We start from the raw sequence: 105,810 nt of genomic DNA, 5'->3' as shown, positions 1-105,810 counted from the left end.
CACCACCCCCCCCCCCCCCCCCCCACCCCCCCCCCCCCCCACCCCCCAACACCCCCCCCCCCCCCCCCCCCCCCCACCCCACCACCCCCCCCCCCCCCCCCCCCCCCCCCCCCCCCCCCCCCCCCCACCTCTCCCCCCCCCCCCCCCCCCCCCCCCCCCCCCCCCCCACTTGTCCAATAGGAAAAAAACTTTCATGTGAGTTGAATTCACTTCGTGAAGCTGCTAGCACCGAAATCACACCTCACTCGGGAGCCTGACATGTGCGGAATCGTCGGACTGTTTTTGAAGGACAAGTCGCTCGAGCCCCAGCTCGGCTCGATGCTTTCGCAGATGCTGATCTCGCTCAGCGATCGCGGTCCCGACAGCGCCGGCATCGCCATCTACGGCGCGCCAACAGGCAACGAGGCCAAGATCACCATCCAGTCGGCAAAGCCGGAGCGCGACTTCCGCGGTCTCGACGCCGAACTGGCCAAGGCGATTGGAGCCCCGGTCAGCATTGCGGTGAAGTCGACGCATGCGGTCGTCAGGACCACGCCCGGCAAGATCGATGAAGCGCGCGAGGCGATCCAGGCGCTGCGACCGGAAGTCCGCATCATGGGCGCTGGCGACGTCGTTGAAATCTACAAGGAAGTCGGATTGCCCGAAGCGGTCGTTGATCGCTTCGACGTGCGCAGCATGACCGGCACGCATGGCATCGGGCATACCCGTATGGCGACGGAATCGGCTGTCACAACGATGGGCGCGCATCCGTTCTCGACCGGCGCCGACCAGTGCCTGGTGCACAATGGCTCGCTGTCCAATCACAACAATGTCCGCCGCGAGCTGATCCGCGAAGGCATGAAATTCGAGACCGAGAACGACACCGAAGTCGCCGCCGCCTATCTCTCCTCGCAGATGGCGCATGGCAAGAATCTCGGCGAGGCGCTGGAAGGCACGCTGAGCGACCTCGACGGCTTCTTCACCTTCGTCGTCGGCACCAAGAACGGCTTCGGCGTGGTGCGCGACCCGATCGCCTGCAAGCCCGCCGTCATGGCCGAGACCGACCAGTATGTCGCCTTCGGCTCGGAATATCGCGCGCTCACAAAACTGCCCGGCATTGATAATGCGAGGGTCTGGGAACCCGAGCCCGCAACCGTCTATTTCTGGGAGCATTGAGTTCATGCCGGCAATCAACGTCTCCAAGGCACTCGACCAGAGCCATGCGTCACGGGTCTTCGACCTGGCCGAGATGCCGCTGCGCGAGCTCAACCAAGCGCTTCATAATTTGACCCCCGGTTCGAACGAGACCGCCTGGGAAGTGCTCAACCCGAAAGGCAGCCATTCCGTCGCCGTCGGCGTTGACCAGCCGGTCACGATCGATGTCCGCGGCAGCGTCGGCTATTATTGCGGCGGCATGAACGACGGCAGCACCATCACCGTGCATGGCTCGGCTGGACCCGGCGTCGGCGAAAACATGATGTCGGGCTCGATAACGGTCAAAGGCGATGCCAGCCAGTATGCCGGCGCCACCGGCAGGGGCGGGCTGCTGGTCATCGAAGGCAATGCGTCGTCGCGCTGCGGCATCTCGATGAAGGGCATCGACATCGTCGTCCATGGCAATATCGGCCACATGTCGGCGTTCATGGCGCAGTCCGGCAATCTGGTGGTGCTGGGCGATGCCGGCGACGCGCTCGGCGATTCCATCTATGAGGCGCGGCTGTTCGTACGTGGCAAGGTTGAAAGCCTCGGCGCCGACTGCATCGCCAAAGAGATGCGGCCGGAGCACCTGGAATTCGTGCAGGGCCTGCTCGACCGTGCCGGGGTGACCGGCGTCAAAGCGACGGAATTCACCCGTTACGGTTCGGCGCGCACGCTCTACAATTTCAACATCGACAACGCCGACGCGTATTGAGGCTCAATGACCTATCGCAACCCGCCGACGACGCCCCGCAAATCCGCGACGTTCGACGACTACACGCTTTCCGAGATCCGCCGCGCTGCGGCGACCGGCATCTATGATATTCGCGGCGCCGGCGCCAAACGCAAGCTGCCGCATTTCGACGACCTGCTGGTCCTCGGCGCCTCGATCTCGCGCTATCCGCTGGAAGGCTACCGCGAGCGCTGCGACACCGGCGTGGTGCTGGGTTCGCGCCATGCGAAAAAGCCGATCGAGCTGAAAATCCCGATCACCATTGCCGGCATGAGTTTCGGGTCGCTGTCCGGCCCGGCCAAGGAAGCGCTTGGCCGCGGCGCGACGCTGTCCGGCACCTCGACGACCACCGGCGACGGCGGCATGACCGAAGAAGAGCGCGGTCATTCCAAGACGCTGGTCTACCAGTACCTGCCGTCGCGCTACGGTATGAACCCGCGCGACTTGCGCCGGGCGGATGCGATCGAGATCGTCGTCGGCCAGGGCGCCAAGCCTGGCGGCGGCGGCATGCTGCTCGGCCAGAAGATCTCCGACCGCGTCGCCGAAATGCGCACGCTGCCGAAGGGCATCGACCAGCGCTCAGCCTCACGCCATCCCGACTGGACCGGGCCCGATGATCTCGAAATCAAGATCCTGGAACTGCGTGAAATCACCGACTGGGAAAAGCCGATCTACGTCAAGGTCGGCGGCGCGCGGCCCTATTACGACACAGCGCTTGCGGTGAAGGCAGGCGCAGATGTCGTCGTGGTCGACGGCATGCAGGGCGGCACCGCCGCAACCCAGGAAGTGTTCATCGAGAACGTCGGCCAGCCGACGCTTGCCTGCATCAGGCCGGCGGTGCAGGCGCTGCAGGACCTCGGTATGCACCGCAAAGTACAGCTGATCGTCTCCGGCGGCATCCGCAACGGCGCCGATGTCGCCAAGGCGTTGGCGCTTGGCGTTGACGCGGTGTCGATCGGCACCGCCGCACTTGTCGCGCTCGGCGACAACGATCCGCGCTGGGAGGCGGAATACAACGAGCTTGGCACCACCGCCGGCGCCTATGACGACTGGCATGAGGGCCGCGACCCGGCCGGCATCACCACGCAGGATCCCGAACTGATGATGCGGCTCGACCCGATCGCCGCCGGGCGACGGCTGGCCAACTACCTGAAGGTGATGACGCTGGAGGCGCAGACGATCGCGCGCGCCTGTGGCAAGAACAGCCTGCACAATCTCGAGCCCGAAGATCTCGTCGCGCTGACGATCGAAGCCGCCGCCATGGCCGGCGTACCGCTGGCCGGCACCAACTGGATACCGGGGAAGAACGGCTTCTAAAGATATCAACTCACCAAAAATACCATAAGCGAGGAACTATAATGGGGAACGATCTCGCCGCATTCGCCAAAGAGAACGGCGTCAAATATTTCATGATTTCCTACACCGACCTGTTCGGTGGTCAGCGTGCCAAGCTGGTTCCGGCGCAAGCCATCGCCGACATGCAGAAGGACGGTGCCGGCTTTGCCGGCTTTGCCACCTGGCTCGACCTGACGCCGGCGCATCCCGACATGCTGGCGGTGCCGGATCCGGATTCAGTCATCCAGTTGCCGTGGAAGCCGGAAGTCGCCTGGATTGCCGCCAATTGCATCATGGACGACAAGTCGGTCGCCCAGGCGCCGCGCAACACGCTGAGGCGGCTGATTGACGAGGCGGCGGGCGACGGTATGCATGTCAAGACCGGCGTCGAGGCCGAGTTCTTCCTGATCTCGCCGGACGGCAAGACGATTTCCGACGAATACGACACGGCGTCAAAGCCCTGCTACGACCAGCAGGCGGTGATGCGCCGCTACGATGTCATCGCCGAGATCTGCGACCACATGCTGGCACTCGGCTGGGGGCCCTACCAGAACGACCATGAAGATGCCAACGGCCAGTTCGAGATGAACTGGGCATTCGACGATGCGCTGGCGACGGCCGACAAGCATTCCTTCTTCAAGTTCATGGTCAAGTCCGTTGCCGAAAAGCACGGCCTGCGCGCCACCTTCATGCCGAAGCCGTTCCCCGGCCTGACCGGCAATGGCTGCCATGCCCACATCTCAGTGTGGGACAAGGACGGCAAGACCAATGTCTTTGCCGACAACGCCATGGAGCTCGGCCTGTCGGCGAAGGGCAAGAATTTTCTCGGCGGCATCATGAAGCATGCCTCGGCACTTGCCGCGATCACCAACCCAACCGTCAATTCCTACAAGCGCATCAATGCACCGCGTACCATTTCGGGCGCAACCTGGGCGCCGAACTCGGTGACCTGGACCGGCAACAACCGCACCCACATGGTGCGCGTGCCCGGCCCCGGACGCTTCGAGCTGCGCCTGCCCGACGGCGCGGCGAACCCCTATCTGCTGCAGGCCGTCATCATCGCCGCCGGCCTCGACGGCATCCGCTCGAAGGCCGATCCCGGCAAGCGCTACGACATCGACATGTACCAGTTCGGTCATACGGTGGAGGGTGCGCCAAAGCTGCCGCTCAACCTGCTCGATGCATTGCGCGAGTTCGAAAATGACAAATCGCTCAAGGCGGCGCTGGGTGAGGAATTCTCGTCGGCTTATCTAAAGCTCAAGCACCAGGAATGGAATTCCTATGCTTCCCACTTCACCCAGTGGGAGCGCGACCACACGCTCGACATCTGATCCGGAATTGTTGCACGCCCGGCCCGAAACAGGTTCATGAAATACTCGATCTTCTCCCTCGCCCGGGCGGCATTTTCCGGCCACAAAAACTGGCAGCGCACTTGGCGCGACGCCAGCCCGAAGGATCACTACGACGTGGTGATCATCGGCGGCGGCGGCCACGGCCTGGCGACGGCATGGTTCCTGGCCAGCGAATACGGCATCAGGAATGTCGCCGTGCTCGAAAAAGGCTGGATCGGCTCCGGCAATGCCGGCCGCAACACCACCATCATCCGCTCCAATTACGGGCTGCCCGGCAATACCGGCTTCTACGAGCTGTCGATGAAGCTGTGGGAGCGCATGGAGCAGGACCTCAACTACAACACCATGGTCAGCCAGCGCGGTGTCATCAACCTCTACCATTCGGACGCGCAGCGCGACGCCTATGCGCGGCGCGGCAACACGATGCGCATCAACGGCATCGACGCCGAATTGCTCGACCTGGCGGCGATCAAGAAGATGATGCCGTTCCTGAACTTCGACAATGCACGCTTTCCCGTGCAAGGCGGCCTCTTGCAGCGGCGCGGCGGCACGGCGCGCCATGACGCGGTAGTCTGGGGCTATGCCCATGCGGCGAGCGCGCTCGGCGTCGACATCATCCAGAATTGCGAGGTGACAGGTTTTTCGCGCGACGCCAACGGCAAGGTGACCGGCGTCGAGACTTCGCGCGGCAAGATCGGCGCCGGCAAGGTCGGCATGGCCGTCGCCGGCAGTTCGTCGCGCGTTGCGGCGATGGCCGGGCTGCGGCTGCCGATCGAGAGCCATGTGCTGCAGGCCTTCGTCTCCGAGGCGATCAAGCCGCTGATTCCAGGCGTCATGACCTTCGGCGCGGGCCATTTCTATGTCAGCCAGTCCGACAAGGGCGGGCTGGTCTTCGGCGGGGACATAGACGGCTACAATTCCTATGCCCAGCGCGGCAACATGCCGGTCATGGAAGACGTCTGCGAGGGCGGCATGGCGCTGATGCCGATGATTGGCCGCGTGCGCCTGTTGCGCCAGTGGGGCGGCATCATGGACATGTCGATGGACGGTTCGCCGATCATCGACAAGACGCCGGTGGACGGGCTCTATCTCAATGCCGGCTGGTGCTATGGCGGCTTCAAGGCGACGCCCGGCTCCGGCCTTGTCTTTGCCCATCTGCTGGCCCGCGACGAACCGCATGGGGAGGCCGCCAGATTCCGCCTCGACCGATTCCGGCGGGGCGCGATGATCGATGAAAAGGGCGTCGGCGCCCAACCGAACCTGCACTGAGGACGGTCCAAAAAGCATGCGTATTGTCTGTCCCTTCTGCGGCGAACGCGAACTCGGTGAATTCATCTATATGGGAGACGCCAAGCCGCTGCGGCCGGCAGCCGGTGGCTCGGAAGACGAGGTGTTCGACTACGTCTATCTGCGCGACAATGTCGCCGGTGCGATGAACGAACATTGGTACCATGGCGGCGGCTGCCGGGCCTGGCTGAAGGTCGCCCGCAACACGCTGACGCATGAGATTTCGTCGGTCGAACCGGCGGCGGGTGTCGGGGCGAGGCAGGTAGCAAAATGAGTATTCTTAGCCATCTCAGCGCCGCCCCTCATCCGCCTGCCGGCACCTTCTGCCCGTATAGTGACGGGGAGAAGGGAGATGGCCGCAACGTCGGCGCCCTTCCTGCTACGCTGGAGATTGGCGAAACCCTCAGTGAAGGCCTCCTTCTCCCCGTCACTATACGGGGAGAAGTGCCCGGCAGGGAGATGAGGGGCAGCGCGGCGTTCTTGCATGAAGGCCGCCAACCGTGATCTCCAGCCAGCCCCATCGTCTCGCGTCCGGCGGTCTCATCGACCGCTCGGCGCCGCTGAATTTTCGCTTCGACGGCAAAACCTTTGCCGGCTTCGAGGGCGACACGCTTGCCTCGGCGCTGATTGCCAATGGCGTCAAGCTGGTCGGCCGCTCGTTCAAATACCATCGGCCACGCGGCATACTGACCGCAGGCTCGGAAGAACCCAACGCGCTGGTCGAGCTGCGCACCGGCGCGCGGCGCGAGCCCAACACCAAGGCGACCACGGCCGAACTTTATGACGGTCTGGAAGCGGCCAGCCAAAACCGCTGGCCGTCGCTGCGCCACGATGTGATGGCGGTCAACCAGCTGTTCGCGCCGATCTTCGTCGCCGGCTTCTACTACAAGACCTTCATGTGGCCGGCAAAATTCTGGGAAGCGGTCTATGAGCCAGCAATCCGCCGCGCCGCCGGTCTCGGCCGCGCAGCTGGCGTTGCCGATCCCGACCGTTACGACAAGGCGTGGGCGTATTGCGACGTATTGATCGCCGGTTCCGGCCCGGCAGGGCTGGCGGCAGCGCTCGCCTCGGGGCGTAGCGGCGCCCGCGTCATCCTGTGCGAGGAAGATTTTGCGCTTGGCGGCCGCCTGCTTGCCGACGGCGGCACGATCGACGGCATGCCGGCGGCCGAATGGACCTCCCGCACGCTGGCCGAGCTCGCGACGCTGCCCGACGTCCGCATCATGAACCGCACGACGCTGTTCGGTGTCTATGATGGCGGCACCTATGGCGCGATCGAGCGGGTCAACGACCACCTGCCGTCCCCGCCCGAACACCAAGTGCGCCAGCGGCTGTGGCGGATTGTGGCCAAACGCTGTGTCGTCGCCGCCGGCGCCATCGAACGGCCGATCGTCTTTGCCGGCAACGACACGCCCGGCGTGATGATGGCTTCGGCGATGCGGGCCTATATCGAACGCTACGCGGCAACCCCTGCAAAGAGGATCGCGCTGTTCACTAACAATGAGGATGGCTGGCGCACGGTCGGGACGGCGCTTGGCGCGGGATTGCAGATCGCCGCCGTCGTCGATGCACGCCCCGACGCGTCCGCCGCGCATCGCGCGCTCGCCGCCAAAGCCGGCTTTCCCGTGTTGAACGGTTCCGTCAGCGGGGTCGACGGCGGCAAGGACGGCGTCAGGAAAATCTCCGTGGCGCTCGCCGGCGGTGCACGTGCCGAGGTCGAAGCGGACGGGCTTGCCGTGTCCGGCGGCTGGAACCCGGCTGTCGGGCTGACCTCATATCATCACGGCCGGCCGAAATGGCAGGACGATATATCGGCCTTCGTGCCGGACGGTGCCCCTTCGGGCATGGTGGCCGCCGGTGCCGCCAACGGCGCCTTCGGCCTCGGCGCCTGCCTGCGACAGGGATTCGCCGCCGGTGTGGCAGCGGCACAAAGTGCCGGACACAGCGGCAACGCCGGGGCTCCGCCAGTCGCCGACGATGAGGCCTTTTCGCTGACCCCGCTCTGGCATGTCGCCGGCAAAGGCAAAGCCTTTGTCGACTACCAGCATGACGTCACCGCGTCGGACATCGAGTTGGCGCAGCGCGAAGGCTTTGAATCGGTCGAGCATCTCAAGCGCTATACGACGCTCGGCATGGCCACCGACCAGGGCAAGACCTCGAACGTCGCCGGCCTCGCCATCATGGCGGCGGTATCTGGCAAATCCATTCCCGAAACCGGCACGACGATCTACCGTCCGCCCTATGTGCCGGTCGCCATCGGTGCCTTCGCCGGTCACCATCGCGATGAGAACTTCCATGCGACAAGGCTGACGCCGTCGCATCACTGGGCAGCCGAACAGGGCGCGGTGTTCGTCGACACCGGCCTTTGGAAGCGCGCGCAATGGTATCCGCGCGCCGGCGAGAAGGACTGGCTGGAATCGGTCACCCGCGAGGTCAAGGCCGTGCGCTCTGGCGTCGGCTTCTGCGATGTCTCGACGCTCGGCAAGATCGACGTGCACGGACCGGATGCCGGCGCCTTCCTCGACCGCGTCTACATCAACACCTTTTCCAGTCTTGCTGTGGGGAAAGCTCGCTATGGGCTGATGCTGCGCGAGGACGGCATGGTCTATGACGATGGGACCACGTCGCGGCTGGCCGAGGACCACTATTTCCTGACCACCACCACCGCCAAAGCCGGACCGGTGATGCAGCACCTCGAATTCTGCCGGCAGGTGCTGTTTCCTGAACTCGACGTGCAGCTGACCTCCGTCTCCGACCAGTGGGCGCAATTCTCGGTCGCCGGGCCGAAGACGCGGGAGTTGCTGAAACAGATAGTTGATGAATCCGAAGACCTGTCGAACGAGGGTTTTCCGTTCATGGGCGCACGCGAAGTCACGCTGCGCGGCGGCCTCAAGGCGAGATTGTTCCGCATTTCGTTCTCCGGCGAGATGGCGTTCGAGATTTCCGTTCCGGCCCGCTACGGCGACGCGCTGGCGCGCAATCTGATGCTAGCCGGCAAACAATTCGGCGTGACGGCCTATGGCACCGAGGCGCTCGGCGTCATGCGCATCGAAAAGGGCCATGTCGCCGGACCGGAGCTGAACGGCACGACGACGGCCGCCGATCTCGGCTTGGGCAAGATGATGTCGGCCAAGAAGGATTTTATTGGCCGCGTCATGGCCGGGCGCGAGGCGCTCGTTGCGCCGGACCGGCAGGTGGTGGTCGGCGTCAAGCCGACGGACAGAGCGCGCCGCCTGCGCTCCGGCGCGCATATCATTCCGAAGGGCGAAATACCGGGTTCCGCCAACGACCAGGGCTATGTCACCTCGGTTTGCTTCTCGCCGACGCTCGACCAGTGGATCGGGCTGGCGCTTGTCGAGCGCGGCCGCGAGCGCATCGGCGAGATCGTCCATGCGCACGATCCGCTGCGCGGCGAAGACTATGACGTCGAGTTGTGCAATCCCGTCTTCTACGATCCGGATGGAGGGCGCCAGCGTGGCTGAGTTTTCGTGGATTTCTCGCAGTCCCCTGAAGCATGTTCTCGTTGTGGGCGCCTATGGCGCGCGCGAGGTCGCGCCGGGCATTTCGCTCACTGAAGTTCGCAATTTCGACCTGATCCAGGTCATGGCGCGGCGCGGCAAAGGGGCGGAACTGGCAAACGCCGCCAAGGCCCGTTTCGGCATGGCGGCTCCGGAAGTGCCGAAGGCGGTCAGCGTTTCGGATGTGACGCTCATCTGGTCGGGACCGGATCAGTTCTTCGTTCTGTCGAAGGGCGGCAAGCATACGATGGACCCGTTGCGCCAGGCGTTTTCGCAGTCCGCCTCGCTTTCGGACCAGTCGCATGCGCGCGCCTTGATCAGCGTCGCGGGAACCAAGGCGCGCACCATGCTGGCGAAATTGTCGTCGATCGATCTGCATCCGGCGGCGTTTTCGACCGGCACTGCCGCCGCGACGTCGATCGACCATACCAGCGTCAATCTCTGGCGTGGCGATGACCGGCCGGATGGGCAGGCGGTGTTCAACATTCTGGTATTTGCAACCTTCGCGGAAAGCCTGTGGCACACGATGCTCGACGCGGCCGCCGAGTACGGCGTTGATATCGGGCATTCCGCGGAATTGGGGTAGCGTTTGCCTCTTCCCTTCTCCCAAGGGAGCCTGTTGCACAGTTGCGAGCGGAAGCGCCGCGCCACCTTCACCTTGCCAAATCCGGCCTTGCCGCCTATTCTTGCTGCTAAAATAATTTCACGCACAGGCAAAGTTGTTTCTCAAGGACATAGGGTCGAGATGAGCCAGTCGCCCTACCCCGCCGTCGCAGCCGGACCGCCCCGGCCGAGCCTTATCCTCAGGCCCGGCCAGATCGCGTTGCCGGCCGGCATGGAGCGCTATTCCGTTCAAGGCAATGGCGCGGTGCTCATCGACGTCGAGGCCGGCGACACGATCAGTGTGCGCAATGTCGAGGGCGGGCAGGCTTGCGAATTGCTGGCATGGGACAAGGGCGGCGCGACCGATGCCGGCATTTTCGGCGAGAAATCGAACAGCAATGCCGCCGGCATCAAGGCGCTGCTGGCCGATGGCGACGACAACCTGGCCGCGCTGCGCCTAGGGCTGGAGCGCCGCCAAGTGCAGCTCGACCAGCCAGCGGCGGTTCGCGTTTTCGGCGGCGCCACCCCGGCCGGCACCGAACAGGGTTTTACCGTCGCCCGCAATGGGTCGATGCTGATCGCCGCTCCGGGTGGGCCGATGCTGGTCGACGGCCACGACACGGCGACACCGCTCAGCGTCATCATCCGCCGCGCCACCATCCGTCCGGTGGCGAAGTCGCAATTGGGCGATCCCCTAGCCGATCCGGTGCTCGACCTGCGCGTCCATTCGGCGACCGCGGAATCCTACTTCGTCAAAGCCGGCGACTATCTGCAGATCATCGATGTCGACGGGCGCCAATGCACCGACTTCCAGTGCTTTTCGGCGCGCAAGCTCGACAAGGGACGTGATCATCCGCTCGACGTGACGACGACCCGCACGCTGATGGGCTCGAGCTATCCGATGCCCGGCCTGCACTCGAAATATTACGATCAGGACATGGAGCCGCTGGTCGAGGTGGTGCAGGACACGTGCGGCCGGCATGATGCGTTCGCGCTCGCTTGTGCGGCCAAATATTACGACGACATCGGCTATCCCGGTCATCCCAACTGCTCGGAGAATTTCAACCGCGCGCTCGCCGATAGGGGTGTAACGCCCCGCGCCGGCTGGATGGCGATCAACTTCTTCTTCAACACGGCGATCGACGCGCATGGCGTCATGGTTTCCGACGAGCCATGGTCGCGGCCGGGCGACTATGTGCTGCTGCACGCCTTGACCGACATCGTCTGCGTTTCGTCCGCCTGTCCCGACGATACGACGCCGGCCAATGGCTGGAACCTGACCGACATCCATGTGCGGACCTATTCCGGCCAGCACAAATTCTCGCGAGCGATCGCCAGACGCATGACGCCCGATTCGGAACCGAAAATGACCCGCGAGACCGCTTTTCATTCGAGCTTTGCCAAGCACACCCGCAACTTCGTCGAGTACAGGGGCTATTGGCTGGCCAATTCCTTCGCCAAGGAGAGCCCGATCGACGAATACTGGGCCTGCCGGCAGGCCGCCGTGATCATGGACCTGTCGCCGCTGCGCAAGTTCGAGGTCACCGGCCCGGATTCGGAAGCGCTGCTGCAATACACGTTAACCCGCGACGTGAAAAAACTCGGCGTCGGGCAGGTTGTCTATTCCGCCATGTGCTACCAGCATGGCGGCATGATCGACGACGGCACGCTGCTCAGGCTCGGCAAGGACAATTTCCGCTGGGTCGGCGGCGACGATCTTTCCGGCGAATGGCTGCGCGAGACGGCAATGAGTCTCGGCCTCAACGTGCTGGTGCGCTCGTCGACCGACCAGATGCACAATGTCGCCGTGCAGGGACCGAAGAGCCGCGACATCCTAAAGGAGATCATCTGGACCTCGCCACTGCAGCCGTCGATCGAGGAACTCGAATGGTTCCGTTTCGCCGTCGCCCGCATCGGCGGCGGCAACGGCATTCCGGTCGTCGTTTCGCGTACCGGCTATACCGGCGAACTCGGCTACGAGATCTGGTGCCATCCGCGCGACGCCGAAAAGGTGTTCGACGCCATCTGGGAGGCCGGCCAGCCGCATGGCTTGAAGCCGATGGGGCTGCAGGCGCTCGACATGGTGCGCATCGAGGCCGGGCTGATCTTTGCCGGCTATGAATTTTCCGATCAGACCGATCCGTTCGAAGCCGGCATCGGCTTCACCGTGCCGCTGAAGAGCAAGACCGACGATTTCATCGGCCGCGAGGCGCTGATCCGGCGCAAGGAAAACCCGCAGATGAAGCTTGTCGGCCTCGACATCGACGCCAATGTCGCGGTCGGCCATGGCGATTGCGTCCATGTCGGCCGCGCCCAAATCGGCGAGGTCACTTCGGGCATGCGCTCGCCGGTGCTGAACAAGAACATCGCGCTGGCGAGGCTTGATATCACCCATGCCGCGATCGGCACCGAGGTCGAGATCGGCAAGCTCGACGGCCACAGCAAGCGGCTGCCGGCGCGCGTCGTCGCCTTCGCCCACTACGACCCGCAAAAAACCAGACCGCGTTCCTGACGCCGGTTTCAAGGATCGCGAATGGCGCAGCAAGCCATCGCGTGCGAAGTCGATTTCTCGCCTGAAATCAGCTGGCTGCGCGCCCCGCCGGCGCGTGTTCCACATCTGCGATGTGCACAGCTTCACAAAACACTTGACGTGAAAGCGTGACGGAGCAATCTTCACTGCCAAGAAAAAAATACTACTGAGCGGAAACTCCCGAGGTCGTTCGACGCGTGCGTTGGTGACGCATCGCATGGTTTCGGCCGTCGCCGATGGGGAACATCAAAATGGGGAATTCATATACATGAGCACGATAGTCTCTGCCCTGGTGCCGCCTGCCGAAGGGCAGCTGCACCGCAATATCGATTGGCGCGGCGCCTTCTGGGTAGCAAGCGGCGTTCCCGCCCTTGTCCTGTTTTCGATCGGCGGCATTGCCGGCACGACCGGGAAGCTGGCCTTCCTGATCTGGACCGTGTCCATGATCATGGGCTTCCTGCAGTCCTTCACCTATGCAGAGATCGCCGGCCTGTTTCCGAACAAGTCCGGCGGCGCTTCGATCTATGGCGCCACCGCCTGGCTGCGTTATTCCAAGTTCATCGCGCCGCTCTCAGTGTGGTGCAACTGGTTCGCCTGGTCGCCGGTGCTGTCGCTCGGCTGCTCGATCGCCGCCGCCTACATCCTCAACGCGCTGGCGCCGGTGCCGCTGTTTACGGACACCTCGCCGGAAGTCCTTGCCTATATCGCCGCTAATGCTGGTGCGAGTGCCGCCGACGCCATCACGGCGGTGACCGCGGCTGCCACACCAGCGATCCGCACCTGGACGCTCTACGGTCACACGCTGGGTCCGGTCTCCTTCACTTTCAACGCGACCTTCTTCATCGGCGCACTGCTGATGCTGATCATCTTCTCCATCCAGCATCGCGGCATCCTGGGCACGGCCAACGTGCAGAAATATATCGGCCTGTTCGTCATCATTCCGATGCTGATCGTCGGCGTCGTGCCGATCGTCACCGGCCAGATCGACTGGGCGAATTTCTCGCCGCTGGTGCCGCTGGCGGCCGCCTACGCGCCCGAGCCAGGTGCCTGGAATATCGCCGGCTGGACGCTCGTCCTTGGCGGCATGTTCATAGCCGCCTGGTCGACCTATGGCTTCGAGACCGCCGTCTGCTATACGTCCGAGTTCAAGAACCCCGGCACCGACACCTTCAAGGCGATCTTCTATTCCGGCCTCCTGTGCATGCTGCTGTTCATCCTGGTGCCGTTCACCTTCCAGGGCGTACTCGGCTTGAACGGCATGCTGGCCACCCCGATCGTCGACGGCTCCGGCGTTGCCGATGCCCTGGCCGGGATGGTCGGCGGTGGACAGCTGATCCATAGCCTTCTGGTGATGCTGATGATCCTGGCCCTGGTGCTGTGCATCATGACGGCGATGGCGGGTTCTTCGCGCACGCTCTACCAGGGCTCGGTCGACGGCTGGCTGCCGCGCTATCTCAGCCATGTCAACGAACACGGCGCCCCGACCCGCGCCATGTGGACCGACCTGATCTTCAACCTGGCCGTGCTGGCCATCGCTTCGGCCGACGCGACCAGCTTCTTCTTCATCCTCGCCGTGTCGAATTGCGGCTACATCATCTTCAACTTCCTCAACCTCAATGCCGGCTGGATCCATCGCATCGACAACGGCCATATTGCGCGGCCGTGGAAGGCACCGAGCTGGCTGCTCGGCCTCGGCGCCATCCTTGCCTATGTCAACATGATCTTCATGGGCGCCGGTGCAAAGATCTGGAACCCGATGGCGCTGTGGGCAGGACTGATCACGGCTGCCCTCATCATCCCGGTGTTCTGCTTCCGGCATTACATCCAGGACAAGGGCAAATTCCCCGACCACATGCTGACCGATCTCGGCATGACCTCATCCGATCTCGCCGTCAGAAAGGCGGGCATCCTGCCCTACCTGACGCTGATCGCCGGCGTCGTGGTGATGCTGCTCGCCAACTGGCTGTTCGTCATCTGACCTCCGCCTCAAGGATCGAGCGCGCGATAATTCACTCCGCTTGGGTTCCTCGCCCCCACGGAGAGGGGGGAGCCGCGCTCTACGAAAGCCCCCTCTCCGGCCGCTTCGCGGCCACCTCTCCCCCGCTTCGCCAGGGCGAGGAACCCAAGTCTTGATATGGTTCCGATTGGTACCGATGACCCGCCGCCGAGGCGGGATTTTTCGTTTGATGCCATATCCCGCGTGAGACTCAATCGATCTTGATGAACACACCCTTGGTGTTGAGATACTCGTCGAGGTGCTCGGCACCGCCCTCGCGGCCGTAGCCGCTCATCTTGTAGCCGCCGAAAGGCACGGCCGGTTCTATGGCGTGATAGGTGTTCACCCAGACCGAGCCGGCGCGGATTTTCCTGGAAAGCTGGTGGGCGGTAGCGAGATTTTCGGTGAAGATCCCGGCAGCAAGACCGTAGGGCGTGTTGTTGGCCCGCTTGACCGCCTCGTCGAGCGTATCGAACGGCAATGCCGAGATGACCGGCCCGAAGATTTCCTCGCGCGCGATCCTCATGTCGTCCGAGACACCGGCAAAAACCGTCGGCGCGACGAAATTGCCGGCGGCCAGCGCGCCCTCCATAAAGCGTTCACCGCCGGTGACGAGGGTCGCGCCCTCCGCCGTGCCGGCCTCGAGATACGAGGCGACCCGTTGCAGCTGCTTTTCGGAGACGAGCGGGCCGATTTCGGTTGCCGGGTCGATGCCGTCGCCGATCCTGAGATCCTTGGCATAGACCGCCAGCCGCGCGACGAACTCATCATGGATGGAGCGTTCGACGAACAGGCGCGAGCCGGCGATGCAGATCTGGCCGGAATTGGCGAACACCGACATCGCCGCCACCGGCACCGCTCTGTCGAGATCGGCGTCGGCGCAGACGATGACCGGCGACTTGCCGCCGAGCTCCAGCGAGACGCGCTTGAGGTTGCCGGCCGACGCCCGGACGATCGACTGACCGGTTGCCGTCGAGCCGGTGAAGACGATCTTGTCGACGCCCATATGCTCGGCAAGTGCTGCGCCTGCCTCGGCACCGGTGCCGGTCACGATGTTGACGACGCCTGGCGGAACGCCAGCCTCGTTCATGATGTCGGCGATCAGAAGCGGCGTCAGCGGCGCCTCTTCGGAAGGTTTCAGCACCACCGTGCAGCCGGTGGCAAGCGCCGGCCCGATCTTCCAGACCGAAGCGGCCGTCGGTGCGTTCCAGGGGATAATGGCGCCTACGACGCCGACCGGCTCCTTGCGCGTGAAGGAGACGATTTCGCCCGGCAGCGAGTTCTCGACCGTCTCGCCATGCAGGGACGTCGCCATACCGGCGTAGTAGCGCAGCATACCGATGACGCGGTTGCGGTTGGCCAGGGAGCGCACGATCGGCATGCCCATGTCGGTCGTATCCGAGCGGCTGATCTCCTCCCAGTGCTTTTCGAAGAGGTCGGCGATCCTGAGGAGCAGCACCTGCCGCTCATAGGGCTTATATCGGCTCCACGGCCCGTCGAAGGCCCTGCGCGCCGCGGCCACCGCCAGCTCGATATCCTGGCGGTCGCCGCGCGGCACGGCGGCAATGACCGCGCCGGTGGCCGGATTGCGGGTCTCCATGGTGCGGCCCGAACGGGAGCCGACCCAGGTGCCATCGACGAACATCTGGCGGTGACGTCCGTCGATCGGCTGTAGCGGCGCCACCGGTGTCTGAGCTACGTTCATGACGGTCCTCCTCCGGCGCTCCTGCGGGTGGGCGGATTTAACCCCTGGACGTCACGTCTGCCAACAGCTCTATTCGGCCGCCAGAGCCAGCCGCGGCCTGTCGTCGTTTTCTGCCAGCTCCGGCTCGGCCGCCTGCTCCGCATCCTCGGCCTTCTTGCGCTCCCTGCCGAAGAACAAGGCATAGCCTGCCGGAAGGACGAGGATGGTGAGCACGGTGGCGACGAGGATGCCGCCCATCATGGCATAGGCGAGAGGACCCCAGAAGACGCCGCGCGAAATCGGGATCAGCGCCAGGACCGCTGTCAGCGCGGTCAGCATGATCGGCCGGAAACGGCGGACCGCCGAGCCGATGATGGCCTCCGAGCGTTCCATGCCGGCCGCGATATCCTGGTCGATCTGGTCGACCAGGATGATCGAGTTGCGCATGATGATGCCGAGCAGCGCGATGACGCCGAGGATGGCGACGAAGCCGAACGGCGCGCCACTGATCAAAAGTGCCGCCGCCGCGCCGATGATGCCGAGCGGACCGGTCGCCAGCACCAGCATCGCCTTGCCGAAATGCTGCAGCTGGATCATCAGCAGCACGACGATGACGGCCAGCATGATTGGAGCTTTCGCAGCAATGGAGGCCTGACTTTCGGCCGAATCCTCGGCGCCGCCCTGGATCTCGATGTTGTAGCCGGGTGCCAGGCCGTCGCGCAGGCCTTGCATCTCGCTGTACATTTTCATGACGACATCGTTCGGCTGCACGCCGTCCGGCAGCGTGGCGCGCACGCTGATGGTCGGCAGGCGGTCGCGCCGCCACTCGACGCCTTGCTCCAGTACGGGTACGACCTTGGCGACCTGCGACAGCGGCACAAAGCCACCGAAATCCGTCGGGACAGAGACGGAGTCGACCGCCGACAGCAGGTGACGGCTTGCCTCCGGCTCACGGGCGACGATCGAAACGGTCTCCTCGCCGTCGCGGAAATCATCGAGCGGCGCGCCCGACATGCTTGCCTGCAGCATCTGGCGGATGCGCTGCGAGGTGACGCCGAGCGCACGGGCCCGATCCTGGTCGATCACCAGCTTCATCTCGGGCACCGGCTCCAGCCAGTCGTCGTGGACGGCTCCGAGCAGCGGATTTGCCTGGAATTTCGCCTTCACCTCGTCAGCGATGCGGCGCACCTCCTGGCGGTCCGGGCCCATGACGCGCATCTGCACCGGCCAGCCCGTGGGCGGCCCGAGGAACAGGCGGTCGACCTTGGCGCGGACCGACGGGAAATCCTCGGCCAGAATGGTGCGCAGCTTGACGATCAGCCGCTCGCGGGCCGGTTCGTCATTGGCCATCACCAGAAGCTGGGCGAAATTCGGATTGCGAAGCTGCTGGTCGAGCGGCAGGAAGAAGCGCGGCGCGCCCTCGCCGATATAGGTGGCGATGAAGCGCTTGTCCTTGTCGTCCATCATCCTGGTTTCGAGCGCCTTGGCCTGCGTCTCGACTTCCTTGATGCTGGTGCCCTCCGGCAGCCAGAGGTCGACAAGAATTTCCGGACGCGACGACTGCGGGAAGAAATTCTGCGGGATGAACTGGAACGCCCACAGGCTGGTGGCGAAGGTCACCAGCGTCATCACCAGCACGATGATGCGGTGGCGCACGGACCAGCCGACGGTGGCGCGAAGCCGGCGGTAGAAGCGCGTGTCGAAGACATCGTGATGTTTGCCGGCGTGTTTTCGCTGCTTGAGGATCATGTGACCGAGCCACGGCGTGAAATAGACCGCCACGAACCAGGACACGACCAGCGCGATACCGACGACGTAGAACAGCGTGCGCACATACTCGCCGGCCGTCGAGGCCGCGAAGCCGACCGGAATGAAGCCGGCGGTGGTGATCAGCGTGCCGCTCAGCATCGGGAAGGCCGTCGAGGTATAGGCGAAGCTCGCCGCCTCGATCTTGACCAGCCCTTCCTCGAGCTTGCGCTCCATCATCTCGACGACGATCATCGCGTCGTCGACGAGCAGGCCGAGCGCGATGATCAGCGCGCCGAGCGAAATGCGCTGCAGATCGATGCCGATCTCGTACATGATGGCGAAGGTGGCGGCCAGAACGAGCGGAATGGTGATCGCGATCACCAGGCCCGAACGCCAGCCGATCGTCAGGAACGAGACGACAAGCACGATCAGCAGCGCCTCGCCAAGCGCCTTCATGAACTCGCTCACCGCTTCCCGCACGACTTCCGGCTGGTCGGCGATCTGATCCACCGAAACGCCGTAAGGCAACGCTTCTTCGAAGCGGTGAAAGGTCGCCTCGACCTCCTTGCCGACATCGGTGACGTTGAAGCCCTTGGCCATGACGACGCCGACCTGGACACTGTCGTGGCCGTTGAAGCGGTATTTGCGCTGATAGGGGTCTTCGAGGCCTGTGGTCACGGTTGCGATGTCACCGAGGCGCGTCACCTGGTTGCCGGCGCGCAGGCGAAGTTCGCGGATGTCCGCCGCCTCCGTCACGTTGCCATCGACCGAGATGCGCACCGAACGCTGGCCGGTATCGACCGAGCCTGCCGGATCGACATTGTTCTGGCCCTTGATCGCGTTCTGCAGATCGGTGAGCGTCAGGCCGCGCTCGGCAAGCACCTTGGACGAAACGTCGATGTAGAGTTTTTCCGGTTGGTCGCCGATGATCACGGCCTTCTCGACGCCGGGCGTCGTCAGCAGCATGTCACGCGCCTGGATGGCCAGTTTCTTCAGCTCGGGATAGCTGTAGCCGTCGCCGCTGATCGAATGCAGGGTGATGAAAGTGTCGCCGAACTCATCGTTGAAGTAGGGCCCAAGCAGCCCTTGAGGCAGCTCATTGGCGATATCGCCGACCTTCTTGCGCACCTGATAGAAGGCGTCCGCGACCTGCTCGGGATTGGTGTCGCCTTCCACCTGCAAGGTGATGATGGCGCTGCCGGCGCGCGTGTAGGAACGGACGAAATCGAGATGCGGCGTTTCCTGCAGCTTGCGCTCGATCTTGTTGACGACCTGGTCCTCCATCTCCTGGATCGAGGCCCCCGGCCATACCGCCTGGACGACCATGACGCGGAAGGTGAAGTCCGGGTCTTCCTTCTGGCCCATGCGCATCAGGCCGAGCGCACCGGCGACGATGATCAGGCCGAACAGGAACCGCGCGATGCTCGGGTGCCCGATCGCCCAGCGCGAAAGATTGAAGGGCCGCTTTTCATTGGTGTCGGTGGTGTCGGTGGTCATAGCGCCAGTCCATCTGTCTGATCGTCAGCGCACGCACATGGCATGCCACGGAACTTCTAATGCTGGCTTCCGGGCGGCGAGGCTTTCCGAGCGGAGAGACACTCATCGCGGTGGGGCGTGAGGATCGATGTGTGGGGGGTTACATCGACCTCACGTCTCGACAATCGGGCTCCTGCCGCCCGGAAACCATGAACCGCTTGACCTCGCGGCTTGCGCCGATGCGAGGAAAAGCCGTCTTATTCTTGGCCGTCAGCGCACGCGCTTGGCGGCGTCGCCATCGTCGTCCGCCGATGCGGACTGCTGAACTGCATCGCCGGTGAGCTTGACCTTGAGATTCTCGGTCATGAATTGCGTGCCCGCCGCAACGACGACGTCGCCGGGGCTCAATCCTTCGGCAACATGCACGCCGTCGGCGGTGAATTCGGCGACCTTGATCGGACGCGCATGGACGGTCTCGCCATTGCGGTCCACGGTCCAGACGATCTGCTGACCTTCCTTTTGCGCCAGCGCGCTCAACGGGATCGATACGCTCTGCGGGCTGTTGTTGGCCGCCGAAGCCTCGATGTTCGCGGTCATGCCGAGAAGCACGCGCGGATCGTTGGGCAGGCTGACGCGGACGGCAAAAGTACGCGACTGCTGATCGGCGCTGCCGGCGACTTCACGGACCTTGCCGTCGAGCGTCAGCGCGTCGTCGGACCAGAAGCTTGCCTTGACGTTCTTGCCCGGCTTGAACTGGGCGATATCCATTTCCGGAACGGCGATCAGCACTTCCTTTTCGCCATCGACGGCAACGGTCACAACCGGCGTGCCGGAGCCGACGACCTGACCGACATCGGCGGTGACCGACGTGACGATGCCGTTCCTGTCCGCCTTGAGGTCGGTGTAGAGGACCTGGTTCTTCGCCTGGTCAAGCGATGAGCGGGCGGAATTGCGGGTGGCGACCGCCTGATCATAGCTGAGCGTCGCCTGTTCGAGCTGTGATTTCGACGCAAAGTTCTTGGCAAACAACTGTTCTGCGCGACGGCGGGCAAGGCCTGTCGTCTCGACCTGCCGCTCGGCCGCCTCGAGGCTGGCCTCGGCACTGTTGACCGAAAGGTCATAGTCGGCCGGATCGATGCGGGCCAAAACGTCGCCCGGCTTCACGCGCTGGCCGATGTCGACCAGGCGCTCGGTGATCTTGCCATTGATGCGGAAGCCAAGATTCATCTCGGTGCGGGCGCGCACCGATCCGGAATAGGAAAGCTCACGGGTATCGTTCGCCTTGGCGATCTCGACGACCTTGACCGGCCGGACGGTGTCCTTGACTTCCACTTTTTCTTGCGAGCAGCCGGCGAGCCCAAGCGCCGCGACGACGACCAGAGCTGGACCAATGGCCGGCAGCCTGTTCATGATGGATTTGGACAAAGGCACTTGCGTACTCCCGAACTGGATATGGATTGCGACATCGCCGCCCGACAGGCGGAAACGGTCATTTCTTCAAAGCCCTGATGGCAAACTCGATAAGCTCGTCCGGCATCGCCCGATTCTTCTTGGCAAGGCACTGGGCGACCATTTGGGGGTGACAGAGGGTGATGATAGCGGCGCCGAAACACCGCGAAGCGACTTCCGGGTCCTGGTCGGCAAACTCGCCTGCTGCGATTCCCTCGCGGATCACCTCCTCCACCAAGCCGCGGATCCTGTCGATATGCCTCTCGATGACATGCCAATCGCGTTCGATGGCCACGACCACCATTTCGTGCACCTTCTCCTGGTCGAGCATGGTGTCGCGGGTCCACTGATAATGCGTTTGCACGTAGCGGCGAAGCCTTTCGCTTGCCGTTCCGGGACTGTGACAGGCGTCGTAGGTCAGTTGATAGCAGGTAGCGAGCATACGGCCGCAAACGGCCTGGTGGATCTCAACCTTGGAGGCGAAGAAACGGTAGATGTTGGCCGTCGACATGCCGAGTTCACGCGCTATGTCGGCGACGTTGGTTTTGCCGTAGCCGTAGTGGCGGAACAGTCGCTCTGCGCAATCGAGGATGCGCGCGACATTCTCCTGCCGGACCATGTCGGCCGTATCGAGGGTGTCATGCATCATTTATCATTAGCTCATTACGAGTGACGAATTTTGAATTTCGTCACTCGTAATTCGAAATCGCCTGCCTGTCAACATGTGATGTTACCTTTCTGGACGACCGGTGACATCTGTAGACACAACCTGGGCGTGAACAGCGTTAACGAAGCCTGCTGCGGGCCGTGCACAGGCACCCCGCCGGTCCTTCAAGATCCATCTTCGGCGCTCTGCGGCTCAGGTGATCGGCGTCTTATTTTGTTCGAGACGTGCTCCGCAGCGCGCAGCTATGCGCTACCATTCAAGCTGTGGAGATATGGCAAGCTGTGTAGGAGATATGGAATGACCGTACTACGCATCGTCACGAATATCGCAACAGACAGCATTCCGGATGTTCGGAAGTTCTATACCGACTTGTTCGGGCTCGATGCCGTCATGGACCACGGCTGGCTGGTCACGCTGGCGTCCAGGGAAACAACCATCCCCCAGCTCAGCATCGCCAGCGAGGGCGGCTCAGGCACCCCGGTGCCCGATCTGTCGATCGAGGTCGACAATGTCGACGAAGTGTACCTTCGCGCAAACGAGATCGGTTGCAGAGTGGTCTATGATTTGACCGACGAACCGTGGGGCGTAAGGCGTTTCTTCATTGCCGACCCGACCGGCAAGCGGCTCAACGTGCTCTCGCATCTTCGCTAGAGATTGTTCTGCAATGCGCGACATTGGCGGCCTTCCAAACATTCAGCCGAACGACTGAAATGGGCCCGCGGCCAGCGGAGGAAAACATGAGCAGAACAATTCCATTTCATTTCGTCGATGTCTTCGCGGTAGAGCCGCTGACGGGCAATTCACTTGCGGTGGTCGACGGCGGTGGCGAGTTGGCGCTCGAGCTCATGCAGAACATTGCCCGTGAGTTCAATCAGTCCGAGACCACCTTTGTCCTGCCGGCGACCCGGGCGGAAGCCGATTGGAGGTTGCGCTCTTTCACGCCGAAAGGCGTAGAGGTTTTCGGTGCAGGCGGCCACAATACGTTAGGGGCTTGGTGGTGGCTCGCTGCAGCGGGGCGGCTCGATCTGGGCGATGGCCCAACATGGTTTCACCAACAGATCGGCGACTTGGTATATCCATTGGCTATCTGGCAAAGCCGAGGGAAACTCGAAAAGATCATTATGCAGCAAGAAGCCCCGGTGGCCGGCCGGCAGCTCTCAAACCTTGGCTTTCTTGCCACGGCACTCGGCCTTAATACTGAAGAAATAGCCGCGGACGTCGTGCCTTGCCAGGTGGTCTCGACCGGTGCTGCCCATCTCCTGGTGCCGATCCGCGATCGCGAAGCCGTCGACCGGATTTCGCCGGATGCCAAACAGCTTTTCGACCTGCTCAACGAGGTCGGTGGGGAAGGCTGCTACGTCTTCTCACTCGACCCGCGACAGCCCGAAACCACAGCGTATGCACGCTTTTTCAACCCGACTGTCGGCATTTCCGAGGATCCGGCAACCGGTACGGCGGCTGGTCCGCTCGCCGCACATCTCGTTGCACACGGTCTTGCACAGCCCGGCGTAATCAAGATCGAGCAAGGCACAGCGCTCGGACGTACCAGCATCATCGAGGTAGACGTAGATGCCGGCTCGGTTAGCGTTTCCGGACGCGGCATCGTGGTGGCGAGCGGGGCATTTTCGATCTAGTCGAAGGTTGCAAATCCGGTTGCCGCGGCGAACCTGTGCCCGTCCCAAGCTCGCAGCAGGTGGAGGCTCGCCATTTTGCGCGGCTGTGCGGGTGACGTGGTCTGCCGCTCGCCTTCGACTTGGATCCGCTTAGGTAGCCGATCTGTTTAGCCTGTTCAGGCTTTCGCCCAGTATGACAAGCGCGATGCCGAGCAGCGCAATGTCCTTGATCAGGAACTGACCGGCGGGACCGAGCGCGGGAAAGCCGAGCGCAGGCTCCCAGATCGGCAGGGCAACCATGATAGAACAGGTGACCAGGAAAATCAGCGCGGCCAGTGCCCCGCCGGCGATACCGGCGCGCGCCGACCAGGGGCAGGCAACCAGCAGAAGCGCGGTCGCGATCTCGACGACGCCAAGCACATAAGAGGCACCGGCTTCACCAAATACCGGATACATCCAGGCGAGCCAAGGCGTGCCGCCGATCAGCGGCCTCAACGCCTCGATCTCAACAGCCGTGAACTTCATCCCGCCGATCATGAGAAGCGGCAGTATGACCCCGATCAGGGCGAGGATCCGCCCGGCTTTGCTGACCGCGGTGTTCTCCATCGGAATGCTCCTCCTGCTAGATCTTCTTCCGTCAGCTTGGTTCTGTATCGAGGACGATCGGGAGGCACTCGATCCGACACTGAGGGATCTTTTTGCTCCGTTCATGCTGGGCTTAGCTGGGCCAACAATGATCTGACACCGATCAACGAGTCCTGACCTACCTACCCCTTCGCCATCTCCCTCAGCCGGAACTTCTGGATCTTGCCGGTCGAGGTCTTCGGGATTTCGGCGAAGATCACCGCTTTCGGCACCTTGAAGCGGGCGAGCAGCGCGCGGCAGTGATCGGTGATCTCGGCTTCGGTCGCCCTCCTGCCCGGCTTCAGCTCGACATAGGCAACCGGTACCTCGCCCCATTTGTCGTCGGGCCTGGCGACGACGCCGCAGGAGGCGACGGCAGGATGCTTGTAGAGCGCCTCTTCGACCTCGATCGATGAGATGTTCTCGCCACCGGAAATGATGATGTCCTTGGAGCGGTCCTTAAGTTGGATATAGCCGTCGGGATGCATGACACCGAGGTCGCCTGAATGGAACCAGCCGCCGGCGAAGGCCTCGTCGCTCGCCTTGCGGTTCTTTAGATAGCCCTTCATGACGATGTTGCCGCGGAACATGACCTCGCCGATCGTCTCGCCGTCGGCCTGCGTCTCCACCATCGTCTCGGGGTCCATCACCGTCAGATCCTCGAGCGCGGCATAGCGCACGCCTTGCCTGGCCTTCCTCGCCACCCTGAGACCCTTGTCCAGCCCGTCCCACTCGCCATGCCATTCGTTGACGACGGCCGGGCCATAGGTCTCGGTAAGGCCGTAGAGGTGAATGACCGCAAAGCCTGCATCGGCCATGCCCGACAGCACTGCTTCCGGCGGCGGTGCCGCGGCCGTGCTGAAGGTGACCGTCTGCGGAAATTGCCGCTTGTCCTCGTCGCTGGCATTGATCAGCACCGACATCACGATCGGCGCGCCGCACAGATGGGTGACGCCATGATCGGCAATGGCGTCATAGATCGGCTTCGGCCGCACCCAGCGCAGGCAGACATGGGTGCCTGCCTGCACGGCCAGCGTCCATGGAAAGCACCAGCCATTGCAGTGGAACATCGGCAGCGTCCACAGATACACCGCATGCTTGCCCATGCCGGCATGGATGGTGTTGGCGTAGGCCATCAGTGCCGCACCGCGATGGTGATAGACGACGCCCTTCGGATTGCCTGTGGTGCCGGACGTGTAGTTGAGCGAGATCGCGTCCCATTCGTCGTCGGGCATCGACCAGGCGAAATCCTCGTCGCCGCCTGCGACGAAGTTCTCGTAGTCGAGCGTGCCGATCCGCTGGCCCTTGTGATATGGGGCGTCGGCAGCGTATTCGGGATCGTCATAGTCGATGACCAGCGGTTTTACCTTAGCCAGCGCCAGCGCCTCGCTGACGACATTTGCGAATTCGAGATCGACGACAAGCACCTTGGTTTCGGCATGGTCGAGCTGGAAGGCGATGACCGCGGCGTCAAGGCGGGTGTTGAGCGAATGCAGCACCGCCTTGGTCATCGGCACGCCGAAATGCGCTTCCAGCATCGGTGGCGTGTTGGACAGCATGACGGTGACGGTGTCGCCCTTGCCGATGCCGCGCTTGGAGAGCGCCGAGGCAAGCTTCAGCGACCGCCGCCAGAAATCGCGATAGGTTGTGCGCTGGCGACCATGAATGATGGCGACATGGTCGGGAAAGGTCTTTGCCGCCCGCTCGAGATAGCTGAGCGGCGTCAGCGGCTGGTGATTGGCTGGATTCCTGTCGAGATCCTGTTCGTAGGGATTGCCCATCCCGTCCTCCCCATGTTTGTCGAACGCTTCGGGACGCTGACGAGCTAGGCCGCCTCAGCTACTCCTGGCGCCCCTGCCCGCCTTCACCTTCTGACCATAAAGCATTGAAGTCGCGATGCCCTTCGATGATGTTCGCCACCTCGAAGCAATCGCCGTGATAGCGGGAGAAAATGATGCATCCCCGGAAAGCGAAACTCCGGATGTCCCGCCGGAGATCGGGACGAGCACGACCGATCGTTGCCTGCAAGCTCGCCAGATCACGGCATTTCTGGCGCAGAGCATCCACAAATCGCCGGCCAAGCACCAAGCTGCCGCTTTCGCGAGTGACGTATTCAAAGATATTGACCAAATCTGTCTGCACCGACGGCAGCATGCGCAGCCTTGGCACTCCTAGAAGCCTTCCTTTGCGAGTTGCTCAGCCTTGGTTTCCATGGCCGCGTCAATATCCTGCTCGGTCGCTTCGCCGCCGTCGGCAAACGATTTGTCCAGCATGGCACGCAGCGCCTTCAGCTTTTCCTCGCGTTCCTCGACTAGGCGCAGGCCCTCGCGCACGACTTCGCTGGCAGAGCCGTAGCGGCCACGCTTCACAATGTTGGATACAAAGGTCTCCCAGCGGTCTCCCAGTGATACGTTCATTCTCAAACCTCCTGTTTGGTAAAAATGGTACTGTAATAACAATGAATGCGCAATTACTGACATTGGTATATGAACGGAATTCCCGACCTGCTTCGTCAACGTGAAAAAGCGACCAACGTCCTTACTCAATTTGACTTTTGTCGAGAGCCATGAATAATGTCAGCGAGGAGATGGCATGGCGATCCGACCGGCAGAACAGCTTATTCACAAGGCCGCCTGGCTCTACTATGCCCACGGCCTGCGTCAGGACCAGGTGGCCAGCCAGCTCAAGATTTCCCGGGCCTCGGTCGCCATGTATCTGCGCAAGGCGCGCGAGACCGGCATCGTCAACATCTCGACCTCGACCCAGCTTTTCACCGACGATGTCATGGCGCGCAAGCTTGAAGACGCATTCAAGCTCGATGCCGTCTGGATCGCGCCGGAAAACGGCCATGTCGCCGATGCGTCTACCGACATCGCGGTGCTGGCGGCCAGCGTCTTTCTCGAACTGATCAAGAAGGGCGACCGCATCGGCGTCGCTTGGGGCCGGACCATCTATACGATCGCCGACATCATGTCCTATGCCGATCTGCAGGATGTCACGGTGGTGCAGCTCTGCGGCAATCTCGGAGCCCCCTATTCCTACCGGCCCGACCAATGCACCATGGAAATCGCGCGCCGGCTCAACGCCAAGGGGCTCAACTTCTATGCGCCGCTGGTGCTGACGACGGAGGAACTGGCGCGCGGCCTGCGCGCCGAGCCGGTGATCCGCGAGCAGTTGTCGGGCATCAGTGCGTGCAATCTGGCGCTTTACTCGGTCGGCACCGTCGACGCCGACAGCCATGTCGTCAAATGCGGCGCGCTGACTGCGAGCGAAATGGATGTGCTGCGCCGCGCCGGAGCTGCCGGCGTGATCGCCGGGCAGATCATCGACGCGCAAGGCAAGGCGCTCGACTGCAGCTACAACCGGCGGATCATTTCGGCGGAGCTGTCATCGCTGCGCAAGATTGAAAAGCGCCTGGTGGTGGTGCAGGAGGACAGCAAGTTCGCACCGCTGGTGGCGGCGATCGCAGGTGGGCTGTGCACGCATCTGGTGGTCGGCGCACGGATGGCGCGACGGCTGCTCGACCATGCCGGACCGGTAGCGGAAAAGGTCGCCTAGATACGCAAACGCCGCCGCGGGCGCATTGTCATCAAGGCGTCGCGGCATTCCTGTTCACAAACAAGAGAAATCGGACGAAGCGAACATGAAGAACCTGTGGAATGATGGCGACGCGGAGAAAATCGTTGCCGACTATGCAAACAAGGGCGTTGCCCGCGACCTGGCGCTGCGCGTCTATACGACCAGGCTTCTGGGCGGCGAACCGCGGCTTGTCCTGCATGGCGGCGGGAACACATCGTGCAAGACGAAGGCCACCGATCTTGTCGGCGACGAATGGGACGTGCTCTGCGTCAAGGGCAGCGGCTGGGACATGGGCGTCATCGAGCCGCAGGGCCTGCCGGCGGTCAAGCTCGGCGCGCTGCTCAAGGCGCGCTCGCTCAAAAAACTCTCCGACGAGGATATGGTCGCCCTGCAGCGGGTGAACCTCATTGACCCGTCTTCGCCGAATCCTTCGGTCGAGACGCTGCTGCACGCTTTCCTGCCGCATAAATTCGTCGACCATACGCATTCGACCGCCGTTCTGGCCATTGTCGACCAGGACGACAGCGAGGCGCTGAGCAAGAAGGTCTTCGGCAATAAGATGGGGTTCGTGCCTTATATCATGCCGGGCTTCGACCTGGCGAAGGCGGCGGCCGATGTCTTCGATGCCGACCCGACGGTCGAAGGCCTGATCCTCGACAAGCATGGCATTTTCACTTTCGGCGACGATGCCAAGCAGGCCTACGACCGAATGATCCATTATGTGAACGTCGCCGAGGATTTCATCGCCAGCCACGGCAAGCCGCGCGCCGAAAAAGCGGCCTTGCCGGCCAGGCTGGCGAAACCTGCGGATATCGCGCCGATGCTGCGCGGTGCGGTGGCGGTGGCGCGCGGCGAAGGCCGCTTCGATCGCATGATCAGCGATTTCCGCACGTCAGAGGCGATCGTCGATTTCATCAATTCGGCCAGGATTGCCGACTATGCCGGGCGCGGCGTGTCGACGCCCGACCTGTCGATCCGCATCAAGACCGGACCGATGGCGCTGCCGGCGCCCGACGCCGACAAGATCGGCGACTACAAATCCGTCATCCGTCAACATGTCGAGAAATTCGCCAAGGACTATCGCGCCTACTTCGAAACCAACGACGCGCTCGACGATGTGAAGCGCACGATGCTCGACCAGATGCCGCGCCTGACGCTGGTGCCCGGCCTCGGCATGTTCGGCCATGGCCGTACGCTCAAGGATGCGAAGATCGCCTCCGACGTCGGCGAAATGTGGATCGAGGCGGTGCGCGGCGCCGAGGCGGTCGGCAATTTCCGCCCGCTGTCCAAAGCCGACCTGTTCCCGCTCGAATACTGGTCGCTGGAACAGGCCAAGCTCGCCTCGAATAAGCCGAAGCCGCTGACCGGCCAGGTTGTGCTGGTCACCGGCGGCGCCGGCGCGATTGGTGCCGCCACCGCAAAGCTGTTTGCCGATAATGGCGCCCATGCTGTCGTCGTCGATCTCGACGCGTCAAGGGCGACGGAAGCGGCGAAGAAAGCCGGCAACAGTTCGATCGGCATCGGCGCCGACATCACCGATCCAGAGCAGATGCGCGCTGCGTTCGACAAGGCGGTCGCCGTCTTCGGCGGCCTCGACATTCTCGTCTCGAATGCCGGTGCGGCCTGGGAGGGCAGGATCGGCGAGCTCGACGACGCCACCTTGCGCAAGAGCTTCGAGCTCAATTTCTTCGCCCACCAGTCGGCGGCACAGAATGCGGTGCGCATCATGCTCGAACAGGGCACCGGCGGCGTGCTCCTGTTCAACACCTCCAAGCAGGCAATCAATCCGGGTCCGAAGTTTGGCGCCTACGGCATACCGAAGGCGGCAACGCTGTTCCTGTCCAGGCAGTATGCCCTCGACTACGGCGCCTATGGCATCCGCTCGAATGCCGTCAACGCCGACCGCATCCGCTCAGGGCTTTTGACCGACGCCATGATCGCCAGCCGCTCGGGCGCGCGCGGGGTGTCGGAAAAGGAATATATGGCGGGCAACCTGCTCGGCCAGGAGGTGACGGCCGAAGACGTGGCCCAGGCCTTCCTGCATCAGGCGTTGGCCGAGCGGACCACCGCCGATGTGACGACGGTGGACGGCGGCAACATCGCGGCGGCTTTGAGGTAGGCTCAAGAACAGCCCAGACGCGAAAAGAGCGGCTCGAAAGCCGCTCTTTTCTGCCATCAAAAAAAGCTATTTGGCGTTCGGGTTCGGCATCCAGGCCGGCATCGCGACATCGGCATGGGCGAACTGCGGCAGCTTGGCCGAGAGGTCTTCCATGTTCTTGATGTCCTTGTCGAGGAGGTCCTTCTGGGTGATCAGCGTCGGCGGCACGATGACATTGTGGCCGGGGTCTTCGCCGGCCAAAAGCTGCGCCAGCGCGCGCACCGAAACCTGACCGACGACGGCGGGATTGGTGGCGGCGGTTGCCGCCCAAGCGCTGTCGGGCTCGCGCATCGCAGCGATGTCGGAGGTCGAGATGTCGGCCGAATAGATCTTGATGTCCTGGGACAGACCGGCCTCGTCGACGGCGATCTTAACGCCCTTGGCGAATTCATCATAGGGCGCGAACATCACCTTGATATCGGGGTTGGCCGACAGCACCGAGCGGGCCTGGTTGGCGACGGAATTGGCGATCGGATTGTCGAGCGTGCCGAACATCGCAGCCTCGTTGATGCCCGCATATTTCTTCTTGAACTCGACCCAGGTCTCGTTGCGGCGGTCGAGCGGCGCGATGCCGGCTACGTAGACATAGCCGGCCTTCCAGCTCTCGCCATTGTCCTTGATCGCCTGTTCGAGCGCGAGGCGTGCAAGGTCGCGGTCGGACTGTTCGATCTGCGGGATTTTGGGGTTTTCGACATTGACGTCGAAGGCTACGACCTTGATGCCGGCGTCGACCGCGCGCTGGGCGGCTTCCTTCATCGATTCCGTTAAGCCGTGCTGGATGATGATGCCCTGGACGCCGAGCGCAATGGCCTGGTCGACCATGTCTGCCTGAAGGGCGGCATCCTGACGGCTGTCGAGGACGCGCAGATCGACGCCAAGCGCCTTGGCCTGCGCTTCGACACCGGACAGATAGGCCTGGAAGAAGTCACCGGTCGAGAGATAGCGGACCAGCGCGATCTTGACGGCACCGGGTTTGTCGAACGGCGCCGGCTTGTCCTGCGCCATCGCCGGGAGCTGCATCAGCAGCGTGGCGCCGGCGAGCCCGAGTGCTGCCTTCCCCAAACGTCTTCTCGTGATCTTCATGTTGTCTCCTCCACTTGTTGAACTCAAATTTCAGCCGACCGAAAATCCTATCTGTCGAAATCCTACCTCTTGCCCCTGCCGGAAAGGGCGAAGGTGAAGACAAGGGCAACTACAAGAACCACGCCCTTGATGAAATCCTGCGTGTAGTAGGGCGCGTTCATCATCGTCAGGCCCTGCAGCAGCACGCCGACAAACACCGCACCGACGGCCGTGCCGAAGGCGTTCGGCTTGGCGGCCCCGAGGACCGCGTAGCCGATGAGCGCCGCGGCGACAGCGTCGAGCAGGAGATTATTACCCGAGGCGATGTCGCCGCGTCCAAGCCGGGCAGCGAGCAAAATGCCGCCGATCGAGGCAAAAACCCCTGAAATAACGTAGGCAGGCGCGCCGGCGAGTTCGGCAGCCCGTTCGTTGCTGCCGACCGCATACATCATGCGGCCAAAACGGGTGTATTCGAGAAAAAACCAGATCAGCACCGCAAGCACGAGCAGGACGACCACCGAAACCGGGATGAGGTTGGGGATGAAGAAATCGAAGCGGTGGCGGCCAAGCGCCAGGAAGGCGGCGCCGAACGTGCCGTTGGCGACCGAGCCATCGGGCATCGTCATGCCGGTGGCGATCGAGCGGCCCTCTGTCGGAATGCGCTGCAGGCCGACGAGCAGGAACATCATGCCGAGGGTCGCCAGAAGGTCCGGCACGCGCATATAGACGATCAGCCAGCCATTGATGAGGCCGACAATGGCGCCGATCAAGAGACAGGCGATAACCGCGACGACGGCGTTCTGCTCCAGCACCACCATGACATAGGCGGCTGCCATCATGGCACTGGTGGCGACCGAGCCGATCGACAGGTCGAAGCCGCCGACGACCAGGGTAGCAGTGACGCCAAGCGCCAGCACGCCGGTGATGGCGACCGACTGAAAGATGAAGACGGCGCTTTGCGGCGAGACGAAGCCATCGGCGGCGATGGCGAAATAGGCGATCAACCCGAACAGCAGAACGATGAAGCCATAGCGGATGGCATGGTCGCGCGCGGCTGCCATCCTTACCCAACCCGAACTCATGCCCTCTCCATTCCACGTCCCATTACCTGTCCGCCCTCACGCTGCGCTGTGCAACGGCCCGCCCGCCACTTCGGCCAGCAGACGCTCAAGGTCGATGTCGGCGTTGCGATGTTCGCCGACGATCGTCTGCTCCGATATCACCAGGATGCGATCGGCGGTCTCCAGCGCCTCGTCGAGTTCAGTGACGAACAGCAGCGTCGCACGGCCGTTCGCGCTCGCCCGCAGCTTGGCCGCGATATCGCGCCTGGCCGAAATGTCGACGCCCTGAAAAGGCTCGTCCAGGACGAACAGTTTTGCGGCCTGCGACATCCAGCGGGCGACCATCACCTTCTGCTGGTTGCCGCCGGAAAGGGCTGACATGTCGTCCTTCTCCGAGCGGCAGACGATGCCCAGTTCCCGAATCTGCTGGCGGGCGGTGGTGCGCTCGATGCCGCGCTTGAGGACGCCGAGACGCGACATCCGCTTGTGGAACGGCAGACTGATATTTTCCTGAATGTTGAAGTCGCCGACGATCCCGTTTTCGCTCCGATCCTTGGCGACGAGAAACACGCCGGCGGTGATCGCCTCGCCCGTCGATCCCGGTGCATAGGGTTTCCCGTTCAGCACCATGGTGCCGGAGAGCGGCTTGCGTACGCCGAACAGCGTCTCGGCGAGCGCGGTCTTGCCGACGCCGACGAGGCCGGTGATGGCGACGACCTCGCCGTCGCCGAGCGTCAGCGAGATCGGCCTGGAACCTTCTGCAATCCGTAACCCGTCGATTATCAGGACAGGCTTGGCCGAATTCCTGGCGACGATCCGGTCGAGGTGGATCTTGCGGCCGAGCATGGCGTTGACCGCACCTTCATAATCGAGTGGCTTACGGTCGAAGACACCTGAGATGACCCCATCGCGCATCGAGACGATACGGTCGGCAAGCCGCCTGATGTCGGACATGCGGTGCGAGATGTAGAGGATTGCGACGCCGTGCTCGCGAAGCCTGTCGAGCAGTGCGAACAGCCGGTCGGCCTCGGCGCTCGACAGAGAGGAGGTCGGCTCATCGAGGATCAGCACTTTCGGCTGGTGCGCCATGGCGCGGGCAATCGCCACCATCTGGCGGTCGGCCAGCGACAGATCGCTGATCCGGGCCTTCAAGTCGATCATCAGCCCCATGCGGTCGGCAACTGCTTTTGCCTCGCGACGCACCCGGCCCGGATTGAACAGGGTCGGCGCGCCACTGCCGCTCAGCCTGTCGAGCGTCAAATTGGTGGCGACATCGAGATCGGCGACGACACCGTCGTTGATGTTCTGATGAACGGTGACGACGCCGGCGCGGATCGCCTCCGCCGGCGTTTTTGGCGCGAAGTCCTGGCCGGCCAGGCTCATCGTGCCGCCGCCGCGCTCGTAGACGCCGCTGATGATTTTGACCAGGGTGGATTTGCCGGCGCCGTTGGCGCCCATCAGCACGGTTACTTCGCCGGCATGCAAATCGAGCGAGACGCCGCCAAGCACCTCGATCCGGCCGAAGGACTTCCTCAGCCCGTCCACGCGGAACACGGCATCATTGCCCATTCGTTCCTCCCTGACCATGACGCTAGGGACTGTTCCGGCAATTGTCAACACGATTGACAATTGCCAGAGGGCTTCCTAGCTTGGACCAACCGTGATGGCTCCACTATGATGAGAGCGCGTAAGCGGGAGGTGAGGATGACTGGGAAATTGCCGTTCGAAGCACTGTCGGTCGAAACATTGGCTTCACGCCTCGGCGCCAACGAGGCGCTGTGCTCGCACATCGGCAAGGACACGAGCCGCTGGAAGGTTCGCGAGGTCGGCGACGGCAATCTGAACCTGGTCTTCATCGTCGAGGGCGCCACGGGTGCTGCCGTCGTCAAGCAGGCCCTGCCCTATGTTCGCCTGGTCGGCGACAGCTGGCCGCTGCCGTTGAAGCGATCCTTCTTCGAGTATCACGCGCTGACGCGGCAAGAAGCGAGAGCGCCCGGTTCGGTGCCTGCGATCTATCACTTCGACGAAGGCCAGGCACTGATCATCATGGAATATCTGTCGCCGCATATCATCCTGCGGCGGGCGCTGATCCAGGGCCGGCAAATGCCCAACATCGCGAGAGACATCGGCCTGTTCATGGCCCGCACCCTGTTTCGCGGCTCCGACCTGCATATGGCGACCAAGGATCGTAAGGCCGATCTGGCGCTGTTCGCCGACAACGTCGATCTCTGCGACATCACGGAGAATCTGGTGTTCTCCGATCCCTATTTCGACGCCAAGATGAACCGGCATACGAGCCCGCAGCTCGACAGCATCGTTGCAGAATTGCGCGCGGACCGCGATCTCAAGGTCGAGGCGCAGCGGCTGAAGCACATTTTTGCGGCCAATGCGGAGACGCTGCTGCACGGCGACCTGCATTCCGGCTCGATCATGGTCACCGACACAGAAACGCGGATGATCGATCCCGAATTCGCCTTCTACGGCCCGATCGCCTTCGACGTCGGCATGCTGCTGGCCAATTTCTGGATGGCGTTCTTTTCGCAGCGCGGCCATGAGCAGAACGGAAAACGCGACGCCATGCGCGCCTATCTGCTCGACGTCACGGTCGAGACATGGTCGGTGTTCCGCACCGAGTTCTCGCATCTGTGGCGGACCGAGCGCACGGGCATGCTCTACCAGAAGAGCCTGTTCGAAGATCAGGGCGACAGGCTTGGTGCCGAACAGGCGCTCGGCCACATGCTGCATCAGCTCTGGACAGACATGCTGGGCTTTGCCGGCGTCGAGGTGCACCGGCGTATTCTGGGCCTCGCGCACAACGCTGATTTCGAGACCATTGCCGACGAGGATCTGCGCGCCACATGTGAGGCGAAGGCGCTGAAATTCGGCCGTCAGATCGCCGTCAACCGGCGCAAGATTCACAGCATCGACGAGGTCAACACGCTGGCCGCGCTGATCGAGCAGGAGAACAGGATTTGAACGTCGGCGACCGCCACTATCGCACCATCTGGCTGAGCGACGACGGGCGTTCGGTGGAGATCATCGACCAGCGCTGGCTGCCGCATAATTTCCGCGTGGAAAAAGTCGGCACCGTTGCCGGTATCGCAACGGCGATCCGTGATATGTGGGTGCGCGGCGCGCCACTGATCGGCGTCACATCAGCCTATGGCGTCGCCATGCAAATGGCCGACGACCCTTCGGATGCAGCACTCGACGGTGTCTGGGAGACCTTGCACGAAACGCGCCCGACCGCGATCAATCTGCGCTGGGCGCTCGACGAGATGCGAGGTTTCCTGCGGCCGCTTCCATCTGGACAGCGCGCCGAGGCTGCTTACCGGCGCGCCGGAGAAATCGCCGACGAGGATGTCGGCCTCAACCGCGCCATCGGCGTCAATGGGCTTGAAATCATCAAGGAAATCGCCGCACGCAAGCGGCCGGGCGAGCCAGTCAACATCCTGACCCACTGCAACGCCGGCTGGCTGGCCACCGTCGACTACGGCACCGCCACGGCGCCGATCTATCTGGCAACGGAAGCGGGCATTCCCGTTCACGTCTATGTCGACGAAACCCGACCGCGCAACCAGGGCGCTCAGCTGACCGCATGGGAGATGGCCGGCCACGGCGTGCCGCATACGCTGATCGTCGACAATGCCGGCGGCCATCTGATGCAGCGCGGCCAGATCGACATGGTCATCGTCGGGACGGACCGCACCACCGCCGACGGCGATGTCTGCAACAAGATCGGCACCTATTTGAAGGCGCTGGCCGCGGCCGACAACGACGTGCCGTTCTATGTCGCGCTGCCCTCGCCGACCATTGACTGGACGGTGGGTGACGGGCTGGCCGAAATCCCGATTGAACAGCGTTCCAGCGATGAGGTCTCGCTGGTCTGGGGCAAGACCGCGAATGGCGAGATCGCGCAGGTCCGCATCTCGCCGGAAACGACGCCCGCGGCGAACCCGGCCTTCGACGTGACGCCCGCACGGCTGGTCACCGGATTGATAACGGAACGAGGCGTCGCCAAGGCGTCGCGCGAAGGCTTGAAGGCAATGTTTCCCGGACGCTGATGATCCGGCTTCATTGACTTTCGAAAGCGGCATCAGCGAAAAGAGTCCAGCTGTCCTTATCCGTAGCAAGGCGCGGCTGCGTCTCATCCAGAGTAGCTCATCTCTGACAGCCGGCATTTTGATGGCGGCCGATTCTGCGTGGCATCTTGGTGCTCGCCTCGCCGGCACGCGGACAAGTTAAAGCGACGCGATCGTCTAACAACCTACGGCACTGACGAAGCGGGCCGCATCCGATTCCTATCCAGTTGCCAAAACTTGGTAGGGTGATTATACCACCTACTAGGATGACGATCGGCAGAGCCTCGTTGGAGATCAGGGAGTAACGGCTAGATGACAACGATTGCGCTGTTTGGTGCCGGCGGGAAAATGGGTTACCGCCTGTCGACCAATTTTCGCGGCTCTCCCTACACGGTACGCCATGTCGAGGTCAGCGACGTCGGCCGCGAGCGGCTAAAGACGGGGTTGGGCATTGGCGCGGTCAGCGCCGAGGAAGCCTTGAATGGTGCCGAAGTGGTAATCCTGGCGGTTCCCGACACCCATATCGGCAAGGTGGCGGCCAGCATCGAGGGCAAGCTTGCATCCGGCGCGATGGTCATCGTGCTGGATGCCGCAGCACCTTTCGCCGGCCATTTGCCCAAGCGGCCGGACCTGACCTATTTCGTCACCCATCCCTGCCATCCGCCGATCTTCAACGATGAGACCGATATGGCGGCCAAGAAGGACTATTTCGGCGGCGTCAAGGCCAAGCAGCATATGGTCAGCGCCCTGATGCAGGGGCCGGAGGAAGATTTCGCCAAAGGCGAAGCAATCGCCAAGATCATCTGGGCTCCGGTCATGCGGTCGCATCGCGTCACGGTCGACCAGATGGCGTTGCTCGAACCAGGCCTTTCGGAGACCGTCTGCGCCTCGCTGCTCGTCGTCATGAAGGAAGCTGTCGACGAGGTCGTCGCGCGCGGGGTCGACCAGCAGGCGGCACTAGACTTCCTGCTTGGCCACATGAACGTGCTCGGCGCCGTCATCTTCGGTGAAACCAAGGGTGTGTTCTCCGACGCCTGCAACAAGGCCATCGAGTTCGGCAAGCCGGTCTTGATGCGTGACGACTGGAAGCGGGTCTTCGAGCCGGAAGAGATCGCAGCGAGCATCCAACGCATCACCTGAGGCGAATCGCCGAAAGCCGTTTGGGTGTGGTCCACGCAGTCCCTCGAAGCTCTAACCGGCACATATCATCTGAATTAGTGATTGACTCATCATACCAGTTGGCTTAGCTGTTCGTAAGCTCGGGGCCAACCAGGCCTCGCAAGGAATTTTCGAGGCTTGGGCGAGCGGAGGACGGCTGGGGACTGGGGCGCGACGATCCGTTCAGAGGAAGCCGGCAAAACGGTTTTGAAACTGAAGCGGTCCGCGATCTCTTGTGCCGCACGACGAATTGAAATGCAGACAGTGACCTGAGTCGACCAGGGCTTTTTCAAACGGGAGGAAATCATGAAACTTACTCGCAGAATGACACTTGCGGCTTTTGCCGGCATGCTGGCGCTTGGCACCGCCGCACCCGCCTATGCGGCGGATCTCATTGCCATCATCACGCCCTCGCACGACAATCCGTTCTTCAAGGCCGAAGCCGTCGGCGCGGAAGCAAAGGCCAAGGAACTCGGATACGAGACTCTGGTCCTGGTTCATGACGACGACGCCAACAAGCAGTCGGAGCTGATCGACACCGCGATCGGCCGCGGCGCCAAGGCGATCATCCTCGACAATGCCGGCGCCGACGCCACGGTCGCCGCCGTGCAGAAGGCCAAGGACGCGGGCGTTCCGTCCTTCCTGATAGACCGCGAGATCAACGCCACCGGTGTCGCCGTCGCGCAGATCGTTTCCAACAACTATCAGGGCGCCCAGCTCGGCGCGCAGGAGTTCGTCAAGCTGATGGGCGAGAAGGGCAATTTCGTCGAGCTGGTCGGCAAGGAATCCGACACTAATGCCGGCATTCGCTCGAAGGGCTATCACGACGTAATCGACGACTATCCGGACCTGAAGATGGTGGCACAGCAATCGGCCAACTGGAGCCAGACCGAAGCCTATTCCAAGATGGAATCGATCCTCCAGGCCAATCCTGATATCAAAGGCGTGATCTCCGGCAACGACACGATGGCGATGGGCGCCTATGCCGCGCTCGCCGCAGCCGGACGCAAGGACGTCATCGTCGTCGGCTTCGACGGGTCGAATGACGTGCGCGACTCGATCGCCTCAGGCGGCATCAAGGCCACAGTCCTGCAGCCGGCCTATGCGCAGGCGCAGATGGCAGTCGAGCAGGCCAACGATTTTATCAAGAACAAGAAGTCTCCAGCCGAGGAAAAGCAGCTGATGGACTGCGTCCTGATCAATGGCGACAATGCCGCCAAGCTGGAAACCTTCGCGCTGACCAACTGAGCCGGGCGTGACATCAATCGCAAGGGACGAGCTTCCGGCTCGTCCCTTGCTTCCATTTACTGGGTGCCCTGACCGCCATGCCGAACAAGCCGACATGTTGAACAAGCTCACTTGGCCGAGCCTTGCCGCGCCGATCCTTGCCGTGACCGTCGGCATCAGCCTGACCGCCTGCAAGATCCTGCCGACACCGTCCGGGGAAAACGGCGGCAATGCCCCGGCCTTCAACGCGGACAAAATGGTCGGCGATATCTGGGCTGCCAAGGCGGTGCCCTATCTCCAGCAGAAAGCCGGGCCATTTCCCGAGGTTCACGCCCTGGCGAAAGCCGATCCTGCCGCCGCCGGCGCCAAGTATGGCAATCCGAAGAAGCAGGCGAATTCGCCGTGGACCTTTGCGGTTCGCCTCGAAGGCAAGATTGTTGCGGCGAATACACAGTCACGCGCGGCGACCATGGATGTAGATGCCAACGGTGACGGCAAGGCGGATGCGCGGGTGCAGATCGGACCCGCGATGCGTGGCACCGCGCTGCGCGACAGCCTCGACTTCATCCAGTTCAACGATTTTACCAACCAGATCGACTTCGCCCAGTTCGGCAAGGCGTTCAACATCTATGCCGACAAGACGGTGCTTTCCAAGCTGCCGCGCGAAGCGCTGGAGGGCCGGAGCGTTAGGGTTGTCGGCGCCTATGTCATGGGCAGCGGCCAGGACCTGCCGCTGGTGACGCCGGCGGAGGCAGAGATCGGGCCCAAGCCATGACTGCCACCATCGATCACGATGTCATCCTGAAGCTGGAAGACGTCTCCAAGGTCTATTCGGGCACCGTCGCGGTCAAGCGCGCGAATTTCGAGGTGCGAAAGGGCGCGGTCAACGTGCTGGTCGGCGAAAACGGCGCCGGCAAATCGACGCTGATGAAGATCATCGCCGGCGTCGAACAGCCGACGCTCGGCCGCATTCTCCTGGAGGGTGAAGAGGTTTCCTTCTCCTCGTCCGGGGACGCGGTGAACCGCGGCATCGGCATGGTGTTTCAGGAGCTGAACTTGTTCGGCAACCTGACGGTCGCTGAGAATATTTTTGCGACGCGCGAGATCACCAACCGGTTCGGCAAGATCGACAGCAGAGAACAGGAGCGCCGCGCGGCGGAATTCCTCCAGCGGCTGGAAGCCGACATCCAGCCCGAGATGCTGGTCGAGGACCTGCGCATCGGCCAGCAGCAGCTGGTCGAGATCGCCAAGGCGGTTTCGCTCGATGCGCGCATCCTGATCATGGACGAACCGACCTCGGCGCTGAGTGCAGCGGAAGTCGAAATCCTGTTCAAGGTGATTGCTGACCTCAAGGAGCGCGGCGTGGCGATCGTCTACATCTCGCATCGTCTCGAGGAACTGATCCGCATCGGCGACTACATCACCGTGCTGCGCGACGGCCGCATCACCGGCCAGGAGAAGATGAAAAACGTCGACACGCAATGGATCGTGCGGCAGATGATCGGCTCTGACGCCAAGGACTTCGCCAAGGCCGACGGCCATGTTCCGGGCGAAGAGATATTCCGCGCCGAGGGCATCTGCCTGCCGAGTGTGACCGGCGGGCTTGCGGTCGATCATGTCTCGCTGTCGCTGCGCACCGGCGAGATCCTCGGCATCTACGGCCTGATGGGCGCCGGGCGCAGCGAGCTGTTCGACTGCATCATGGGACGCCACGGCCACTCAACCGGAACGATTTTCATTGCCGGCAAGAAGGTGAAGGAGCGCGACACGACGCGACGCATCCGGCGCGGGCTGGCGCTGATCCCCGAGGACCGCCAGCGCGAAGGGCTGGTATCGATCCTGTCGGTTGCCAGCAATCTGACGCTGGCCAGCCTGTCGCGGTTTGTCCGTCTGTTCCATATCCGCGGCGTCAAGGAAAACCAGGCCGTGGCGCAGATGGTGCGGGAACTGGCGATCAAGGTCGCCGACCCGGCACAGGAGGTCTCGTCGCTGTCAGGCGGCAACCAGCAGAAGGTGGTCATCGGCAAGGCGCTGCTCACCGGACCGAAGGTGCTGCTGATGGATGAGCCCAGCCGCGGCATCGACGTCGGCGCCAAGGCTGACGTCTTCCGCACCATGCGCAAACTCTCCCGCGACGGACTGGGCATTCTGTTCGCCACCTCGGATCTCGACGAGGTGATGGCGCTGTCGGACCGGATCGCGGTGATGAGCAATGGAAAACTGACCGGCATGTTCGATCGCGCCGAGGCGACGGAAGCGGCACTTGTCGCCGCATCGGCGCTTGGCCACGGACCGGTCCCGTACACGGAGACCCACGCCCATGACTGATATCCCGGCCAAGGCTTCAGTTGCCTCGGCGTCGAGCGGCTCCGTGCTGCTGACGCTGATGAAGGCGAGGACGTTCATCGCGCTGATCGCCGTCCTGATCTTCTTCTCGATCGCGGCGCCGAATTTCCTGTCGGCCGCCAACCTGATCCTGATGTCGAAGCACGTGGCGCTGAACGCCTTCCTGGCCATGGGCATGACCTTCGTCATCATCACCGGAGGCATCGATCTGTCGGTCGGCTCGATCGTCGGCCTGTGCGGCATGGTCGCCGGCTATCTCGTGCTCAACGGCATCGACCTGCAGGTCGGCTACACGATCTATTTCAACGTCTTCGAGATCGCCCTGATCACACTTGCGGTCGGCATACTGATCGGCGCCGTCAATGGATTGCTGATCACCAGGCTGAATGTCGCGCCGTTCATCGCCACGCTCGGCGTGCTCTATGTCGCACGCGGCCTGGCGCTGCTGTCGTCCGATGGCCGCACCTTCCCGAACCTTGTCGGCAAGCCCGATCTGGGTACGACTGGGTTCGGCTTCCTCGGCGCCGGCCGGCTGCTCGGCCTGCCGGTTTCGATATGGATACTTGTCGTCGTAGCACTTGGGGCGGCCTATCTGGCCAAATACACCCCGCTCGGCCGCCACATCTTCGCCGTCGGCGGCAACGAGCGGGCGGCGCGGATTTCGGGCGTCAGGGTCAACATGGTGAAGATGTTCGTCTACATGTTCTCCGGCTTCTGCGCGGCGATCGTCGGCCTGATCATCTCGTCCGAACTGATGGCTTCGCATCCGGCGACCGGCGAGAGCTTCGAGCTCAACGCCATCGCAGCGGCGGTGCTCGGCGGCACCTCGATGTCGGGTGGCCGCGGCACGATCGGCGGCACCATCGTCGGCGCCTTCGTCATCGGCATTCTCTCCGACGGGCTGGTCATGATGGGCGTAAGCTCGTTCTGGCAGATGGTGATCAAGGGCCTCGTCATCATCGTCGCCGTCGTCGTCGACCAGGCGCAGCGCCGGCTGCAGAGCCGCGTGACGCTGATGCAGATGGCAAAGGCGGGCTGAGCGTGGCGGAACTGCGAGGAGCGCTGATCGGCTGCGGCTTTTTTGCCGTCAACCAGATGCACGCATGGCGTGACATCGCCGATGCGTCGATCGTCGCTATCTGCGACCGCGACACGGAACGGCTCAAAGTGGTCGGCGACCAGTTTGGCATCACGCGGCGCTATACCGACGCGGCAGCACTTTTTGCCGGCGAAAGACTGGATTTCGTCGATATCGCCACCACCGCACCGAGCCACCGTCCGCTTGTCGAGATGGCGGCGCGGCATCGCGTTCCGGCAATCTGCCAAAAGCCGTTCGCGCCGACGCTTGCTGACGCCAAGGCCATGGTGAAGGCCTGCTGTGACGCCGGCGTGCCGCTGATGGTGCATGAGAATTTTCGCTGGCAGTCGCCGATCCAGACGGTGCGTGCGGTGCTCGACAGCGGCGAAATCGGCACACCCTTCTTCGGACGCATCTCGTTCCGCTCGGCATATGACGTGTTTTCCGGCCAGCCCTATCTGGCGACGGGAAAGCGCTTCATCATCGAGGACCTCGGCATCCATAGTCTTGACATTGCCCGCTTTCTGCTGGGCGACGTTTCGACGATCACGACACGAACCGCTCGCATTAATCCCAACATTGCCGGCGAGGACGTCGCTACCATGCTGATGGACCACAAGAGCGGCGCAACGTCTGTGGTCGATTGCAGCTATGCGACCAAGCTCGCGACTGAGCCGTTTCCGCAGATGCTGGTCGAGATCGACGGCAGCGACGGCACGATCCGGCTCGAGCAGAATTACCGCCTCACCGTCACCGGCAGGAACGGAACGGTGGTCAGCGACGTCTCGCCGCCTCTGCTGCCCTGGGCATCGCGGCCGTGGCACAACATCCAGGAAAGCGTCGTCGCCATCCAAAAGCACTGGGTCGACTGCCTGGCGAGCAAAACCGAGCCGGCAACCTCGGGCGCCGACAATCTCAAGACTTTGGCGCTGGTCGAGGCCGCCTATGCGGGGGCCGCGAGCCGTGAGCCGGTGCAGCTCGACACCTTGCTGAGATGACCGCCGACGCCTTTCTCCTCTATGGCACACGCGCCGTCGAGGCCGAGCCGATCAGGCTGCGCGCCGGCGCTCTCAGCGCCGACTTCGTCAACGGCAATCTGCGCACGATCCGCCATGGCGGCATCGAAGTGCTGCGCGCCATTGCCTATATCGTCAGGGATCGCGACTGGGGCACTTACGAGCCGACGCTGATGGATCTAGTCATCGACCAGGGCGCCGACACTTTCTCCGTCAGCTATTCGGCAAATTGTGCCGGCCCGGGAGGAAGCCGGCTCGATTTTCGTGCAACGATCGAGGGTTGCGCCAACGGCCAGCTGGCTTTCGACGTGAGCGCCCTCCCCGATAGCGATTTCGAGACCAATCGCTGCGGCTTCTGCATCCTGCATCCGATCGCCGGCCTGGCTGGCAGCCCGGTTACGGTCGAACACACCGATGGCAGCGTGGTGGAAACAAAGCTTCCGGAGCTGATCGATCCCTGGCAGCCTTTCAAGGATCTGCGGGCGATCACCCATGAAGTCCGGCCCGGCGTCACGGCCGAATGCCGGATGGAAGGCGACGTGTTCGAGATGGAGGACCAGCGCAACTGGTCGGACGCGTCCTACAAGACCTATGTCCGGCCGCTCGCGCTGCCATGGCCCTATGTGCTGCCTGCCGGCAAGACTGTGCGCCAGACGATCAGTCTGCGTGTGACCGGCGCCGGAAAGGCGCCGGCTGCCGCAGCAGCCGCCGAACCTGTCCGCGTCGAGTTCGGCGAAGCCGGACCGCTGCTGCCGGATATCGGCGTCATCATCTACCCGGATGAGGTCGGGACGGCGCTTGCGAACCTGCCAGCACTGTCCGCGCTTGGCCCGCAACAGCTGATGTTCCACTACGATCCGACGCGCGGCCACGGCCTCGACGCCTTGCAGTCCTACGCCAGGCTCGCCGCAGCCTATCCGGCCAAGACGACGCTTGAATGCGTTGTTTCCTGCGTTGGCGATCTCGACGCGGAGCTTTCAGGCGCCGCCGATATGGTGCGACAGGCCGGGCTGAAGCTCTCGGCCATCGCCGTTTCGCCTTCGGTCGACCGGCAATCAACGCCGCCGGGCAGCGCATGGCCTGAATGCCCGCCGCTCGAAGACGTCTATGCTGCGGCGCGGCGCGCCTTCCCCGACATCCGCCTCGGCGGCGGCATGTTCAGCTATTTCACCGAACTCAACCGCAAGCGCGTTCCCGCCGGCCTGCTCGATTTTGTCACCCACTGCACCTGCCCGATCGTGCACGCCGCCGACGATCTCAGCGTCATGCAATCGTTGGAGGCGTTGCCTTTCATCACCGCGTCGGTACAGGCGATCTTCGGGCCAAAGCCCTACCGGATCGGCCCGTCGACCATCGCCATGCGGCAGAACCCCTATGGCGGTACGACCAAGGCCAATCCGCACGGTCAGCGCATCGCCATGGCCGACCGGGATCCTCGCCATGCCGGCATGTTCGCGGCAGCATGGACGATCGGCCATGCCGCGCGCGTCGCGCCGGCCGGGCTGGAGATGCTCACGCTGTCCAGCTTCACCGGACCGTTTGGCGTGCTGGCGGCATGCGGGGAACCCGTCGGCGAAGGTGAACCCCGGCCGATTTTCGAGGCTATCAAGGGGCTTTGCGAACTGGCCGGCTTCAGGCACATAGCGGCGAGGACTAGCGATGAGACGCGGGTGCTCACGCTGGCCGGCCGTTCTCCCGCGGGCCAGACCGTCATGTGGCTGGCGAATCTGACGGCGAGCGAAGTGACGGTTGATGTTTCCGGGTTCGACCGACCACACCTTGTGATGCCGCCCTACGCGATCACCCGGATCGGGTGAAATCAGCTGCCGGAATTCATCACATAGAGCGCGCGCGAGCGCTCGAGGTGCTTGATCATCGCCTTCTCAGCGCCGTCCGCATCCTTCTGCTCGATGCGCCCGATGATCTCTTCGTGTTCGGTCAGCGTGAAATTTTCCTTGCCGGTCCAGATCAGCATCTCGGTGTGATATTCCTTCAGCCAGCCAAGCATCGCTTCGCTGACCGCGACATAAATCGGGTTGCCGGATATTGCCGCGATCTGGGTATGAAACTTCATGTCCGCGGATATGAAGGCCTCGGAATCGCCGCGAAAGCTCCGCTGTTCGGCAACGGTTGCCCGCAACCGCTGCACGTCTTCGGCGGTGGCCTTTTCGGCGGCTTCCCTGACCATACCGCGCTCGAAGAAGATGCGCGCGTTCTTGAGGTGCTCCAGCGTGTCCTTCGACGACGACAGGATGATCTTGGCCGCGCCGTCGACCTGTTTGATGATCGACTTGGCGGTCAGCTGAAGCACTTTCGCCCGCTCGCCGTGCGAGATCGCAACAAGACCCATATTGCTCAACGCCTGCATCGCTTCGCGGATCGCAGGCCTGCCGACCTCGAAGCGCTCCATCAGTTCGCGCTCCGACGGCATGTCGTCGCCTGGCTGCAATTCGCCGCTGGTGATCAGGCGCTTCAGCCTCAAAAATACTTCGTCGGAAAGCTTGCGCCGGACGATCGGCTCGGAACGGTTCATCGTCGCGAATCACTCCTTTGACCGGTTTCTGTTTAACATTGCCATCACGAATCCCAGAATGCCTGCCGAGCAGGATATCGCTTGCAAAACTTATGTACTCATTATACCAGACTTCAAAGATCGGGGAACTTTTTTCGAACCATGATCACCCTCACCTATCGCCTCGAAACCTCAGGCAGCATCGAGGCGCTGGCGGCCAAGATCGCCAGCGACCAGTCGACAGGAACCTTCGTCGCGCTGGCCGGCGAGACCGAAGAGCTCAAGGCGCGGGTGGCGGCGCGCGTCCTGGCGATACGTCATCTGCCGGACATCGATCGCCCGTCCCTTCCCGAAGCCGGCGACGGGCCCATCAAGCGCGCGGATGTCGACATTGCGTTTCCACTGGATGCCATCGGCACAGACCTTTCGGCGCTGATGACCATCGCCATCGGTGGCGCCTTTTCGATCAAGGGCCTGTCCGGCATTCGCGTCGTCGACATGAAGCTGCCGGACGAATACCGAGGCGCGCACCCGGGCCCGCAATTCGGCGTTGCCGGCAGTCGCCGGCTGACCGGTGTGGAGGACCGCCCGATCATCGGGACGATCGTCAAGCCGGCGCTAGGGCTTCGGCCGCACGAAACGGCGGAGATGGTGGGCGAGTTGATTTCCGCCGGCGTCGATTTCATCAAGGACGACGAGAAGCTGATGAGCCCGGCCTATTCGCCGCTGTCGGAACGGGTGAAGGCGATCATGCCGCTCGTCCTCGACCATGAGCAGAAGACCGGTAAAAAGGTCATGTATGCCTTCGGCATCTCGCATGCCGATCCTGACGAGATGATGCGCAACCACGATCTGGTGGCGAAGGCCGGCGGCAATTGCGCGGTGGTCAACATCAACTCCGTCGGCTTCGGCGGCATGGCTTACCTGAGAAAGCGCTCCAGCCTGGTGCTGCACGCCCACCGCAACGGCTGGGACATTCTCACCCGCCATCCCGGCCTCGGTATGGATTTCAAGGTCTGGCAGCAGTTCTGGCGGCTGCTCGGCGTCGATCAATTCCAGATCAATGGCATCGCCTCGAAATATTGGGAGCCGGACTGGTCATTCGTCGAATCCTTCAAGGCGGTGACCACGCCGATCTTTTCGCCGGATGATTGCGCATTGCCGGTCGCCGGCTCCGGCCAGTGGGGCGGACAGGCCCCCGAAACCTTTGAGCGCACCGGCCGAACGGTCGATCTTCTCTATCTCTGCGGCGGCGGCATCGTCAGCCACCCGGACGGGCCGGGTGCCGGCGTGCGCGCCGTGCAGCAAGCCTGGCAGGCAGCGGTCGATGGTATCCCGCTGGCGGAATTCGCGCTCGACCATGTCGAACTGGCGCGATCGATCGAGAAATTCGGCGACGGCAAAGCGGCCTGACGCCATGCAAAACCTGCTTCTCAGCTACTATGGCGACGACCTCACCGGCTCGACCGACGTCATGGAGGCGCTCGAGCTTGGCGGCGTGCCGACCGTGCTGTTCATGCGTCAGCCGGACGAGGCCCTGCTTTCGCAGTTCAGGCATTGCCGTGCCGTCGGCTTGGCCGGCACCAGCCGAAGCGAGACGCCGCAATGGATGCACACGCATCTTAAGCGCGCCTTCACCTGGCTGAAGACCCTGAACGCCGAGATCTGCCACTACAAGGTCTGCTCGACCTTCGATTCCAGCCCGACGATCGGCAGCATCGGCCGGGCGATCGAGATCGGCCGCTCGGTTTTCAGCCAAGACAGCGTGCCGCTAGTGGTCGGCGCGCCGCAGCTCAAGCGCTACACCGCCTTCGGCCATTTGTTCGCCGCTTACCGCGACAAATATTTCCGCATCGACCGCCATCCCGTGATGAGCCGACACCCGACCACACCGATGGATGAATCCGATTTGCTGATCCATCTGTCGCGGCAGACAGACCTCACCTCAGGGCTGGTCGATCTCGCGACGCTGCAGTCGGCGTTCCACTCGGAAGCGCTCGACTGCCTGCTCGCCGACGGCATCAACATCGTGCTTTTGGATGTCGACAACCTGGCAACTCAGGCGCTTGCCGGCAAGGAGATATGGCGCGTTCGCAGGCCGGGCGGCACTTTCGTCGTCGGCTCTTCGGGCATCGAATATGCGCTGCTGGCCGAATGGGCGTCTAACGGGACCGTCAGTGCCGAGCCCAGCTTTTCGCCGCCGGGTGCGGCCGACCGGATCGCGGTGGTCTCGGGCAGTTGTTCGCCGACAACCGAAAGACAGATCCGGCATGCGCTGACCGACGGTTTTGACGGGATCGAGGTGGATCCTGTCGAACTGGTCTCGGAAGCATCCGGCGACGCGATCGCGCGCGCGATCGCGGCCGGCGGTGCCAGCCTGGAAGCCGGACGCAGCGTCGTCCTTTATACCGCCCTGGGTCCCGCAGCCGACCGCGGCGCCGAAATCGACCGGCAGGAAGGCGCCCGCCACAAGCTTGGCCGCGGCCTCGGCGAACTTCTTCGCGAACTGACGATCGAGCAGAAATTACAGCGCGTGATCATCGCCGGCGGCGACACGTCGAGCCATGCACTCGGCCAGATGGGCGTCGATGCGCTGACGGTGCGGATGCCGCTGCCCGCCTCGCCGGGCTCGCCGCTTTGCGTCGCCCACTCGCGCGTCAAAGGAATCGAAGGACTGGAGGTCGCCCTGAAGGGTGGCCAGGTCGGAACCGATCGCTATTTCTGCGCCATCCGCGATGGGCTGGGCGGTTGACAGGATCGCCCTGCCCTTCCATACAACGCCGTTAATGTTCTCAGGGCGGGGTGAAAGTCCCCACCGGCGGTAAGGGCACTTTAAGTTGCGCATGATTCCTTTCCGAAAACCGATTCCGGTTTTCGGGGTCATGCGCTAGGCCCAAGCCCGCGAGCGCTTTCCGGTTAGCCGGAAAGGTCAGCAGATCCGGTGTGATTCCGGAGCCGACGGTCACAGTCCGGATGGAAGAGAACGAACGGAAGACGGTCCGCTTTCGCGGTTCGGATTCCGTATCGTGCGTCCTGATTCTGGTTCGAAACGGAAGGATGGACCCATGAATCAGCATTCCCAGAAAGACTATGAAACGATCCGCGTTGCCGTCATCCGCGCGCGTTGGCACGCCGACATCGTCGACCAGTGCGTCGAAGCATTCGGGGCGGAGCTGGCGGTTCTCGGGGAGAAACGCTTTGCCGTCGATGTCTTCGATGTGCCGGGCGCCTATGAGATTCCCCTGCATGCAAAGACCTTGGCCCAGACCGGTCGCTATGCAGCGATCCTCGGCGCGGCGTTTGTCGTCAATGGCGGCATCTACCGGCATGAATTCGTGGCGGGCGCGGTCATCGACGGCATGATGAACGTGCAACTGTCCACCGGCGTGCCGGTGCTTTCGGCGGTGCTCACCCCGCACAACTACCATGACGGCGCGGACCATCACCGCTTCTTCTTCGAGCACTTCCAGGTCAAGGGCAAAGAGGCAGCCAATGCCTGCGTGCAGATCCTGGCCGCGCGGGAACGCATCGCCGCGTGAAATGTCCGTCCCCGGGTGGAAATCCCGGTAACACGCTGTACTATCTGCGAAAATACCGAAATCGGGAGGATGCAGGTGCAGACCAAGAAGATCATCAATGACGGCAACCGCACCGTCGACGAAATGCTGGAAGGCATCCTGGCCGCGCATCCCCGCCATCTCACAAGCGCTGAGGGAAGTCCGCGCTCCATCATCGCCCGCGATGGACCTCGCCAAGGCAAGGTTGGCCTCGTCATCGGCGGCGGCTCGGGCCACGAGCCGACCTTCCTCGGTTTCGTCGGCAAGGGGCTGGCCGACGCGGCGGCGATCGGCAATGTCTTCGCGTCGCCGCCGCCGGACCCGATCCTCGAATGCGCCAAGGCGGCCAGCGGCGGCGCCGGCGTGCTGTTCATGTATGGCAACTATGCCGGCGATGTGATGAATTTCGACATGGCCGCAGAGATGGCGGCGATGGATCACATCGAGGTGCGCACCGTGCTGACCACCGACGACGTGGCATCGGCGCCGCGTGACCAGCGGCAAAAGCGGCGCGGTGTTGCCGGCAATTTCTTCATCTTCAAGGCTGCCGGTGCCGCCTGCGACCGGATGCTCTCATTCGATGAATGCGAGCGCATCGCCCGGAAAGCCAACGACCACACTTTCACCATGGGGGTGGCGCTGTCGCCCTGTTCGCTGCCGCAGACTCGCCGGCCGAATTTCGAGATCGGACCGGACGAGATGGAGATCGGCATGGGCATTCATGGCGAGCCGGGCATCGCGCGCGGAAACCTGAAAACGGCCGACGAGATCACCGACGAGATGCTGGTCAAGATCCTCGACGAGATGGCGCCGGTGCGTGGCGACAAGGTTGCCGTGCTTGTCAATTCGCTCGGCTCGACGCCGCTGATGGAGCTTTACATCATGAACCGGCGCGTGAAGCGTCGGCTGGATGACATCGGCGTGTCAGTTCACGCGACCTGGGTCGGCAATTATTGCACCTCGCTCGAAATGGCCGGCGCCTCGGTGACGCTGATGCATCTCGATGGCGAATTGCAGACGATGCTCGACCATCCTTGCGACTGCGCCATGTTCCGCGCCGGCTGAACGTGGCATCCATGACCTCCATCGACGCAGCCGATCTGAAAACAATGTTCGATGCGATCGCGGTTGCGATCGAAGCCGACAAGGACAGGCTCTGCCAATTAGACGGCGTCATCGGCGACGCCGATCATGGCATCGCCATGGCGCTCGGCTTTGGCGCGGTGCGCGATACTTTGGCTTTGCTGGACCTCGCGGCGACCGAGCCGACAGCTGTGCTCAACACCGCCGCGAAATCTTTCCTCAACGCTGTCGGTGCCTCGTCAGGTCCGCTCTATGCGACGGCTTTCATGCGTGGTGCGGCCGCCGTCAAGGGCAAGACGACCCTGGCGGATACCGATTTCATCGCCCTGTTCCAGGCGATGGCGCAAGGCATCCAGGATCGCGGCAAGGCCGAGATCGGTGAGAAGACGATGGTCGATGCCTGGCTTCCGGCGGCGCAAGCAGCGGCGGCCGCGCATGCCGCAGGGAAGAGCGTGTCCGAAAGCCTTGCGGCGGCGCTTCAAGCAGCCGAACGGGGCGCCGAGGCGACCAAGAATATGATCGCCGCGAAGGGCCGCTCGTCGCGGCTTGGCGCAAGATCGCTCGGACACATGGATCCTGGCGCCGCGTCGGCCGTCACCGTGATTGGCGCGATGCGGAAAAGCCTGGGTTAGCCCAGCTTCGCCGCGTCCAGCCTGTCGATCGCCTGGACATTGCCGGCCGACGGTCCCTTTTCGTCGAACTCCGATGCGAGCCAGGCATCGACGATCGACTTGGCCAGTTCCGGGCCGATGACGCGCGCACCCATGGTGATGATCTGGGCATTGTTGGATTTCGCAGCGCGCTCCGCCGAATAGGTGTCGTGAGTGAGTGCTGCGCGAATGCCGGGCACCTTGTTGGCCGAGATCGAAACGCCGATGCCGGTGCCGCAAAACAGGATGCCGCGATCGTTCTCGCCGTCGAGGATGGTCTGGGCGAGCTTCTGCGACAGGTCGGCATAGTAGCCTGCCTGGCTGAGGTCGCTGACGGCGAGGCCGGGTTTGGTGGCGAGATGCGCGGCGATGACGTCGAGCAGCGGTTTGCCGGCGCTGTCGGCTCCAATGGCTATTTTCATTTTACTGTCCTTTCCTGTTCATTCGATATTAGATCGCCGCCGAAGCGCGTTGAAGGATGTCGATGTAGCCTTCCGGCTGCCAGGCGGAGCGGCCGATGAACAGCCCGTCGATATGAGGCTGGCCGATCAGTTCAGCGGCATTTTGCGGATTGACGCTGCCGCCATAAAGCACCGGCGGTATGGCCGGCAGAAGATCGCCCGAGATCTTCTTGATCAGCGCCTGCTGTTTGTCAGCATAGTCCGCACTTGCCGGAATGCCCTTGTCGCCAATCGCCCAGACCGGCTCGTAAGCAAACAGGATCGTCGCCGCCTTTGCCTGGCCTTCGAGGTATTGCAGCGCGCCATGCACCTGCAAAGCCAGCACCGCATCGGCCTGACCGCTGTTGCGTTGCGCCAATGTCTCGCCGACGCAGATGAGCGGCACCAGCCCGTGCTTCACCGCCGCTGCGGTCTTGAGGCCGACCGCCTTGTCGGTATCACCGAAATGCTCGCGCCGTTCGCTATGGCCGAGCTCGACGAGGTCGAGCCCGCAATCGGTCAGCATCACGGGCGAGATCTCCCCGGTCCAGGCTCCGGCGTCGGCCCAATGCATGTTCTGGGCACCGACCTTGACCCGCGTCGTCGCCAACGCCTTCTTGATCTCGCGGACCGCCGTGAAGGGTGGGATGACGAAGGGCTGGATGCGATCGTCGAAGCCGGGGATGAACCCCGCCAGCGCCTTGGCGAATTCAGTCGCCTCTGCAAGCGTCTTGTTCATTTTCCAGCTTGTGCCGACCCAGTAAACCACGCGTCCTCCTTCTAGAGCCTGTTCCGTCCCGCGTAGTGGGATGGGGCTCTATCTTCTTCTTTGATCATGATCTTTTCCGAAAACCGGTTCCCACTTTTCGGGATCATGGTTAGTCCTTCTCGACTATTGTTAGCGAAACGCCGGCGCCATCCAACACCTCGCGCATCTGCGATTCCAGTTCGCGACCGGTGAAGACAGTGTCGAATGCCTTGAGATCGGTCAGGAAATGCAGGGCCGTCCGGCCGAACTTGCCGTGATCGACCAGCAGATATTTACGCGCGGCGGCGGCTATCATCAGCCGCTTGGTATGGACCACTTCCTGGTCCTGGTGGAAGGCGGAAGCGCCGTGGATGGCCGACGATGACAGGAAGGCCACATCGGCGCGCAACGATCTCAACGTGTCCTCGGCAAGCAGGCCGAAGAAACCGTGAAACTTCTTGCTGTACTGGCCACCGAGCGCGATCAGGGTGATGCCGCCTACGCCTGCCAGATCCTGGATGACGGCCAGATTATTGGAGATCACCGTCAGTGGGCGGAGATCCGCAAGGTGGCGCGCAATGCCGCCGGCCGTCGAGCCGTCGTCGATGATCACCGTCTGGCCCGGTTCGATCATCGCCACGGCGGCAGCCGCCAGGCGCTGCTTCTCCTCACCGGCCTGCTTCTGACGGTAGCGGAAATCGCTCTCGAACAGGCCGCTCGGCTGAATCGAGGCGCCGCCGCGCACCTTGCGCAGGAAGCCGCTTTCCTCGAGCTCGTCGAGGTCGCGATGGACGGTCATCTTCGATACGCCAAAGCGCGAGGTAAGGTCATCGACACTGGCCGTGCCAGTGTCCATCAGAAAATCCATGATGCCTTGCCGCCGGCCGTCGCTCTTCATTGTAGCCCCTTCCTGAATCCGGCTCGCTGCTAACCGCCGTGGCGGAAAACCGCGAGCCAAAGCCATTATAACAGAGTAAATCGCATAAGCATTCAAATCTTTGAGATATTGTTACATTTGTTTGGGATATTGCTCGCTTCTGATTGCTGTCCTGTAACAAGAATTGCTCCCAGCGCCTTGGCCAAAGGTTGCGGTTCTCTGGAATTCCGGCCAGAAGCATCAATGGGCTGAACGACGACCGGACGGCTCGCAACCATAGGCTTGAAACCAAATACGGGAGACTATTGGGTGGCTCGCATCACATTGAGACAATTGCTCGACCATGCCGCAGAACACGGCTATGGCGTGCCTGCGTTCAACATGAACAATATGGAACAGGGCCTCGCCATCATGGAGGCTGCCGAAGAGACCAAATCGCCGGTCATTCTGCAGGCGAGCCGCGGGGCGCGGGCCTATGCCAACGATGTCGTGCTGGCCAAGCTGATTGACGCTCTGGTCGAAATCCATCCCGATATCCCGGTCTGCATGCATCTCGACCACGGCAACAACGAAGCGACTTGCGTGACCGCGATCCAGTATGGCTTCACCTCGGTAATGATGGACGGATCGCTGAAGGAAGACGGCAAGACGCCGGCCGATTACGCTTACAATTCCGGTATCACGCGGCGCGTCGTCGATATGGCGCATTGGGGCGGCGTTTCGGTGGAAGGCGAGATCGGCGTTCTCGGCTCCCTGGAGATGGGCGGCGGCGAACAGGAAGACGGCCACGGCGTCGAGGGCGCCGTCAGCCACGACCAGTTGCTGACCGATCCGGAGCAGGCGGTGCAGTTCGTCAAGGACACGCATGTCGATGCGCTGGCCGTCGCCATGGGTACCAGCCACGGCGCCTACAAATTCTCGCGCAAGCCGGATGGCGCGGTTCTGGCGATGAACGTGATCGAGGAGATCCACCGCCGCCTGCCGAACATGCATCTCGTCATGCACGGCTCGTCCTCGGTGCCGGAAGAGTTGCAGGAGATCATCAACAAATATGGCGGCCAGATGAAGCCGACATGGGGCGTGCCGGTCGAGGAGATCCAGCGCGGCATCAAGCACGGCGTGCGCAAGATCAACATCGACACCGACAACCGCATGGCGCTGACCGGCGCGATCCGCAAGGTGCTGACCGAGAACCCGAGCGAGTTCGATCCGCGCAAGTACCTGACGCCGGCAATGGCCGCCATGAGGAAGCTGTGCAAGGAGCGCTTCGAGCAGTTCGGCACCGCCGGCAACGCCCCCAAGATCAAGCCGCTGCCGGTCTCGGAAATGGCCAAGCGCTACAAGTCGGGCAGTCTCGACCCGAAATTCGGCTGAAATATTCTGGTTCTGAACAGGAGCCGCATCGGCTCCTGTTCATCTATCCTGTTCGCGGTAAAATCGCCGTCCTGCCGGTCTCGATGAACGGCGCCCAATAATCGACCGACTCGCGGATCATGGTGACGACCTGGTGGTCGACCGGCTCACGTTCGCGAAACGACAGTTCGAGGCAGATCTCGTTGTCGACGCCGCCGCCGCGGCGAACCGTCTCCAGGAATTTTTCCGGCGTGATACGACCGTCCTTGTTGTAGGCGGCAATGAACGGCCAATGGCCGCCCTTGTTCATCGATGACTGCTTGATGTGGATGATCGGCGATATCTTGGGGAACGCTTCGGCCCAGGCGTAGGGGTCGATGTCGGCCGGGTTGCTCGAGGTCACGTCGCCGTGGTCAATATCGACCATCATCTGCAACGGAATGGCCATGCCGGCCGCTTCGATCTGGTTGTGCAGTGCCCGGCAACTCTCGATCGTATGGCCAAACTCGCGGCCGACCGACATCGGCTCCCAGAACAGATAGGTCAATCCGGCCGCCCTGGCGTGCTCGGCGACCTCGCGCCAGCATTCCAGCGCGATATCGAAAAGCCGTGTGCGACGCTCCGGATCGTCGAAATCCCTGTGCGTGAAGATCGCGAACTGGGTGCCCATGCCGCTGGCGCCAAGCTCGGCCGAAATGTCGGCAAAGGTCTTGAACCAATCGACATAGTAGCGGCGGACATCGGCGTCGGGATGGCCGAAATGATTGAGCCTACCGTAGGGGCCGGTCATCCCCGATGTCACGCGCACGCCGGTGCGGTCGAGCGCCGTGCGGAACAGGCGGATGAATTTCGAGATCGTCGCCGCCGGCCAGCCGGGATTGACGAATTCATGCGTGAGCTGCACGTCCCGGATGCCGATGTCGTAGGCGATCGCATCGATCAGATCGTCCGGTTCGGCGAAACGGTTGACCAGCGGATTGGTGTTGAGGGAAAGCGTAAAAGTCATCAGCCTACCTTCGCTAGTCGGCCCGAACACCAGTCCTCGAAGGTGGCTTTTTCTGCGGCGGACAGATGCAGCCCATGCTTGGTGCGCCGTTCGAGAATATCGGCAGCGGTCAGCGCCCATTCGTGCTCGAACAAATAATTGGCTTCGCGTTCGAAAAAGTCCTTGCCGAAGCATCGACCCAGATCGGCGAGCGACTTGGCCGCCCCGACCAGAACGCGTGTCCTGGTGCCGTAGAGCCGGCCATAGTGCTTGACCAGCGACGCCGGCATCCAGAGATATTCGCGGCCGAGGTCGCCGAGAAACTGCTCGAAGTCGGCATCGGCGATATTGCCGCCCGGCAGATGTCCTTTCGACGTCCATGGCTTTCCCATTTTCGGAAAGAAAGGGGCGATCTGGTCCAGCGCATGCTCGGCCAGTTTGCGGAAGGTGGTGATCTTGCCACCGAAGACAGAGAGCAGCGGCGCCTGCCCGACTGAGGCGTCGAGTTCGAAAATATAGTCGCGCGTCACCGCGCTCGGATTGTCGGCGTTGTCGTCATAGAGCGGCCTGACGCCCGAGAACGAGTAGATGACATCGTCGCGGGCAAGTTGGCGCTTGAAGTAGCGGTTGACCACCTTGATCAGGTAGTCGACCTCGCTGGCATCCGCCACTACGTCTTCTGGCCGCCCCTCATAGGGGATGTCGGTAGTGCCGATCAGCGCCAGATCGTTCTGGTAGGGATTGATGAAGATCACGCGCTTGTCGCTGTTCTGAACGAGATAGGCCTGCCGCCCTTCCCAGAATTTCGGCACAACGATGTGGCTGCCCTTGACCAGGCGCACATTCCGTTTGGAGTTCTGGCCGGCCACGCGGTTGATGATGTCGTTGACCCAGGGACCGGCGGCGTTGATCAGCGCCCGTGCCCGAACCGTCGTCCTGACGCCGGTTCGGCTGTCGCGCATCTCCACCGACCATAGGCCGTTTTCACGGCGGGCGGCGGTGCAGGCGGTCCGGGTAAAGACCTTGGCTCTCCGTTCCGCGGCGTCGAGCGCATTGACGATGACGAGGCGGGCGTCGTCGACCCAGCAGTCGGAATATTCGAAACCGCGCTTGAACGCATCCTTGATCGGCGCGCCTTCGGGCGCGGTGCGCAGGTTGAGCGTGCGGGTGGCCGGCAGCCGCTTGCGGCCGCCGAGATGATCGTAGAGGAACAGGCCGAGCCGGACCAGCCAGGCCGGCCGGTCGTCAGGACTGTGCGGCAGCACGAAGCGCATCGGCCAGATGATGTGCGGCGCCGATTCAAGCAGCACTTCGCGCTCGATCAGCGCCTCGCGCACCAGCCGGAATTCGTAATATTCGAGATAGCGCAGCCCGCCATGGACCAGCTTTCCCGATCGCGAGCTGGTGCCTTCGGCCAGATCGTCCTTCTCGCACAGGATTACGGAAAGCCCGCGGCCGGCCGCGTCGCGTGCGATGCCGGCGCCGTTGACGCCACCGCCAATGACGAAGAGATCGACGATTTCAGTGGCGCCGCCGCTCATCTCGCCGGGTCCTCGGTGCCTCGATTGTGTTTCATGGCTGCCGCGATCTTCAGCATGGGTTGACCGGTGGAAGCCTGGCGATGAAGCGGCGCACCTCTTCGGCCGCCTGCTCGGCGGCAAAGGTCACCGTGCGCACCGAGGCGCCGGCGATATGGGGTGTCAGCGTGACGTTCGGAAGCTGCAGCAGCGGCCAGTCGGCAGGCACCGGCTCGACCGCGAACGTCTCCAGCATGGCGCTGCCGATATGGCCTGAGACGAGCGCATCGTAAAGCGCGTCGTAGTCGACCAGCGGCCCGCGCGCGGTGTTGACGAAGATCACCCCCGGCTTCATCCGAGCGATGGTGTCCTTGTTGATCAGCCCGCGGGTCTCTTCGGTTACTCGGGAATGAAGCGTGACCACATCCGAGCGGGACAGGAGATCGTCGAGTGCCACCAGTTCAACGCCGGCATTGCGGTCTTCGGCGCTCAACTGCACATAGGGGTCGGAGACCAGGATTCGGCAGCCGAAGGCGCGCAAAAGGCGGACCAGTCGGGTGCCGATGTTGCCGTAGCCGATGACGCCGACGGTCATTTCGTTGAGCTCGCGGCCGGTGCGATCGGCCCGGTAGAGGTCACCGCGCCATTCCCCCTTGCGCAAAGCTTCATGCCCGACCCGGATCAGCCGCGTCTCGGCCAGGATGGCGCCGATGGTGAACTCGGCAACCGCACTCGCATTGCGGCCCGGCACGTTGACCACGGTGATGCCATGAGCCTTGGCGGCAGCCATGTCGATGTTGATCGGGCCGCCGCGCGAGACCGCAACCAGCTTCAGTGCCGGCAGACGCTGCATCATCGTCTCGGAGAGCGGCGCAAGCTGCGTGACGAAGATCTCGGCGTCGCCGATGAAATCGACTACCTCGTCCGGATCGCCAAAATATTCCTTGACCTTGTCGAGGCCGAGCGCCGCATTGCCGAACTGCATCGGCTCGTCGGGCCATGCCGCCTCGAGCGTGCGGATGTCGAGATTGTCGCCGCAGGCCTTCTCGATTTTCTCGCGAAACACTTGGGGAAGCATGAAGCGGTCGCCAATGATTGCAATCTTCTTACGCATGCTCGACTTCTCAGTTTGCCTTGGATGCGGCCATCGACCGCCAGACCGGCCGCAGCGCCTCATGCGCCAAAGTGTAGGACGGAACCGCCCGCTCATAGATCGCGGCAAGTTTGGGGTCGCTCGGCTCCGCCGCACCCAGCAGCGGCGTGACCCACTCGCCGACGCATTCGTCCATCGACTGGTATTGGCCGACGCAAACCGCGGCGATCATCGCGGCGCCCGCCGCACCAGCTTCCTCGCGCTCGCTGGTGCGAATGTCGGCGCCGACGACAGCACCCAGGATCTTGCGCAGGGCCGGGCTTCTGGCCGCACCGCCGGTCAGCCGGATTTCGTTCGGCAGCGGCCCCATGGCGGCGTAGCAATCGCGCGACGCGAATGCCAGTCCCTCGAAAACAGCGCGGACCATGTCGGCATAACCGTGCCGCGACGAAATGCCGACGAAGCCGGCCCTGGCGTTGGCATCGACGAACGGCCCGCGCTCGCCGGCCTCCGACACGTAGGGCTGATAGAGCAGCGAGGCGGGCTCGGATACGGATATCCACTGATCGACCAGCGCGATCATCTCGCCATTGGTGCGGGTGATGCCTTGCGAGGCGAGGATGCCGGAGGCGAGGCTAAGGATCCAATCGATGTTGAGCGTCGCTGCCATGTTCGACTGCATCTGCGCAAAGACGCCGGGCGCCGGCATCGTCATCGTGTAGCCGGTCGCCGCCTCGTTGAGCAGCACCTCGTCCGGCGTCTGCGCAAGCCGCATATGCATGCCGGTAGAGCCGATGATGGAGCAGCCGGGCTTGCGCTCGCGGTCGAGCAGGCCGGCGCCGAGCGCGGTGCAGGCCACGTCGACATAGGCCAGCACCACCGGCGTACCGGAAAGCAGCCCGGTCACTTCGGCAGCCGCCGCCGACAGGCAGGCGCTATGCCTGGTGCCGTCGACGATCGGCGGCAGCAGATGCCTGAGATCGGCGACGCCGAGCACCTCAAGCACCTCGTCGCAATAGCCACGGGTGCGGAAGTCGCCGAAGGTGAAGGTGCCCTCGGATGGATCGGTGGCGCGTTCGCCGGTCAGCTTGAAATAGAGCCAGTCCTTGCAATGGAATGCCGTCGCGGCGCCGGCAAGCCTGTCGGGCGCGCTGCGCTTCATGAAGGCAAGCTGCGGCCCCTGCTGACAGGCGGCGAGCCCGCTGCCGGTCTTTTCGAAACGAAGCCGGTCATCGGGCCGCGCACGGATCTCCTCGACGATCGCGGCAGCGCGCGCATCGAGCCACAGCCAGCCCTTGGCGATCGGCTCACCGTCCTTGTCGATCAGCCAGGTGCCATCGCCCTGCCCGGTCACGGCGATGGCAATGGTACGCCTGGCAAGGTCCGGCACTTTGTCGGCAAGCTGGCGTAAGGTAGTCGCGGTATCGGCCCAGGTGCGCGCCAGATCCTGCTCGGCCCCGCCACCCGGCAAGGTCTCATACCGGTTCGGCACCGCCGCGGCCGCGAGCTGCCGGCCCGTCGTGTCGAAGGCGACGGATTTGATGACAGACGTGCCGGCATCGATGCCGATCAGCACATCCCGCATCAGGCAAGCTCCATGCCGTGCGAAATGGCCATGCCGCTGGACTGATCGAAGACGTGCAGGTTTTTCGGATCGATGCTGATATTAATCGGCGCGCCAAGCTCCAGCCGGGTCCGGTCATGCTCGACCAGGACAAGCGAACCGCCGGCGAAATCCGCCGCGATATGCGTCTGATCGCCGAGCCATTGGTTGGCCGATACCGTGGCCGGCACGCCGTCCTTAGAACGGCGAACCGCATAGGGCCTGATACCGATGACGACCCGCTCCCGTTTGAGCAATTCGTCGCGAACCGAGCCGCTGAACGCGTCCTTGTCATAGTCGAGTGAAAGCCCATCGGGCAGTCGCAGATTGATCTTGTCTGCAGCCGTGCCGACATAGGCCTCGAAGACATTCATCGGCGGCTCGCCAACGAAGGTGCCGGTGAACAGGTTTGCCGGCCGCTGCTTGAGCATGTCGGGCGTGTCGAACTGCTGCAGCACGCCGCCTTCCATCACCGCGATCCGGTCGGCCAATGCATTGGCCTCGGTCTGGTCGTGGGTGACCAGGATCGCGGTCAGGCCGCGCTCCTTGATGAAGTGCTTGATGCGGCCGCGCAGCACGGCGCGAAGCTGCGGTTCGAGCTGGCCCATCGGTTCATCCAGCAGATGCAGATCGGCCTTGCGGATCAGCGCCCGGCCCAGGCTGGCGCGTTGCTGCTGGCCGCCGGAGATGGAGCTCGGATAGCGCTCCAGAATGTCCTCGATCTCGAGCAGCTTGGCGATGCTGGCAACCTTCGCATCGACCTCGCTTTTCGGCAGCTTGGCCGCCTTCAGCGCAAACGCCATGTTCTCGCGCACGGTCAGCGGCGGATAGAGCGAATAGCCCTCGAACGCCATCGCCACATTGCGCTTGACCGGCGGCAGCGTGTGCACCCTGCGCCCGGCAACCGAGATGGTGCCGCGCGAGACCTCTTCGAAGCCGGCGATCATGCGCAATGTCGAGGTCTTGCCGCAACCGGACGAGCCGAGCAGTGCGACGATCTCACCCCGGTCGATTTCCATCGTCAGATTCTGAACGGCATGCACGCCCCTGTCGATCGGACCGTAGAACTTGTCGACACCTGAAATGGCGAGTGCGCCCTGGCTCATGCCGCTTCTCCGCTGCGCAAATTGACGATGTTCTTCGAGCCGATACGGTCGCCGCTGGCACGATCGAACAAAAGCGCGCTTTTGCTGTCGACGCCGATATGGGCCCTGCCCTCTGTTTGACCCGGTGTCCCGGCCGGACGGGAGACCAGGATTTCGCGCCCGCGCACGGTGCGCACCAGCGTGACGATCTTTTCGTTGAGCGGCGTCTCGGCCTCGACCGTGACCGGAATGGCGGCCGGCGTGCGTTCGTCGACGAAGCTCAGCGCTTCCGGTCTTAGGCCGATCACGCAGTCGCGACCGACCGCCGTCTCGTAGGCACCCGCCAGATGGACCTGGACATTCGACAGGCCGACATAGATGCCCTTGGTATCGCGCGACGGCTTGACGTCGAGCAGGTTTATTGTCGGGTCGCCGAACAGCCGCGCGATCTCGATGTTTGCCGGCTCACGATAGATCTGCTCGGGTGTGCCGAGCTGCTTGATGACACCTTGCGACATCACCGCGATGCGATCGCCAAGTGCCATGGCTTCCTTATAATCCTGGGTGACGTAAACGACGGTCGCGCCACGGTCGGCCAGCAGCCTCGGCAGTTCGAGCCGCATCTCGAAGCGCAGTTTGGCATCGACATTGCGCAGAGGATCGTCGAGCAGAAGCACCGGCGGCGAGCCGACCAGAGCGCGGGCAAGCGCGGTGCGCTGCTTCTGGCCGTTGGACAGCGCCCGTGGTTTATGGCTGAGCACGTGACCAATCTTCAGCAGCTTGGCGACGCCCTCGACGCCCGCTTTCATCGCGCTCTGCGACGAGCGCTTGGCCTGAAGCGGCGTGGCAATGTTGTCGAAGGCGGTCATGTGCGGAAACAGCGCGAAATTCTGAAACGCCATGCCGACGCCGCGGAACTCGGCATCGAGGTCGGTCATGTCCTCGCCGCCGATAAAGATCTTTCCCTCATCGGGGTCGATGACGCCGGCGACGAGCCGCAGCAGCACTGTCTTGCCGGCGCCGGACGGTCCGAACAGGACCAGGGTTTCGCCGTCGGCGACAGTCAGCGACAGATTGTCGAGGACAGTCTGGCTCTTGTAGCGCTTGACGACATTTCGCAGTTCGAGGCTGGCCATGAGAACTATCCCTTTACCGCGCCGAGCGACAGGCCTTCGACAAGATAGCGCTGTGCATAGAGGGCGAGCGCCAGCGTCGGCGTGATCGACAGCACGATCGCCGCCGAGATCTGGCCATACTGGATGCCGGAGGAGGTGATGAAGGCCAGCGCGCCGACCGTCACCGGCTGCTTGTCGGCCGAGGCGAGCACGAGGGCAAAGACAAAATTGTTCCAAGCGAAGATGAAAGCGAGCAGGCCGGCAGCCGCAATGCCCGGGCCGGCGAGCGGCAGCGCGATCTTGCGGAAGGTGGCGAACCAGGAATGACCGGCAATGCGATAGGCGTATTCGATGTCGGCCGGGATGTCCTCGAAATAGCCGCGCACGATCCATAGAATCAACGGCAGGCAGATCAGCTGGTAGACCCAGATCAGCCCGATATAGGTGTTGGCCAATCCAAGCTTCTGGAAATAGAGGGTCAGCGGCAGGAGCACCAGCAGCGCCGGCGCAAACCGGAACGACAGCAGCGTGAACGCGATGTCCTCCGAGCCGCGGAACTTATGCCGTGCAAAGGCGTAAGCGGCCGGAACACCGAGCAGCAGCGCGACGGCGACCGAGGTGACCGACAGGAACACCGAATTCCACAGGTTGCGCATGAAGGCGATGTCGAGCGTGCCGGCCGCCGTCGTCAGCTTTCCGGTGATCAGCGCGGTGTAGTTGGCCAGCGTTGGCTTGAAGACAAGCTGTGGCGGAATCCGCAGGATGGTCTCGTTGGTCTGGAACGACATCATAAGGATCCAGACGATCGGGAACATGAAGAAGATCACGACCAGCGTCAGTGCTGCGCCGCGCAGGATGCGTTCGAGAAGCGAGGTGTGTTCCATCTCAGCCTCCTATGCCTGGCCGCGGGCGCGTTCGCGCAGCCGCAGCCAGTTCTTGATGAAGATGTTCGACAGGAAATAGGTGATCGCCCAAAGGATGATCATCAGCGCCGCCGAGCGGCCGACATTGGTCGACTGGAAGAAGTTGAGATAGGCCTCGACCTGGAAGACGGTCAGCGTATCGCCCGGACCGCCTTGGGTCATGGCATAGATGATGTCGAACTGCTGGATGGAATCCAGCAGGCGGAACAGCGTCGCTGTCAGGATGTAGGGCGTCAGCATCGGCAAGGTGATGCGGAAGAACACGAAACTCCGCGGCACGCCGTCAAGTGCTGCCGCCTCGAAGGGCTGCGTCGGCAGGCTGCGCAGGCCGGCAAGCAGCAGGATCATGATGAAGGGCGTGTAGACCCAGATGTCGACAAGAACCACGGTGAAAAGTGCGGTCGACGGAGACGAGGCCCAGCGGAAATCCTGCAGTCCGATCAGGCTGGCGAGATAGCTCAGCACGCCGAAGCCGGGATTGGTCATCAGCTTCCACATCAGCGCGGCAAGCGCCGGCGCCGTCATCAGCGGCATCAACAGCATGATCGAGATGAAATTGTTCAGCGTCGAGCGCTTCTGCAGCAGCATGGCGATGCCGAGACCGAGAAGCAATTCGAGCAGGACGGTGATACCGGCATAGAGCAGCGATATCTCCAGCGTGTTCCAGAACCTCGGGTCAGTGAAAAAGGAGATATAGTTGTCGCCCCAGTTGAACTGCCGCGCCCAGGGCTGGCTCAGCCGGTAGCGCTGGAACGAATAGACCACAGATGTGAAGAACGGGATCAGGATGCCGATGCAGACGAGCAAGGCCGGCAGGCTAAGCACATAGGGCAGCACCTTCTTGCTGATCCTGAAGCCGGAAGGCCTTTTTCTTTGCATTGTCACCGCAGTCATCGTGGCTCACCCGTCATCTCTGTTGCTTCGCCCTGCCGGCCGCCCAGGGAGCTAGGCGGCCGGTTGGGCGAGTCGCGGCACCGCCAGTGTTTGAGCATCGGATTTCCCCAAAACCGGTTTCCACTTTTGGGTCCGATGCTCCAGGCGCCGCTTCGCAGTGGAATGGCCGGCTGGCCCACAGAAGCGGGCCAGCCGTTCGCCGGGACTTTAGCCGAGCCCGGCTTCCTTGAGCTGGCCGTCGACGCTGGTGGCCAGCATGTCGAGGCCTTCGTCGACCGGCACTTCCTTGGCCACCATCTTCTGCAGCGTCGCCGCCCATTCGGTGGTCAAATCGAAGAACAGCGGCTGCGGGGTGAACTTGATGCTGGCGCCCGGCGCCGAGACGTCGAACATCTCGACATAACCCGGATAGCTCTTGTTCAGCTTCTCGCGGAACATCTGGTCGTTCCAGACCGACTGACGGACCGGATTGACGAAGTCCATCTTGGTCGCACCGAACAACGCATGCTCGGGCCCGGATGCCCATTGCATGAAGTACCAGGTGGCGTCCTTGTCCTTCGAGAAATTGGACATCGACAGCGACCAGATCCAGATATTGGGCGTCGGCGCTTTGGCGGCGGGATTGGCCTTGAAGGCAGAGAAGGCGAGCTTGCCCGCCATCTTGTTGTCGCCGCCGTTCATGAAGTAGCCGAGAATGTCGGCGTCGAAGATCATCGCCGAGGCGCCGGCGCCAAGGTCGGTGCCGACCTGATACCAGGTGTAGGTCGACCAGTCCTTGGGGCCGCTCTCCTGGATCATCTGGACCCATTGCTTGTGGAAGGCCTTGGATTCGGCGGTGTTCATCGCGGCCGACAATTTGCCGTCAGCCGAGACGTTCAGGTCCTTCTGGTCAAAGTTGGCGTAGGCCGACAGGAAGCCGGGATGGATCGTCGCCCAGGAGCGCGAGCCGCGCACGCCGATGCCGTAGACGCCACCACCGACATCCTTGGTGAGCTTGGCCGCCGTAGCGACCATCTCGTCCATATTGCCGGGAACGCTGACGCCGACCTTGTCGAACATACCCTTATTGTAGGTGATGTTGTTCTGTTCGAAGCCCCACGGAATGCACCACTGCTTGGCGTCGTCGGAACCGAGCACGCCGCCAGGCTGACCGTTCCAGGCGCAGGACTTCCTGACACCGGGCAGGAAGTCGTCCCAGGCATAGTTCACGTTGGTCTTGGTCGGATCCTTGATCCACTCGTTAAGGTCGGTGATCCAGCCGGCCGGGCCATAGGTCCAGGTCATGTAGGCGCCGGTCATGAAGGCATCGTATTCAGGCGAGCTGGCCGACAGCGCAGCGGTGACCTTGTCGAAATAAACATCCTCCGGGAAGACGTCGTAGACGACTTCCATGCCGGTCAACTTTTTGAAATTCTCAAGGTTGGCGATCATCGCATCCGCGTAAGGATGCTTGTTGAGCAAGAGCTTGATGGTCTTGCCCTTGTGCGCCTGCCAGTCGAAATCTGCCGCCAGCGCACGGGTCTGCCCCAGATTGAGCAGCGTGCCGGCTGTGCCAGCGGCAAGGCCCATGGCGCCAAGGCCCTTGATCAGCCCACGACGATCGACTTGTCCGCGCAGGAACGCGTCGATCAGGTCTTTCTCTTTCTCATGCATTTGTCTTCTCCTCCACAGGGTAGTTTCAATCGAATGGTTGCCGGCTACCCGACCGGCGTCTGCTCCACGAGTGATCGCGCCGTCCGCTCATCGGTGACCAAGCCCTTGAGATAGCGGCCCTCCAACACCGATTTGATGGCACGAACCTTCACCTTGCCGCCGGCAACGGCGACAATCCTGCGATTGCTGATGTCTTCGCGCGCCAGCGCCAGCGCCCGGTTGGAAAGGGTCGTCTCGACCGCCTTTCCAGCATCGTCGAAGAAATGGCCGAGCAGTTCGCCGACGCCGCCCTTGCGGCGGATCTCCTCCATCTCACCCTTCTCGATCATACCGGTGGCGACCAGCGACGCCTCGCGCTCGGCGGTGCCGATACCGGCTATGAGCAGGTCGGCGGCCTTGCCGAGATCGAAGACCTCGCTGATGCCTTTCTGCCCGAGCAGCACGGTGCGATCCTCGACCGTGTTGGCGAACATCGGCACCGGCATCACATAGGCTTCCGCGCCGGTCCGTTCGGCCAGGCGGTGAATGACGTCGTGCGGATTGGCCGAGAACTTGCGCGTCAGGCCGCCAAGCAGCGAAACGAAGCGGGTCTTTTCGGCCGATATGCGCGGCAGATATTCGACGCAGGCAGCGAGCGTGCGGCCGTGACCGACGCCGATCAGCGTATCCTCGCCGCGTTCGATCTCACGCTTGAGGAACTGCGCGCCGGCAATGCCGAGCGCCTTGAGCGGCAGGTCTTCGCCATCGAAGTCGGGAACGACCTCGCAATAATCGAGGCCGTAGCGGCTGGACAAATCGTCTTCAAGCGCAACGCATTCCGACACTTCGCCGTCGATATAGACTTTGACCAACCCTTCCTGATTGGCCTTGGTGATGAGGCGATGCGCCTTGAGGCTGGTCAGGCCAAGCCGCTTGGCGACCTCCGACTGGGTCAGGCCGCCAGCATAATGAAGCCAGGCGGCACGCGTGGCCATACTGGTTTCATCGTCGCGCAGGAGGCCGTTTCCAAAACCAACCATTTCCGTCCTAAGATATTTTTATCAGTTGGTGCAAAATTTTTCACAAGCCGCCGCTGGAGTCAAGCGCCGCGTGGTTCAAGTTGCACAAAAAGGCGCCAAAAAGATCCAGCCCGCTGGAGAGCGATCGTGCAGGTTTGGGCCCATTGAAGTGTCGGGGCAGTCGAACTGATGGGCAAAGGCTGAAGGGCTCGCTCCAGCGAACCAGTTGCATGGGCCACCAGGGCCTGCCCCGCCGCCAGACACTGAGCGCATAGCTGGAGTTGGCAAACGCCGCGTCTTGCTGAAAATCCTCTGCCTGCCGAACGGCGGTAGACCGCGCTTGCGGATCAGGCGGATTCGGGCACATTAGAACAGGGGCAGAGACGTATCGATCTTCGCTTCGCGAGAGCTACAATAATTCTTCACAAACGGCGATCTATCCTGACGACAGGCGTTTGGTTCGAGTCACGAGGGGCGCGGCTTGGAATTCGATTTGAAGACCATTGAGGCGCTTGCTCCCGATCAGGCGTCGCTGAGCGCCGCCTCCAAGCTGACCAAGCGATCGAACTGGCCGCGGCTCGAAAAGAATGAGCAGCAGGCGCTCATCTGGGGTGAATGCCAGGGCTCCGGCTCCAATCCCTATCGGGTGGTGGTCGACACAGGCGATCACGGCTACAAATGCACCTGCCCGTCGCGAAAATTCCCGTGCAAGCACACGCTGGCCCTGATGTGGATTGCCGCCACCGCGCCAGCCAGTTTTGCAGCCGCTGAATCGACGCCGGAATGGGTGAATGATTGGCTTGGCCGGCGCAGAAAGACGACGCCAGCGCCAGCGCAATCGACACACGGCGCGGCAGCCAAGAGCATCGATGAAGCAGCACGGACGGACGAGCGCGCCGCCGTCGAAGACGTTACGGCGGTGGAGCGCCGCGAGGCAGCGCAGCGCAAGCGGGCGGAAGACACACGACAAGCAGTGTCGGCGGCGCTCGATGAGCTCGACCATTGGATCGCCGACCAGTTGCGGCTTGGTCTTTCCGGGTTTGTCGACGGCAGCAGCGACCGTTGCCGCCGGATTGCCGCGCGGCTGGTCGACATGAAGGCAACCGCGCTTGCCGGCCGCATCGACGAGATCCCTTCGCGGCTGATGGCGCTGCGGAGCGAAGAAAGACCGGATGCGGCGATCCGTGAGCTTGGCAAGCTTGTGCTGCTGGCCAAGGCATGGCGGGCGGCGCCGGATGATCCCGAATTGAAGCGCCTCGTATCGACATCGGAAACCCGCGAACAGGTTCTGGCCAGTCCCGATGCAAGACAGGTCGAAAGCTTCTGGGAAGTTCTGGGCGAGAAGATCGAGAGCCGCCGCGACGGTCTCGTCAGTCATTCGACCTGGCTGCTGGACCTGAAGAGCGCTACCCCGCAATTTGCCGTGCTGCTCGACTATTTTCCGGCTTCTGCCGGGCGCCGGTCCAACGCTTTTGCTCCGGGTGATCGTTTCGATGCCCGGCTGGTGTTCTATCCAGCCCGCAAACCGCTGCGCGCATTGGTGGCGGAACGCTTGGGTGAAGTGATGTCCGGCGCATGGCCTGATTTCAGCTTGGGCGCTACAAAGGACCCACTCGCCGGGCATGCTTCCTATCAGGATGCAGCGCCTTGGATTACCGATTGTCCTCTCATGCTGCCGCTTGGTGCGATCCTAGTCGACGACCGCGGCACAGGCTGGTGGCAGGCCGCGGATGATCCGCAAGGGATCGCCTTGCCGATCGCAGGCGCTGTCAATCAAACATTGCTCGGCCTCGACCTTGCGGCCACGGCAGCGCTCTGGGATGGCGCCCGGCTTGACCTTCTGGCGGCGCAAAGCAGATTCGGGAGGCTTGACCTGTCGTGAATGAGGGCGAGCAAGCAGGCCTGGCGACAATGCGCGATTGCTGGATCACCGGCGGAGCCACTTTCGATCTGGCTCCGACCGCCTGGAAGACAATCGCCGGCAGTGCAAGTCCCGACGAGCAGGAGCGCCGGCTGCTGGCAATCGCAGCGCAAGCGCTCGACGTCGCCCTGCGGCCTGCGGCGCCGAAGACGCTCAGGCGGCGGCCGCCGCTGCCCAGGCTTGCGCTTCCTATGCTGCCGGAGCGGTTGCGGCCGCTGTTGAGAGGGGCTCTGAAACACGCCGCCGACGCGGGACGCAAGACGCGCGTGGTGACGCTTGTCGCCAGCCGCGGCTTTGTCCTTCATCCGATGGACTGGATGCCTTCGGATCAGAACAGTCCGGACGTCTACGTCCCCTGGATCGACTGGCAAGCAAGCGTGGACGGGGAGAGACATGCCCCGCAAGAGAAACTGACGGCGGAAAATTGGGATGAATTCTATCCTGCCGCGCGACGCATCGCGCTGGCAGACATGCGCCGCAGTGAACCGGCTTCGGCTCGAATGCTGATCGAGGCCAAGGCATCGGGCGAGCCCGCCGAGGTCCGGCTTGCGCTGATCGAACTCATGCGCTTCGGCCTGAAACCTGAGGACGCGCCGTTCCTTAAAAGCCTCTCCGCCGACAGGTCCGGCAAGGTGCGCGAACTGGCTGGCCGGCTGCTGGCAAGGTTGGGAGAGCACGGCCGTTCAAACGATGGCGGACCGGATGATCCCGCAGCTGAACTCGCCACTTTCATCAGCGAAGGCAAATCCGGCTTCATCCGCCGCCGCAGCATCTACACGCCGGCGAAATTGAAATCGCCGGCGCAGGAAAAGCGCCGTGCCGAATTGTTCGAGACCTGCAATCTGGTCGACCTTGCCGCACGGTTGGGCGCTACCGAACCCGAATTCATAGGGGCCTGGCAGTTCGGCGCCGACAACAATGCCGACATCCTGATCGCACGAATGGTCGCCGCTTCAGGCAGTGATGCCGCGGTGACGCTGATGGCGGACGCGCTTGTCGCCGATGGCGGCAAACCAGCGCTGTTCGTACTGCACCTCACGCCGCGCCTGGACAGTCGCAGAAAACGAGCCCTCGTCCGGCTGATCCTCAAGCAAGCGAATTACCTCAACGCCATCAATCTGGCGGAAGGCATTGATGCTGGTTGGCTGGATTGGGACGACCTTTCGAACGGGCCAGCTCTTCCGGCGCTGCGTTCCGCCGTTGCGGGAAACGACGACGCCATGCGCCGGGGCGCCGACGATATACTGGAAACGATCGGCTTCCTTGCCACAGCGACCACGGCGGCAAAATTGATCGACGAGGTCGTCGCAGCCGGCATGCCGCCCGCAGCCCCATCACTCAGTGTCCTGCGTCTCAACGCGGCGCTGGCCGAACATCAGCCTAGAACCGACACATGATCAATCCGGAGAATTCATATGAACGCTGCCATCCGTCTCCCGGTCGAGCAAGCCTATGCCTCTGAATTGCAGGCGCTGGCGCGCGGTGACGACAGGCAAAAGCCTGCCGGCTGGAGCCTCTCTCCACAAGCTGTGCTGATTTATCTGCTGGGCGGGAAGGCCGGTGACGGCACGCCGGTAACGCCAAAATATGTCGGTCGCCGCCGGTTGATGGAGACTGCGGTGGCAACGCTCGCCACCGACCGCGCACTGTTGCTGCTCGGCGTTCCCGGAACGGCCAAGTCCTGGGTGTCGGAACATCTGGCCGCCGCCATCATGGGCGACTCGACGCTGATCGTGCAGTGCACGGCCGGCACCGACGAGAACCAAATCCGCTATGGCTGGAACTATGCGCAACTTCTGGCAAAGGGCCCGAGCCAGGAAGCATTGGTGCCGACGCCGCTCTACCGCGCCATGCAGACCGGCAAGCTCTGCCGGCTCGAGGAACTGACGCGCATGGGCTCCGATGTGCAGGACACGCTGATCACCGTGCTTTCCGAAAAGATGATGCCGATCCCGGAATTGAACACATCGATCTATGCCCAGCGCGGCTTCAACATCATCGCCACGGCAAACAACCGGGACAAAGGTGTGAATGAACTCTCCTCGGCGCTCAAGCGTCGCTTCAATGTTGTTGTGCTGCCCTTGCCGGAAGACATGGCTGAAGAGGTGGCGATCGTCTCCAAGCGGGTCGATGAGATGGCCGGCGGGCTCGACCTGCCGGTGCCGAAAAATGTCGGCGAGGAGATAGCTCGGGTATTGACCATCTTCCGCGAATTGCGGTCCGGTGCGACCGCCGACGGCAAGGTGACGCTGAAGACGCCTTCGGGCTCGCTGTCGACCGCCGAGGCGATCGCGACGATGGTTGGCGGCCTGAGCCAGGCGGCGTGGTTCGACAGCGGCAAACTCGGCGCGGAAGGTCTGGCCGCCAGCCTTGTCGGCGCGATCGTGAAAGATCCGGTCCAGGACAAGATCGTGTTGGAAGAATACCTGGAAACGGTGCTCAAGAAGCGGCCCGACTATGCCGGCTACTATGCGGCCTTGAACGCAGCGATCTGACGCGCCATGGGGCAGAACGACGTCGCCTATTTCGGCATACGCCATCACGGGCCGGGTTCCGCCGACAGCCTTGTGCAGGCATTGCAAGATTTGCAGCCGGTCGCCGTGCTGATCGAGGGGCCGATCGATGCCTCCGCGCTGCTGCCCTTGCTGGCCCGCCCGGAAATGCGGCCGCCGGTAGCACTGCTTTGCTATCCGGAGGAGGATCCGGCTTCGACAAGCTTTTGGCCATTCGCCGAGTTCTCGCCCGAGTATCAGGCGGTCCTTTGGGCCGTGGACAACAAGGCGGCGTTGCGCTTCATCGACCTGCCATCGTCGGCGCGCTTTACCGCAGAGACGGCCGACAGCACAGAAGAAGCCGATGCCGGCGAAGCGAAAGAAGCAAGCGAGCATGATGATGTGGCTTCACATCGGCGTGACCCGATAGGCACGCTGGCCCGCGCCGCCGGCTATGAGGATGGCGAAAGCTGGTGGTCGGACGTCATCGAGCAGAATCCGGAACCAGGCCCGATATTCGCGGCCATCTCCGACGCGATGATGACGCTGAGGGATGGTGAAGGCTCGATCGCGCAGTTCGAGGCCCAGCGCGAAGCGCATATGCGGCTCGAAATCGCTGCGGCGCGCAAGGAATTCGACGGACCTATCGCCGTCGTCTGCGGGGCGTGGCATGTGCCGGCATTGCAGGCGACACACACGCAGAAAAACGATCAAGCCCTGCTTAAGGGGATTGCAAGGCGCAAGAGCACGATGACGTGGGCACCGTGGACGGGACCGCGTCTGGCGCTGGGCTACGGCTATGGCGCGGGCGTCGTCGCACCCGGCTGGTGCAAGCATCTCTGGCGCACGCGCGGCCGGCGCGATGCAGCAACCTTGTGGCTTGCAATGATTGCAGCGGTGCTGCGGATGAAGGGTCACCTGGTCTCGACCGCTTCGCTGATCGAAGCGGAGCGGCTCGCCCGCACGCTCGCCGCGATTCGCGAGCGGCCGAAACCCGGGTTTGAGGAATTGCGCGACGCCGCGATTGCGGCTCTGTTCAATGGCGAAGCGTTGCTATGGGCCCTGGTCGAGGCCGAGCTGCTTCTGGGCGCGGACGTCGGCGAAATTCCACCCGACACGCCGTTGGCGCCATTGATCGAGGATCTGCAGCGTAACCAGAAGGCGGCGCGGCTGAAGCCCGAGGCGCTGGAGCGGGAACTATCCGTCGACCTGCGAAGTGACAGCGGGCTGTTTCGTTCGACATTGCTGCATCGGCTGAACGTGCTTGGTGTGCATTGGGGCAAGTTGACGGACGCCGGTCGCAGCCGTGGCACCTTCCGCGAGCGGTGGACCCTGGCCTGGGAGCCGGAATATGCCGTTCGCCTGGTGGAGAACCTGATCTACGGGCCGACCATCGAAAAGGCTGCCAACGGCCGCCTGATCCAGATGATCGAAGCGGCAGCAACCCTCGATACGCTTGCGGCACTGGTCCAGGGCGCCATCACGGCAGGCCTGTCGGAAGCATCGACGGCCGGTCTCGCGGCCCTGGAGGCGCGCGCGGCGCGCAGCAGCGAATGCCTGGAGATTCTGGCCTCGATGCCGCCGCTCGCCGACATCATCCGCTACGGCGAGGCCCGCAAAACGGAGACGAACCGGCTTTCCGGTCTCATGGAGCGGCTGATCGTCGAAGGTGCGATCGCGCTTCCCTATGCGGCACGCGACCTGGATGAGCAGGCCGCCGCGACGCTGGCTAGCGCGATGCGCAAGGCCGATGAGGCGATCAGGCTGGTCGAGCCAGGGGAAGACGTGCTGAACGGATGGCGCAACGGGCTGGCTGCCGTGCTGGAGGGGTCGCGGGCGACGGCGCTGCTGGCCGGATGCGCCGCGCACCTGCTCTACGAGGCCGGCCGCCTGTCCGCCGAAGCCGCTGCCGGGCTGCTCGGGCGACGCCTGTCGCCGGGCACGCCGGTCACTGAAGCGGCAGGGTTCTTCGAGGGCTTCTTCAGCACAGCCGGTCAACGGCTGATCTATGACGAAGGTCTGCGCGGCGCGGTCGATTCCTGGCTCAAATCTCTCGACGAAGATGCTTTCATCGCGCACCTGCCGTTGCTGCGCCGTGTCTTTTCCAATCTGGACAGCATGGAGCGCCGGCGGCTGATCGAAGCGGTTCTCGGCCGTGCCGCGCGCTTGCCGGCTGGCCTGACGCCGACGCCGGATGGCGGCGAGGCATGGCGCCGACACCTGGAACGGCTTGGACCATTGCTCATGGGAGGAAACGGCAATGGATGACGAAGGCGAAATGAACGGGCCCGGCCCACTCACTGCAGATGCCGGAAGGGAGCGCCGCTGGCGCCTGGCGATCGGCGCCGATGACGAGGCGTCGGCGGCACTTTCCAGCGACGACAAACGACTTTCGGCGGCACTCGATGCTCTCTACGGCGATGGTGCCAGCGCGGCGGCCAGTGACCCGCGCAAGCGGCGTGGCGGGCTTGGCCGCTCGGCACCGCGGGTTGCGCAATGGATGGGCGACATTCGCTCCTTCTTTCCCGCGCAGGTCGTTCAGATTGTCCAGAAGGACGCTTTCGAACGGCTGGACCTGAAGCAGATGCTGATGGAGCCGGAGTTCCTCAAGGCGATCGAGGCGGACGTCAACCTGGTCGCCGACCTGATTTCGCTGCGCTCGGTCATGCCGGCCAAGTCCAAGGACATCGCCCGCACGATCATCGCCGACATCGTCGCCAAGCTGATGCAGAAGCTGGAACAGAAGACCGCCGAGGCGATACGCGGCGCGCTCGACCGATCGAAGCGCACCAACCGTCCGCGTGCACGCGATATCGACTGGCAGCGCACCATCTCGGCGAACCTTCGCCACTACCAGCCCGAGCACAAAACCATCGTGCCGGAGAAGCTGGTTGGTTTCATGCGCAAGCAGCGCCGGCTGGTCGATCTTGACGAAGTCGTTCTCTGTGTCGACCAGTCCGGCTCGATGGCAAGCTCGGTGGTCTACGCCTCGATCTTCGCGGCGGTGATGGCCTCGCTGCCGGTCGTGCGCACCAAGCTCGTCTGTTTCGATACGGCCATCGTCGACCTTACCGAAGAACTCAGCGATCCCGTCGAAGTGCTGTTCGGCGTGCAGCTTGGCGGCGGCACCGATATCAACCAGGCCGTCGCCTATTGCACCGACCGTATCGAGCGGCCAACCAAGTCGCATCTGGTGCTGATCACCGACCTCTACGAGGGCGGAAATGGCCAGGAGTTGCTGCGGCGGCTGGCGGCGCTGGTTCGATCCGGCGTCAATGTCGTCGTGCTTCTGGCACTGACCGACCAAGGCCGGCCCGGCTACGATCCGGCAATGGCAGGTTCGGTTGCTGCACTTGGCATTCCGGTCTTCGCCTGCACGCCGGATTTGTTTCCGGATATGATGGCGGCGGCATTGCGCCGGGAAGATATCGGCGCTTGGGCGGCGGGAGCCGACATCAAGCTGGTTCGCGCCGAGGCCGAGGCGCCTAGGGCGAACGCGTGAGCCCCATGTCACAGAAGGTTGCCGAGCTCCTGTCGCGGCTGGAAAAACGGCTGGACAGATCAGCGATCGTTTCGGCCGACGAGGCCGGACCGCGTTACAGGGAAGATCCCGACGGCAAAGCCGGCGCACCGCCGGCGTTCGTCCTGCGCCCGCGCACGGCCGGCGAGGTGTCGGACATACTGCGTCTGTGCAACGAGGTGGGGCAGAGGCTTGTCGTCCAGGGTGGCCGAACCGGGCTTGCCGGTGCGGCTCGCATCCAGCCCGGCGAAGCGGTGCTGTCGCTGGAGAGCATGACGGCGATCGAGACCCCCGACCGCGAGGCGGCAACGATCGTCGCCGAGGCCGGCGCACCACTGCAGATGGTGCAGGACGCGGCCGATACGGCCGGCTTGCTGTTCGGCGTCGACATCGGCGCGCGCGGCACGGCCACGGTCGGCGGCAATGTCGCCACCAATGCCGGCGGTATCCGGGTGCTGCGCTACGGCATGTACCGCGCGCAGGTGCTCGGCCTGGAAGCGGTACTTGCCGATGGCAGCATCCTGACGTCGCTCAAGGGCTTGTCCAAGGACAATTCGGGCTATGATCTCAACCAGCTATTCATTGGCAGCGAAGGCACGCTGGGCGTCGTCACGCGCGCCTGCCTGCGGCTGCACCCGAAGCCGGCCACAGAGGTCAACGCCTTCTGCGCGCTTGCCTCGCTCGACGCGGCGATCGCGCTGCTCGGCCTGCTCAGGCAGAAGCTTGGACCCTTGCTCTCGGCCTATGAGGTGAATTTCGCACCGCTCTATGGCGCCATGGTCGCCGGCATGGACGTGCCGGCGCCGCTGCCCGTCGGCTCGCCCGTCTATGTGCTCGCCGAGATCCAGGGCAGCGAGCCCGATCGCGACGGCGAACGTTTTGCCGCTGTGCTGATGCAGGCGGTCGAGGACGGCGTGATCGACGACGTGGTGGTCTCGCAGTCGCCGCGCGAATTCCGCGCGCTATGGGCGGTGCGAGAGGACGCCAATCGCTTCCTGTTTTCGATAAAAGGCCTGGTCGGCGTCGATGTCAGCATCCCGCTGGCGCGGATAGGGACTTTCCTGCGGGAAGCTGAAGCGGCAATCCAGGCCGTTGACCGCAACGCCGACATCTACGTCTTCGGCCATCTCGGCGATGGCAATCTGCACTATCAGGTCCGCACGGTGGATCCGGCGGCCGCATACGACGTCGTCTATCGGGGCGTCGCTGCGGCCGGCGGCGGCGTCTCGGCCGAGCATGGCATCGGCCTCGACAAGAAGGAATGGTTGCACCTCGTGCGCAGCGATGCCGAGATCGCGGCCATGCGGCGCTTGAAAGCGGCTTTCGATCCGAACAATATCCTCAATGCCGGGCGGGTTTTCGATCTCGGGCCCGCCTGAAATCGAAGGCCGGTAGCGCCGGCCGGGTGCTGAGCCTATCTGGCCATGCGCTTCAACCGCGCATGCGCCACGGCAATGCGGGCAGCGAGCGCAGCGTTGTTGCGGACCAGCGCGATATTGGCCTTCAGGCTGCGGCCCTGCGAAAGCTCATTGATGCGGGCGAGCAGGAACGGCGTCAGTTCCTTGCGCCCGATGCCGCGTTTCTCAGCCTCTGCCACCGCTGCCGTGATCGTGCCGTCGATGAAGGCCGGATCGAGTGCATCCACTTCCGGAATCGGATTGGCGACGACGATGCCGGTGCCCGAGCCGATCTGCTCGTGCAGCAGCATGGCCTGCGCAATCTCCTCCGGCATGTCGAGGCGGTGATCGGCTTTCAGTCCGCTGGAGCGCGTATAGAAAGCCGGAAAATCGTCGCTCTGATAGGCAATCACCGGCACGCGCTGGGTCTCCAGATATTCCAGCGTCTTTGCAATATCGAGGATCGATTTCACGCCGGCGCAGACGACGGTCGTGCCGGTCTGGCCGAGTTCGGTCAGGTCGGCCGAGATATCGAAAGTGGCCTCGGCGCCACGATGCACGCCGCCGACGCCGCCCGTCGCGAAAATGCCGATGCCGGCGAGTGCGGCGATCCGCATCGTCGCCGAAACCGTGGTTCCGGCCGACCCGCCGCCCACCATGACGGCGGCGAGGTCGCGCCCGGAGGCCTTGGCCACGTCTTTTGCCGCTGCCAGCTGCTCCAACTCCCGGTCACCGAGCCCGACTTTGATCTTGCCGGCGACCACCGCGATCGTGGCGGGCACCGCACCGTTCTTGCGCACCACGGTCTCAACGCCCCGCGCTGTCTCCAGATTGGCAGGATAAGGCATGCCGTGGGTGATGATCGTCGATTCCAGCGCCACCACCGCGCGGCCTTCACGAAGTGCTGCCGCGACTTCGTCGTTCAGGTGGAGAAGGGAAGGTTTCATCGTCATTTCGCTTTCAGGCTTCGGCTCGCGTTAAGGCGGAAATGCGGTGCATGCCGGCGGTGAGGAAGCGCGGCGACAAATCGGGATGAACACTGGATTCGCTCTCGGTGGTCAGCGTGGCGAGCAGCGCCCCGGTGCGCGCCGCGTGAGCTACTGGATCTCCCGAAAGTACCTTGTACAAGGTGCCGGCAATCATCGCGTCGCCGGCGCCGGTGATGTCGACGGCGCGGGCCGGGACGGAGCGCATCGTCGCCACGCCGCTTTCGGTCGCCACCGCAAAACCATGCGCGCCCATGGTCACGATCACCTCGCTGGCGCCGGCCGCGCGCAGCGCCGCAGCAGCCTCCTTCGGCTTCAGCCGCTTGTCGGCATCGGTGATGCCGAGCATCGCGTTGGCCTCGTCGTGATTGGTGAACAAAAGGTCGATGCCGGTCAGGTCCTTTGGCAGGCGCGCCGATTTCGGCGACGAGACCGTGTCGACGGCGAGCTTGAAGCGCGCGCCCTGCTTGCGCGACATCAGCGCTGCGATCGTTGCAGCCGGCAGGTTGCAGTCGATGAACACCCATGTCGCCGAAGCCAGATGCGGCCAGAAGCGGTCGAGATAGGACGACGAAAACAGATCGAAGATCTCCATGTCGGCGATGCCGAGCACGAGATCGTTGTTGAGGTCGAGGATCGCTGCATATTCCGCCGTTGGCCGCTGCGTGGTGGTGATGACCTGGCTGACGTCGGCGCCGAGGTCGCGCAGATGCCGCACCAGCGAGCGGCCGGTTTCATCGTCGCCGACAATCGAGACGAAGCTTACGTCGAGGCCGAGGCGGACGAGGTTCTCGGCGACGTTGCGGGCAACGCCGCCGAAGCTGCGATAACCGTCGACCGGGTTCGACGTCTCGAAGATCAGATCCTTCTTGGCGTGGTACTTGCGGTCCAGAACCGCGCCGCCGATGCAGATCATGCGCTTGGAGGCCGGCAACACATAGCCACGGCCGAGAATGTAGCCCTTGTTGACGAGCTGCACGATGTGGGCCGCGACGGTCGAGCGGGCAATGCCGAGCGCGGTCGCTATATCCTGCTGGCCGGCGAAAGGGTTCGCCGCGATGAGATCCAGCACTGCCTGTTCCTGTGCTCCAAGGTCGTCCATCGCCTCACCCGGCCCGCGCAATTCATGGCTGGACTTTGATCAACAACAGATGATGTTGTCAACATTTGTTTGGATTAACAGGGTCCGCCAATGCCAGCCGCTGGTACTGGTCAACGCTTGGCGCCGCATCACATTACTTGTTGCCGATGGCGAGAAGTTTGAAAGTAAGCGGATGAATGAACAGGAGTTGATGTCGGAGCTGGAGCGGTTGGTTTCCGAGGATCGGAACCCGAGGACGATGGATATCGACCTGTTGCCGACCATCGAAATCCTGCGCATGATCAATGACGAGGACAGCGGCGTTCCGGCCGCCGTCGAGAAGGTCATTCCGGAAATTGCTGCCGCGGTAGACCGGATCGTTAGTGCGTTTCAAAAAGGGGCGCGGCTTGTCTATATGGGCGCCGGCACGAGCGGCCGGTTGGGAGTTCTCGACGCCTCGGAGTGTCCGCCAACATTTGGCGTGCCCGAGGACATGGTGCTCGGCCTGATCGCGGGCGGCCCCAAAGCGCTGGTGCGGGCTGTGGAAGGCGCCGAGGATGATCCGCAACAAGGCATGAAGGCACTGCAGGGCATCAAGTTGACCGCCGACGATGTAGTGGTCGGCATCGCGGTCAGCGGCCGCACACCCTACGTCATCGGCGGCTTGACCTATGCAAGGCAGGTGGGAGCAGCGACCGTGGCGCTTTCCTGCAATCCCAGGTCAGTCATTGCCGGCATTGCCGACATTGCCATCTCTCCGCTTGTCGGCCCCGAGGTTCTCGCCGGCTCGACCCGGCTGAAGTCGGGAACCGCGCAAAAGCTGGTTCTCAACATGCTGACGACAGCCAGCATGATCCGGATCGGCAAGAGCTATCAGAACCTGATGGTCGACCTTAATCCCAGCAACAAAAAGCTCGTCGCCAGGGCGGTTGGGATCGTGATGCAGACCACCGGCTGCACAGCGCAGCAGGCACGACGGGCGCTCGGCCAGACCGGCAAGGACGTCAAGCTGGCGATACTGGTGACAATCACCGGGATGGGCATCGAAGAGGCGCGGAAGGCGCTCGACAATGCGGGCGGGTTTCTGAGAAAGGCCATAGGCGAAAAGACGCTGTGAAGCCGCCTGGATACCGGGATACTTGGTATACTGGTATACAGGACGGATCGACTTCGACAAAGGCAAGGCATGACCTTGCTCACCAACCGGATCCATCCCACACCTCAACAGCGGGATTATCGAATTCGCCAATCGGTTGGCGATCTCGTCAACGGAGCCTAACAAGTGATGATTGCGAAAAGTGGGGAACCAATCTGGGCCGTCGGCCTGATGACCGGCACCGTGCTGGACGGCAATATAGATGTTGCGCTGATCAAAACCGACGGCGAGCGGATCGCGGATTTCGGCACCTACACGCTGGCGCCCTACCCGAGATCAATCCAGACGCTGCTGGAGGAGACGCTGCGCCAGGCCAGGACCTGGAGTTTCACCGGGCCGGAGCCGGCAATCTTTCGCGAAGCCGAAGAAGCGCTGACGCGCGCCCAGTCGGCGGCCGTCAAGGATCTGGTCGAAAGCTACGGGCTGACGATGGCCGATATCGGCGTCGTCGGCTTCCATGGCCAGACCGTGCTGCATCGCGCCCCGCAAGTCGGCCGGCTCGGCCAGACCCGCCAGCTCGGCGATGGCGAGTTGATGCATGCCATACTGGGCACCAAGGTCGCCTACGACTTCCGCTCGGCCGACATGCGCGCCGGCGGGCAAGGGGCGCCGCTGTCCGCGGCCTACCACGCCGCGCTGCTGCGCGATGCCGATACTAGCGGCGATACGGCGGTGCTCAATCTCGGCGGCGTCGCCAACATCACCTGGTGGGACGGCAAGGACAATGTCGTCGCCTTCGACACCGGACCGGCCAATGCGCCGTTGAACGATTTCATCAAATCGAAAGGGCTTGGCGAAATGGATCGCGACGGCGCGCTCGCCCGCGACGGCACTGTGGACGAAGCCCGGCTGGCCAAGCTCCTGCAGCATCCCTACCTGGCCAAGCCCTACCCGAAATCGCTGGACCGGTTCGATTTCGGCGCGGCCATGGCGGATGGGATGAATGCTGAGGACGGCGCCGCACTGCTGACGGCCTTCACCGCCGGGGCCGTCGGCAAGGCGCTCGACCTCCTGCCGCACCGGCCGAGGCGGCTGGTGGTCAGTGGCGGCGGCCGCCATAACCCGACGATCATGGCCATGCTTGCCAGCCGCGCCGGCGTCGAAGCCGTGCCGGCGGAGGCGCTCGGCTGGAAGGGTGACGCGGTCGAGGCGGAGTGCTTTGCCTTCCTTGCGGTCCGCGTGCTCAGGGGCCTGCCGATCAGCTTCCCGACCACCACCGGTGTGCCACAGCCGATGCGCGGCGGGCGCCTTGCCGGCTGATCAAGGCGACAATTTCTTCTGCAGGAAGACGCGGCTGCGGCCGACGGGAAAATCGGGAAGCACGCCGAACGGCCGATATCCCTGACGCTCATAAACGGTTGCGGCTTTCGGATTGAAAGTGTCGATCAAGACGCCATGACAGCCGCGTGCGACGGCTTCCTGTTCGGCTGCGTCCAGCATCCTGCCGGCCATGTGCCGGCCGCGCAGTCGCTCATCAACCCAGAGCCACTGCACATAGAGCCAGCCCCAGGCGGTATATCCCGAGATGCCGCCGACAACCGCACCGTGTTCGTCGCGCACGAATACGGCGAGTGCCTTTCTGTTGGTCGGACCGACGTCGCTGTCGTTGAACGCGCTGAGTCGCTCCCCGAGAAAAGCGAGCGCTTTCGGCGACGGGTCGGCGGTGGTTTCAAGCGTCGTGTTCATCACAGGTCCAGACGAGTTCACAGCCGGATATCGCCAAGCGTTAACGAAGGACAAGACGGGCAGGATTGCAAGCTGCGCCGCCGCCAGAGCCCGGGGGCGACGGTCAGCCAAACCCACACGCAGCGTGAGCCGCGTATCCAAAACCCAACCAGGAACGTCTCAACCATGGACTCTGCGCATCAGGAGATATGAATGAGAAAATTGATCGTGGGCAGCTTCATTTCGCTGGATGGCGTCATCGAAGCACCAATGGACTGGGCCTCCCCTTTCTTCGACGACGAAGCCAGGGAGCGTTCCTATGAAAAGGCCGGCGAGGCGGATTTCTTCCTGCTCGGTCGCGTCACCTATGAGATGTTTTCGACGCGCTGGCCGCAGGTCAAAGGCAGCAAGTACATGGATCGGATGAACGGGCTGAAAAAATTGGTTGCATCGCGAACCCTCAAGGAGGTGAGCTGGAACGCCGCGCTGATCGAGGGTGATGTCGCCGCCGAAATCGCCAGGATCAAGCAACAGCCCGGTGGGAACATACTGAAATATGGGGTAAGCAATCTCGACCAGACACTGCTCGCCAATAGGCTTGTCGACGAGTACCAGCTCTCTATCGTGCCAACCCGCGTGGGACATGGCAAACACGCTTTCGACGATGTCGATCCGTCCCTGGTCAATCTGGAGCTGGTGGGCACGCATCGGTTCAAGAACGGTGTCATCACGCTGACCTATGTCCCGCGATGACCCGCGAGCTGTCGGGTGGCACGTATCTTTTTCCCGACGCCGTCGTCTTGGGTGTTGGCCGGCAAGATATGCGGGCCAGACGTGCCTTACGGTCGGATACGATGAAGATGCAACCAAGACTCTCCCCTACCGGGCTCTTTGACGCTCGCTATGCCGCGTTCTTGGAAACGATTGCGTATTTGCGAGGACGGCTGCACCGCTACTGCGCACGCATGACAGGTTCGATCCTGGACGCCGAGGACGTCATGCAGGAAGCGCTGTTCGAGGCCTATCGGAAGATCGAGAAGCTTGACGACCCAAGCGCCCTTCGCCCTTGGCTGTTTCGTATCGCACACAATCGCTGCATCGATTTCCTACGGAACCGGCAGGTGCGCGAGCGTGCCGAAGCAGGCTTCGTCGAAGAGGAGATCATCCTGCCCGTCGAGCCGGCGGGCCGGGGCGCCGACCGCGCGATCGAACGGCTGGTGATCCACCTGCCACCCAAGGAGCGCGCCTGTGTCCTGCTCAAGGACGTCTTCGACTATTCGCTGGAAGAGATTGCCGATCTCGTCGGCTCGACGGTGGGCGGCGTCAAGGCGGCTTTGAGCCGCGGCCGCTCGAAGCTGGCCGCGCTGCCGAGCGGGCCAATCGTCCGCTCGGAGCCCCAGCGCGATCCTGAGATCTCAAGATTGCTCAATCGCTATGTCGAACTTTTCAACCGCCGCGACTGGGACGGGGTGCGAGCTTTGACGAGCGCCGATGCCCAGCTGCGGGTCGCGGATTGCTTCAGGGGCCAGCTTTCGGAGTCACCTTATTTTTTCGAGTATGAGAAGGCGCAAGTGACCTGGAAGATGGTAATGGGCGAAATCGATGGCGAGGCGGTGCTGCTCGTGCTTCACCCGAGCGAGGACGGCTGGAAACCGGCCCATCCAGTTCGGGTCGAAGCCGCCGACGGGATCATCAATCGCATCACCGACTATTATGCCTGCCCTTGGATGATGCCGGAGGCCGGCAAGATTGTCATTGCCAACCCGACGTGAGGTCGGAGCACGTCGGTCCGAACTTGCGTCAGGCCAGCCAGTCAACCGTCGGCGGCGTCTTGCCCACCAACTGTCAAGCGCGGCGAATGCCACGCCGCCGCCGAAGCGGCAACCAGCATGAGCAGCGCTGCGACCATTGCAGATGCCGCAAAACCAAAGCTGGAATAAAGCGGCCCGAAGGCGGTGGTGCCGACAAACACCGCGAGATAGGTCACCGCGCTGTTCAGGCCCATGATCGTGCCGCGCCGCGCCGGATCGAGCGCCGAGAGGCGCATCACCAGGACGTTCAGCCCGAAATGATTAGCAAGGCCCCAGAGCGCGACCATCGCGATGGTCAGATGGAAACTGCTGCTTGCCACGGCAAGCGCGACATAGACGATCGCGACGAGCAGATAGGCGAACGGCATGACGCGTCGCGCGCCGAGGCGATCGATCAAACCGTCAAGAAGTGCCGCCATGCCGAAACCGGCGCCATAGGCGAGCGCGGCCAAGCCGTTGGCACTGACCGGCCGTCCCAAGCCGTTGTGAAGATGATCGCCAAGATAGCCATAGACGCCGTAGAAGGCGGTCATGAAGGCGCCGCAGGCGACCAGAAGCGGCACTATGCCGGGAACGGCCAAGGCGCCGAGCGGCGTCGGCGCCGGGCCGCTTTTCCTGACATCGTTCAGCGACGTCAGCGTAAGACCGGTCAATGCAAGCGCCGCAAGCACTGCGACCGCCGCGAAAACAGCACGCCAGTGCAGCAGATCGGCAAGCACCGCCGACAATGAGACGCCTGCCACCATGCTGAGCGTCCATCCGGTCAGCACGACGCCGATCGTCCCGCTTTCGCGTCCAGGGGGCGCGATCGCCGCGGCGCTGGCATAGATTGCGGGCATGGCGATACCGGCGGCGATGCCGGCGAGAAGCTGGGCCGCAACCAGCGACGTTACCGTCGGCGCAGCGGCGCTGGCGAGGAGCGCTATCGCCAGCAGCAGCAAGGCTGCTTGCAGCATGCGGCGGGCGCCGAGCCGATCGATATAGCGTGCCAGGAACAAGGCGCTTGCGGATGTGCCAAGACCGAACGCGGCGGACGCGATCATGACGGCCGGCACGCTCGTCGCAAACGACGCCGCCACCGCCGGTGCTATCGGACCGAGGACCAGCGAGTTCGAGCCGATCACCGCGATGCATCCGGTGAGCAGATAGGCGAGCGCCGGGATAGGCGCTCTTGCCGTCAATGTTGCGACTTGATCACTGTTCGTCATACGACGATAATCGCCGTATTAAATTCTGTATCAATAAGGAATTTCATCATGGATGAAGAAACAGATGGCGTTCCGCAGAACAGGCCTGCTGCCCGCGATGTCGACGCAACCGACCGAAAAATATTAGGCGTTCTGGTCGACGACGCCACGATCAGCTATGCCGAGCTCGGTGATCGCGTCGGCCTGTCGCCGCCGGCAGCGCACGAACGGGTGAAGCGCCTTCGGCGCAGCGGCGCCATCCGCAACACCGCGGCCATCATCGATCCCAAGGCGGTGCGCAAGCCGTTGCTTGCTTTTGTGCACATCGACACCAAGGGCTGGGGAAAGACCCCCGAACTGATGGCTATTTCCGAGCATCCCGAAGTTGAGGAGATTCATTCGGTGGCCGGCGACACATGCATGCTGATCAAGGTCCGCACCGAGGACACAAGGGCGCTCGAAGGCCTGCTGTCGCGGCTTTACGAAACGCCTGGCGTCACCTCGACGCGAAGCTATGTGGTTCTGTCGACCTATCTGGAGCGGCCGGTGCAGCCCGGGATCACGACGGAATGGCCGGCGCCCCGACACATGGCCAAGCCGCTATATTAGGGCCATCCTGCGTCCAATCAACCAAGCTCCAGGGTCGTTATTGCAAAGACCCCGGATTGCGCTGACTGCGGCGCTTTTCCCTTGTACATTCGAGCTGTTTCGAAGCCCGGTTGAAGGCCGGCGGACGTCAGCCGAACTGCAAATTGCCCGCTGGTCTCGGGCACGTCGAGATGGACATTTCCGGGTTCGGAGATGCCAGCGAGCGCGGCGAAGAGACGACTTGCCGCGTCCAGGCTGTTGGAAAAAAGCGGCCCGATCTTGCAACCGTCGCGGCATCGGCGCGCGACGCCGTATCCTTCGATTACGCCGTCCCTAACGATCGCCAGCGCCATGTGCGGCGGGCGCAGCCAGTGTTCCAGGAAGGATCGCCTCGGAGCGGGAAAGAACCGGCTGTCATAGTCCAGGACATCCAGTAGGAGCTCCGGTTCGATGGCGCGAATATCACTACCGCCGGCGGCTTCCCGACCATTCGGCGATCCGACGAACCGGATCGTCCGGTAGACCGGCGCAAAGCCCATGCTGCGGTAGTTGGCCTGCTGTTCGACGACACCATCGAGGCCGATTGTACGGTTGCCGAGCCGCGCCATGCCGGCGTCCCAGACTGCCTTGCCATGGCCCTCACCGCGCCGGTCCGGCCGACAGATGTAGAGGCCGATGAAACCGAAATCGTCGCCATAAGCCACAGCAGAAATACCGGCCACCATCTCGCCATCGACAAAGGCGCCGATGAAGCCCTCGGGATCCGCTGCCTGGAACGCCACGGCATCGCCAACACCGGGATTCCAGCCTTCCGCTGCCGCCCAGTCGACAAGGGTTTCCACCTCGTCAAGTGCGAGCGTTCTGATCGTTCGGCGCATTGCGGTCACTCGGCGGCAACAGATCCGGGGGCGAAGGATTTCAATGCGCCACGATAAGGCTTTGCCAGTGGGCTTGCATAGGCGCCACGCTTGGACGTCGACAGGCCAAGCGCAATCAAGGCCTCGGCCTGCTTGACCGCTGCGCCGACGCCGTCGATGACCGGAACGCCGAATTCCCGCTGCAGCGCGGCTGCGAGATCGGCCATGCCGGCGCAGCCGAGCACAATGTCCTCGGCGCGATCCTCCTCGAGTGCGCGCGCGATCTCGCCCCGTAGTTTCAGGATCGCGTCCGATGCCGGGTCTTCGAGGGCAAGAACCGGAATGTCGGCGGCGCGCACGCGTGCCCGCCCGGCCATGCCATAGCGCTGCACCAGCCCTTCGACCGGCACGCGCGAGCGCTCGGTCGTGGTGACGACGGTGAAGCGCTGGGCGATGAACGAGGCCGTGCTAAGCGCTGCCTCGCAGATGCCGATGACCGGAATGTTGGCCATGGCGCGCGCGGCATCGAGGCCGGTGTCGTCGAAACAGGCGATGATCGCGGCCTGCGCGCCCGAGCGCTCGCCGGCGGCGATCTCGACCAGAAGGCCCGGCACGGCAAGCGCCTCGTCATCATAGCCTTCGATCGAAACCGGACCCATCGACGAGGTGACGGCGACGATTTCCGTCTGGGCGCCGGCCACGAGCCGCGCCGCCGTTGCAATGGTTTGGGTCATGCTGGCGGTGGTGTTCGGATTGACAACGAGGATTTGCATTGCGGTTCTCAAGCACGCGCCCGGCGGCGGCCGACATAGACGATTGCGCCAAGCGTCAGCAGGATCACCAGGAAGGAAAATACCGTCGTCACGGTGCCCAGCGCATAGAGCACCGGCGTCGTCACATTCGTCGTCATGCCGTAGATTTCGAGCGGCAACGTGTTGAACGTGCCCGAGGTCATCAGCGTGCGGGCGAACTCGTCATAGGACAGGGTGAAGCCGAACAGGCCGACGCCGATCAGGCTGGGCGCGATCATCGGCAGCACGACATGCGCGAAGGTCTGCCATGAGGTCGCGCCCAAATCCCGCGCGGCCTCCTCATAGGCCGGCGAAAACCGGTTGAAGACGGCGAACATGATCAGCACGCCGAAGGGCAAGGTCCAGGTCAAATGCGCCCCGAAGGCAGACGTGTACCAGGCGGGACGAAAGCCGATCTGCTGGAAGACGACGCCGATGCCGAGGCTAATGATGATCGACGGCACAACCAGGCTGGCGACGGCCAGGTAGAACAATGCGGTGGCGCCGTGAAATTTTTGCCGGAAGGCAAGACCGGCAAGCAGTGACACGCCAACGGTCACGATCATCACCATCAGGCCAAGGATGAAGGAACGTTTGAAGCTGCCGCCGAAATCGCCGACCGCCTGGCGCTCGAACAGATTGGCGAACCAGTGCAGCGAAACGCCGTTCAATGGGAATGTCAGCCCGCCATTCTCGCCCTGGAAGGAGAGGATCAGGACCGCCGAGAGCGGGCCGTAGAGAAACAGCACGAAAACGGCGAAGAAGGCCGCCAGCACGTAGAATTCGAGGGGGCGCTTGTCGTGGCTCACGTCACAGCTCCTTGCGGATGTCGACGATGCGCAGGATGCCGGCGACCATCAGCAGCACCAGCACCAGCAGCACGACCGCATTGGCGGCGGCCGCCGGATATTGCAGCAGCGACATCTGGTTCTTCATCATCAGCGCGACGGAGGCGCTCTGTCCGCCGGACATCACCTGCACCGTCGAAAAGTCGGCCATCACCAGCGTGACGACGAAGATGGTGCCGATTGCCATGCCCGGCTTGGCAAGCGGAATGACGACGTTCCACAGGACCTGCCAGCCGGACGCGCCGGCATCACGCGCGGCTTCGATCAGCGACTTGTCGATGCGCATCAGCGTGTTGAAGATCGGCGTCACCATGAACAGCGTGTAGAGATGCACCATCGCGAGCACCACGGCGAATTCGGAATACAGCAGCCATTCGATCGGCTTCGGGATCAGCCCGATCTCAACCAGCGTCGAGTTGACCAGCCCGTTGCGGCCAAGCACCGGAATCCACGAAATCATGCGGATGATATTGGAGGTTAGGAACGGCACCGTGCAGACCAGGAACAGCACCATCTGCATGGCTGTGGTCCTGATGTGGAAGGCGAGGAAATAGGCGACCCAGAAGCCGATGAACAGCGTCAGCGCCCAGACGATGGCGGCATATTTCAGCGTGTTCAGATAGGTTTTCCAGGTGACCCAGGAGCCGAGCGTGTCGGCATAGTTGGTGGTCAGGAAATCCGGGTACATCGCCGCGAAATCGTAGTCCCAGAAGGAGACCACGGCGATCATCAGGATCGGCAGCAAAAGAAACGCGCCGAGGATCAGCGCCAGCGGGGTCGCCTGGAGGTAGGGGACGAGGCCGCCGATCGAGAACCAACGGCGTCTGGTGGGTTTGGCGGACTTAACGTGAGTGGATTGTTCGAGCGCTACGGTCATCAACATCTCGGTCTAGGTCGGCGACGCGAATGAGGCTGCGTTCCCTTCTCCCCCTGTGGGAGAAGGTGGCCGAGCGAAGCTCGGTCGGATGAGGGGTGCTCCAGCTTGGCCCGACGTCGATCCGTCCAACACCCCTCAACCGTCTTGGCGCTACGCGCCAATCCACCTTCTCCCATGGGAGAAGGGGAAGAGGCTGCACTACGCAGCGATGAATTCGTTCCAGCGCCTCACCATGTAGCGGTCCTCGTCCATGACCGAGTTCCAGCAGGCGACCTTGCCCATGCGCTCGACGAAGGAGCCGCCGTCGCGCACGGCGCCCGCCTTTTCCATGACCTTGCCGTCCGGCGCCATGATATCGCCCTTGGCCGGCTTGCCGTCGACCCAGTAGCCCCATTCGTCCTCGGACATGAACTGCTTGGCCGTGTCCATGGCGGCCGAGTAGTAGCCCTGGCGGTTGAGATAGGCGCCGACCCAGCCGGACAGGTACCAGTTGATGTATTCGTAGGCGGCGTCGAGCTCGGCGCCCTTGAGGTGCGCTGCCAGGCCGAGGCCGCCGCCCCACGAGCGATAGCCTTCCTTGAGCGGCTGGTATTTGCAGGCGATGCCCTTGGAGCGGACCGCCGCGACCGCCGGCGACCACATCGACTGGATGACCACTTCGCCTGAAGCCATCAAATTGACGCTCTCGTCGAACGATTTCCAGAACGCCCGGAACTGGCCGTCCTGCTTGGCCTTGATCAGGAAGTCGATCGTCTTGTCGATCTCCTCCTTGGTCATGTTGCCCTTGTCGGCATATTTGATGTTGCCCATGGCTTCCATGATCATCGCCGCATCCATGATGCCGATCGACTTGATATTGAGGATGGCGGCCTTGCCCTTGAAGGCCGGATCCATGATGTCGGCCCAGGTGGTGATGTCGCGGCCGACAAGATCGGGGCGGATGCCGAGCGTATCGGCATTGTAGATGGTCGGAACCATCGTCATCCACTGGGTCGGCTCCTTGGCGAAGGTCTTGGCGTCCTGCGCCTCGACGAAGCCGACCGTGTGCGGCGCGGTGCCCTGGGCGATAACGCTGTCAGGCGTCAGCTTGCCGGTGATGAAGAGCGGTACGATCTTGTCGTAATATTTCAGCTTCTTGACATCCATCGGCTGCATCACGCCGGACGGATACACCTTCTTGGCGATCCAGTATTCGATGTCGGCAATATCGTAGCTGTCCGGCTGGGTCACCGCGCGCTGGGCGGCGGCATCGGAATCGGTCGCCGTCATCTCCAGCGTGATGCCGAGATCGGCCTTGCACTTGTCGGCAATGGCGTTGAGGTTCGACACGCCGGTGCCGAATTGGCGCAGCGTGATCGGGTTCTGCGCCCAGATCGTCGGGAACCCGGTGATGACGCCGGAGCCGGCGGCAAAACCAACGGCGGCGGCACCTGTCTTGAGCAGCGAGCGGCGGGAAATTCCTGTCTTCTTGTCGGTGGTGTTGGTCATGTCAGTTCCCCTGTTTTGATTGGTTGTTCTGGTTCAGGAATCGAGACGGCCAAGGACGATCGCGTCCTCGGCGTCCCAGGCGATCGGCACGGCGTCGCCGACGGCCACCGGCTTGGCAAAGAAGCTGGTATCGTCGACGATCACCGTAAAATCCTCGATGCCGGCGCCATTGACCGAGAGCTTCACGGTCGAGCCGCGGTATTCGATATTGGAGACGAGGCCGGCGAAACCCAGCCCGGTGGCCGACGGGTCGCCGATCCGCACATGGTCGGTGCGAATGGCGATATCGATCGGCTCGCCGATCGCCCTGCCCTGCCCGCTGGCCGCAAGCGAGGCGCCACCGGGCACATCGAAGACAACCATGCCGTCGCGGCTGCCGCTCACCCGGCCGGAGACGACGTTGTGATCGCCCATGAAACGGGCGACGAACGCGGTGGCCGGCCGCTCGAAGACGGTGCGCGGATGCGCCGCCTGCTCGATGCGGCCATCATTCATGACCACGATCAGGTCGGCGAGCGCCATTGCCTCCTCCTGGCTGTGGGTGACGTGGACGAAGGTGATGCCGAGCGACGTCTGCAGCTTCTTCAGTTCCGCCCGCATCCGGATCTTCAGGAACGGATCGAGTGCTGAGAGCGGTTCGTCGAGCAGAAGCGCTTCGGGGTCGGTGATCAGCGCGCGGGCCAGAGCGACGCGCTGCTGCTGTCCGCCCGAAAGCTGCGCCGGGCGGCGGCCGCCATAGGCTTCCATCTGCATCAGCTTCAGCATGACGAGCGCCTTGGCGCGGCGCTCCTCCTTGCCGACACCCCTCATCTTGAGGCTGAACGCAACATTGTCGATCAGGTCGAGATGCGGAAACAGCGCGTAAGACTGGAACATCATGGCGGTGCCGCGCCTGGCCGGCGGCAGGTCGGTGATCACTGTGTTGCCGAGGCGCACGTCGCCGCTCGATAAGCGCTCGTGTCCGGCAATCATGCGCAGCGTCGACGTCTTGCCGCAGCCGGACGGCCCGAGCAGGCAGCAATAGGTTCCCGCCGGAATTTTCAGGCTGACGTCTTCGACGGCAGTCGTAGCGCCATAGATCTTCGAAACGGACACGATGTCGATTTCGGCGGCTTTGGACATCCAGCTTCCTTCTCTAAATCAACTTAAGCAACGCATCATGCATGCCAATTGCCCTGCATGGGCCTCAAACGGCTGATTTTTTTGGGTAAATCGGGACTGCATCCGGCCGCCCGCCGAAACGGTCCGCTTGTGCTATGCACAAATTATAGGCGATAGCCGGCGATCCTCGCAAAAATCGTATGCAATCTTTTCTGGCATCGTATTCACTTTGGCCCTCTGCAACCGACCCGATTCACGGTAGAAAGGTGCAGGGACTACCATCATGAATATAGCCGACCAGACTTTCCCTGCAGTCGACAGTGCCAACGAGGATCGCGCCCAGGCGATCCGCGACCAGTTGCGCGATGCGATCGTCGATCGCCGGCTGGCGCCCGGAACCAAGCTGTCGGAAGGCGAGGTCGGCACTTTATTCGATGTCAGCCGCACCGTGGCGCGCGCGGCACTGCAGATGCTCTCCTTCGAAGGCCTGGTTCGGACCGAGCGCAATCGCGGCGCCTTCGTCGCCAATCCGTCGCCGGAGGAAGCGCGTCAGGTCTTTGCTTCGCGCCGGCTGATCGAGCCCGGCATCGCGATTGCCGCGGCCGGGCGGATGACGCCAGACCATGTCGCTGCCTTCAAGGCTCAGCTCGATGAAGAGGGCCGCTTCATTGCCGAACGCGGACCAAATGCAAGACGGTCGGAAATCAAAGCTTCGGGCGATTTTCACCTGCTGCTGGCTTCGGTTGCCGGAAACACCATCCTCCAGCGCTTCATGGAAGAACTAGTGGCGCGGTCATCGCTGGTGATCGCGCTCTATGGCCGCTCGGGCGTCTCGAGCTGCGGTCATAGCGAGCACATGACTATCCTGGAGGCGCTGGAAAATGGCAATTCCGAACGCGCCAGCGCGCTGATGCTGCATCACATCGACCATATCGAGGCCGACCTCGATCTGCGCATCAGGAGCGGTCCGGCGCTCAGGCAAGCGCTCGAATTCTGACGCTCATTTCGACCGGAGGGACGCGAAACCGCGCCCCTCAAAGCCGCTCGGCCCGGATTTTCAGGATCTGGTACAGCATGTCGCGAATGCGCCGCAGCCCCATCGACCATTTTTGGCTCATCTGCATTCCAGTTCTGTTTGCCGACTGCCTGCGTTGATCGCCTCACTCAGAAGGTCTGTGCCGCCATGGCCATTCCAACCAGCGAGGTAGCGAGCCCCGCGGTGCGGACCGTCATCGGCCAACCGGCGAGCTTGAAGACGGACAACACCCCGATCGCATGCAGCATCGATGTGCCGAGCACGAAGCCCGCAGCGTAAGAGATGCCGCTGGCGCTCTCGGGGATCTCAAGGCCGTGGGCGTTGCCGTGAAAGAGGCCGAACAGGGCCGTCAACGCCGCGGCGGCGGCCAGCGGCAGCGGCTTGGCAAGACCGACCATGGCGCCAAAGACCACCAGCGACAGCGCGATGCCGGTTTCAAGGGAAGGCAGGCCGATGCCGGTCATGCCGAGCAAGGCTCCGGCGACCATGGCCGAGACGAAGAACAGCGGCACAAGGACAAAGCTGCGGCCACCGGAGCGGGCGCCAATCATGCCGACCGCGATCATGGCCAGCAGATGGTCCATGCCGAAGAGCGGATGTCCGAGGCCGGCGAAAAAGCCGTGGACGTGAGCGCCGCCGCTATGCGCAAACGCCAGCGTCGGTGTGAGTGCGGCGAGAGCCGAAAGGGTGCCAAGTCTAGCCAATGTTTTCATGGTTGTACCTGTCCGATGAGAGTGACGGGATCTGGTTTCATTGTCCGGGAACGGTGAATTGCGAAGCGGCGGAACGGTCCGCAAGGGCGCGCGCCGCGGCGAAGCCGAGCGGCTTTTGCTCATTGCCATCGTGATAGATGAAGGCGAGGCGGCGGCGGTGCGATGTCAAGCGCGCCGGCAGCGGGTGATAGGCGACGCCGGTGCCGCCGACGAGCGGCATGACCGCGCCGACGTCGACCAGATCCTCGGTCTCGACGCGAAGCAGATGAAGCCGCACGCCGTCCGCCCTCTCGCCGACAAACGGTATGCCGGCCAGACGTAGAAAGCTGGACGGGTCCGGCGCCCGCGCAAAGCCTTCAAGGAACGCGGTTTCAACAAGATCGAGGTCGACCGTCGCTGGATCAACCGGCGGTTCGTGAGCCTGGTCCGGCAGATGCGGCGTCTGCCATTGCAGCGGCTTGCCCGCGGGCCCGTTGTGCCCAAGGGCTTGCGGATGGTCATGATGACCATTCGGCCCGTGATGATGATGGCCATCGCCATGATCGTGACTGTGGTGGTGATCGTCATGCATGGTCAAAAACTCACCGGTTTGTCGATGATCGATTTATGTTTGCCGAGATTGCCGTGGGCGACCATCGAGCCGAGCGCCTCGACGACGACGCGCACGCCGAACAGCGCCGTAATGTCCGACGTGTCGTAGGGCGGCGAAACCTCGACCACCTCCAGCCCGCAAATGCCGGGCGCCGTCACCAATCCCAGAAGCTTGAGCGCCTCGCGCGGCAGGAAGCCGCCCGGCTCGGGCCAGCCCGTGCCGGGCACGAAACCGCAATCGAGGCTGTCGACGTCGAAGGAGATGTAGACGGCGTCGGTGTCTTTCCACGCGAGTTCGAGCGCGATTTCCGCCGCCTTCTCAAGTCCCATCTGCTCGATATCGGCAATGGTGAGCACGTTGGTGCCGCGCTTCCTCGCCTCGGCGACGCCGTAGCGGGGAACCTGCCAGCCGCCGATGCCGAGCTGCACGAGATTGGTCGCCGAGACGTTCGGCAGGTTGGTCGCCCAATACCAGGGCGTGGTGTGCATGCGCTCGTCGAGATCCTTTTCCTGGATGTCGATATGGCGGTCGAAATGGATGATGCCGATGCGTTTCGAGGTCACGTCGGCAATGCCGCGCACGCAGGGAAATCCGATCGAATGGTCGCCGCCCAGCATGATCGGCAGCGCGCCGGACGAGGCGACATGGCTGACGCCCTTGGTGATCTGGTCGAAGCTCTTTTCGAGGTTGGCGGGAATGGTGAAGACGTCGCCGGCGTCGCACAGCGTCATCTGCTCGCGCAGATCGACGCCGAGCTCGTAATTGTACGGCGTGTAGAGCGCCGAGATGCGACGAATGCCTTGCGGGCCGAAGCGGGTTCCCGGCCGGTAGGTGGTGCCACTGTCGAAAGGAATGCCGATGACGGCAGCATCATATTTGCCGACATCGCGGACATTCTCGACATAGGGCGCCTTGAGAAAGGTATTGATGCCGGCGAAATGCGGCAGCTCGCCGCGCGCGAATGTCGGGATGGACTTGTCGACGATCGACTCCGATCCCGGCAGGCCCATGTCGAGCGCCCATTGCTGCTCCTTGCGCCAGCCGCTTTCCGGCAACTTGCCCTCGGCCTCGATCGACTTCCAACCCTGCGTTCCGCGGGCGTCGAAATCCGGATGGTGGAAACGTTCCCTGGGCTCCCGGGCGACAAGCCCTGCCCGGCGGTGGCTGCGTTCGGGGATATTTCTGGACATTCACGGTCTCCGTTACGACGCCGTCGTCGCCATTGCTTTATCCGGCCGGGTCGTCCCGACCATTGCGGCCACCTTGGCCAAGTGATGAGAGGAAGCCCGAGTCTTGCGATCGAGCTTCAGATCGTAGGTGATCGTCGCGCCGTAAGCCGACGGGAACTGCGGATCGTGGCGCACCTTGTCGAAGACCAGCACGCGGGTGCCGAGCTTGAAGGCCTCGCCGATATCGTGGGTGACCATCACCACCGTCATGCCGTGCTCGGTCCACAACTCCGTCAGCAGTTCGTGCATCTCGACGCGGATGCCCGGATCGAGCGCACCGAACGGCTCGTCGAGAAGCAGGATCTGCGGTCGGCCGAGCAAGGTCTGCGCAATCGCCAGCCGCTGCTGCATGCCGCCGGAGAGCGAGGCGGGATAGAGGTCGCGCGTATGGGCGAGCCCGACCCGCGCCAGCATGGCCTCGGCCTCTTGCCTGGCCTTTGCACGCCTGGCGCCGAAGACGCGGCCAAACGGCCCGCCCGAGCGAAAGTCTTCGACCAGCAGCAGGTTTTGGACGGCGGTCAGATGCGGAAACACCGAATAGCGCTGAAAGACAATGCCGCGCTGGGGCGTCGGCTCGGGCACGATCGGGCCGTCGCCGACGATGACGACACCACTGCTCTGCTGCTCCTGACCGAGCAGGATGCGCAGGAACGTCGATTTTCCGCAGCCGCTGGCGCCCACCAGCGACAGGAATTCGCCGGCCTCGGCGGTGACGTTGACCCGCTCGAGCACGCGGGCATCGCCATAGCTCTTTTCCAGCCCGTGAACGACGATGCGGCTCATCTGGCCTCCACCGGATGCGCCCAAGGGGACATTGCCCGCGACAGCCGCACCAGCAGCCAGTCGGTGATCACGGCAAGCAGGGTTATCCAGGCGACATAGGGCAGGATGACGTCCATCGAGAGATAGCGGCGAACGAGGAAGATGCGGTAACCCAGCCCTTCGGTCGAGGCGATGGCTTCGGCCGCGATCAGGAACAGCCAGGCCGGCCCGAGCGCCAGCCGCACGCAAGTGATCAGGCGCGGCATGATCTGCGGCAGCACCAGCCGCAAGACCATGGTCCAGCTGTTGCCGCCAAGCGTTTGCGCCTTGGCCACCAGTTCTGGTGGCAACTCCGTCACCCGATTGGCGATGTCGCGCACCATCACCGGCGCGACGCCGACGGCGATCAGCGTGATCTTGGCCGTTTCGCCGAGGCCGAGCGCGATGAACAGGATCGGCAGCAGCGCCAGCGGAGGGATGACGCAAACGACGGTGACGAACGGCAGCAGGAACGCCCGCACCCGCGGGATGAAGCCGATGGCAATGCCGAGCGAAAGCGCGGCGACCGTGGCAACGCCCACGCCCGCGAGCAGCCTGAGGAGACTGGCATAGGTGTCGACCCAAAGGATGAGGTCGCCCGAGCGCTTGTCCGGCACCGTGGCAAGGTCAAGGAAGGCCGACCACATCTGTACCGGCGAAGGCAGCAGCTTGTCGCTGGGATTGACCGCCAGTCGTTGCGCCGAAGCGATCAGATAGGCGATCGCCGCGAACAGGAACGGCAAGCCGCCGAGGAACAAGGCGCCGCCGCGCGAAACCTTCGCATTGATCATGCGAAGGCGCACCCTCGGCTTTGGCCGGGAAGGGCGCGTGGTGCCCTCACCGCCCGTCGCGGAGGCTTCATCCCTGGCACTCATTCCCTTGGCCAGCATGTCGGGTCAGGGCGTCGCGGCGGCCGCCTCGGCCATGAAGGCTGGATCGAAACGCAGCTTGACGTTGTTGGCGTCGCCCAGCGTCGATCCGTCGGCAAAGCTCATGCCGACGACGTCGACACTCGTCGCATTGGTGCCGAGGATGCCGTGGCTGAACAGGAAGTTGCGGACCAGATCCATGGTCTTCGGCAATTCGGCGCCTTCGGTAAACTCGACCGCCTTGGCGGGGTCGTAGAACATTGCCGTCGAGGCAAGCTGCGCGTCGAAGCCGGCGAGGTCGGTGCCGGACGCCTTGGCCATCTCCTCCTTGGCTGCCTTGCCTTCCGGCGTGTCGGAGGTCATCAGGTCCATCACCTCGTACCACGCACCGACAAGCGTCTTGCCCAATGCCGGATTATCCTTCAGCGTCTCGGTGTTGACGACCATCATGTCGATGATCTCACCGGGAACCTGCGCAGAATCGAAAACCTTGTGCGCACCCGGCATGGCGACGATCTCGGAAACCAGCGGGTTCCAGGTAACGACCGAGGTGACGTCGCTGGTGCCGTAGGCGGCGACCATGTCTGCGTCGGACGTGTTGACGACGGTGATGTCCTTCTCGGCGAGCTTGACCGTGTCCAGCGCCCGCGCCAGCAGATAATGCGAGACGGAGAGCTCGACGAGATTGACCTTCTGACCGGCAATGTCGGCGAGCGCTGCCTTGTCCTTGAGGATCACCGCATCATTGCCGTTGGAGAAGTCGCCGATTATCAAGGCGGTGGTGTCGACGCCGCCGCCAGCGGGGATCGACAGCGCGTCCATGTTGGTCATCGAACAGCCGTCGAAACCGCCGGCGGTGTACTGGTTGATGCTTTCGACATAGTCGTTGATGCGGGTGATCTCGACATTGATGCCGTTCTTGTCTGCCCATTTCTTCATGATGCCGCTGTCGGAGAGATAGCCCCACGGCATCCAGCCGACATAGATCGACCAGCATATCTTGAAGTCTTTCTTGGGCGCCGCGTCGGCGGCGGAAACGATGGGAAGGATGAGTGATGCGGCTAGGATGATTGCGGCCAGCTTGCGATGCATTGCGTACCCCTGTTCGCGGTCCGGATTGCGACCGGACTTAATGTTGGGGTTTGCGAGCGCGCATCCGGGAGAGGTTCGCGCCAGCAAACCCGTGCAGGGTTCTCCCGGGATTTTGGCCCGCCGTGTTCCGCCGGATGCCTCAGTGCATCCCTGGCGGTCGCATCTCTTGGACCAGCACCGCTGTGTTGCGGCCGGAACCCTAGACGCTCTGCACATCACCAACGAAGCAAGGAGCATGCCAATGCCGAACAGGCCAAAAAGGCCGGCATTTGCGGACTGCGCGGCTTCGAGCGTGCGCACGAGTGACGCGAAAATCATCGCATCGCCGACGGATTGGGCAGTTTTTGCCTGATTGCTAGGAAGACACTTCGATCGAACCCGCCGCCGGTTCCACCGGGTCAACCGCGGCAAAAACGGCGCTCGCCTCGCTGACGATGGAAACGTGATCCTTGGCTGCATGTCCTGCGGCAGCGCCGTCGCCGCGCATGATCGCGGTAACGATGACGTCATGCTCCTGCCAGGATTTGGCCAGGCGGCCCGGCAGCATGAATTGCGCGCGCCGGAACGGCGCCAGCCGGCTGCGCGTCATGACGGTCAGTTCATGGATGTGCTTGCTGTGCGCGCCGCGATAGAGCCGGGTGTGGAACTCGGTGTTGAAATACTCGTAGTCCTCCTCCGCACCCAGTTGCACGAGGCGCGCCGATGCCTGGTGCTCGATCTCGAGCGTGCGGCGTTCGCCGGCGGTCATGCGCTCGGCCGAGAACCGCGCGCAGATCGCTTCAAGCTCGGCCATGCTCTCGAACATCGAGGCGAGATGCTCCTGCGTCACCACGGCGACGGTGGCGCCACGGTTGGGCCGCCTTTCAACCAGCCCCATGGCGCTCAGCCGGCCAAGCGCCTCCCTGACGGGGGTGCGCGACACGTCGAAGCGGGCAGCGAGCGAGGCCTCGTCGAGCTTTTCGCCGGGGCGCAGGAAGCCGGTGACGATCCGGTCGCCGATCGCCCTCACCATCTGATCGACGGTCGTGCCCGACCTGATCAAGCTGCGCTTCCCCGACAATTCTTCTCCGTCAGTCTTTTGCAGAGTCGAGTGGCTCGCCGGAAGTTTCGACTCGGACGCGTCCTCTATGCCTTTATTTTAATCTAGATGTCAAACTGGCTAATTGAAAGGCAAAAAGTGTATGCAATTGCCTCTCACTTGAGCACGGTAAATCGGCACTCCAACTGATTTCATTAGATAAATTTTGTCTTTTGAACTGGCACAGCGATTGCATTCACTTTTACGAGAAGGGAATCAATCGACCTGGAAAAGGGTCCAACAGGGAGCATCCACATGACCGAGAGTTTCATGCTTAGCCGCCGCGAACTGCTCAAGACCTCCGCCGCCGGAGCAGCGCTCGGTCTGGCCTCGGCGTCATTCCCGATCAGCAGGGCGTTCGCCGCCGCAGTCACTGTCGGCTTCATCTATGTCGGACCAAAGGACGACTACGGCTATAACCAGGCACAAGCCGAGGGTGCCGCCACATTGAAGGCCATCGAGGGCATCTCCGTGGTCGAGGAGGAGAACGTGCCCGAGACGGTCGATGTCCAGAAGACGATGGAATCGATGATCAACCTCGACGGCGCCTCGCTGATCTTCCCGACCTCGTTCGGCTATTTCGATCCGCACATGCTGGCCATGTGCGCCAAATTCCCCGACGTGCAGTTCCGCCATTGCGGCGGCATGTGGAATAAGGACAAGCATCCGATGAATGCCGGTTCCTATTTCGGCTATATCGGCATGGGCCAGTATCTCAATGGCGTCGCGGCCGGCCACGCCACCAAGACCAAGAAGCTCGGCTTCGTCGCGGCAAAACCTATTCCGCAGGTCCTGCTCAACATCAATTCCTTCCTGCTTGGCGCACGCTCGGTCGACCCGGCCATCACCTGCCAGGTGATCTTCACCGGCGAATGGTCGCTGGCGGTCAAGGAGGCGGAAGCCACCAATGCACTGGTCGATCAGGGTGCCGACGTCATCACCTGCCATGTCGACAGCCCGAAAGTGGTGGTCGAAACGGCGGCGGGACGCCGCGCCTTCATCTGCGGCTATCATGCCAATCAGAGCCCGCTGGCGCCCGAAAAATATCTGACCGGCGCGGAATGGAACTGGGCGAAGGTCTACAAGTTGTTCGTCGACGACCTCATGGCCGGCAAGCCGCTGCCCAATTTCACGCGCGGCGGACTGGCCGACGGCTTCGTCAAGATGAGCCCGCTCGGCCCCGCCGTCAGCGAGGCGGCGCGCGCACAGTTCGACGGCACGCTCGCCGAAATGATGAAGGGCGGCTTTTCCGTCATCAAGGGGCCGTTGAAGAACAACAAGGGCGACGTCGTCGCAACCGAGGGCCAGACCTTCGTCGAGGCCGCTATCGAGCTGGAAAGCATGGACTATCTCGTCGAGGGTGTCTTCGGCTCGACCGCTTGAGCATGGATCGGGAGACGGGGGCCATGGCAGACACGGTGAGCAGTGCGGGGGTACCGGTGACGCTCGGCGCACGGGGCTACACGACGGCGCTCGAATGGATTGCCCGGCGGGCGGAAGCCTTCGTCATTCCGCTCGCGGCGCTGATCGTCGGCATGGCCCTGTTCAGCCTGTTCATCGCGCTGGTCGGCAAATCGCCGGCGCAGCTCTATGAAACGATGTGGCGCGGCGGCTTCGGCTCGTGGTTCTCGGTCCAGAACTCGCTGTCGCGGGCCGCACCCTTGCTGCTTGCGGCGCTCTGCGTGGCATTGCCGGCCCGGCTCGGCCTTGTCGTCATCGGCGGTGAAGGCGCGATCGTGCTGGGCGGTGTTGCCGCCGCTGCGATGGGCGTGGCCACCAGCGGCGCCCCCGCCTTTTTCGTTATTCTTGCCATGGGCGTGGCGGGCCTGACCGCCGGCGGCATCTGGATCGGTGCCGTCGGCGCGCTACGCCACTACCGCGCCGTCAACGAAACCATATCGAGCCTTTTGATGGCCTATATCGCCATCGCCCTGATGAACCATCTGGTGGAAGGACCGCTGCGCGATCCCGCCTCGCTCAACAAACCTTCGACCGAGCCGTTGGCTGAGGCCTACCGCATCGGCAACATTCCGGGCATGGACGTGCATTGGGGCCTGGTCATTGGCGTCATCGCCTGCATTCTGTCCTGGCTGCTGATCGAAAAGACTCGCTGGGGCTTCGCCGCCCGCATCGCCGGCGGCAATATCAGGGCAGCCCAGGTGCAGGGACTTGCCGTCGGGCCGCTGATCGTCGGTTTCACCGCGCTGGCCGGCGGCTTCGCCGGCCTTGCCGGCATGCTCGAAGTCGCCGCCGTGCAAGGCAGCGCCAACGCCTCGCTCGCCGCTGGCTATGGGTATACCGGTATCCTGGTCGCCTTCCTCGCCCGCCACAATCCGCTCGGCATCATCCCGGTCGCCTTCCTGCTTGGCGGCATCGACGCCTCCGGCGGGCTGATCCAGCGCCGCATGGACCTGCCCGACGCCACCGTGCTGGTGCTGCAGGGCATGCTCTTCGTCGTCATCCTGTTCAGCGAAACCTTCTACGGCCGCTTCAAGGCCTTCAATCCCGACCTCTGGGAGAGGTCATACCTCTTGAAGGGAACTGCCTGATGGATGCAACCGAGATCGGCCTCTGGGGCGTTCCGCTTGCCATGCTCGGCGGCGCCATCCGGGTGTCGACGCCCTTTATCTTCGTATCGCTGGGGGAAGCCATCACCGAACGTTCCGGGCGCATCAATCTCGGTCTTGAAGGCACACTGGTGTTCGGCGCGATGACCGCCTATGCCGTGGCGGTGATGACCGGCTCGCCATGGCTCGGCCTGCTGGCCGCTGCCGGTGCCGGTCTTTGTTTCGGCCTGTTCCACGGCTGGATCTGCAAATTCCGTGGCGTTAACGACATCGCCATCGGCATTGCCCTGATGCTGTTCGGCTCGGGTCTCGCCTTCTTCTTCGGCAAGCCATTCATCCAGCCCTCGGCGCCCGATCTGCCGGCGATCCCGTTTGGCGGCTGGTCCGATGTCCCGCAGGTGCAGGCGGCGCTCAATGTCAACGTGCTGTTCCTGATCGGCGCAGCACTTGCCGTGTTCCTGTGGTGGGCTTTCCGCAACACCCGCGCCGGTCTGATCCTGCGCGTAGTCGGCGACAGTTCCGACGCGGCGCGCGCCATGGGCCTCAACCCGAATACGGTGCGCCTCATCGCCACCGGCATCGGCGGCGCGCTGGCCGGCATCGGCGGCGCCTATCTGTCGCTCTACTACCCCGGCAGCTGGACCGAAGGCATTTCGTCGGGCCAGGGGCTGATGGCAGTGGCGTTGGTCATCTTTGCGCGCTGGAACCCGCTCGGCTGCTTTGCCGCAGCGCTGCTGTTCGGCGGCGCCGGCGCGCTCGGGCCGGCGCTGCAATCGGTCGGCGTCACGAACGGCTACTATCTGTTCTACGCCGCGCCCTACATTCTCACGCTCGTCATCATGATCGCCACCTCGTCGCCGAGCCGTTCGCTCGCCGGCGCGCCGGGCGAACTGTCGATCACCAAATGACGTTTCCAGACTGGAGTTTTGCTCAATGAACGCCAGGGCCGAAATCACGCAGCGCTACATCGACGCCGATCCCTATCCATGGCCCTACAATGGCGAGCTTCGGCCCGACAACACGGCGCTGATCATCATCGACATGCAGACCGATTTTTGTGGGCCGGGCGGCTATGTCGACCATATGGGCTACGACCTGTCGCTGGTGCGGGCGCCGATCGAGCCGATCAGATCGGTGCTGTCGGCCATGCGGGCGAAAGGCTACACCATCATCCACACGCGCGAGGGCCACCGGCCCGATCTCGCCGACCTGCCGGCCAACAAGCGCTGGCGCTCGCGCCGTATCAATGCCGGCATCGGCGACCCCGGACCCTGCGGGCGCATCCTGGTGCGCGGCGAGCCGGGCTGGGACATCATCCCCGACCTTTATCCGGCCGAAGGCGAGCCGATCATCGACAAGCCGGGAAAGGGCTCGTTCTGCGCCACCGACCTGGAGCTGATCCTCAACCAGCGTGGCATCGAAAACATCGTGCTCACCGGCATCACCACCGATGTCTGCGTGCACACGACGATGCGCGAGGCCAACGACCGCGGCTTCGAATGCGTGATGCTGGAGGATTGCTGCGGGGCGACCGACTACGGCAATCATCTGGCTGCGATCAAGATGATCAAGATGCAGGGCGGCGTATTTGGCGCGGTGTCGAACTCGGCGTCCTTTGTCGCCCAGTTGCCATGAGGTTCGACCATGAGTGACCGCGGCAAAAAAGCAGTCGGCGTCGAGACCATCGGCATGACGAGGCGCTTCGGCGCCTTCACCGCTCTGGACGACGTGTCGATCAAGGTGCCGGCGGGATCGTTCCATGCGTTGCTTGGCGAAAACGGTGCGGGCAAGTCGACGCTGGTCAAATGCATCATGGGCTTTTATCACCCGACCGCCGGCGACATTCTGGTCGACGGCCGCGAGGTCGGGATTGCCAGTCCGAAGGATGCCTCGGCGCTCGGCCTCGGCATGGTCTACCAACATTTTACCCTGGTCCCGTCGCTGACGGGTGCGGAAAACCTGGTCATTTCGCGCGAAAAGGTGCCTGATATCATCGACTGGCGCAAGGAGCGCGCGGCACTTGCCCAATTCATGGAGCGGATGCCGTTCAAGCTGCCGCTCGACGTCAAAGTGGCCGAACTCGCCGCCGGCGAGAAACAGAAGCTCGAAATCATCAAGCAGCTTTATCTCGGGCGCAGTTTCCTGGTGCTGGATGAGCCGACCTCCGTGCTAACCCCCGGCGAGGCGCAGGAAGTGCTCGGCCTCGTGCGCAGCATGACCAGGACCGGCGACCTCACCGTGCTGATGATCTCGCACAAATTCCATGAGGTGACGGCGTTTGCCGACGAGATCACGGTGCTGCGCAAGGGCAGATTGACGGGAACTGGAAAAGTATCGGAGCTGTCTCACAAGCAGATGGCGGCGATGATGATCGGCGGCCAGCCGATTGCCGCGCTCGACAGTCGCGCACCAGTGCCTGTCGGCGCCAGGCAAATCCTGACGGTGAAGGCACTGAAGGCGCCCGACCGCACCGGCCTGAAGACCATCAACATCGGCGAGCTCGATGTGAAATCCGGCGAGATCGTCGGCGTCGCCGGTATCTCCGGCAACGGCCAGAAGGAGTTTTTAGAAGTCCTGGCAGGGCAGCGCACGCGTGATGCCGGCGACGTCCTGGTGAAGGGATCGCCCTACGGCGCCAGCCGCGCCGAGGCCCGCACGCTCAATGTGCGTTTCATCCCGGAGGAACCGTTGCGCAATGCCTGCGCGCCGAGGATGACGGTTGCCGAAAACATGGCATTCCGGACCTTCGACCTCAACGAGGCCGGCAAGCCGATCGCCTGGATCAGTATGAGCGCCATCAGGGACTATGCCGCCCGCCTGGTCGAGCAGTTCAAGGTCAAGACCGCCTCGCTCGCCTCGCCGATTTCATCGCTGTCCGGAGGCAATGTGCAGCGCGCGGTGCTCGCCCGCGAACTGACCGGCGAAGTGGATCTTCTCATCGTCTCCAATCCCTGCTTCGGACTCGATTTCTCCGCCGTCGCCGAAATTCGCGCCCGTATCATGAAGGCGCGCAACGCCGGCGCCGCTGTGCTCTTGATGTCGGAGGACCTCGACGAATTGCTGGAGCTCTCGGATCGCATTTTCGTCATGTCCGACGGGGCGCTGGTCTATGAGACGCCGATCGCACAGGCGAGCGTCCAGACGATCGGCGAACACATGGCCGGACATCATTGATGGCGGAGATCGACGCGCTGCCGTTTCCGTTTGCCTTCAAGCCTGAGGTGATGGCGCTGGTCGTCATCGACATGCAGCGCGATTTCGCCGATCCGGGCGGCTTCGGCGCCGGCCTCGGCAATGACGTCAGCCGGGTGATGGCGATCGTGCCGACGGTCAAGAGGCTTATCGAGGGATTTCGAAAGGCCGGCCTGCCGGTGATCCACACGATGGAATGCCACAGATCAGACCTTTCGGATCTGCCGCCGGCCAAGCGCAATCGCGGCAATCCATCGATCCGGATCGGCGACGCTGGGCCGATGGGCCGTGTGCTGATCGTCGGCGAGCCGGGAACGGCGATCCTCGACGAGCTTGCCCCGCTGCCTGGCGAAATCGTCATCGAAAAACCCGGCAAAGGCGCGTTCTATGCCACCAGCTTCGGTGAGGACCTGAAGCGGCTGGGCGTGCAGCAACTGGTCTTCGCCGGGGTTACGACGGAAGTCTGCGTGCAGACGACGATGCGCGAGGCCAACGACCGCGGCTATGAATGCCTGCTGGCCGAGGATGCGACGGAGAGCTATTTTCCGGAGTTCAAGGCGGCCGCGCTGGCCATGATCAGGGCGCAGGGCGCGATCGTCGGCTGGACGGCGACGGTGGACCAGGTGCTCAAAGGAATTGCCGATGCCTAACATTGCAAATCCGGCTCTCACCGATGGGGGCTGGCGTGATCTGGCATTTGAGCATTTTCGCGACGGCATCACGGTGCATTGGCTGCTCAAGGGCGGACCGGCGGAACCGTCCGTCGCCATCCTGAACTATCGGCCTGGCGCCGGCGTGCCACGCCATCGCCATGTCGCATTGGAAACCATCGTCGTGCTGGAGGGCATACAGAGCGACGAGAATGGCAACTATCCTGCCGGAAGCGTAATCCTGAACCCGGTCGGAACCGAGCATTCGGTGTGGGCGAAAGACGGCTGCGTCGTGCTGATCCAGTGGAATCTGCCGGTGGTCATTCTGGACGAGACGAAATGAGCGACATCCGCTTCGATATCGACAGCCTGCACGCGGCCTATGCCTCCGGCATGTCGGCCGCTACCATTATTGCAACCGTGTTTCAGCGCATAGCGAAAGCGGACGATCCTGGCATCTTCATCCATCTGGCGAGCAAGGCCGAGCTGCTCGCCGGAGCCGAAGCACTCGGCGGATTCGATCCCGTGGCAAAGCCGCTCTGGGGCGTACCGTTCGCGGTCAAGGACAACATCGATGTTGTCGGCATGCCGACCACGGCCGGCTGCGCCGAATATGCCTACTTGCCGGCGAAAGACGCCACCGTCGTGGCGCGTCTGAGGGCGGCCGGCGCGCTGGTCGTCGGAAAAACCAATCTCGACCAATTCGCCACCGGCCTCGTCGGCGTGCGTACACCCTATCCGATCCCAAGAAACGCGATCGATCCGAAACTGGTGCCGGGTGGCTCCTCGTGCGGCTCAGCTGTGGCGACGGCGCGCGGCATCGTCTCATTTGCTCTCGGCACCGACACCGCCGGATCCGGCCGCATTCCCGCCGGCCTCAACAACATCGTCGGGCTGAAGCCCACTGTCGGCGCACTGTCGGCCGCCGGCGTCGTGCCCGCCTGCCGCACGCTCGACTGCGTTTCCGTCTTCGCGCTCACCGTCGGTGATGCCTACAGTGTCTTCACGGCCGCGGCGGCAAAGGACGACGCCGATCCTTATTCGCGCGCTGTTGCGGCGCCGTCACTCGGGCCACGCCCGCCTGTACTGGCCGTCGGTGTTCCGGCAAAGACTGACCGGGAATTTTTTGGCGACGCGGCCATGCAGGCGGGATTCGAAACGGCGCTGCGGGCGCTGGAAAAGCTCGGCTGCCGGCTGATCGAAATCCCGTTCGGCGATTTCTACGCCACCGCCAACCTTCTCTACGAAGGCGCCTGGGTGGCGGAGCGCTATGCGGCGATTGCGGATTTCATGGACGGGAACGAGGCAGCCATGCACCCGGTGACGCGCCAGATCATCGGCGGGGCACGAAAACTTTCCGCAGCGGATGCTTTCAAAGGCCTGTATGCGCTGCAGGCCTACAAGGCCAGGCTCGCGCCGGTCATCGCCTCGGTCGACCTCTTCTGCGTGCCGACGGCGCCGACGCACTATCCGCTGGAGGCTGTTTTGGCCGATCCGATCGTCACCAACAGCCGGCTCGGGACCTACACCAATTTCGTCAATCTGCTCGACATGTGCGGCGTCGCCGTACCGACGGGAAAGCGCGATGACGATCTGCCGATGAGCGTTACTTTGCTTGCCGCCGCTGGCCAGGATGCCCTGACGGCGGCGCTGGCCAGCGAGCTCCATGCAGCCAGCGGTCTCGGCCTTGGCGCGACAGGCTGGGCAAAGCCGGCCTCCCCCGTCAAGAACTTCGACCCTGGTGACGACATGATCGAGCTCGTGGTCGTCGGCGCGCATTTGTCGGGAATGCCGCTCAACGGCCAACTCTGCGCGCTGGGCGCGCGATTGAGCAGAGCCGTCAGGACGGTCGCCTCCTATCAGCTTTATGCGCTCGCGGGCCAGTCCGTGCCGAAGCCGGGGCTCGTGCGTGTTGCCAATGGCACCGGGGCGGCGATCAGTGTCGAGGTTTGGCGGCTTTCAGCAGACGCGTTCGGGCGCTTCGTGGCCGCGATCCCGCCGCCGCTCGGCATCGGCACGATCGAGCTCGATGACGGGACATCGGCCAAGGGCTTTCTGGTCGAGACCGCCGGGTTGTCACGAGCGATCGACATTTCGGCCTATGGTGGTTGGCGCAGCTTCATCGCAAAAGACAGCGGAGAGCGACTGGAAAGCATCCCGGGCGATTGAACGAAAGCCGTTCGCGCCGGCAACGTCAGCGCGACCTCAAATCATAGCAGCGATGCTCGGCGAGCCTGTCACGGCGAATTCCAAGCCATCCGTAAGCGCGCGTGTTCGAAAGTTGCACCGTGAGTGGCAGGCGTCACCAAGCGCTTGCGACCGGCAACATGGCGTCGGCTGTCATGTCACGTCACCTGGCTTTTTCGGTCCCTGCACCCTTCTGCATCTGCCGCCTCCCACGCGACGTAGTGTGGAGGCAGGCGCATATGGATCGCTTACGGCAAAGCCGCAGGATAATGTCCTGAAGGTTCTGCAAAAAGCTTTGGAGAGAGAACAGCCGTTTCTCTGAGGCGAGGGGCGGCCATGGCACGCTGGTGACGTTGCGATCACCGATTCCCGTGGAAGGGGAAGTGCCATGAC

91 protein-coding genes, 1 pseudogene and 2 riboswitches are annotated in these 105,810 nt (G+C 63.1%); of the genes and pseudogenes, 50 read left to right on the top strand and 42 right to left on the bottom strand.

Annotation, left to right across the window (positions count from 1 at the left end; all coding sequences use genetic code 11):
• Positions 1-258: 258 nt before the first annotated feature.
• The 11 genes from AC0L25_RS11215 to AC0L25_RS11165 all read left to right on the top strand — a co-directional run bounded on the left by AC0L25_RS11215 (position 259) and on the right by AC0L25_RS11165 (position 14,512).
• The gene (locus AC0L25_RS11215) at positions 259-1,155 is read left to right on the top strand and encodes a class II glutamine amidotransferase (RefSeq protein WP_473595541.1); all 897 of its coding nucleotides are present in this window, start codon (positions 259-261) and stop codon (positions 1,153-1,155) included.
• Positions 1,156-1,159: 4 nt separating this feature from the next.
• Positions 1,160-1,891, top strand: coding sequence for a GltB/FmdC/FwdC-like GXGXG domain-containing protein (locus AC0L25_RS11210; RefSeq protein ID WP_473595540.1), 732 nt, complete (start codon positions 1,160-1,162; stop codon positions 1,889-1,891).
• A 6-nt stretch (positions 1,892-1,897) separates the two neighbouring features.
• Complete coding sequence (locus AC0L25_RS11205) at positions 1,898-3,226, top strand: FMN-binding glutamate synthase family protein (RefSeq protein WP_473595539.1); 1,329 nt, start codon at positions 1,898-1,900, stop codon at positions 3,224-3,226.
• 41 nt (positions 3,227-3,267) lie between these two features.
• A complete protein-coding gene (gene glnT / locus AC0L25_RS11200; protein WP_473595538.1) occupies positions 3,268-4,575 on the top strand; it encodes a type III glutamate--ammonia ligase in 1,308 nt (435 codons plus the stop codon).
• A gap of 36 nt (positions 4,576-4,611) precedes the next feature.
• Complete coding sequence (locus tag AC0L25_RS11195) at positions 4,612-5,865, top strand: sarcosine oxidase subunit beta family protein (protein ID WP_473595537.1); 1,254 nt, start codon at positions 4,612-4,614, stop codon at positions 5,863-5,865.
• Between the two features lie 16 nt (positions 5,866-5,881).
• Positions 5,882-6,157 (top strand): sarcosine oxidase subunit delta, encoded by a 276-nt coding sequence (locus tag AC0L25_RS11190; RefSeq protein ID WP_473595536.1) that lies wholly within the window; start codon positions 5,882-5,884, stop codon positions 6,155-6,157.
• A 229-nt stretch (positions 6,158-6,386) separates the two neighbouring features.
• Positions 6,387-9,365 carry a sarcosine oxidase subunit alpha gene (locus tag AC0L25_RS11185; RefSeq protein WP_473595553.1) on the top strand — a complete coding sequence of 993 codons (2,979 nt, stop codon included), beginning with the start codon at positions 6,387-6,389 and terminating at the stop codon, positions 9,363-9,365.
• Positions 9,358-9,987, top strand: a complete 630-nt coding sequence (locus tag AC0L25_RS11180) for a sarcosine oxidase subunit gamma (RefSeq protein WP_473595535.1) — start codon at positions 9,358-9,360, stop codon at positions 9,985-9,987. Before AC0L25_RS11185 ends, AC0L25_RS11180 begins: the two co-directional genes overlap by 8 nt.
• Positions 9,988-10,146: 159 nt before the next feature.
• Positions 10,147-12,516 (top strand): DUF1989 domain-containing protein, encoded by a 2,370-nt coding sequence (locus tag AC0L25_RS11175; RefSeq protein WP_473595534.1) that lies wholly within the window; start codon positions 10,147-10,149, stop codon positions 12,514-12,516.
• Between the two features lie 21 nt (positions 12,517-12,537).
• Positions 12,538-12,666 carry a hypothetical protein gene (locus AC0L25_RS11170; protein WP_473595533.1) on the top strand — a complete coding sequence of 43 codons (129 nt, stop codon included), beginning with the start codon at positions 12,538-12,540 and terminating at the stop codon, positions 12,664-12,666.
• 136 nt (positions 12,667-12,802) lie between these two features.
• The gene (locus AC0L25_RS11165) at positions 12,803-14,512 is read left to right on the top strand and encodes an APC family permease (protein WP_473595532.1); all 1,710 of its coding nucleotides are present in this window, start codon (positions 12,803-12,805) and stop codon (positions 14,510-14,512) included.
• 229 nt (positions 14,513-14,741) lie between these two features.
• Here the strand turns inward: AC0L25_RS11165 and AC0L25_RS11160 are convergent, their stop codons facing one another.
• The 4 genes from AC0L25_RS11160 to AC0L25_RS11145 all read right to left on the bottom strand — a co-directional run bounded on the left by AC0L25_RS11160 (position 14,742) and on the right by AC0L25_RS11145 (position 21,534).
• A complete protein-coding gene (locus AC0L25_RS11160) occupies positions 14,742-16,235 on the bottom strand; it encodes an aldehyde dehydrogenase family protein (RefSeq protein WP_473595531.1) in 1,494 nt (497 codons plus the stop codon).
• 69 nt (positions 16,236-16,304) lie between these two features.
• The gene (locus tag AC0L25_RS11155) at positions 16,305-19,460 is read right to left on the bottom strand and encodes an efflux RND transporter permease subunit (RefSeq protein WP_473595530.1); all 3,156 of its coding nucleotides are present in this window, start codon (positions 19,458-19,460) and stop codon (positions 16,305-16,307) included.
• A gap of 249 nt (positions 19,461-19,709) precedes the next feature.
• On the bottom strand, positions 19,710-20,849 hold the full coding sequence (locus AC0L25_RS11150) for an efflux RND transporter periplasmic adaptor subunit (protein ID WP_473595552.1): 1,140 nt from the start codon (positions 20,847-20,849) through the stop codon (positions 19,710-19,712).
• 79 nt (positions 20,850-20,928) lie between these two features.
• Positions 20,929-21,534 (bottom strand): TetR/AcrR family transcriptional regulator, encoded by a 606-nt coding sequence (locus AC0L25_RS11145; RefSeq protein ID WP_473595551.1) that lies wholly within the window; start codon positions 21,532-21,534, stop codon positions 20,929-20,931.
• A 318-nt stretch (positions 21,535-21,852) separates the two neighbouring features.
• Between AC0L25_RS11145 and AC0L25_RS11140 the strand changes: the two genes are divergently transcribed.
• Positions 21,853-22,206 (top strand): VOC family protein, encoded by a 354-nt coding sequence (locus AC0L25_RS11140; RefSeq protein ID WP_473595529.1) that lies wholly within the window; start codon positions 21,853-21,855, stop codon positions 22,204-22,206.
• 23 nt (positions 22,207-22,229) lie between these two features.
• Positions 22,230-23,189, top strand: coding sequence for a PhzF family phenazine biosynthesis protein (locus AC0L25_RS11135; protein ID WP_473595528.1), 960 nt, complete (start codon positions 22,230-22,232; stop codon positions 23,187-23,189).
• Between the two features lie 129 nt (positions 23,190-23,318).
• Here the strand turns inward: AC0L25_RS11135 and AC0L25_RS11130 are convergent, their stop codons facing one another.
• From AC0L25_RS11130 to AC0L25_RS11115, 4 genes are all read right to left on the bottom strand, one after another.
• Positions 23,319-23,774, bottom strand: a complete 456-nt coding sequence (locus AC0L25_RS11130) for a DUF417 family protein (RefSeq protein WP_473595527.1) — start codon at positions 23,772-23,774, stop codon at positions 23,319-23,321.
• 161 nt (positions 23,775-23,935) lie between these two features.
• A complete protein-coding gene (locus tag AC0L25_RS11125; protein ID WP_473595526.1) occupies positions 23,936-25,573 on the bottom strand; it encodes an acyl-CoA synthetase in 1,638 nt (545 codons plus the stop codon).
• 58 nt (positions 25,574-25,631) lie between these two features.
• Positions 25,632-25,961: a type II toxin-antitoxin system RelE/ParE family toxin gene (locus AC0L25_RS11120; RefSeq protein WP_473595525.1), complete on the bottom strand. Its 330-nt coding sequence runs from the start codon at positions 25,959-25,961 to the stop codon at positions 25,632-25,634.
• Between the two features lie 2 nt (positions 25,962-25,963).
• A complete protein-coding gene (locus tag AC0L25_RS11115; RefSeq protein ID WP_473595524.1) occupies positions 25,964-26,209 on the bottom strand; it encodes a type II toxin-antitoxin system ParD family antitoxin in 246 nt (81 codons plus the stop codon).
• Positions 26,210-26,384: 175 nt separating this feature from the next.
• Between AC0L25_RS11115 and AC0L25_RS11110 the strand changes: the two genes are divergently transcribed.
• Together AC0L25_RS11110 and AC0L25_RS11105 are read left to right on the top strand one after the other, a co-directional pair.
• On the top strand, positions 26,385-27,350 hold the full coding sequence (locus AC0L25_RS11110) for a sugar-binding transcriptional regulator (RefSeq protein ID WP_473595523.1): 966 nt from the start codon (positions 26,385-26,387) through the stop codon (positions 27,348-27,350).
• An 85-nt stretch (positions 27,351-27,435) separates the two neighbouring features.
• The gene (locus tag AC0L25_RS11105) at positions 27,436-29,490 is read left to right on the top strand and encodes a bifunctional aldolase/short-chain dehydrogenase (RefSeq protein WP_473595522.1); all 2,055 of its coding nucleotides are present in this window, start codon (positions 27,436-27,438) and stop codon (positions 29,488-29,490) included.
• A gap of 66 nt (positions 29,491-29,556) precedes the next feature.
• Here AC0L25_RS11105 and AC0L25_RS11100 read toward each other — a convergent pair whose 3' ends face one another.
• The 3 genes from AC0L25_RS11100 to AC0L25_RS11090 all read right to left on the bottom strand — a co-directional run bounded on the left by AC0L25_RS11100 (position 29,557) and on the right by AC0L25_RS11090 (position 33,221).
• The gene (locus AC0L25_RS11100; protein WP_473595521.1) at positions 29,557-30,612 is read right to left on the bottom strand and encodes a substrate-binding domain-containing protein; all 1,056 of its coding nucleotides are present in this window, start codon (positions 30,610-30,612) and stop codon (positions 29,557-29,559) included.
• A 62-nt stretch (positions 30,613-30,674) separates the two neighbouring features.
• The gene (locus AC0L25_RS11095; RefSeq protein ID WP_473595520.1) at positions 30,675-31,673 is read right to left on the bottom strand and encodes an ABC transporter permease; all 999 of its coding nucleotides are present in this window, start codon (positions 31,671-31,673) and stop codon (positions 30,675-30,677) included.
• Positions 31,674-31,709: 36 nt separating this feature from the next.
• Positions 31,710-33,221: a sugar ABC transporter ATP-binding protein gene (locus tag AC0L25_RS11090; protein WP_473595519.1), complete on the bottom strand. Its 1,512-nt coding sequence runs from the start codon at positions 33,219-33,221 to the stop codon at positions 31,710-31,712.
• Between the two features lie 135 nt (positions 33,222-33,356).
• Between AC0L25_RS11090 and mtnK the strand changes: the two genes are divergently transcribed.
• From mtnK to apnL, 9 genes are all read left to right on the top strand, one after another.
• Positions 33,357-34,628 carry an S-methyl-5-thioribose kinase gene (mtnK, locus tag AC0L25_RS11085; protein ID WP_473595518.1) on the top strand — a complete coding sequence of 424 codons (1,272 nt, stop codon included), beginning with the start codon at positions 33,357-33,359 and terminating at the stop codon, positions 34,626-34,628.
• Positions 34,625-35,716, top strand: coding sequence for an S-methyl-5-thioribose-1-phosphate isomerase (gene mtnA / locus AC0L25_RS11080; protein WP_473595517.1), 1,092 nt, complete (start codon positions 34,625-34,627; stop codon positions 35,714-35,716). The genes mtnK and mtnA overlap by 4 nt, the downstream gene beginning before the upstream one ends.
• A 330-nt stretch (positions 35,717-36,046) precedes the next feature.
• Positions 36,047-36,874: a phosphogluconate dehydrogenase C-terminal domain-containing protein gene (locus AC0L25_RS11075; RefSeq protein ID WP_473595516.1), complete on the top strand. Its 828-nt coding sequence runs from the start codon at positions 36,047-36,049 to the stop codon at positions 36,872-36,874.
• A 324-nt stretch (positions 36,875-37,198) separates the two neighbouring features.
• Positions 37,199-38,140, top strand: a complete 942-nt coding sequence (locus AC0L25_RS11070) for a D-ribose ABC transporter substrate-binding protein (protein WP_127316071.1) — start codon at positions 37,199-37,201, stop codon at positions 38,138-38,140.
• Between the two features lie 94 nt (positions 38,141-38,234).
• Positions 38,235-38,894, top strand: a complete 660-nt coding sequence (locus AC0L25_RS11065) for a DUF2291 family protein (protein WP_473595515.1) — start codon at positions 38,235-38,237, stop codon at positions 38,892-38,894.
• Positions 38,891-40,447, top strand: coding sequence for a sugar ABC transporter ATP-binding protein (locus AC0L25_RS11060; protein WP_473595514.1), 1,557 nt, complete (start codon positions 38,891-38,893; stop codon positions 40,445-40,447). The genes AC0L25_RS11065 and AC0L25_RS11060 overlap by 4 nt, the downstream gene beginning before the upstream one ends.
• Positions 40,440-41,504 carry an ABC transporter permease gene (locus AC0L25_RS11055; protein ID WP_292508348.1) on the top strand — a complete coding sequence of 355 codons (1,065 nt, stop codon included), beginning with the start codon at positions 40,440-40,442 and terminating at the stop codon, positions 41,502-41,504. Before AC0L25_RS11060 ends, AC0L25_RS11055 begins: the two co-directional genes overlap by 8 nt.
• 2 nt (positions 41,505-41,506) lie before the next feature.
• Positions 41,507-42,541, top strand: coding sequence for a Gfo/Idh/MocA family protein (locus AC0L25_RS11050; RefSeq protein WP_473595513.1), 1,035 nt, complete (start codon positions 41,507-41,509; stop codon positions 42,539-42,541).
• Entirely contained in the window at positions 42,538-44,376 is a 1,839-nt protein-coding gene (gene apnL, locus AC0L25_RS11045; protein WP_473595512.1) for a D-apionate lactonase, read from the top strand. Before AC0L25_RS11050 ends, apnL begins: the two co-directional genes overlap by 4 nt.
• 2 nt (positions 44,377-44,378) lie before the next feature.
• Here apnL and AC0L25_RS11040 read toward each other — a convergent pair whose 3' ends face one another.
• Positions 44,379-45,092, bottom strand: coding sequence for a transcriptional regulator NanR (locus AC0L25_RS11040; RefSeq protein WP_258119417.1), 714 nt, complete (start codon positions 45,090-45,092; stop codon positions 44,379-44,381).
• A gap of 141 nt (positions 45,093-45,233) precedes the next feature.
• Here AC0L25_RS11040 and oiaX point away from each other — a divergent pair, with 141 nt between their 5' ends.
• The 5 genes from oiaX to dhaL all read left to right on the top strand — a co-directional run bounded on the left by oiaX (position 45,234) and on the right by dhaL (position 50,343).
• Positions 45,234-46,484: a 3-oxo-isoapionate-4-phosphate decarboxylase OiaX gene (oiaX, locus tag AC0L25_RS11035; RefSeq protein ID WP_473595511.1), complete on the top strand. Its 1,251-nt coding sequence runs from the start codon at positions 45,234-45,236 to the stop codon at positions 46,482-46,484.
• 4 nt (positions 46,485-46,488) lie between these two features.
• Entirely contained in the window at positions 46,489-47,823 is a 1,335-nt protein-coding gene (locus AC0L25_RS11030) for a four-carbon acid sugar kinase family protein (protein ID WP_473595510.1), read from the top strand.
• 32 nt (positions 47,824-47,855) lie between these two features.
• Positions 47,856-48,060, top strand: a riboswitch (FMN riboswitch).
• A 76-nt stretch (positions 48,061-48,136) separates the two neighbouring features.
• Positions 48,137-48,610, top strand: a complete 474-nt coding sequence (locus tag AC0L25_RS11025; RefSeq protein ID WP_473595509.1) for a 6,7-dimethyl-8-ribityllumazine synthase — start codon at positions 48,137-48,139, stop codon at positions 48,608-48,610.
• 69 nt (positions 48,611-48,679) lie between these two features.
• Entirely contained in the window at positions 48,680-49,693 is a 1,014-nt protein-coding gene (locus AC0L25_RS11020) for a dihydroxyacetone kinase subunit DhaK (RefSeq protein WP_473595508.1), read from the top strand.
• An 11-nt stretch (positions 49,694-49,704) separates the two neighbouring features.
• Positions 49,705-50,343: a dihydroxyacetone kinase subunit DhaL gene (gene dhaL, locus AC0L25_RS11015; RefSeq protein ID WP_473595507.1), complete on the top strand. Its 639-nt coding sequence runs from the start codon at positions 49,705-49,707 to the stop codon at positions 50,341-50,343.
• On the opposite strand, the gene derI is transcribed toward dhaL, so the two are convergent.
• The 3 genes from derI to AC0L25_RS11000 form a co-directional block, all read right to left on the bottom strand.
• Positions 50,340-50,783: a D-erythrulose-4-phosphate isomerase gene (gene derI / locus AC0L25_RS11010; protein WP_095483850.1), complete on the bottom strand. Its 444-nt coding sequence runs from the start codon at positions 50,781-50,783 to the stop codon at positions 50,340-50,342. The genes dhaL and derI overlap by 4 nt on opposite strands.
• Before the next feature lie 28 nt (positions 50,784-50,811).
• A complete protein-coding gene (locus AC0L25_RS11005) occupies positions 50,812-51,570 on the bottom strand; it encodes a triose-phosphate isomerase (protein WP_473595506.1) in 759 nt (252 codons plus the stop codon).
• Between the two features lie 109 nt (positions 51,571-51,679).
• Complete coding sequence (locus AC0L25_RS11000; RefSeq protein ID WP_473595505.1) at positions 51,680-52,447, bottom strand: DeoR/GlpR family DNA-binding transcription regulator; 768 nt, start codon at positions 52,445-52,447, stop codon at positions 51,680-51,682.
• Positions 52,448-52,735: 288 nt separating this feature from the next.
• Between AC0L25_RS11000 and fba the strand changes: the two genes are divergently transcribed.
• Entirely contained in the window at positions 52,736-53,800 is a 1,065-nt protein-coding gene (fba, locus tag AC0L25_RS10995) for a class II fructose-bisphosphate aldolase (RefSeq protein WP_473595504.1), read from the top strand.
• A gap of 43 nt (positions 53,801-53,843) precedes the next feature.
• Here the strand turns inward: fba and AC0L25_RS10990 are convergent, their stop codons facing one another.
• From AC0L25_RS10990 to AC0L25_RS10945, 10 genes are all read right to left on the bottom strand, one after another.
• Positions 53,844-54,785 carry a sugar phosphate isomerase/epimerase family protein gene (locus AC0L25_RS10990; RefSeq protein ID WP_473595503.1) on the bottom strand — a complete coding sequence of 314 codons (942 nt, stop codon included), beginning with the start codon at positions 54,783-54,785 and terminating at the stop codon, positions 53,844-53,846.
• Positions 54,785-56,305 (bottom strand): glycerol-3-phosphate dehydrogenase, encoded by a 1,521-nt coding sequence (locus AC0L25_RS10985; protein WP_473595502.1) that lies wholly within the window; start codon positions 56,303-56,305, stop codon positions 54,785-54,787. The genes AC0L25_RS10990 and AC0L25_RS10985 overlap by 1 nt, the downstream gene beginning before the upstream one ends.
• A gap of 49 nt (positions 56,306-56,354) precedes the next feature.
• Complete coding sequence (locus AC0L25_RS10980; protein ID WP_473595501.1) at positions 56,355-57,395, bottom strand: 2-hydroxyacid dehydrogenase; 1,041 nt, start codon at positions 57,393-57,395, stop codon at positions 56,355-56,357.
• A 10-nt stretch (positions 57,396-57,405) separates the two neighbouring features.
• On the bottom strand, positions 57,406-58,959 hold the full coding sequence (locus AC0L25_RS10975) for an FGGY family carbohydrate kinase (RefSeq protein ID WP_473595500.1): 1,554 nt from the start codon (positions 58,957-58,959) through the stop codon (positions 57,406-57,408).
• Positions 58,959-60,083, bottom strand: coding sequence for an ABC transporter ATP-binding protein (locus tag AC0L25_RS10970; RefSeq protein ID WP_473595499.1), 1,125 nt, complete (start codon positions 60,081-60,083; stop codon positions 58,959-58,961). The genes AC0L25_RS10975 and AC0L25_RS10970 overlap by 1 nt, the downstream gene beginning before the upstream one ends.
• Positions 60,080-61,198, bottom strand: a complete 1,119-nt coding sequence (locus tag AC0L25_RS10965) for an ABC transporter ATP-binding protein (RefSeq protein WP_473595498.1) — start codon at positions 61,196-61,198, stop codon at positions 60,080-60,082. Before AC0L25_RS10965 ends, AC0L25_RS10970 begins: the two co-directional genes overlap by 4 nt.
• Before the next feature lie 5 nt (positions 61,199-61,203).
• Positions 61,204-62,061, bottom strand: a complete 858-nt coding sequence (locus AC0L25_RS10960) for a carbohydrate ABC transporter permease (protein ID WP_473595497.1) — start codon at positions 62,059-62,061, stop codon at positions 61,204-61,206.
• A gap of 9 nt (positions 62,062-62,070) precedes the next feature.
• The gene (locus AC0L25_RS10955; protein WP_352951588.1) at positions 62,071-62,994 is read right to left on the bottom strand and encodes a carbohydrate ABC transporter permease; all 924 of its coding nucleotides are present in this window, start codon (positions 62,992-62,994) and stop codon (positions 62,071-62,073) included.
• Positions 62,995-63,201: 207 nt separating this feature from the next.
• On the bottom strand, positions 63,202-64,647 hold the full coding sequence (locus AC0L25_RS10950; protein ID WP_192357467.1) for an ABC transporter substrate-binding protein: 1,446 nt from the start codon (positions 64,645-64,647) through the stop codon (positions 63,202-63,204).
• Between the two features lie 44 nt (positions 64,648-64,691).
• A complete protein-coding gene (locus AC0L25_RS10945; protein WP_128284199.1) occupies positions 64,692-65,666 on the bottom strand; it encodes a sugar-binding transcriptional regulator in 975 nt (324 codons plus the stop codon).
• 460 nt (positions 65,667-66,126) lie between these two features.
• Here AC0L25_RS10945 and AC0L25_RS10940 point away from each other — a divergent pair, with 460 nt between their 5' ends.
• Genes AC0L25_RS10940 through AC0L25_RS10915 form a run of 6 tightly spaced genes read left to right on the top strand, consistent with a single transcriptional unit; the run spans position 66,127 to position 74,957 of the window.
• Positions 66,127-67,527, top strand: a complete 1,401-nt coding sequence (locus AC0L25_RS10940; protein ID WP_473595496.1) for an SWIM zinc finger family protein — start codon at positions 66,127-66,129, stop codon at positions 67,525-67,527.
• Positions 67,524-68,963, top strand: coding sequence for a DUF5691 domain-containing protein (locus tag AC0L25_RS10935; protein ID WP_473595495.1), 1,440 nt, complete (start codon positions 67,524-67,526; stop codon positions 68,961-68,963). The genes AC0L25_RS10940 and AC0L25_RS10935 overlap by 4 nt, the downstream gene beginning before the upstream one ends.
• Before the next feature lie 18 nt (positions 68,964-68,981).
• Positions 68,982-70,061 carry an ATP-binding protein gene (locus tag AC0L25_RS10930; protein ID WP_473595494.1) on the top strand — a complete coding sequence of 360 codons (1,080 nt, stop codon included), beginning with the start codon at positions 68,982-68,984 and terminating at the stop codon, positions 70,059-70,061.
• A 6-nt stretch (positions 70,062-70,067) separates the two neighbouring features.
• Complete coding sequence (locus tag AC0L25_RS10925; protein ID WP_473595493.1) at positions 70,068-72,326, top strand: DUF5682 family protein; 2,259 nt, start codon at positions 70,068-70,070, stop codon at positions 72,324-72,326.
• A complete protein-coding gene (locus tag AC0L25_RS10920; protein WP_473595492.1) occupies positions 72,319-73,560 on the top strand; it encodes a VWA domain-containing protein in 1,242 nt (413 codons plus the stop codon). Before AC0L25_RS10925 ends, AC0L25_RS10920 begins: the two co-directional genes overlap by 8 nt.
• A gap of 5 nt (positions 73,561-73,565) precedes the next feature.
• Positions 73,566-74,957, top strand: coding sequence for an FAD-binding oxidoreductase (locus AC0L25_RS10915; RefSeq protein WP_473595491.1), 1,392 nt, complete (start codon positions 73,566-73,568; stop codon positions 74,955-74,957).
• 35 nt (positions 74,958-74,992) lie between these two features.
• On the opposite strand, the gene AC0L25_RS10910 is transcribed toward AC0L25_RS10915, so the two are convergent.
• Both AC0L25_RS10910 and AC0L25_RS10905 read right to left on the bottom strand, forming a co-directional pair.
• Positions 74,993-75,922 carry a pseudouridine-5'-phosphate glycosidase gene (locus tag AC0L25_RS10910; RefSeq protein WP_473595490.1) on the bottom strand — a complete coding sequence of 310 codons (930 nt, stop codon included), beginning with the start codon at positions 75,920-75,922 and terminating at the stop codon, positions 74,993-74,995.
• A 13-nt stretch (positions 75,923-75,935) separates the two neighbouring features.
• A complete protein-coding gene (locus AC0L25_RS10905) occupies positions 75,936-77,063 on the bottom strand; it encodes a carbohydrate kinase (RefSeq protein ID WP_473595489.1) in 1,128 nt (375 codons plus the stop codon).
• Between the two features lie 172 nt (positions 77,064-77,235).
• Between AC0L25_RS10905 and murQ the strand changes: the two genes are divergently transcribed.
• Both murQ and AC0L25_RS10895 read left to right on the top strand, forming a co-directional pair.
• Positions 77,236-78,159, top strand: coding sequence for an N-acetylmuramic acid 6-phosphate etherase (gene murQ, locus AC0L25_RS10900; RefSeq protein WP_473595488.1), 924 nt, complete (start codon positions 77,236-77,238; stop codon positions 78,157-78,159).
• A 168-nt stretch (positions 78,160-78,327) separates the two neighbouring features.
• Positions 78,328-79,458 (top strand): anhydro-N-acetylmuramic acid kinase, encoded by a 1,131-nt coding sequence (locus tag AC0L25_RS10895; RefSeq protein ID WP_473595487.1) that lies wholly within the window; start codon positions 78,328-78,330, stop codon positions 79,456-79,458.
• On the opposite strand, the gene AC0L25_RS10890 is transcribed toward AC0L25_RS10895, so the two are convergent.
• Entirely contained in the window at positions 79,459-79,884 is a 426-nt protein-coding gene (locus AC0L25_RS10890) for a GNAT family N-acetyltransferase (RefSeq protein WP_473595486.1), read from the bottom strand.
• 192 nt (positions 79,885-80,076) lie between these two features.
• Here AC0L25_RS10890 and AC0L25_RS10885 point away from each other — a divergent pair, with 192 nt between their 5' ends.
• Together AC0L25_RS10885 and AC0L25_RS10880 are read left to right on the top strand one after the other, a co-directional pair.
• Complete coding sequence (locus AC0L25_RS10885; RefSeq protein ID WP_473595485.1) at positions 80,077-80,616, top strand: dihydrofolate reductase family protein; 540 nt, start codon at positions 80,077-80,079, stop codon at positions 80,614-80,616.
• A gap of 68 nt (positions 80,617-80,684) precedes the next feature.
• Positions 80,685-81,635 carry a sigma-70 family RNA polymerase sigma factor gene (locus AC0L25_RS10880; protein ID WP_473595484.1) on the top strand — a complete coding sequence of 317 codons (951 nt, stop codon included), beginning with the start codon at positions 80,685-80,687 and terminating at the stop codon, positions 81,633-81,635.
• Between the two features lie 41 nt (positions 81,636-81,676).
• Here the strand turns inward: AC0L25_RS10880 and AC0L25_RS10875 are convergent, their stop codons facing one another.
• Entirely contained in the window at positions 81,677-82,882 is a 1,206-nt protein-coding gene (locus tag AC0L25_RS10875; protein ID WP_473595483.1) for an MFS transporter, read from the bottom strand.
• Positions 82,883-82,930: 48 nt separating this feature from the next.
• Here AC0L25_RS10875 and AC0L25_RS10870 point away from each other — a divergent pair, with 48 nt between their 5' ends.
• Positions 82,931-83,470, top strand: a complete 540-nt coding sequence (locus AC0L25_RS10870; RefSeq protein ID WP_473595482.1) for an Lrp/AsnC family transcriptional regulator — start codon at positions 82,931-82,933, stop codon at positions 83,468-83,470.
• A gap of 17 nt (positions 83,471-83,487) precedes the next feature.
• Here the strand turns inward: AC0L25_RS10870 and AC0L25_RS10865 are convergent, their stop codons facing one another.
• From AC0L25_RS10865 to AC0L25_RS10840, 6 genes and pseudogenes are all read right to left on the bottom strand, one after another.
• Positions 83,488-84,327, bottom strand: coding sequence for a GNAT family N-acetyltransferase (locus tag AC0L25_RS10865; protein WP_473595481.1), 840 nt, complete (start codon positions 84,325-84,327; stop codon positions 83,488-83,490).
• Positions 84,328-84,332: 5 nt separating this feature from the next.
• Complete coding sequence (locus AC0L25_RS10860) at positions 84,333-85,079, bottom strand: aspartate/glutamate racemase family protein (protein WP_473595480.1); 747 nt, start codon at positions 85,077-85,079, stop codon at positions 84,333-84,335.
• Between the two features lie 8 nt (positions 85,080-85,087).
• Positions 85,088-85,906, bottom strand: coding sequence for an ABC transporter permease (locus AC0L25_RS10855; RefSeq protein WP_473595479.1), 819 nt, complete (start codon positions 85,904-85,906; stop codon positions 85,088-85,090).
• Position 85,907: 1 nt separating this feature from the next.
• Positions 85,908-86,741 (bottom strand): annotated as a pseudogene (locus AC0L25_RS10850) (ABC transporter permease); the annotation flags it as partial.
• Between the two features lie 279 nt (positions 86,742-87,020).
• On the bottom strand, positions 87,021-88,310 hold the full coding sequence (locus AC0L25_RS10845) for an ABC transporter substrate-binding protein (protein ID WP_473595478.1): 1,290 nt from the start codon (positions 88,308-88,310) through the stop codon (positions 87,021-87,023).
• A 33-nt stretch (positions 88,311-88,343) separates the two neighbouring features.
• Positions 88,344-89,432, bottom strand: a complete 1,089-nt coding sequence (locus AC0L25_RS10840; protein WP_473595477.1) for an ABC transporter ATP-binding protein — start codon at positions 89,430-89,432, stop codon at positions 88,344-88,346.
• Between the two features lie 262 nt (positions 89,433-89,694).
• Here AC0L25_RS10840 and AC0L25_RS10835 point away from each other — a divergent pair, with 262 nt between their 5' ends.
• Positions 89,695-90,408, top strand: coding sequence for a GntR family transcriptional regulator (locus tag AC0L25_RS10835; protein ID WP_473595476.1), 714 nt, complete (start codon positions 89,695-89,697; stop codon positions 90,406-90,408).
• A 167-nt stretch (positions 90,409-90,575) separates the two neighbouring features.
• Here AC0L25_RS10835 and AC0L25_RS10830 read toward each other — a convergent pair whose 3' ends face one another.
• The 7 genes from AC0L25_RS10830 to AC0L25_RS10800 form a co-directional block, all read right to left on the bottom strand.
• Complete coding sequence (locus AC0L25_RS10830; protein WP_473595475.1) at positions 90,576-91,160, bottom strand: HupE/UreJ family protein; 585 nt, start codon at positions 91,158-91,160, stop codon at positions 90,576-90,578.
• A gap of 37 nt (positions 91,161-91,197) precedes the next feature.
• Complete coding sequence (locus AC0L25_RS10825) at positions 91,198-91,731, bottom strand: hypothetical protein (RefSeq protein WP_473595474.1); 534 nt, start codon at positions 91,729-91,731, stop codon at positions 91,198-91,200.
• Positions 91,732-91,733: 2 nt separating this feature from the next.
• Positions 91,734-92,942, bottom strand: a complete 1,209-nt coding sequence (locus AC0L25_RS10820) for an agmatinase family protein (protein WP_473527462.1) — start codon at positions 92,940-92,942, stop codon at positions 91,734-91,736.
• Positions 92,943-92,954: 12 nt separating this feature from the next.
• Positions 92,955-93,764 carry an ATP-binding cassette domain-containing protein gene (locus tag AC0L25_RS10815; RefSeq protein WP_473595473.1) on the bottom strand — a complete coding sequence of 270 codons (810 nt, stop codon included), beginning with the start codon at positions 93,762-93,764 and terminating at the stop codon, positions 92,955-92,957.
• A complete protein-coding gene (locus AC0L25_RS10810; RefSeq protein WP_473595472.1) occupies positions 93,761-94,573 on the bottom strand; it encodes an ABC transporter permease in 813 nt (270 codons plus the stop codon). Before AC0L25_RS10810 ends, AC0L25_RS10815 begins: the two co-directional genes overlap by 4 nt.
• A 105-nt stretch (positions 94,574-94,678) precedes the next feature.
• The gene (locus AC0L25_RS10805; protein ID WP_473595471.1) at positions 94,679-95,743 is read right to left on the bottom strand and encodes a putative urea ABC transporter substrate-binding protein; all 1,065 of its coding nucleotides are present in this window, start codon (positions 95,741-95,743) and stop codon (positions 94,679-94,681) included.
• Between the two features lie 99 nt (positions 95,744-95,842).
• A riboswitch (guanidine-I (ykkC/yxkD leader) is annotated at positions 95,843-95,957 on the bottom strand.
• A 141-nt stretch (positions 95,958-96,098) separates the two neighbouring features.
• The gene (locus AC0L25_RS10800; RefSeq protein WP_473595470.1) at positions 96,099-96,785 is read right to left on the bottom strand and encodes a GntR family transcriptional regulator; all 687 of its coding nucleotides are present in this window, start codon (positions 96,783-96,785) and stop codon (positions 96,099-96,101) included.
• 291 nt (positions 96,786-97,076) lie between these two features.
• Between AC0L25_RS10800 and AC0L25_RS10795 the strand changes: the two genes are divergently transcribed.
• From AC0L25_RS10795 to atzF, 8 genes are read left to right on the top strand one after another with little or no spacing between them, the layout of a single operon-like run.
• Positions 97,077-98,204, top strand: a complete 1,128-nt coding sequence (locus tag AC0L25_RS10795; RefSeq protein ID WP_473595469.1) for a BMP family ABC transporter substrate-binding protein — start codon at positions 97,077-97,079, stop codon at positions 98,202-98,204.
• Positions 98,205-98,227: 23 nt separating this feature from the next.
• Complete coding sequence (locus tag AC0L25_RS10790; RefSeq protein WP_473595468.1) at positions 98,228-99,370, top strand: ABC transporter permease; 1,143 nt, start codon at positions 98,228-98,230, stop codon at positions 99,368-99,370.
• Positions 99,370-100,296 (top strand): ABC transporter permease, encoded by a 927-nt coding sequence (locus AC0L25_RS10785; RefSeq protein WP_473595467.1) that lies wholly within the window; start codon positions 99,370-99,372, stop codon positions 100,294-100,296. Before AC0L25_RS10790 ends, AC0L25_RS10785 begins: the two co-directional genes overlap by 1 nt.
• Positions 100,297-100,321: 25 nt before the next feature.
• The gene (gene biuH / locus AC0L25_RS10780; RefSeq protein WP_065007121.1) at positions 100,322-101,023 is read left to right on the top strand and encodes a biuret amidohydrolase; all 702 of its coding nucleotides are present in this window, start codon (positions 100,322-100,324) and stop codon (positions 101,021-101,023) included.
• 9 nt (positions 101,024-101,032) lie between these two features.
• Positions 101,033-102,562, top strand: a complete 1,530-nt coding sequence (locus AC0L25_RS10775) for an ABC transporter ATP-binding protein (RefSeq protein WP_473595466.1) — start codon at positions 101,033-101,035, stop codon at positions 102,560-102,562.
• Complete coding sequence (locus tag AC0L25_RS10770; RefSeq protein WP_473595465.1) at positions 102,562-103,230, top strand: cysteine hydrolase family protein; 669 nt, start codon at positions 102,562-102,564, stop codon at positions 103,228-103,230. Before AC0L25_RS10775 ends, AC0L25_RS10770 begins: the two co-directional genes overlap by 1 nt.
• Entirely contained in the window at positions 103,223-103,573 is a 351-nt protein-coding gene (locus AC0L25_RS10765) for a cupin domain-containing protein (protein ID WP_473595464.1), read from the top strand. The genes AC0L25_RS10770 and AC0L25_RS10765 overlap by 8 nt, the downstream gene beginning before the upstream one ends.
• Entirely contained in the window at positions 103,570-105,399 is a 1,830-nt protein-coding gene (gene atzF / locus AC0L25_RS10760; RefSeq protein WP_473595463.1) for an allophanate hydrolase, read from the top strand. Before AC0L25_RS10765 ends, atzF begins: the two co-directional genes overlap by 4 nt.
• Positions 105,400-105,810 lie beyond the last annotated feature (411 nt).

The organism is Mesorhizobium sp. WSM4813 (assembly GCF_055811555.1).
The sequence above is the reverse complement of the archived record's forward strand: the minus strand, read 5'-3'. Positions and strand labels throughout refer to the sequence as shown.

Coding starts and splice junctions, on each gene's coding strand:
- mtnK (WP_473595518.1), top strand. CDS start 33,357: ATGACTGGGAAATTGCCGTTCGAAGCACTGTCGGTCGAAACATTGGCT.
- AC0L25_RS11100 (WP_473595521.1), bottom strand. CDS start 30,612: ATGAAGATCACGAGAAGACGTTTGGGGAAGGCAGCACTCGGGCTCGCC.
- AC0L25_RS10810 (WP_473595472.1), bottom strand. CDS start 94,573: ATGATCAATGCGAAGGTTTCGCGCGGCGGCGCCTTGTTCCTCGGCGGC.
- AC0L25_RS11000 (WP_473595505.1), bottom strand. CDS start 52,447: ATGAAGAGCGACGGCCGGCGGCAAGGCATCATGGATTTTCTGATGGAC.
- AC0L25_RS10765 (WP_473595464.1), top strand. CDS start 103,223: ATGCCTAACATTGCAAATCCGGCTCTCACCGATGGGGGCTGGCGTGAT.
- AC0L25_RS10920 (WP_473595492.1), top strand. CDS start 72,319: ATGGATGACGAAGGCGAAATGAACGGGCCCGGCCCACTCACTGCAGAT.
- AC0L25_RS10910 (WP_473595490.1), bottom strand. CDS start 75,922: ATGAAACCTTCCCTTCTCCACCTGAACGACGAAGTCGCGGCAGCACTT.
- AC0L25_RS10905 (WP_473595489.1), bottom strand. CDS start 77,063: ATGGACGACCTTGGAGCACAGGAACAGGCAGTGCTGGATCTCATCGCG.
- AC0L25_RS11160 (WP_473595531.1), bottom strand. CDS start 16,235: ATGAACGTAGCTCAGACACCGGTGGCGCCGCTACAGCCGATCGACGGA.
- AC0L25_RS10775 (WP_473595466.1), top strand. CDS start 101,033: ATGAGTGACCGCGGCAAAAAAGCAGTCGGCGTCGAGACCATCGGCATG.
- biuH (WP_065007121.1), top strand. CDS start 100,322: ATGAACGCCAGGGCCGAAATCACGCAGCGCTACATCGACGCCGATCCC.
- AC0L25_RS10980 (WP_473595501.1), bottom strand. CDS start 57,395: ATGCGTAAGAAGATTGCAATCATTGGCGACCGCTTCATGCTTCCCCAA.
- AC0L25_RS11095 (WP_473595520.1), bottom strand. CDS start 31,673: ATGAGTTCGGGTTGGGTAAGGATGGCAGCCGCGCGCGACCATGCCATC.
- AC0L25_RS10860 (WP_473595480.1), bottom strand. CDS start 85,079: ATGCAAATCCTCGTTGTCAATCCGAACACCACCGCCAGCATGACCCAA.
- AC0L25_RS10830 (WP_473595475.1), bottom strand. CDS start 91,160: ATGAAAACATTGGCTAGACTTGGCACCCTTTCGGCTCTCGCCGCACTC.
- AC0L25_RS10890 (WP_473595486.1), bottom strand. CDS start 79,884: ATGAACACGACGCTTGAAACCACCGCCGACCCGTCGCCGAAAGCGCTC.
- AC0L25_RS11110 (WP_473595523.1), top strand. CDS start 26,385: ATGGCGATCCGACCGGCAGAACAGCTTATTCACAAGGCCGCCTGGCTC.
- AC0L25_RS10915 (WP_473595491.1), top strand. CDS start 73,566: ATGTCACAGAAGGTTGCCGAGCTCCTGTCGCGGCTGGAAAAACGGCTG.
- AC0L25_RS11070 (WP_127316071.1), top strand. CDS start 37,199: ATGAAACTTACTCGCAGAATGACACTTGCGGCTTTTGCCGGCATGCTG.
- AC0L25_RS11060 (WP_473595514.1), top strand. CDS start 38,891: ATGACTGCCACCATCGATCACGATGTCATCCTGAAGCTGGAAGACGTC.
- AC0L25_RS10985 (WP_473595502.1), bottom strand. CDS start 56,305: ATGAGCGGCGGCGCCACTGAAATCGTCGATCTCTTCGTCATTGGCGGT.
- AC0L25_RS11190 (WP_473595536.1), top strand. CDS start 5,882: ATGCGTATTGTCTGTCCCTTCTGCGGCGAACGCGAACTCGGTGAATTC.
- AC0L25_RS10785 (WP_473595467.1), top strand. CDS start 99,370: ATGGATGCAACCGAGATCGGCCTCTGGGGCGTTCCGCTTGCCATGCTC.
- AC0L25_RS11020 (WP_473595508.1), top strand. CDS start 48,680: ATGCAGGTGCAGACCAAGAAGATCATCAATGACGGCAACCGCACCGTC.
- AC0L25_RS10895 (WP_473595487.1), top strand. CDS start 78,328: ATGATTGCGAAAAGTGGGGAACCAATCTGGGCCGTCGGCCTGATGACC.
- AC0L25_RS11090 (WP_473595519.1), bottom strand. CDS start 33,221: ATGGGCAATGATGCCGTGTTCCGCGTGGACGGGCTGAGGAAGTCCTTC.
- AC0L25_RS10970 (WP_473595499.1), bottom strand. CDS start 60,083: ATGAGCCAGGGCGCACTCGCCATTTCAGGTGTCGACAAGTTCTACGGT.
- AC0L25_RS11195 (WP_473595537.1), top strand. CDS start 4,612: ATGAAATACTCGATCTTCTCCCTCGCCCGGGCGGCATTTTCCGGCCAC.
- murQ (WP_473595488.1), top strand. CDS start 77,236: ATGAATGAACAGGAGTTGATGTCGGAGCTGGAGCGGTTGGTTTCCGAG.
- AC0L25_RS11140 (WP_473595529.1), top strand. CDS start 21,853: ATGACCGTACTACGCATCGTCACGAATATCGCAACAGACAGCATTCCG.
- AC0L25_RS11210 (WP_473595540.1), top strand. CDS start 1,160: ATGCCGGCAATCAACGTCTCCAAGGCACTCGACCAGAGCCATGCGTCA.
- AC0L25_RS11155 (WP_473595530.1), bottom strand. CDS start 19,460: ATGACCACCGACACCACCGACACCAATGAAAAGCGGCCCTTCAATCTT.
- AC0L25_RS11025 (WP_473595509.1), top strand. CDS start 48,137: ATGAATCAGCATTCCCAGAAAGACTATGAAACGATCCGCGTTGCCGTC.
- AC0L25_RS11075 (WP_473595516.1), top strand. CDS start 36,047: ATGACAACGATTGCGCTGTTTGGTGCCGGCGGGAAAATGGGTTACCGC.
- AC0L25_RS10840 (WP_473595477.1), bottom strand. CDS start 89,432: ATGTCCAAAGCCGCCGAAATCGACATCGTGTCCGTTTCGAAGATCTAT.
- AC0L25_RS10925 (WP_473595493.1), top strand. CDS start 70,068: ATGGGGCAGAACGACGTCGCCTATTTCGGCATACGCCATCACGGGCCG.
- AC0L25_RS10820 (WP_473527462.1), bottom strand. CDS start 92,942: ATGTCCAGAAATATCCCCGAACGCAGCCACCGCCGGGCAGGGCTTGTC.
- AC0L25_RS11215 (WP_473595541.1), top strand. CDS start 259: ATGTGCGGAATCGTCGGACTGTTTTTGAAGGACAAGTCGCTCGAGCCC.
- AC0L25_RS11205 (WP_473595539.1), top strand. CDS start 1,898: ATGACCTATCGCAACCCGCCGACGACGCCCCGCAAATCCGCGACGTTC.
- AC0L25_RS11145 (WP_473595551.1), bottom strand. CDS start 21,534: ATGCATGACACCCTCGATACGGCCGACATGGTCCGGCAGGAGAATGTC.
- AC0L25_RS11105 (WP_473595522.1), top strand. CDS start 27,436: ATGAAGAACCTGTGGAATGATGGCGACGCGGAGAAAATCGTTGCCGAC.
- AC0L25_RS11065 (WP_473595515.1), top strand. CDS start 38,235: ATGTTGAACAAGCTCACTTGGCCGAGCCTTGCCGCGCCGATCCTTGCC.
- AC0L25_RS10805 (WP_473595471.1), bottom strand. CDS start 95,743: ATGCATCGCAAGCTGGCCGCAATCATCCTAGCCGCATCACTCATCCTT.
- apnL (WP_473595512.1), top strand. CDS start 42,538: ATGACCGCCGACGCCTTTCTCCTCTATGGCACACGCGCCGTCGAGGCC.
- dhaL (WP_473595507.1), top strand. CDS start 49,705: ATGACCTCCATCGACGCAGCCGATCTGAAAACAATGTTCGATGCGATC.
- AC0L25_RS10770 (WP_473595465.1), top strand. CDS start 102,562: ATGGCGGAGATCGACGCGCTGCCGTTTCCGTTTGCCTTCAAGCCTGAG.
- AC0L25_RS10965 (WP_473595498.1), bottom strand. CDS start 61,198: ATGGCCAGCCTCGAACTGCGAAATGTCGTCAAGCGCTACAAGAGCCAG.
- AC0L25_RS10875 (WP_473595483.1), bottom strand. CDS start 82,882: ATGACGAACAGTGATCAAGTCGCAACATTGACGGCAAGAGCGCCTATC.
- AC0L25_RS10795 (WP_473595469.1), top strand. CDS start 97,077: ATGACCGAGAGTTTCATGCTTAGCCGCCGCGAACTGCTCAAGACCTCC.
- atzF (WP_473595463.1), top strand. CDS start 103,570: ATGAGCGACATCCGCTTCGATATCGACAGCCTGCACGCGGCCTATGCC.
- AC0L25_RS11150 (WP_473595552.1), bottom strand. CDS start 20,849: ATGAACAGGCTGCCGGCCATTGGTCCAGCTCTGGTCGTCGTCGCGGCG.
- AC0L25_RS11130 (WP_473595527.1), bottom strand. CDS start 23,774: ATGGAGAACACCGCGGTCAGCAAAGCCGGGCGGATCCTCGCCCTGATC.
- AC0L25_RS10990 (WP_473595503.1), bottom strand. CDS start 54,785: ATGACTTTTACGCTTTCCCTCAACACCAATCCGCTGGTCAACCGTTTC.
- AC0L25_RS11170 (WP_473595533.1), top strand. CDS start 12,538: ATGGCGCAGCAAGCCATCGCGTGCGAAGTCGATTTCTCGCCTGAAATC.
- AC0L25_RS10835 (WP_473595476.1), top strand. CDS start 89,695: ATGAATATAGCCGACCAGACTTTCCCTGCAGTCGACAGTGCCAACGAG.
- glnT (WP_473595538.1), top strand. CDS start 3,268: ATGGGGAACGATCTCGCCGCATTCGCCAAAGAGAACGGCGTCAAATAT.
- AC0L25_RS11175 (WP_473595534.1), top strand. CDS start 10,147: ATGAGCCAGTCGCCCTACCCCGCCGTCGCAGCCGGACCGCCCCGGCCG.
- AC0L25_RS10930 (WP_473595494.1), top strand. CDS start 68,982: ATGAACGCTGCCATCCGTCTCCCGGTCGAGCAAGCCTATGCCTCTGAA.
- AC0L25_RS10885 (WP_473595485.1), top strand. CDS start 80,077: ATGAGAAAATTGATCGTGGGCAGCTTCATTTCGCTGGATGGCGTCATC.
- AC0L25_RS10950 (WP_192357467.1), bottom strand. CDS start 64,647: ATGCATGAGAAAGAGAAAGACCTGATCGACGCGTTCCTGCGCGGACAA.
- AC0L25_RS10955 (WP_352951588.1), bottom strand. CDS start 62,994: ATGACTGCGGTGACAATGCAAAGAAAAAGGCCTTCCGGCTTCAGGATC.
- AC0L25_RS11030 (WP_473595510.1), top strand. CDS start 46,489: ATGCAAAACCTGCTTCTCAGCTACTATGGCGACGACCTCACCGGCTCG.
- AC0L25_RS10975 (WP_473595500.1), bottom strand. CDS start 58,959: ATGCGGGATGTGCTGATCGGCATCGATGCCGGCACGTCTGTCATCAAA.
- AC0L25_RS11125 (WP_473595526.1), bottom strand. CDS start 25,573: ATGGGCAATCCCTACGAACAGGATCTCGACAGGAATCCAGCCAATCAC.
- AC0L25_RS10880 (WP_473595484.1), top strand. CDS start 80,685: ATGCGGGCCAGACGTGCCTTACGGTCGGATACGATGAAGATGCAACCA.
- AC0L25_RS11055 (WP_292508348.1), top strand. CDS start 40,440: ATGACTGATATCCCGGCCAAGGCTTCAGTTGCCTCGGCGTCGAGCGGC.
- AC0L25_RS11115 (WP_473595524.1), bottom strand. CDS start 26,209: ATGAACGTATCACTGGGAGACCGCTGGGAGACCTTTGTATCCAACATT.
- AC0L25_RS10865 (WP_473595481.1), bottom strand. CDS start 84,327: ATGCGCCGAACGATCAGAACGCTCGCACTTGACGAGGTGGAAACCCTT.
- AC0L25_RS10845 (WP_473595478.1), bottom strand. CDS start 88,310: ATGACCAACACCACCGACAAGAAGACAGGAATTTCCCGCCGCTCGCTG.
- derI (WP_095483850.1), bottom strand. CDS start 50,783: ATGAAAATAGCCATTGGAGCCGACAGCGCCGGCAAACCGCTGCTCGAC.
- AC0L25_RS10815 (WP_473595473.1), bottom strand. CDS start 93,764: ATGAGCCGCATCGTCGTTCACGGGCTGGAAAAGAGCTATGGCGATGCC.
- AC0L25_RS10870 (WP_473595482.1), top strand. CDS start 82,931: ATGGATGAAGAAACAGATGGCGTTCCGCAGAACAGGCCTGCTGCCCGC.
- AC0L25_RS11165 (WP_473595532.1), top strand. CDS start 12,803: ATGAGCACGATAGTCTCTGCCCTGGTGCCGCCTGCCGAAGGGCAGCTG.
- AC0L25_RS10945 (WP_128284199.1), bottom strand. CDS start 65,666: ATGGTTGGTTTTGGAAACGGCCTCCTGCGCGACGATGAAACCAGTATG.
- AC0L25_RS11040 (WP_258119417.1), bottom strand. CDS start 45,092: ATGAACCGTTCCGAGCCGATCGTCCGGCGCAAGCTTTCCGACGAAGTA.
- AC0L25_RS10960 (WP_473595497.1), bottom strand. CDS start 62,061: ATGGAACACACCTCGCTTCTCGAACGCATCCTGCGCGGCGCAGCACTG.
- AC0L25_RS10825 (WP_473595474.1), bottom strand. CDS start 91,731: ATGCATGACGATCACCACCACAGTCACGATCATGGCGATGGCCATCAT.
- oiaX (WP_473595511.1), top strand. CDS start 45,234: ATGATCACCCTCACCTATCGCCTCGAAACCTCAGGCAGCATCGAGGCG.
- AC0L25_RS10790 (WP_473595468.1), top strand. CDS start 98,228: ATGGCAGACACGGTGAGCAGTGCGGGGGTACCGGTGACGCTCGGCGCA.